The organism is Streptomyces sp. VTCC 41912 (assembly GCF_045799175.1).
In the GTDB taxonomy this organism is placed as follows: Bacteria; Actinomycetota; Actinomycetes; order Streptomycetales; family Streptomycetaceae; genus Streptomyces; species Streptomyces albulus_C.
In genome coordinates this window covers 167963-279351 of sequence record NZ_JBJMAB010000008.1, presented here as the reverse complement: position 1 = coordinate 279351, position 111389 = coordinate 167963, and the positions used below count along the sequence as shown (strand labels likewise).

Genomic DNA, 111389 nt, shown 5'->3' with positions numbered 1-111389 from the left:
TCGTGACCGCAGACGCACTGCCCGCGCCGAGCTTGGCCCCGATGAACCCGGAACTCCAGCAGAGCACGAAGGCGATCGAGAGCAGGAAGTTCACGTCTCACTCTCCACTAAACAGATCGGTATACCCATCGGCTCACTATACAGATCGGTATACTGTTGGGCATGGGCACTGCCGAGACGCCGCGACGGATCACGATGACCCCTGCCGCACGGCGCGTCCTGGAGGCCGCCGCGAGGCTGTTCTACGAGCGCGGCATCCATGCCGTCGGGGTGGACCTGATCGCCGCCGAGGCCAAGGTGACGAAGAAGACCCTCTACGACCGGTTCGGCTCCAAGGAGCAGATCGTCGTGGAGTACCTCGCGGACCGCGATGAACGCTGGCGGGCCTTCCTCGCCCAGTACCTCGACGCCGCACAGCCGGGGTCGGCAGCGCGCGTCCTGGCCGTCTTCGACGCCTCACGCGCGTGGTCGGCGAAGAACAGTTCCAAGGGGTGCAGCATGGTCAACGCTCACGCCGAGATCAGCGATCCGTCCCATCCGGCCTACCCGATCATCACCGGACAAAAGCATTGGATGCTGGCCCTGTTCACCGACCTCGCCGGGGACATCGCCCCGGACGAGGCCGGCCATCTGGGCCGGACACTCATGCTGCTTCACGAAGGAGCGCTCGTCGCCCACGGCCTGTACATCTTCGCGGATCCCATCCGCCATGCCCGCGAACAGGCACAGGCCCTCCTCACCGCCACTGGGGACTCGGCAGCAGCGAAGCGGTGAGGCGACGCCCAGGAGATCGCTTCTGAGAGCCGGAAAGAGGAGGAATGGCGCACGGTCGGGATGAGCCCCTCCCGCCAGTGGTCCAGATCCTGCGTTCCGGTTGCTGCCCTGACCCCGCCCCTGCCGACGACTCTGGGACTCCTGGGACGTCGAGCATCGGCCGCTGGTCCCCGGGGGAGGGTCTGTTCGACTCGCGGGTACGGCTGAAGGCCGCGTTGAGCCGGTACGCCGAGCACCGGGCTGCGGGCCCGCTGAAGGCCCGGTTCGTGGCGACGACGTGGGGCCAGCGCATGAGGATCCTGTCGTTGTTCTACCGGTGGGGATCATCGAGGGGTACGCGTCAGCCGAGCCGTTCACCTATCGCGCCGCGAGGGCCCTGTTCGCCGGGACCGGGTGGGAGGTGAGGATGAACCTGACGGTCCGTCGCACGCCGGAGCCGACCGCGGTTCCCCTCCCGTTCCCGGTGCCGGCCGGGATCATCAAGGGCGAGAAGTTCCGCACCACGGACCTCTTACCAGGCTCTGGCTGGGCTTCACGGCCGCCTCGAACCGGAGCGCGCCGCCACGACGGAAAGGCTCAGTCCGGCAGCCGCCACGGCGGTGGGGTGAACCGCTGATGGTGACCGAGCCGGACTCTCGGGGGGGCTGGTCAACGGGATCCGGGGGCCGTGGGCATCACCGACCCGGCCGAGCGGCGCCGTGGCCCGGTCCGCCACGGCCTGGAACTCCTCCGTCGGCCGGGCCGCCTTCAGGGCCTCCGCCGTCTCGCGCGCCTTGGTGCGGTACCGGGCAGCCTCCGCCCGTACGGCCTTCAGCTCCGCTCGGAGCGCGTCGGTGTCCATCTCCCGGCCGTCGCCGTGCTCCTCCGGCCGGGCCGATTCCTCGGGGCCGTGCGCGGCCTCGGTCGGGGCCTGCCCGTCGGCGGCAGGGGCGTCGGCCGGCTCGGAGATCGTGGGGGTGGTCTCGATGCGGAACCTCTCCTCGGTGTTGTCAGGATGCGATGTGCGGGCCGGCCCCAGGTGCCCCGGCCGGACAGTTAGGTGAAGCAACGGGGCCTGATTGGGTTAACTGCCTTGCGCGAACGGATCGAAGGACATCCACCAGGGGACCTTCCCAGCACGTAGTTCCACTTCGACCCTTGGAGATCTCCATGCGCATTCGCACTGCAGTTGCTGCCGCAGCCCTGGTCACGACCGCCGTACTCCATGGAGCAGGCGCGGCTGCTGCCGTTTCGCACATCGCTCCCTCGACCCATTCCAAGCAGGTCATCTCCGCGGATGACGACGACGATGACGACGAGATGGGCCAGGGCGACGAAGACTGAGCACGCCTGAGGGGTGAACGGCCAGTTCGTGTGCCTGGCCAGTGCCCACTCGTGCCGTATCAAGCAACGTTCGCCCTGTTGTGACGCGTCGTCCGGACGGTGCTCCGGGCGGCGCGTTGTGCGTCGTGCTTTGCGGGTGGCTGAGCGTGTGCGGGTCCACGAGGTCGATGACGACGAGGGGCATCGGCTGCTGCGGATCGTCCGCCGAGGCACCGGATCCGTGGCGACCTGGCGCCGAGCCCATACGGTGCTCTCATCGGCCCAGGGCATGGACGTGACCAAGATCGCCGAGGTGAGATTCACCAGCGCGGACCGGGTCCGGTACGTGATCCACAACTTCAACGCCGACGGTTTCACTTCGCTCTATCCCAAGTACAAGGGCGGCCGGCCGAAGACGTTCACCCTGCCCGAACGCCGTGAGATCAAGCCGACTGCCGAGAGGCTCGGCTCCCCCCTGCCGGGCCACCTGGGCTACCGGATCGCCGCCCTTCACCAGCATGACCGACCACGACACCGCCGCGTTCGCAACGGACTCCACGAAACTCGGGGCAGCTCACTTGTGGCCGACGATGAGGTGCTTGTCACTGTGAGACCTGTGTAGCTCAGATTGCCTGAATCCTGCCTCGGAGAGGAGTGCGATGTATTCGTCTGCCGTGCGGTGGCGCCCTTGAGTCTCCAGATGCATGGTCAGGTTCATTGCCGAGGTGGCGAGGGGGCCTTGCCTGGACTCGTCGAAGAGCCTGTCCATTATGAGTACCCGCCCGTGGTCGTGACACGCCCGGTGTGCCTTGCTCAGGAGCTGGACGCAAGCGTCGTCGGGCCAGTCCGAGAGGATGTATCCGAAGGCGATGCAGTCGCCTTCGGGTAGTTCGTCGGTGAAGAAGTTGCCTGGGAGGAAGGCGAGTCGGTCACCGAGCCCATGGGCGGCACGGGTCTCGTTGAGATGCGGTTCGACTTCAGGAAGGTCGAACACCGTTGCCCGGAGCCTGGGCGAGTGCTGGAGCGCGGCGACCGCGAACGGTCCGTTGGCACCCCCCACGTCGATCAGGTGGGTGGTGGTGGCCAGCCCGGCGAGGACAGCGAGTTCTTTGGACGGGGCAAAGCTGAGGTCCCACATGGCCTTCAGGAAACGGCCGGTGGCGTGGTCATCTCGGTACAGAGAGGTGAACGGCTGACGGTCGGATCCGTCCACCGCGTCCTTGCCGTGCCGGAGGTAGGAGTCCAGGAGCGCCACCCTGCCCGCCGTTTCTTGGACGAGGTGGGCGATGAACCCTCCGAGGTAGCGGTCGCTGTCCGGGTCGACGAAGGGCCGGACTTCTTCCGGAAGGCTGTACTGGCCCCCGGGTGTGCGTTGGATGATCTCGAATGCGGTCAGGACCAGCAGCATCCGTTCCGTGGTTTCCGGGTCGATGCGGAGGTCCTTCGCGATGTCGGCTGCTGCGGCAGGTCCGTTCGCCACCAGGTGGGTGAAAACCTGGTAGCGGTCGGCCAAGTACAGGGCTGGCGTTGAGATTACGCCGAACATGACCTTCTCCAAGTTGCCCGGCAGCATGGCGGTCCTCCCTGTCGTTGTGATGCGTCTGGCCTGCCGCAGTCCGTGTCGCCGACGGCCTGGGCATGTGTCAGCCCCCGTTCAGGGCGGCTGCCTGTTCTACGAGCGCGGCGAGGTCCTGTGGATGGGTGACGTGTGCGATGTGACCAGCACCGTCGATGGATGTGTGGTGGCCGGTGGGGATCAGGTTCGCAAGATGTCGCGCGGTCTGTCGGTGATGTGTCAGTGACCGGCTTCCCGACGCCGTGATCACAGGTGTCGTCACCGTCGTCGGGTCGAAGGTGGGGATGTTGAGTGTGGGGTCGGTCATCTCCTGGATCAGGGCTGTGCCGGCCGCTTCCAGTTCCTCGTCCGTAGGTCCTGCGGTGGGGTGGCCGACGACGGCCTCTTGGAGGGCTCTGGCTGCGGCGGCCGGGCCCTGAGCCGATGCGTCTTCGACCAGTTGCTCCCACGGGGCGGTGTCGGGCCACCAAGGCAGCCAGCAGACGGGCGGCTCGAAGAGCACGACTGCCCTTGCGAATTGGGGTTGTCGGGCTGCCGCGGTGAGTGCCACGAGTGCGCCGTAGCTGTGTCCTGCCACGACGGGCCTCGGCAATCTGGCGGCCGCAGAAATGAGATCGGTGACATGGTCGGCCAGTTTGGTCTGCGGGTCTGCGAGGGCGCGGGAGGTGCCCCATCCGCGCCGGTCGTACCCGGCGACGGTCCATCGGGGCAGGTGCGCTGCGACTCGCTGGAAGGTCGCGCTGTGGTCCATCGTCCCGTGGACGAACAGAGCCGTCTCGGGTCGTGTCCCTTTTCTCGTGCGTAGTACGGGGCGGATCATTTCGGTGCCTCGGCGTTGAGGAGAAGGGTGGTGATCTGCTCCGGTGTGGGGGCGGTGATCAGAGCAGCAGTGTCCACGGGTGCGCCTGCCAGTGATTCCAGGCGGGCGAGGAAGGCTGCCATGGTGATGGAGTCGCCGCCGGCGGTGAAGAAGTCGGAGTCTGCTTGGACCTGGCGTAACGGGAGGTTGAGGACCTGAGCGAAGTTCTGGGCGACCTCCCAGGTGATGCGGGAGAGGCGCCTTTCGTGGTCGTCGGGTAGGAGTGCGGGCCCAGAGGGGCCAGAGGACTGGACAGTGAGCTCGTCGGGGGGTTCGTGTCGGTGGTCGGCTTTGCCGTTCACGGTGCGCGGGAGTTCGGTGACGGCGGTGAACACGGAGGGCAGCATGGCGCTGTGCAGGCGGGAGGCCAGGTAAGTGCGGATTGCCGTCTCGTCGAGCTGGGGTCCGGCGGGGACGGCCAGGGCTTCGATGCGGCCGTCTTGTTCATGTACAGCGCAGGCGGTGACGCCGGGGGCGGACTCCAGGACACGCTCGACCTCGTCGAGTTCGACGCGTTGGCCACGGATCTTGACTTGGCGGTCGCGACGGCCGATGTATTCGAGTGTGCCGTCTGGGCGTTGGCGGCAGATGTCACCGGTGCGGTAGAGCAGGCTTGCCGGATCGGTTGTGGTGTGGGGGTTGCGGATGAAGCGCTCTTCCATGAGGTCCGGCTGGTTCAGGTACCTTCCGACACCGAGACCTCCGAGCCAGAGTTCCCCCCGCTGCCCAGGCGGGACGTCGCGTAGGTGGTGGTCGAGGAGATAGGCGCGTTTGTTGGCTACCGGTCGGCCGATGGGCGGGGGGTCCTCGCTCGGGGAGCATTCATGCCAGGTTGCCAGGACGGCGGTCTCGGCTGGACCGTAAAGGTTGAGAAGGCGCCGCCCCGGTGCGGCCCACCGGCGCGCCCATGCTGCTGGCAGCCGCTCGCCGGCGGCGGCGGCGATGCGCAGTTCGGGCAGAGGCTGGTCCGGAAGGGTCATCCAGACGGACGGGGTGAGGATTGCGGTGGTGACCCGCTGCGATGCGAGCAGCCGGACCAATGGGGGGCCGACGGTGAGCTGGTCGGACGGCGCGACAACCAAGGCGGCGCCTGACAGGAGAGCGAGGGTGAGGTCGGCGATACAGCCGTCGAAGTTTGGTGAGAGGAACTGCAGGACCCGGTCGCGGGGTTCGAGGCCGAAGATCTGGTGCTGCGCCAGGTGGAGATTGACCGTGGCCTCGTGGCTGATCGCGATGGCCTTCGGGGCACCGGTACTGCCGCTGGTGAAGACGACGTAGGCGGTATCGCCGGGCGAGACTCCGGTGAGCGGGGCGTCCGGACGGAAGTCCTTCGCGCCTACGCCGACTACCTGGACGGGGAACGCTGAGGAGGGGAGACTGCCGTCGGTCACCACAAGGCGTGCCTCGGCCTCGACGAGCATGGTCCGCAGGCGCTCACGGGGGCAGGAGATGTCCGCCAGCAGGAACGCGGCGCCAGTCTTTGCGACCGCCAGCACAGTGAGGACGAACTCCACGGAACGTTCCATGACGATGCCGACCAACGTGCCCGGCTGGGCCCCTTGGTGTCGCAGTCGATGGGCCAGGGCGTTGGCCCAGTGGTCGAGTTCGCGGTAGCTGATCAGGTCGTCCGGCCCCTGTACCGCTGGTGCATCGGGTGTCAGTAGGGCTTGCCGTTCGAACACCTCGTGCCAGCAGGCTGCCGCTGTGGTGGCGGCCGGAGGAAGACCGCGGCCGTGGCCACTGGTGCTGTCGTGGGTTTCAGCCGCTGGTATGTCGACGGTGGCTTCCGGTATGACTCCGGCATCGACACGGACGCGTGCGTGTTCAAGGCAGCGAGTGTTCCCATGCAGGCCCCAGGAGAACGCTTGCGGCTCCGATTCCGGTGCGTAGGAGGGGTATTTGGCCAGAAAGCCTTCAATGGCGAATCCGGCGAGGCGTTCGGCATAGCCTGCGCCGGGGCAGGTGTGGCGTCCGCTCCCGAAGCCGAGGTGCTTGGGTCCGTGCCGGGTCAGGTCCAGGGCACGGGGCGCGCTGAAGGTCCGGGGGTCGAGGTTGGCGGCGGCCAGGTGGACCAGGACACTCTCGCCTCCTGTGATCAGCGTTCCCCGGATTCTCACGTCGGTCGTGGCTTTGCGCGCGACGTACTGGCTTGACCCGTTCATCCGCATGAACTCCGCGACGGCGGGTGGGATGAGCTCGGGCGACTCGCGCAGCTGCTTCTCCAGGCTCGGATCATCATGCAGGGCCAGCAGAGCCGAGGTGACAAGGTGGGTCAGGGTCTGGTAGCCGCCGCCCACAAGGACGATGCAGTTTGCCGCAACAGCGAACAGCTCTGCGCCAGTTGGTGAGCGGTCGACCAGCGGGGCGGTCAGTGAGCTGATCACGTCGTCGCCGGGCGCGTGCAGTCGGCTTCTCGCTTCGTTCTCCAGCACTGAGAGGGCATCGGTCAGGACCGCGTCCACCTCTCGGTCCGGGGCAGCCGGTAGCGCAGACAGGCTGCCCAGCAGCCGCTCGTAGGCTTCGGCCCACCGGGTGAGCTCCGCTTCCCTTCCCGGCATGCCCAGTAACTGGGCCACCAGCGCGCTGGGGAGCTTCGCTGCGAAGTCCGCCACCAGATCGAGGACACCTGTGCGAGGCAGCTCCTCAAGGGCGCGGGCGGCGATGTGCCGCAGGTCGTTCTCGCGGCTCCGCACGCGAGTGCCGGTGAACTGTTCGGCCAAGGCCGACCGAATGGCCTTGTGCTGTGGCGGATCCATGAAGAGCATCTGCTCGTGCACCATGCTGCTCAGGCTGGCGGAGGCGTGCAGGCCCAACTCCTGAAACGCATCCTGGTCGTGCTCGCGCACGGAGGAGAATGTTCGGTGGTCGCGCAGGATCTCAACCGCCTCGGCGTAGCCGGAGCACACCCACATGCCCCCGACCTCGTCGAAGAACAGCGGACCGAGCCCGGCAATGGCATCGATGTAGACGGACGGATCGGCGATGACTTCGGGAGTTCTGAGCAGGTGAACTCCATGCCTGGCACGGTCGTATCCGGCAGGGCGCTCACGCAGGCGCATGGGATCCTCTCAGGTGAGTTGGTTCGCGGCTTGGGGACGCTGCCGTTTCGGGAAACACTCGGGGCACGCAGGCGTGGTCAGCTGACGTGGCCGACGACCACACCGTTGGCGCCTGCCGAGTTGAGGGGCAGGACCTCCACGCGAGCGAAGCCTGCCTCCAGCAGCCAGTCGTGGTACTCCGCAGCCGAGTAGTTCTTGCCACCCTCGGTCTCCACCAGCATGTTCATCCCCATCAAGGCCGCGGCCGGCGGGCCAGTACGCTCGTCGTTGAGCAGGAGTTCGCAGATCAGCACGGCGCCGTCTGGGGGAAGAGCGGTCCGGCACTTGCGCAGCAGCGCTCGGCCGTTCTGTTCATCCCAGTCGTGAAGAATCATGCTCAGGATGATGGTGTCGTAGCCGCGGGGCAGTTCAGGATCGCGGATGAAGTCGCCGACGACCGTATCGACGGTCTCGTTCAGTTCGGCGTCGGTGATCTTCTGGCGCGCCAGGTCACACACGTGTGGCAGTTCGAGGACCGTCGCGCTCAAGTTGCCGAAGAGACGGCACAGTTCGATGGGGAAGGCGCCGGCGCCGCCACCCACGTCCAACAGCCGAGTGTGCCGGGTGAAGTCATAGGCCGTGGCGAGCGCACGCGCCGTGAAGGTGGAGATGGAATACATGCAGTCCCAGAACAGCTGCAGCGTCTCTGAGTCCTCGGTGTCGAAGAGCGACTCCTGCGTGCCCGGGGTCCAGGTGAGGGGACGGTTTGTCCGAAGAGCCTGGACGATGGACTGCCAGGCCGGGTACTCCCGGCGGTCCAGGTAGCGGACGAACCCCCCGAAGTAGTAAGGCCGCCCCTCGACCAGGTACTCCTCCGAGAGTTCCGAATTCCGGTACCGGGAACCGGACTTGTCCAACAGGCCCAACGATGCGCAGCCGGCCAGGAGCAGGTCCGCAGGGCGGTCGGCTATTCCCAGCTCGCCCGACACCTCTTCCATCGTCAGCTCGCGCCCTCCGGCCAGCAGATCGAACAGGCCGACATCGATGGCGCCCGCATAGGTTTTGAAACTCCAGAATCCTGTGGCGAGCTGCATGAGAGGGGTGGGCAACAGCGGTGCGGCTTCTTTGTGCGGTTGCTTCATGGCAAGCTCCTGGTGGGAGAGGAGGGCGAGTTTCCTCACTCGCCCCTGATGGGTCTGCGGGGTACTTCGCGACTTACCCGAAGAGCGGTTCGCCCGACAGCGGCCGGAACCGGGATTGGAAGAAGCGCAGCGTTTCGGGTTCGTAGGCGAACTCCACGCCCGAACGCAGCGCCTCTCGCTGCTCGTACAGCCGGATGACGCTGTCGGCCACCACATCCATGTGGCTCTGCGTGTAGGTGCGACGCGGGATGGTGAGCCGGACCAGTTCGAGGCGCGGATACCGGTTCGCGCCCGACACCGGGTCGCGCCCTGCCGACACGGCTCCCCGCTCAGTGGACCTGATCCCGGCGTCGAGGTAGAGCGCGCAGGTCAACGTCTGTGCGGGAAACTGCTCGTGAGGTACGCCCGGCAGGAATGCGGAAGCGTTGAGGAACACGGCGTGCCCGCCCACCGGGCGCACGATCGGCACGCCCGCCGCAGCGATCCGGTCAGCCAGGTACGCCACCTGCTGGACGCGGGTGCGGATGCTGTCCTCCTGTACGGACTCCTCAATGCCTTGCGCCGTCGCTTCCAGGTCACGGCCGGCCATCCCGCCGTAGGTGTGCAGTCCCTCGTAGACAACGACCAGGTTGCGTGCCTGCTCCGCGAGTGCTGGATCGCGCACAGCAAGCCAGCCACCGATATTGGCGAAGCTGTCTTTCTTCGCCGACATCGTGGCGCCGTCGGTCAGCGCGCACATCTCCCGCAGGATGTCGGCCACCGAGCGTCCGCTCCAGCCCGGCTCACGCTGCTTGATGAACCAGGCGTTCTCCACTGCCCTCGCCGCGTCGAGCATGACCGGGATCCGGTGGCGGCGGGTGAGTTCGCGGACCTCCGCGAGGTTGGCCATACTGATGGGCTGGCCTCCGGCCATGTTCACCGTCGCAGCCAGGGAAACGTACGGGACCTGTTCGGCCCCCACCTTGTCGATGAGCCGTTCCAGCTTGACGAGATCGACATTCCCTTTGAACGGCAAGTCCGCGTCCGGGTCGTGGGCCTCGTCGATGATGATGTCGTGGAAAGTCCCGCCGTTGAGCTCCTGGTGCTGGCGCGTGGTGGTGAAGTACATGTTTCCCGGAATGTGATGACCCGGTCGAATAAGGCAGCGCGACAGCAAGTTCTCCGCTGCCCGCCCCTGGTGGGCAGGTATCACGTGCTCATAGCCGTAGTAGCCACGCACCGCCGCCTCGAAGCGGTAATAGCTCCGCGAGCCCGCATATGACTCGTCGCCAAGCATCACGGCAGCCCACTGCCGGTCCGACATCGCGCTGGTACCCGAGTCGGTGTAAAGGTCGATGTACACCAGCTCCGCCGGCAGCAGGCCCACGTTGTAGCCGGCTGCCGACAGAGCTGCTCTGCGCTCCTCGACGGTTGTGAGTCGGATGAACTCGATGCTCTTGACCCGCCAGGGCTCCGCTGGATGCCGGGCATCTGCCGTGGCGCCCGTGGACTCTGCGTATCCTGAATCGCTCATGGGAGCTGTCCCTCCGCTAGCTCAAGATCTATCTCACCGCCGGCGACCGTCATGTCGTCAGTGCCACCTATCACCCCGGCACGCAAACCTGGCGAACTCGTTCTCGCTGCAGGGAGTCATGGGAACAGCTCGACCAGAAACCCTCGCAATGAGGCGGCCGCGGATCTCTTCATCGAGGGCGTCCGGCCAGGGAACCAAACCCTTTCAGGGTAGGTACGCCGGGCGGCGTAGTGATGATCGTCATAACAGGCACTTCCTGGCAGCAGTTCAGGCTTCCAGAAACGGCCGAGGCAACAGGTAGGCGCCCGATGCGACCGCATCTGGACCGGGTAGACCTCTACTGCATACCTTGGCCACAATCGGAGGAACCCCCCGGCCAAGATCGGCATGTTGAACCTGTTGAACGTTCGCGAGCATGCGAAATATGGGCGCGTTGTTGTACGGCCCAATGAGCCCTTTTCATTCTCCAATTCCGCAGGCCAGGAGGGCTTGGGGGGCTTGGATGATGGTGTCGAGCGGTTGGTTGAGCAGCGTGCTCGGCGGGTGACCCGGCATTGCTCGAGTTGGGTGAGGGCGCGTTGGCCGCAGGCGCGGAGTCGGGCGTGGTCGCGATTGAACTGCTGGTAGTGCTTGGGTTGTTCGTGGTGCTTCTTGTAGGGGGTGCGGACGGTTGAGCCGGCGCCTTGGTAGACGCAGTCGACGAGGATGAGGACCTGCCGGGTCAGGCCGGATGGTGCCGTGGGCTCGGGTCGCGGTCAGGTCACGTGACCACCGACCGACCGGACAGGCCGCCGACGAAGGTGACGCCCTCCTCTTGGCGGGGCTTCGTCGGGTGCGGCGCGGGAGCGGCCCTGGGGCCCCTGTTCGTCACCCGCTGTGCTCTGCTGTACTGCCCTGCGGCTAATTTGTGTGCAGGACAGGTACGCGGGCCCGTGGCGACAGAGGTGCACGGGGGACGGGAGGTCGGGAAGAGTGTCGCTGCGCGCAGGTGATCCAGCCGAGATCGGCGGTTATCCGCTTGAGGCACGGCTCGGCTCGGGTGGCATGGGCACGGTCTTCCTGGCCCGTACGAGTTCGGGGCGACCTGTCGCGATCAAACTGATCCACCCTCAGCTCGCGGCGGACGACGAGTTCCGCATCCGCTTCCGGCAGGAGGTGGCGGCGGCGCGGCGAGTGAGCGGCGCGTTCACCGCCGCCGTGGTCGACGCGGCCACCGAGGCCGAACAGCCGTGGATGGCGACGACCTACATCCAGGGACACACACTCGCCCGGCGCATCGCCACGAAGGGCCCGGTGAACGGAGCGGAGCTGCGAAGGCTCGCCATCGGGCTGGCGGAGGCGCTGCGGGACATCCACCGGGTGGAGGTCGTCCACCGTGACCTGAAGCCCTCGAACGTCGTGCTCTCGCCCGAGGGTCCACGCGTCATCGACTTCGGCATTTCGCGCGCCGTGAACCAGCAGACGCTGACGATCACGGGGCGGGTCATCGGGACGCCGCCCTTCATGTCGCCGGAGCAGTTGAAGGCGCCGCGTGATGTGGGGCCGCGATCCGATGTCTTCTCGTTGGGGACGCTGCTGGCGTACGCAGCGACGGGCCACGGGCCCTTCGACGCGGACAGCCCGTACCTGGCTGCGTATCAGGTGGTGCACGAGGAGCCGTCGCTGGAGGACGTGCCGGTTGCCTTGCGCACGGTCGTCGAGTCGTGCCTGGCCAAGGAGCCCGACGGGCGCCCCTCGGCGCACGAACTCCTCGTGCTGCTACGGGACCTGCCGGCCGACCTCGGCCAGACCGACGCGAGGGGAGTCGGCGCGGGCCGCACCCGCGACATGATCACCCAGCATCACGTCGCGACGCCGGCGACCCCGGCCCCAACTGCCCCGACCGCCCCGACCGCCACCCCGGCACCGGCCGCCCCGACCACCACCCCGGCCGAACCCGATACGGGGAGCGCCGGCACCCCCATCGGCCGCCGACCGCCTCGCCGATGGCGTCCCGTGCTCGCGGCCGCGGTCGCGGTCACGGTGGTGGCGATCGGTGGCGGAGTCGCCGCACTGGTGGCGGGCGGCTTCGGCGGAAACAGCGGCGGCGGCAAGGGCAACAGCGCCGCCGCCCCGAGTGCCGCACTTCCGAACGGCTTCACGCCGTGGCACGAGACCGTGCCGGGCGGACGCCCGGACATCCCCGACGAACTGCGTTGCGTCGCACACGGCGATGCGCTGTTCTGCGGGGGCGGCAGTGTCCTCGCGGCACGCATCAGGGCCGGGGACGGCTCGCGGGTCTGGACAGCGAAGAGCCCCGGCGTACCCGTCAACAACATGTTCCTGGTGGGCGCCACCGACGACACGGTGCTCGGCTACCGCTTCGCCGCCCAGAACGCCCCGCAGGGCCCTCCCAGCGAGGTGGTGGCCCTCGACGCGCACACCGGCCGGGAGCTGTGGTCCGTGGCGTCCGGAGCCCAGTCGACGGCCGTCACGGGGCGGACCCAGGACGCCCTCGTGGTCGGCTCAGACGTCGTGACGGTCGACGCTTCCAACTCCCGCTTCGAGGCCCGCGACGCGCACAGCGGCCGGGTCAGGTGGACGTCGCCGTTCCCTGCGGGTACGCAGTGCGCTCCCGTCCCGATGGGCCCCCGGTTCGTCGCGATGTGCGCGACGCATGCGGAGGTGGATGCCTTGGCGGTGCGCCACCCCGTCCTGTACCCGGTCGACCAGGCTTCGGGGACTCTGGGCAAGCCCATCCCGGTCAACGGCCCCGCCGTGCCGATGGGCGTCGCCGACGGCAGGCTCGTACTCCTGCAGATCCACCTGGCGGGACCGGAGCGGGCCGGCTACGACGGGGTGGTGCGGGTCGACCCGGCCTCGCGGAAGGTCACTTACTCCCGACTGGCCAAGACGTACGCCGGAACGCCCGGCCTGGCGGACGGCACCGTCTACGTGAGCGGGCAGACCGGTCTCGTCACCGCACTCGACCCCGCGACCGGCCGGCAGAAGTGGTCGCGGCAGACTGGCGTGGAGGGCGCGTCGGGTCCTGTTGCGGGCGCCGACGCCCTGTATTTCAGCTCGGCCACCGGCCGGGTGGTCGCGCTGTCGCCGCACGGCGGAAAACCCCTGTGGACAACAGATCCGCGGGCCGATGGCTTGACGGGCGACCCGGACGCAAGCCCGCGGGTGACCCTTGCGGGGCGTGCGGTGGTCGTGGCCGCGGCCAAGAACACTCTCTTCGCCTTCGACGCACAGAAGCCGCCGAAGTCGGGCTGACCCGGGTGGCCGGGCGGCGGCCGCACCGTTGCCGTGGAACACCGCGGGAAGCCCCGGCCGGCACCACGTACCAAGATCTGGGCCAGCGCGAGCCGCTCGGGGGTTCCTTCGGCTACGTCGTCGCCGTCGACTACGACCGCGCCCCGGAACTTCCCTGCGGCTCAGTCGCCGCGCCGCACCCGGGCCGCCTTGCGGGCCTCGGCGAGCATGCGGGCCTCGCTTGCCTTGCGGGATTTGCCGCCGGTGCCACGGGAGGCACTCTTGCTGGTGCCCAGGCCGCGGAAGGGGGCATTGGTGTTCTTGGGGCGAGGTGTGGCGGGCGCGCCGTCGAGGGGGGTGCCGGAGGGTGCCTTGGCGCCGGTGATCCGGCTCAGCTCCGCCTCGCCCGAGCGCACCTTGGTGATCGTCGGCGCGATGCCGGCCTCGGCGATCAACCGGCTCGTCTCCCGGCGCTGGCCCGGCAGCACCAGCGTGACGACGCTGCCGGACTCGCCGGCCCGGGCAGTGCGGCCGGCACGGTGCACATAGTCCTTGGGGTCGGTGGGCGGGTCGACGTTGACCACGAGATCGAGGTCGTCGACGTGCAGCCCACGGGCCGCGACGTTGGTCGCCACCAGGACGGTGACCTGGCCGTTCTTGAACTGCGCAAGGGTGCGTGTGCGCTGCGGCTGGGACTTGCCGCTGTGCAGAGCCGCGGCGCGCACCCCGTTGGCCCGCAGATGCCTGGTGAGCTGGTCGACGGCGTGCTTGGTGTCCAGGAACAGCAGCACGCGACCGTCGCGGGCGGCGATCTCCGTGGTGACGGCGTACCGGTCGGGGCCGTGGACGACCAGCACGTGGTGGTCCATGGTCGTGACCGCGCCCGCGGACGGATCGACCGAGTGGACGACCGGATCGTGGAGGTGGCGGCGGACCAGGTCCTCGACGTCGCGGTCCAGGGTCGCCGAGAACAGCATCCGCTGACCGTCGCGGTGCACCTGGTCGAGGACCTCGGTGACGTGCGGCAGAAAGCCCATGTCGCACATCTGGTCGGCCTCGTCGAGGACGGTGATCCGTACCCGTTCCAGGCGGCAGGCCCTGCGCTCGATGAGGTCGTGCAGGCGGCCGGGCGTGGCGACGACGACCTCGGCCCCGTCGCGCAGCGCGGCGACCTGCCGGCCGATCGACAGGCCGCCGACGACCGTGGCCATCCTCAGCCGGAGCGCGTCGGCATACGGTGCGAGCGCCTCGGTCACCTGTTGGGCCAGCTCCCGGGTGGGCACCAGGATCAGGGCGAGGGGCTGCTTGGGCTCCGCGCGCCGCCCGGCTGTCCGTGCGAGCAGCGGCAGGCCGAAGGCGAGGGTCTTGCCCGATCCCGTGCGCCCACGCCCCAGGACGTCGCGTCCCGCGAGGGCGTCGGGCAGCGTGGCCGCCTGGATCGGGAAGGGCTCGCGCACGCCGAGCTCGGTGAGCGTGCGGAGCACCTCGGCCGGCAGTCCCATGTCGGCGAAGGCGATCGGGGGCGCCGCCGGGGTGAGGGCCGCTGGCTGGTCGAGGTCGCCGTGCGAGGTGCCGACGTGGTCCGGGTGGTTCATGAAGAGCCTTCCGCAGGGGGAACGTACCGAGGAAGGCCCGGCAGCAACGAGCAGCCGACGAACAAGGGCAACCGCACGAACGGAGTCGCCGGCCCTCACCACCGTCCAAACGCGTGATCCTAACACAAAGTGACATTTCGGCCGGCGCGGTGGTGCCGATCGCCCCACCTGCACCGGTGACGCGCCATCGAGCTACGGGCGCAACGCCGGCTCGCCCTGGCTCGCGGCCACAGGGGCGCCTGCCCGGGCCTCTGCCCGTCCGAGCCCGGCCCCGCACAGGCACCGCCCGCCCGGAGCCCTCAGTCGTTGACGCGCGTGTAGGTGAGGAACACCGCACCGCTCCTGAGGGCGGTGTGGTCGACGAGCGTCCAGGTGCGCGGATCGAACGTGGCCTTGCGAGAGAACAACGGGATCCCCTCGCCGAGGGTCAGCGCGCCGACCTTGAGGATCAACGTGTCGATCTCGGCGTACAGGGAGCCCGCCAGTTCGGCACCGCCGAGTAGCCAGATGTCCTTGCCCTCCTGCTGCTTGAGTCCGCGCACGGTCGCCACCGGGTCGTCGGCGACCAATTCGACTGCCGGGTCCGGGATCTCGGTCAGGGTTCGGGAGAACACCAGATGACGCAGATGGGGGTAGGCGTCGTTGATGCCAGCCGCCACACCTATCTCGTAGCTGCGCCGCCCCTCGAGCACGGTGTCGAAGTGCACGCCGTCCGCCGTGACGGACAGCCCTTGCCGAGCCTGGACGGGCAGCGTCTCCGGGTACTCGGCCACGAGATGTTGGACGTAATCCTCCGCAATGGGCCAGAAGCCGTCGGGACCGGTGGGATCCGCGCCGTCCGGGCCCGCGATGAAGCCATCAAGTGTGGTGGCGATGTAGTAGACGAGTCTGCGCATGCCGGGTCCCTTCGGTCAGTCACGCTGTCGTGGTGCGGTCCGGAGCCACCGGATGGCGTGTCCGGCTGCGAGACCGCTGAGTGATCATGGCATCCGTTCTGCGACGCGAACACCATGCCGTCAAGCCTCGAACCCGATTGTCTGCAGTCCAGGGCTCAACCGCCGCTCGCCCCAGCCGACGAACGCGGTCACGGGAAGTCGGCAGAACCAGGAGCCGCTGCCGGGTCCAGCACCGCCCGGCAGCGGTCTTTCGGTCCACGCCACACCAGGCGGTCGCATCGGCGTTGTGGACTCTCAGCCAAGCGACTTGTGGACTGAGTGCTAAGGACATGGCGACAGAAGCCTGGAATTCTGATGTCACGCCATGGGCGCGCCCCCAGGAGGGGCGGGTGCTGTTCTCCGAGGGCCTGGCCCTCAGCCGCGATGACGTAAAACCGAACATCCGGAAAATCAGAAACAGTTAGGGCTGTGCGCCAGTTTGACGCGCAGACGTGGCCCCAACACTCCTGCACAACAAGGGGTGTTGGTGGTCCGCCGCAAACAAATGAGGGAAAGTGAAACTCTCCAAGCGCTCTGTAGCAGGAGCAATGATGGCAGGCATCGTACTGGCTGGGGTCACGACGACCAGTGCGTCCGCTGACATCGTCAAGTGCACCAAGAACACCGTGGCCAGCACCTGGGAAGCGGAGTGCACCAGGTATACGGACGACGGGGACGCCGGGGGTGTGAGCGGCACCGTCTGGTTGAACAAGAGGAGCGACCCGGAGGAGTTCGCATGGGTCAGCTTTTCCGCGGACGGTGAACTCGTGAGCGCCACGAACCAATCAGACCTGACGTTCTGGGTCGAACTGCAATGGTACGACTCGGCCGGTGGGACGCATCGAGACTTCTTCCGCAAGCTGGAGCCCGGGGACGAGGCGGAGGCGAACCTCAGCATCCCCGAAGGACGGAAGGTTCACATTGGAATTCAGACTCTCACAGGCGGCAAGGGCGCACGGACGAATCGTCTAGTGGCCTGACTTGAGAAGCGCGGTCGCCCCGTCCATCACACGACCTGGCGGGGCGATCGTGCTTCCTCGGCGTCGCCACGGCAGGGCGTAACAGCCGGTGTGGGTCCGCCTCCGCTCCAATGGGTTGGCGCCCGGTCGCCCCACGCACCGGGGCCGGATCCGCACCGGAGCAACCGCTTACTGCCACCGAATCGCCGACTGAGGGTGAGCGCCCAGCGGGCGCTGGGGCCTGGACGGCCCCGCCGCGGTCCGGGGACCGGTGCGTTGAGTTCGGTGCACTCGTCGAGCACGGCGTTCGCGCATTCGACCGCGTCACGGTAGCGGGCCACGACATCGGCCGCGCCGTGTTCAGGAGCGGCCTGGAACGTCGGCTGCCAGTCGGTGATGTCGTCCCCGAGGAACGTCCAACGCTCCACGGCCGTCGAGTGGTTGAGCAGACCGAGCAGGTTCGTGCCCGACGGCACCGCGGCTGCTCGTACCCGCGGTTCGGGGGCGCCTTCGACCTTCGCGACGATCGAGTTCCGGAGGTAGTCCAGGAATCCGCGCAGGACCTCGGTCTCGGCGCTTCCGGTGCGGGGCGGCGGGGTGTCGGCGCGGTGGTCGCGGCGGGTGGTGTCGGGCATGGGCGTGGCCTTCCTTCGTCGGGCACGGCGTCGGTCAGGCGAGTCAGGCGGTGCGGCGGACGAGGAGGACGTGGTCGGTGACCTCGGCGGTGCGGCCGTCCGGTCCGGTCGCGATCCGGCGGGCCGCGTCGGCACGCTCCACCGTCCAGCGCTCCGGGTCCAGAGCGATGTCGGCCGCGACCTCCCGCGGGCTGGGGTACCGGGTGTCGTGGTCCTGGCCCCACGACCACGGTGCGGTCGAGCCGTGGTCGACGACCAGCAGCCGCCCGCCGGGACGCAGCGCGTGCGCGGCCGAACGCAGGACGGATGCCCGGTCCAGGTCCCAGGGGGTGTGCAGGTAGTGGGCGCAGACGAGGTCGAATGCGCCGTGCGGGAAGGACTCGTGCAGGTCGTGCCGTGCGGTGCGGACGTGGTCGCCCAGATCGTGGACGCGGGCCAGGGCGGCGAGCCGTTCGACCGCCACGGCCGAGATGTCGACGGCGGTGACGCGCCACCCCTGGCCGGCGAGCCACAGCGCGTCGCCGCCGTCGCCGCATCCGAGGTCCAGCGCGGCACCGGGCGGCAGGCTCCCCACCGTCTCCCGGAGGCGAGCGTTCGGCCGCGGGGCGTCGGCCGCCGGTCGGGCCGCGTAGACGCCGTCCCAGAACGAGAACGCATCGGTGGTGCTCATCAAGTCTCCTTGTCTCGGAAGGAGTTCAGTGTTGTCAGGCGCCCCACGACCTGGCACGGAATCTTGCGGTAATGGCAAGGTGGGCCTCATGGATCGCACAACGGACGACGAGGTCCTCGACGCGGTGGGCCCGCGGCTCCGTGCGCTGCGTCGTGAGCGCGGCATCACCCTCGCCGGCCTGGCGACGACGACCGGCGTGTCGGAGAGCACCCTGTCCCGATTGGAGAGCGGGCAGCGCCGGCCGAGCCTGGAGTTGCTGCTGCCGCTGGCCCGCATCTACGACGTCCCGCTGGACGACCTCGTCGGTGCGCCGCGCACCGGCGACCCGCGCATCCATCTCAAGCCGATCAGCCGGTACGGAATGACGTTCGTACCCCTGTCCCGGCGGCCGGGCGGGGTGCACGCCTTCAAGATGATCATCCCCGCCCGGCCGGAACCGCTCGAACCGACCCCGCAGACCCATGAGGGCTTCGAATGGCTCTACGTGCTCAACGGTCGCCTGCGGCTCGTGATCGGCGAGCGCGACCTGACGTTGCCACCCGGTGAGGCGGCGGAGTTCGACACGTCCTTGCCGCACTGGTTGGGCAGCGCCGACGGCGGCGCGGTCGAGGCGCTCGTCCTGTTCGGCCAGCAGGGACTGCGGGCGCACGTACGCAGTGAGCCGAGCCGGTCGTCCCGGGCCGAGCGTCGGCGATGAACGCGACGAGGGAATGTATCCGCGGCGCGCGACATGGCCGCCAAGCTCTACGGCGACCGCACGCGTGACCTGATCGCGTTCAGCCGGCGGGACGCCGCCCTCCCCTACGTCGAGGTCCATGACGGGATCATCCACTGGATCGTGAGGGAACGCGGCCGGGAACTCCAGCACCGCACCACCGCGGACCTGGACGAGGCCCTGCACTGGATCGCCCTCGACGCCACCTCGGCCTCGTCCATCCGTTGGGAGCTGGAGCAGCGCCACCGCTTCCCCGAAGGAGCGGGGTGACCCCTCAGTCGACCCTGACGACGAACTTGCCCCGCACGCCACCCGCTTCCAACGCCCGGTGTGCCGCCGCCGTCTCCTCCAGCGGGAAGACCGTGTCCACCGAAGGGTGCAGCTTCCCTTCCGAGACGTGGCGGGCGAGGTCGTCGAAGTGCGCACGTTCGGGGTTGCCCATGAAGTAGCGCACCCGGCCGGGTCCGTGTACGGCGCTGGCCGCGATGGAGGCCAGCGAGGCGGCGGGGCGCGTCATGTCGAGCGCGAGGGCGACCATCCGTCCGCCGGGGCTCAGCAGGCGCCGGAAGGTACGCAGATCGGTACCCGCTGCGTCGACGACCACGTCGAACGGGCCCAGTCCCGCCGGGGACACGGTCCGGTGGTCGATGGCATGGTGGGCGCCGAGCGTGCGGACGAAGTCGAGGTTGGCGGCCCGCGCCAGTCCCGTGACCTGGGCACCGTATGCCCTTCCGAGCTGGACGACGGCGCTGCCGACGCCGCCGGCCGCGCCCCGCACGAGGAGCCGTTCACCGGGGCGCAGCGCAGCCTTGTCGCGCAGGGCGGTGACGGCCGTGGTGCCCGTCGCGGGCAGGGCGGCGGCAGCCACGAGGTCGAGGCCGTCCGGGACGCGGCCGAGCCGTTGGGGTCGTACCGTCACGTACTCGGCGGCGCTGCGGAACGCGGAGCGGCCCACGATGCCCCACACCCGGTCGCCGACCGTGACGCCGGTCGTGCCGGTGCCGAGTGCGGCGACCTCGCCGGCGAAGTCCTGCCCGCTGCGTTGCGGGAACCTCCGGCCGGTCAGAAGCTGGACCCGGCCTGAACGGGCCGCCATTTCACCGCCGTTCACGCTGAACGCGTGCACCCGCACCAGGACCTCGCCGGGTGCCGGTTCGGGACGTGGGACCCGGCCCACGTAGAGCACCTCGGGGCCGCCGAAGCGGTCGAGGAGTACGGCTTTCATCGTGCGGTCGTTCATCGTTCCCACCTTCGCAGCGGCCTGATCCTGGGCGCCGAGCGTAGGCTGCCAAGCGGACGAGATCGTCCACTTGAGTCGGAGGTGAGAGAAAGCGGTGGAGGAATCCTCTCGGATCGCGGATGACCACGGGTTGCGGGCGGATGCCCGGCGCAACCGGCAGCGCATCCTCTCGGCGGCCCGCGCGGTCTTCGCCGACCACGGCATCGACGCGCCCATGGCGACCGTGGCCCGACGGGCGGGGGTCGGCGTGGCGACGCTGTACCGGCGTTTCCCCACCCGGGACGCCCTGGTGCGGGCCGCGTTCGCCCAACAGATGGACACCTGCGCCCAGGCACTGACCGAGGCACTCGCAGATCCCGATCCGTGGCGGGGCTTCCAACACCTGGTCGAGACGGTCTGCGCACTGCAACGGGAGGAACGGGGCTTCCCGGCCGCGTTCGTCGCGGCGTTCCCGCACAGCAGGCGAGAACAGGCACGGGTACGGGAACGGGTCGAGCAGGACTTCACCACCCTCGTCCGCAAGGCCCAAGCGGCGGGTGCACTGCGACCCGACTTCCACCCCTCCGACCTCGCCGTGGCCCTGTTGTCCCACTGCGGTCTGGTCACCGCACTGCCGGATGACCGTGCCGCGTCCCGGCGTCTGGTGGCGTACCTGCTCCAGTCGTTCCGCGCCGAGGCGGCCCGCGAACCGCTGCCGCCGCCGAGCGCGCTCTCGCTGCGGAACCTTCCACTCGCGGCCGACGGCTCCCCGGCACAGCGGCGCTCCGAGGAGTGACGCAAGGCCGCTGCTGCACCGGCATTCGCCCACGGCCCTTCCACACCGCGACCTCGCACGCGGCGTCCTCGCACACAGCGTGGGCGTCGTAACGGGGGCGGTGCGGGGGGGCTTGAGGGCCAGTCTCGTCCCGTGCCGGTGTCTCAGACCATGGGGATCAGAACCGCCGGGAGGTCGCCGGCCTCCACGGCCGCCCGGTCGATCGACAACCCGCAATAGGCGCCGACCGCGGTGAACACCGCCGCAGGCAGCAGCTCCCTGCGCGCCTCGTACTCCGCCTCCGCCGCGTCGCCGTGCGGCCTGGGCCCGATCAACGCGCCCGCTTCACGCAGCGCGGCATCCAGGGCGGACCCCTCGCCGGTGTCCTCCCCGAACTCGGCACGCAGGACGCGTTCGTCGCCCGGCACGTGAAGGGTCATGCGCGGCGGGCTCCACCAGTTCATCGTCACGCAGACGAATTCCTCGCCCGGCGCCGGCCGCATCGACTTGACCTTGCGGAAGCCGGTCGACCACGTCGACATGCCCCAGTCCTCCAGCACGTACACCCACTCCCCGCACGTCCCGTACATCGCATGGTTCGTGCGGTCCGGACGTCCGCCCCCCGACGCGACGAGCTCCCGGTAAGGGGTCCGTTCGGCAAGCTCGTCCAGGTCGGCGCCCAGGTTGATCAGGAATTCGTCCTGCTCGATGCCACGGGCACAGGTCAGCGAGATCCCGCCGAGCATTCCCGGCACACCGCCGTCATTGTCCGTGGTGCTGTGCTCGCCTATCCAGGCAATCCCGATCCGATCACTCACGAGGGCATGTCCTTCGGCAGCGGCTGCGGGTGTACTGGTCGAACGTACAGCGCCGACACGGCCCGCTTCCTGGGATCGCGGGCCGCCGGGCTTGTCGTCTCGCGCACCCTGGCCGGAGCCCCCCATAACGAGGGCCTACGGGAATGGGACTTGATCTGGAGGTTGGAGGGAGGCGCCGAGCTTGGCGGCGGCGCATTCCGGTTGGGGCCACCCTGGTCTCGGGTAGTGCGGCCGACCGTGCCGCGGTGTACGGTGATCCGCCAACTGTGGCACCAGGAGCGGGTGGTGGACCACGCCAGGCCGTGACCGTCGGCGGCCGTACCATCGTCCACGGCCAGCCGTGGGCACACGTCGCGGCTGGTGGAGGCGCCACGGCCCCGGGCCGACGACCAGGGCCCGCACCACCCCCTTCCCTTCCCCCCACCACACCCGGAGGGCTGCATGAGAACCGTCAGATCCGTCAGATCCGTCAGATCCGTCAGATCCGTCAGGCGTGCCATACCCGCGCTGCTCGCCGCCACCGCGCTACTGACTGTGGCCGTCCCCGGAGCCTCGGCGGCTCCGGAGACCGCGGCTGCTCCAGGCACCGTTCCCGCCTCGGCTCCCGCCGCGTTGACGGGCGACGCGCTCGCGGCCTCGTGGACCGGCCCGCTCAGCACGCGGGGTCGGTACATCGTCGACGCCGACGGCGACCGCTTCAAACTCAAGTCCGGCAACTGGGCCGGTGCTCAGGGGACTTACGTGGGAAGCGGCGACGCCGACGACGTGGCGAACCACCAGGCCCACCAGAAGTCGAACAACATCCCCCTCGGCCTGGACCGCACCCCGATCGGCCGGATCATGGCCGACTTCCACCGCCTCGGCATCAACAGCATCCGGCTGCCGTTCGCCAACGCACTGGTGCACGACAAGTCCGTGGTCCCGGACAGCGCGGTCGCCGCCAACCCGCAGCTCAAGGGGAAGACGCCGCTGGAGGTGTTCGACGCCGTCATCGCGGCGCTGACCACCGACGGCTTCGCGGTGATCCTCAACAACCACACCACCAGCTACCGCTTCTGCTGCGGCCTGGACGGCAACGAGCGCTGGAACAGCGGCCAGTCGACCCGACAGTGGATCGACGACTGGGTGTTCATGGCCAAGCGCTACCAGGGCAACAAGCGCGTGGTCGGAGCCGACCTGCGCAACGAGGTCCGCCGCGACACCTGGAACGACGCCAACTGGGGCTGGGGCGACGAGCACGACGAGTACACCGCCTTCGAGCAGGCCGGTATCGAGATCCTCCAGGCCGACCCCGACCTGCTGGTCATCATGGAGGGCATCAACTGGCAGGGCATCCCCGCCGCCCCCTTCCCCCACCAACGTCCGGACCTCAAGCCGGTCCGCACCCTCTCCCACACCCTGATCGACTCGAACAAGCTGGTCTACGCGGTGCACTTCTACGGCTACACCGGTCCGGCCAACACCGGTGCCGGCAGTGGTCCGGGAGCGACCGGCGATCCGCGCTACGAGGACTTCACCCCCGACCAACTCGCCCAGGTCGTGAACGACGAGGGGCTGTTCGTCACCGAGGAGGGGAAGCACTTCACCGCACCGGTGTGGGTCAGCGAGTTCGGCGCCGCCGGCCGCGGCTCCACCGACGCCAAGGAGAAGTCCTGGTTCAAGAACTTCACCGACATCCTGGTGAAGAACGACACCGACTTCGCCCAGTGGCCGCTGGTGGGCTGGAGCGACGAGAAGGGCACGCCGAACGACAACTGGGCGTTGCTCTCCTACGACGCGTCCGGGAAGAAGCTCGGCGTCGAGGACGGCGGCGACTGGCGGGCCACCGACTGGAACAAGCTCGTCAACGCCCCCGCCAAGACCGGCCGCATCGCCCCGGCGAACCACTGGAACATCGTCGACATCGATCACGGAGACTGGAACCTCTCCCGCACCATGCTCGCCGGGGCCGACTGGAGCCCGGGCAACTCCAAGGGCAACTGCCCCGACACCGAGCGGCTGATCGGACTCAGCCGCAGCCACGGCCGCGGCCTGTGCACCGACGTGGCCGAGCCGCCCAAGGCAGCGGGCGCGTGGGAGGCGGTCGACGACGAGCGCTACGTCAAGCAGGGTGACTGGGCCAACGGCTACGACAAGCTCCAGTGCCCGGTCAACAGCTTCGCGGTCGGCTACGGCATGAAGGGCCCCGCCATGGCCTCCCTGCTCTGCGCGCCCTCCGCCGCCCCGCTGCCCACCAAGGGCCACAGCGTGTGGTTCGACCAGGGCGACAACCGTCCCGCCACCGGCGGCGCCCACGGCAGTGACTGGGCCGAGAACGACTACAAGGGCCAGTGCGCCGACAACGAGTACGTCGCCGGAGTCGCCATGACCTGGAAGTCGCTCCAACTCGGTCGACCCGACGCCCTGCTCTGCCGCCCCCTCACCTGATCCGTCCCGCACCGACCGGCCGGGGGCGCCCCGGCATGCTGTGAGTGGGGGTCGCCGCCCCGGAGGGAGCCGGAAGGCGCTCGGCCCCGTGTGGTCGTCAGTTGCCCGGAGGGCTGGGCGAGGCGCTGATCTGCTTGGTGTAGGTCTGGGTGTACTTGGGGATCAGCGCCTCGATCCGGTTGACGTAGTTCTGCGTCTCGGGGATCTCCGGGATGCCCCGGGCCTTGAGCACCGCGCCGGGACCCGCGTTGTACGCGGCGAGGGCGAGCTGGGTGGGGTCACCGGGGACGCCCTTGACCTGCTTGAACAGGTGGCACATGTAGGCGCCCTGGGCCGGGATGGCGTCGGCCGGGTTCCACACGTCGGCCTTGCCGTCGCCGGTGAAGTCCTTGCCCCACTCCGCCCAGGTCGACGGATGGAACTGCGCGATGCCCTGGGCCTGGCCGGAATCCGCCCGCGGGTCCCAGTGGCTCTCCGCGTCGAGTTGCGCGGCGAGCATCGGAACGCTCAACTCCGGGCAGGTCTTCGCGGCGGATTGGACGGTAGCCAGGTACTGAGCGGGAATGGTGGGAAGCGTCGGCGGCCGGGTCAGCCACCAGACGACCCCGACGGCGGCGAGGAGGAGTACGACCCCGAAGGCCAGCAACCCCCGACCCCTTCGGCGGCCGGAGCGCCTGCCCCTCCTCCTCGCCGGCGAAGGGCCGTACACCGTGGCGGGCGACGACGCGTCCCACGAGGGGTACGCGGGCTGCTGATCCTGCCGCCATACCGGGCCGCGGTCCGTCGCTCCGGCTTGCTGTTCTTGCATGTGCCCAGTCCGTCTGGTCGGTTCATCCGGAAGTGATGTGTCGTTGACGGATGGGACGCGCCGAATCACGCAATAGTTGCATGATCGCGCAATCGAGCAAGCGTTTGTGAGGATTCCCACAGGAGGGAACCGACCGCACCCGCCCACCCGTCGCGATACCGCCACCAGCGCCGCAGACCCGACGACCACGCCCCGGGAAGGCCGCCGAGAGCCCTGTTCGCAGCCTGGGGCACCTCACCGAACCTCACCTTGGCGCGACGGGCGACCCCGCAGCGCACGGGGGTACACAGGGGTGCACCGTACCCAACGCGATCGCAGGGGCCTCGGCGCCCCCTCCCGCCCGCATGAGGCGATGACCGACCTCCGGGCGGCATGGGGCCCGCGAGCCCGTGCATCCTGCCTGGCCCGACCCGAAGACCAACGCGCACGAAGCGGTCGGGCCCCGGACGCGGACTCGGGCCGACCCGTCGCCGTCTCGGGGTCGACGGACTCCCCCGCGCACCCCGAGGCGGCGACTCGTCCAGGTCACTCGCGCTCGGCGGCTCCCGGAGGGTGGCGGACGATGTTCAGGTGTTCCGCGTGCCAGCCGTTCTCGTCCTCCACCGGAACGTAGGTCACGCGCAGCCCCTCGACGACGAAGGTTCCGTCCTCGATGGCGCGACCGTCCACCCGCAGCTCGCGGCCGTCGTCCCCGTCGATGTACCCCATCCCTCGTGCCTGGTTGTACCACCGGACGACGCCGCTGACCCTGTCAGCCATCTGCCCACCCCCGACTTTCTCAATTGCGCAACTCGTTGACTACCACGAGGGTTTCTTCCCTCCTGACGCCGCGAGGACCCTGCTCCGACGTATCAAGTTCGCTACAACCGCCGGTCGAAGCTGACGACATGCGTCCGCTGACGGTTCGCGTCTGGGGTGACGGGACAGGAGAGCGGCTCCCGCGCACGACGTAGGCAAGGAGACTTTGAGGCAACCCGCTTCGCCTGGACCCCGGGGTGGCCGGATGCGAGAAGAGCGCTCGCGGCAGCGGGGAGCATGACACACTCACGTCCGCATTTGCGGTGCCGCACGTGCACCGTGCAGGGGTGGGGGGGATGAGTGAGACGGTTCGGAGTGGTGACGGTCGTTTCCGCGGTGACGGTGATGGCGGTGGCGAGCTGCACCGCGGCTGACCCATCCGTCCCGTGGGCCAAGCCCTCGGCGCGTTCCGGTGCGGTGTCCCCCTCTCCGCACCCGGGCAAGTCATGGGCGGAAGTCACCGCCGACCTGCGCGCTGCCGGGGACGGGCTGGGCACAGAGTCGCCGACGCCGACCGTGCCGGAGCAGCCCCAATCCTTGTGCCAAGGCCGGCCTTCGTCGGGCGCGAGGGCCGCTGTCCCACTTGCCTGGTCACCGCGGGAGGCGGATCGCGGCCGGCAGGTGGCCGAGTAGCCTGTGCGGACGGATGGCGAAGGAAGGCGACAGCGGTGAGCGGAAGAGGCGAGGAGGCCCGTCAGGGATCCGGCAGGCGGGCGCGCGGTGAGCTGGAGAGCGACGTGCTCGCCACGCTCTGGGCCGCTCGCGGTCCGCTGACCGCGCGCGAGACGCAGGAGCGACTGCCGGGCGACCTGGCCTACACGACGGTCATGACCATCCTGTCGCGGCTGCACGACAAGGGCGTGGTCCTTCGGCACCGCGAGGGTCGCGGGTACGCCTACGAGCCGGCCCGCGACGAGGCGTCTCACACGGCCCAACGCATGCACTCGCTGCTGGAGGGTGGCTCCGACCGTGAGGCGGTGCTGGCCCGTTTCGTCTCCGAACTGTCCGTGCAGGACGAGAACCTGCTGCAACAGTTGCTGACCGGGCACGGGGAACCACCCGCCGAGGGCGGGCGCTCCGCCCGGAATCGGTGACCCCGTGCTGGTCAGCGTCTACGTCCCGGTCCTCGTCACCGCCGCACTCGCGGCGCTGGCGCCGCCCCTCGCACGTCGGCTGCGGCCACGCCCGGCCGCCTGGGCGTTGGTCTGCGTGGCGCTCGTCACGGCGGTCGGTTGGACCGGATCGCTCGCCCTGCTGGCGTTCACCGGCGTGGCACAGATTCCGCAGATCGCGAGGGAAGGGCACTGGTCCGTGGCCGTCCTGCGCGCCGAGGACCCGGTCTACCTCGCCGTCGCGGCCGGCAGCGCCCTGGCACTGGCGGCGGGCGTCGTCTCGTTGGGCGTGGCCGCGGTACGCCAGGTTCGCCATCTGGTGCGGGCCCGGCAGGGGTGCGCCGACCTGCCCGGGCGGGCGGAGTTGGCCGTCGTCGACGACGACGTTCCGCTGGCCTTCGCGCTGCCCGGGAAGCCGGGGCGGATCGTGGTGTCCCGGGGGATGCTGCGCTGCCTGGACGACGGTGAACGCGTGGCCCTGCTCGCGCACGAGCGGGCGCATCTGGCCGGGCGGCACCATGCCTTCCAGGTGCTCTGGCGGCTTGCCGCGGCCTTGAATCCGCTGCTGTGGCCGCTGGCTTCCACCGGTGGTTTCGTCCTGGAGCGTTGGGCCGACGAGGACGCCGCGGCGCGGGTCGGTGACCGCAGGGTCGTCGCGCAAGCTGTCGGGCGCGCCGCGCTCGCCTCGGCCGCCGCGTCCCGCCCCCCGGCACTGGCCGCAACCGGCGGGGCGGTGCCGCAACGGGTGAAGGCCCTGCTCTCGCCGCCTCCTGCCCGTCGGAGACTGCCGTTCGCGGCGGGCGGCCTGCTGTTGGTTCTCTGCTGCGCGAGCCTGGCCAATGCCGCATCCGACAACGACCGGATGCTGGACAACGCACAGTGGGCACAGTGTGCGGCGTACCTCGACATCGTGCGCCCCTGGCCGGCTGACCACGGCGTCCGGCCGGGGGCGTGCTGCGCGGACCGGGATCGACGAGGGCACGGAGAGCGCCAGTCGTAGCCGGCGCCGCGGCCGCGCTCACCCACCCGCCGCCGGTCCTGCTCCGCGCACTCCGGTCGTTTGCCCGGTCCGGCGCCCCGACGCCCCGGCCTTCGAGAGTCCACTGCCCCCTCGGACAGGGTTCCCGTTCCCCAAGTTCTACATCATGTAGTAGCTTCGGTCCTCGGCACTGTCGCGATCCGTCATGGCTCGGATTCGCGGTGCGGCGCGGCCTCGGCCTGCGCCTGGTGCCGCCTGCCCGGGGCGTGCCCGCCTCGCGCCCTGTGTTCCGTCAGGAGGCTGATCGACCGTGCCCGAGCGTCACGAACTGCTGCCGGGCTCGCCTCCCCCCGCAGGACCGCAGGAGACGGGCAGCGGCCGCATCGCCGTCATCTCCGCGAGCGTCGGCGCAGGCCATGACGGGGCGGCCGACGGGCTGACCGCCCGGCTGGCCGCGCAGGGGTACCGGGTGGACCGGTACGACTTCCTCGACCTCCTGCCCGCACGCCTCGGCAAGCTGCTGCGCGGCGCCTACCTCCGGTTGCTGACCCGGGCACCGGAGGGCTACCAACGCCTCTACCAGGCCACGGAGCACGCTTCGCGTCCCGGTACGGTCTGGCGGGCGCTGTTGCGCAGCGCCGAACACCGCACCCTGGCCGCGATCCCGCAGGACACGACCGCGGTCGTCTCGACCTACCCGGGAGCCAGCCAGGTCCTCGGCGCGCTGCGACGGCGCGGCGCGCTGGAGGTGCCGGCCTTCACCTTCCTGACCGACTTCTCCGTCCACGCCCTCTGGGTCGCCCCCGGCATCGACGCGCACCTGGCCGTGCACCCGATACCCGCCGCCCAGGCCCACGTCCAGGGCGCGGCCGCCGTCACCGTCGTCGGCCCGGTCACCGATGCCCGCTTCACCCCCGTCGTCGGCGGGCGACGTTCCGCCGCGCGGGCCCGGTTCGGCCTTCCCGAGCACGCGCCCCTGGCCTTGCTGGTCGCCGGGTCCTGGGGCGTCGGAGCGGTACGGCAGGCCGCCGCCGAGATACGGGCGACGAAGGTCGCGATGCCGGTGGTGGTGTGCGGGCGAAACCAGGCCCTCGCCGAGCAGCTGCGGCAGGACGGCATCACCCACGCCTTCGGTTGGGTGGACGACATGCCCGGCCTGATGCACGCCTGCGACGTGCTGGTCCAAAACGCCGGCGGGTTGACCTCGTTGGAGGCATTCGCCTCCGGGCTACCGGTGGCCAGCTACCGCTGCATCCCCGGCCACGGCCGCACCAACGCCCGAGCGCTGGAGGAGGCGGGCCTGGCGGCCTGGATCCGTACCGCCGAAGGGCTGCGCCCCGTGCTCACCGAGCTTCTGCACGGGCCACGAGGCACAGCCCAACGCGAGGCAGGCATCGCCCTGCACCGAGCCGCTTCCGGCCCGGTACCCGCCATCGCGGCCCGCATCGGACGCCGGTCCAGACCCACCGCGCCGTCGCCCGCGGTGCGCCAGCCGGGCAGGCGGCGGCTCGCCTTGGCCGCCACCACCGCAGCCGCCCTCTCGCTCGGCGTCGCCGCGCCCCTGACCTACGCGTATGCCAAGACCCCCGCCCACTTCACCACCGTCGCCCACTACTTGGACCGGGACGACCGATGACCCCGGCCCGCCCCGCGCTCCTCGCCGCGGGCACGGTCCTGCCGGGGCTCGCCGCCCTGCACGCCGCACCCGTGATCTCCACGTTCGGACCGCTGCGCAACGCGACCATGCCCCGCCTGGCCGGACAGGGCCATCCCGACCACGTCGCCCTCACCTTCGACGACGGACCCGACCACCTGGCAACCCCGCACTTCCTCCGCCTCCTTGAGGCACGCGGGATCCGGGCCACCTTCTTCCTGCTCGGTTCGATGCTGGTCCGCTCGCGCGGCCTGGCGAAGGAGATGGCCGACGCCGGGCACGAGCTCGCCGTCCACGGATGGGACCACCGCCCCCTGCTGCTCCGCGGCCCCCGCGCCACCCGGGACGACATCGCCCGCGCCCGCGATGCGGTGGCCGACGTCACCGGCCGAGCACCGACGCTCTTCAGGCCCCCGTACGGGGTGCTGACCACCGCGACCCATCTCGCCTGCCGCCGCCTCGGGCTGACGCCGGTGCTGTGGACCTGCTGGGGCGAGGACTGGCGCAATCGGGCCACCCCGCACTCCGTCCGGAGCACCGTTCTGCGGGACCTGCGCGGCGGCGGCACCATCCTGCTCCACGACTCCGACTGCACCTCCGCCACCGGCTCCTGGCGCACCACCCTGCGGGCGCTGCCGGGGATACTCGACGCCTGCCAGGCTCATGACTGGCACGTCGGGCCCCTGCGCGAACACGGACTTCCCCATGTGACGCGCCAGGACGGCCTCGCCGGCCCCCCATCCTGCTGAAGGGGCCTGCTCTGCGGATGTCGAGGCGGTCTGGTGGGGGCTCGGATGTGTTGCGAGGATGCCCCGCATGGTTGCTTCCACGAGCGAGGACATGGCCGTTGTCGGGACGGGTGCGGGGACTCGGGTGACCGTGATCCGACCTGCGCCCGCCCGCGGGCCGGTCCCTCGCCGCCCGCGTACCACCGCAGGCTAGACTCCTCCTGCTCATGCCCTTCCTTCCGTCGGTTCACCGGTCGTCTGCTTGCCTGTTCTCCTGCTCCCCGCCGGCACGACGGACCACTGACGGGAGATCAGGCATCCGGAACTCCTCCGTAACAGGCGAATGCGGAGAGCGTTTGGGAGCGTCCGGGCCGTTGGGGAGGGCCTGGAAAGAATCGACTGCACGAGCCGGCGGGAACGTGAAAGACAGTGGAAGAGTCATGTGCGCAGGTCAGAACCGGCGGTAGGCGGGTCTCCGCAGGTTCCGGACCGTGCCTGGCGAGCTCCGTGGTGAAGTGCGTCGGGGCCGCGTGGGAGGGCCAGGCACTCGTCGCCGAGGGGCTGGGCGAGGAGCCCGGTGTCGGCGCCGCGGACGACGGGCGCGACGACTGCGCGGACCGCCTCGCCACCCGTGCGCGGGGATCCGCGAGGCGGCTGCCCGAGGACGTGTCGTGACGGACGGGCTGCGGGAGCGGAAGAAGCGGCAGACACGGCAGCGGATCTCCGAGGTGGCGCTCGCCCTCTTCGTGGCGCGGGGCTTCGACAAGGTCACCATCGCCGAGGTCGCGGCGGCGGCGGACGTCTCGGTCAACACCCTCTACAACTACTTCGCGGCGAAGGAGGACCTGGTCCTGCCGCCGGACGAAGCCTCCCCGCAACGGCTCGCCGACATCGTGCGCGACCGGCGGCCCGGCGAGTCCGCCGCGCGGGCCGTGCTGGACCGGCTGCGGGACGAACTGCGGCGGCGCGACCGGAAGGTGGGCCTGACCGCGGGCTTCGGCCCCGTCTTCGAGATGATGCGGGCCGCGCCCACGCTCACCGCCCGGCTGGAGGACCTCGGCCGGCAGATGACCGACGCCCTCGTGACGGTTCTGACCGAGGAGACCGGCGCGGCGCCCGGGGACCAGACGCCGCGCGTGGTCGCCAGTCAGATCGGCTGGTTCCACTCGCTGGTCTACGGCGAGATCGGCCGGCGGATCGTGGCGGGCGAGAAGCCCGCCACGATCGCCGCGGCCCTGCTGGAGCTCCTCGACGTCGTCGAGGAGACGCTGGGCGAACGCGCGCTCAACTACGCGATCCGTGCGGGCTGATGCCGTCGGTACGTCGGCGGCGCAGCACGCTCGGGAGAGGGCGTCAGTGGCCCTTGGCCGACGTCCGGTACGGCGCCGTGGCCTGCTGCGCCGCGTAGAGGAGGGCGGGCTTCAGCTTCGGCCAGAAGTAGCTGTCCTGGCAGGAGAAGGCCGGCGTGAAGCCGGAGCAGCCGCGTCCGTCGCTGTCGCCGATCTCGATGGTGAAGCTGGCCAGTCCGAGCTTGTCGTACGTCCAGTCGTCGGTGCCGCCGGACGCGTCGTAGAGGATCTCGCCGGCCTGCCCGGACTGGTAGCCGGTGAGCGAGCCGAGGCGTCCGGCGAGGGCGCGCAGTGCGGCGTCGTTGCCGGTGTGAAGGGTGTGGTCGGCCTCCCAGGGCAGCAGGACCATGCTCGCGTCGCTGTGCAGGCTGATCATGAGGCCCTTGGCGGTGTCCGGCGCCGGATCGCTGTCGCCGGTGCCGGTGCGCACGGCCGGATACAGCTTCCGGAACAGGCCCTCCAGCGCGGTGTTCTCCGGTTCGGAGTCGGCGGCGGAGCCGCGGTAGACCTCGCTGCACGGCTGGGTTGAGGTGCCGGCGCCGCCCCAGTGCGTTCCCGCGTTGCGGTTGAGGTCCACGCCTATCTGGCCGTTGGCGCCGCAGTTGCCCTTGGCGTCGTCGGCGTTCTTGCGCTGGAGGATGGGGTCGTCGCCGCCCTGGGCGACGATGTCGACGCCGTCCGGGTTGGTGATCGGGACGACCCACATCTCGGTGGAGTCCATCAGCGCGGTGATCTTGGGGTCCTTGCCGTAGTCGTTGGTCAGGGTGTCGATCCAGCGCCAGGAGACCTCCCCGGTGGTGAGTTCGCGGGCGTGGATCTGGCTCATCAGGAAGAAGCGCGGTTTGGGCGCCTTCGGGTCGAGCTGGCAGTCGCCCTGCTTCATCTTGGTGAGGCAGATGGCCTTGAGGTCGCGCCCGCCGCGTCCCTTCTGCTTGAGCCAGGACTGTCCGTAGGTGACGACCTTGGCCATGTCCGGGTGCTGGGCGGCGACTTGGTCGAGGTGGGCGTAGTGCGCGTCGACGGTGTGGTAGCCGCCGTCATAGGTGTCGTCGACGCCACCGCCGGTCGCGCGGGGCTGGCGGGCCAGCGGCTGCTGGATCGTCTCGACGGCGGTGGGGGTGAAGCCGAGCCGGCGGAGCCCGGTCGCCGTGGACGGGTCGCCCATGACGAACAGGTCGTCGCCCTGGCGCCGTTCGATCAGGTCGAATCCGGAGGAGATCAGCTTCTGGGCGTCCCGCTGGTCGTGGGTGGGGACGCGGTAGACGACGGCGGTGCGCTCGCCGGACGCGTCGGTGCGTTGCGGGGCCCGGGCCAGGGCGGACGGGGACATCGGGGACAGGGCCGTGAGCGCCAGGACCATCGCGGCCGCAGCCGTGGTCACCAGGGCTTTCCGGGGCATGACATGGCCTTCCGTGGGGGGTGGTCGGCATCGGCGAACGGGCGGGACGCGGCTTTCGCCCACGTCTCGCCCGCGGCGGCTCCCAAAGGGCCGGACCATACGGCCCTCCGGACGCCTCGGCTGATGCCATGGGGTAAATCGCAGGCATGATGCCCTGCCGAGGCCCCGTCGCGAAGGGGGATTCCCGGACATCCTTGGAAGTGAAGTCAGTGGTGGTGCGCGGGAGTTCGGTCGAGCCGGTCCGGTGGACCGACCCCCTTCCCGGCTCACTGCCGGCTTCCGCCGCGGCGGCCTTCGGGCGGGCAGCGTCGAGCCCTCGCCCGGCCGTCACCGCCGGTGGGCCGGGCGGACCGCGGCGGGACGCCCGGACCACCTCGTGCGAAGCTTCCAGTGCCTGGGCGACGGCGCTGCCGATCGTTCCCGTCGCCCCGATGACGAGTACCTTCATGGCGCCGATCATGTCAGCGGGGTCGGCGGCCGGCACCGGAGTTCGCGCCGGCCGGATCTCGCCGTCGGGGCGGTCAGCCGTCGAGTCCGCCGCGTCGGACCAACTCGCGTGCGATCACCTGGCGTTGGATCTCGTTGGTGCCCTCGCCGACGATCATCAACGGTGCGTCGCGGAAGTAGCGTTCGACGTCGAATTCGGTGGAGTAGCCGTAACCGCCGTGGATGCGGACGGCGTTGATCGCGATCTGCAGGGCCGTTTCGGAGGCGAAGAGCTTGGCCATCCCGGCCTCCATGTCCACCCGGTGCCCGGCGTCCGCCTCCCGTGCCGCATGGAGGGTGAGGTGGCGCGCGGCGGTGAGGGAGGTGGCCATGTCGGCGAGGTAGTTGGCGATCGACTGGTGTTGCCAGATCGGCTTGTCGAACGCCTCGCGCTGCTGGGCGTAGGCGAGCGCGTCAGCCAGCGCCGCGCGCCCGACGCCGAGCGCCCGGGCCGCGACCTGGAGCCGGCCGGTCTCCAGGCCCTTCATCATCTGCCCGAACCCCTTGCCCTCGACGCCGCCGAGCAGGGCGTCGGCCGGCGCCCGGTAGTCCTCGAAGACCAGCTCGCAGCTCTCCACGCCCTTGTACCCGAGTGTGGGCAGGTCGCGGGAGACCGTCAGACCGGGGCCGTGCTCGACGAGGAGGACGGAGATGCCGCGGTGGGGCGGGGTGGCGGCCGGGTCGGTCTTGCACAGGAGCGCGATCAGTTGGGAGTGGCGGGAGTTGGTGATCCAGGTCTTGGTGCCGTTGACGACGTACTGGTCGGCGCCGCCGCTGCGGTCGGCGCGGGCGACGGTGCGCAGCGCCTGGAGGTCGGAGCCGCCGTTCGGTTCGGTCAGCGCCATGGTGGCACGGACCTCGCCGGTGGCCATCCGCGGCAGGTAGCGCCGCTTCTGCTCCTCCGTGCCGAAGTGCACGAGCAGTTTGGCGACCACGGTGTGCCCGCCCATCGCGCCGGCCAGGCTCATCCAGCCGCGGGCGAGTTCCTCGGTGAGCAGGACGAAGCACGGGGTGGAGACCGGCGTGCCGCCGTACGCCTCGGGGACCGCCAGCCCGAAGACGCCGAGCTGCTTCATCAGCTCGATCAGCGCACCCGGGTAGGTGTCGGCGTGTTCCAGCTCCCGGACGACCGGCCGGACGTGGTCGTCGACGAAGTCGCGTACGGTGCCGACGATCAGGCGCTCGTCCGCGGAGAGGATGTCGAGGGTGCTCATGCGGTGACGCTCCTTCGGTGGGTGCGGTGTCCCCGGACCGTTCAACGGTCGCGGCGGCCCGCAGGTCCCTCCTCGTAGTGACATGGCACCGGCCGGTGTACCGGTTCCGGGCCACCGCGTCGAGCCCGCGCCTACTCGGCCTCGTTGCGGCCGCGCCGGCGCGCGAGCAGCGCCGTGCCGCCGGCCACGCAGCCGAAGGCCACGACCTTGGCGGCCCCGTAGAGGTGCGCCCAGCTGTCCGACCCGTCGGAGTCGCGGAGCAGGACGAACGCCCCGAGCCCCAGTCCGAGCAGGATCAGCACCCCGCCACCTATCGGACCCAGCGTCGCCCACCACGGGACGTCCTCCACCGGCGCCTGCTCCTGGGCGTCGGACTGCTTGTCGGTCACGTACTCTCCTTCGTCTTCGTTGCGCGCGGCGGTTCCCGCGGTCCCGCCGCTCGGGGAGGGTCGGCCCGTTGACGGTCCGTCGGTCGGCCGTCACCGGGTGGCCGCCGGGCGCGGCGGGCCTCAAGGAGGAGACGCAGGCGGCGGCCCGCGGGTTGCCTTCTGCGATCATCGCCGTCGGCCCTTTTCCGGCACCCGACCAAGGCCACGCCGACCGCTCGCACGCCGGCGGTCTGCCGACCCGCCCACCACCGCCCCACAGCACCCGGAGCCCGTCACCATGAACCGACCCGCGACCGAGCTGACCCCGCGAAGCGCAGCCCCCGGACGCCCCGACCCCGCATCCGCCGCGGACGTCCACCGGCCCTTCGACGCCGATTTCTTCCGCGATCCGTACCCGGTCTACGCCCGGCTCCGGACGTTGGGCCCGGTCCTGAAGGTGGTTCTGCCCGACGGTTCGCACGCCTGGCTCGTCACCCGGGAGGAACACGTCCGGGCCGCCTTCACCGACCCGCGCCTGTCGGTGAACAAGGCACGTTCCCGCAACGGCTACCAGGGCTTCTCGCTGCCGCCCGCCCTGGACGCCAACCTCCTCAACATCGACCCCGATGACCACCTCCGGCTGCGGCGGCTGGTCTCCCGGGGGTTCACGCCCCGGCACGTCGAGCGGCTCCGCGACCGGGTCGGGACGGCGGCCGCGCACTACGCCGACCGCCTGGCCGAGCGCCTCGCGGAACACGGGACGGCCGATCTCCTCGCGGAGTTCGCCAACCCACTGCCGCTGGTCGTCATCGGACGCCTCCTCGACGTCCCCGAGGCCGACGGCAGGGCGTTCTCCCGCTGGGTCGCGGCCATGCACGCGCCCGCGCGCCCCGGCGACACCGCCGAGGCGATCGAGCACATCCACCGCTACCTGCTGGAGCTGATCCGCGCCCGCCGGGCCGCTCCCGGAGACGACCTGCTGTCCTCACTGATCGCCGCGCGGGACGCCGACGACCGGCTGAGCGAGGACGAACTGGTGTCGCTGGCCTTCTTGTTGCTGATGGCCGGCACCGAGAACGTCCAGCACCTCATCAGCGGTGGGGTGCTCACCCTGCTGCGCCACCCCGAGCACCTCGCGGCGCTCCGCAGCCGGCCGGAACTGATGCCGGACGCCGTCGAGGAGTTGCTGCGCTACGCCCACCCGAACCAGATGGCCGTCCGGCGGTTCCCCACCGCGTCCGTCGAGATCGCCGGTGTCCGGATCCCGGCCGGGGACACCGTACTGCTGGGACTGGCCTCGGCCCACCGCGATCCGGACCGCTATCCCGAGCCGGAGCTCTTCGACATCCACCGGGCCGACAAGTCCCACCTCGCCCTCGGGCACGGCCTGCACTACTGCCTGGGGGCGTCACTGGCCCGGATGGAGATCGCAGTCGCGCTGGGCACACTGCTCGACCGGTTCCCCGGCCTCCGGCTCGCCGTGCCTGACGGGGAGTTGGCGTGGCGGCAGTCGTTCCGGTCGCACGCGCTGCGGCGGCTTCCGGTGGCGGTCTCGGCGCCGGTTGGGTGACGCCGGGTCAGAGGCCCTGGTCGCGGACCCGCTCGACCAGGGCCGCGGCCTCCGCCCGATTGCCGACCCGGAGCTTGCCGAAGAGGTTGTTGACATGGGTCTTGACGGTGGTGACGGAGATGTAGGCGGTCCGCCGCGGCGGTTCGGGGGCGCCCTCAGGGTTCGGCGGGCCCGTCGGCGGCCGGGGCGAAGTGGCGGATCCGGTCCGGGGCGGCGGGGGCGTAGGCGGGGATGCCGTGCGGGGTGCCGCTGGTGACGAAGGTGGTGACGGCGTCGGCGAAGGCGTCGCCCAGCGCGCGGGCGGCGGCGTCCGGACGGCCCAGCATGGGGCTGTCGGGATAGGCGTCGAACGTGCCGAAGAGGAAGGGAAGTTCGCTGCAGTGACAGGCGCCGAGCGGGTTGTCGGCACCGGGCGCGGCGTAGTCGAACTGGTAGACGTGGGTGCGGTTGCCCGCGGCGCTGTGGTGCTCGGCGATCTCCAGTGCGCCGTTGCGGAACTCCGCGTCGGTCTTGGCGGCGATGGCGACCCGGCCCGGTGTGGCGCCGGGGAGCTGCCTGGCGTACTGCTGGTAGCGGCGCTCGGCCTCCCCTGCGCCGCTCGCCTGGTCGGCGAGGAGGGCCAGTGCGTCGGTGCGGCTGAGGGACCGCACGTTCGGATCGAGTCCCATGAAGGCGGCCATCTCGTCGCGGGTGGTGCCGATCAACAGGTCCTTGCCGTCCAGGGCGCCCGCGGCGAGGGCGTCGCGCCAGGCACGGGTGGCGCCCGCGCCGCCCCGTACCGGGTACATCGCCGGGGCGACGGCGCCGGGCCGGGCGACCTGCGCCGCCAACGTGCCGTAGGCGGCGAGGAGTCGCTCGACGGGGAGGGCGCGCAGGGCCGGGCCGGGGTCGGCCTCGTCGGCCAGCTCCAGCAGGCGCAGGTACGCCAGGGCGTGTTCGGCCGCCAGTTCCGGGTCCTGCGGTGGCAGGGCCCAGGGGCCGCTCTGCAGCAGGACGCGGTGGACGAGTCCGGCGGTGCGCGGCTCGGTGGCGAGCGCCAGGGCGGAGAGCGCACCGGCGGACTGGCCGCCGACGGTCACCGCGTCCGGGTCGCCGCCGAACGCGGCGATGTTGTCCCGGACCCAGCCGAGCGCCGCGATCTGGTCCTGGACGCCGGAGTTGTCCGCGCCGATCTCCGGGAGCCGGAGGTAACCGAGCGGTCCGAGGCGGTAGTTGGCGGTGACGACGATCAGGTCGCCGCGGGCGGCGAGCCGGGCACCGTCGTACCACTCCCAACCGGCCGAGCCGCTGCTGAACCCGCCGCCGTGGAACCAGAGCAGGACGGGGCGGCCCGCGGGCTGCGCGCCGCGCGGCGACGGGGCCCAGACGTTCAGGGTCAGGCACCCGTCCTCGTCCCAGTCCGGGGTGCGGCGGCCCATCACCGCTTCCAGCCGGGACGGCCCCTGGGGCACGGCGGGTCCGGTGCGCGCGGCGTCGCGGATCCCCGACCAGCGCGGTGCGGGCTGCGGCGGGGCGAACCGCAGGGCGCCGACGGGGGACGCCGCGTAGGGGATCCCCCGGTAGGCCACCACCGGCCCTTCGCCCCGGCCCCGGATCCGGCCCCGGTCCGTGGCCACCACGTGCTCGTCTCCCTGCGTCATCGTGCTCGCCTTCCCCGCGCGTGCGTTCCCGGTCACCTGCTCCGGACGTTCTATCCCGGATGCGGCGATCCGGGCCAGCGGCCCGCGTGCGGTCCGGTCGCGGCGGGCGGGTCAGACCGGCGCGGCTCCCCGCGGGCCGGTCAGTTCGGCGGCCTGTTCCCACAGGTGGTCGAGCATCAGTCGGGCGGAGGGGGTGAGCGGCCGACGGTCGGGCAGGGTGACGCCCACCGTGCGCCGCACCGGCTCCAGGGCCACGGGCAGCGGGGCGATCTCGCCGTCGGTGCGGGCCACCAACTCCGGGAGGGCCGCGATCATGTCGGTGTCGCGGACCAGCGTGCGGACGGTGAGCGCCGAGCTGCACTCGACCAGGTTGCCGGGCAGCGGCAGGTCGGCGTCGCGGAACACCTGCTCCAACTCCTGCCGCAGGGCGGTCTGACGCAGCGGCACCACCCACGGGTGGTCGAGCAGGTCCGCGAGGGTCAGGCCGGGGCGGGAGCGGGCCGGGTGGCCGGGCCGGGCGACCAGCAGCACCGGCTCGCGGTAGAGAGTGATCTGACGGAGCGCCGGCTGGTCGTCGATGGGGTTCAGGCGGCCCAGGACCAGGTCGACCTCGCCGTCCAGCAGCCGCGGTACCTGGGCGTCGAAGGTGGCTTCCTGGACGACGACGGTGATGCCGGGCCGGGCCGCCTTCAGTGCCGCGATGGCCCTGGGCAGCAGGACGTTGGAACCGGCGACGAGGGTGCCGACGGTCACCGTGCCGACCGCGCCGTCGGCCAGGCCGCTGATCCGCTCGCCGGCCCGCCGCAGTTCGGCGAGGACCGACCGGGCGTGTTCGGTGAACGCCGTGCCGAACAGTGTCGGGGTCACGCCGCGGGGCCCGCGGACGAACAGCTCCACGCCCAGGATCCCTTCGAGTTCGCGCAGGCTCCGGGTGACGGCGGGCTGCGCCAGCCGCAGGTGTTCGGCGGCGCGCAGCACGCTGCCGTGCTCCTCGATGGCCACCGCCAGCACCAGCTGCCGCAGTTTCAGCCGTCCGTCCAGCAACTCCATCCCGCACTCTCCCACCCGCCCGGCGCGCAAGGAATAACCAAACGGCTATATCGGTCACGCGAATTGGTATTGGACGAGCATATCTCCGAGGGCGAAGGATGGCTCCACGGGGTCGGCAGCCCACCGGCCCGGGGGGACGCAGCGAGAGGAGCGGTATCGGCATGCAGCCGGCTCACTACATCGGCGGGGCGTTCCTGCCCCCGGAGTCCGAGGCGTCCGACGGCGGGTTCCCGCTCGTCGACCCGGCGGACGGGACGGTCGTCGGACGCGTCCCCGAGGCGTCCCGCGCGACGGTCGACGCCGCGGTGCACGCGGCACGCCGGGCACTGCGGGGCCCGTGGGGCGCCACCGGGGCGCCGGACCGGGCGGCCGCCCTACGGATGATCGCCGACGGCATCGAGCGGCGCTTCGAGGAGTTCGTGGCGGCCGAGTCCGCCGACACCGGCAAGTCCCGCGAACTGGCCGCCACCGTCGACGTCCCGCGGGCCATCGGGAACTTCCGCTCCTACGCCGACCTGCTCTCCGCACAGGCGGAGCGGGCCTACCTCACCGAGGTGCCGGGCTGGAGCGGCGGCGCCGGCCAGGCGCTCAACTACACCGTCCGCCGCCCGCTGGGCGTGGTCGCGGTCGTCGCACCGTGGAACCTCCCGCTGCTGCTGCTCACCTGGAAGGTCGCCCCGGCCCTGGCCGCCGGCAACGCGGTGGTCGCCAAACCGTCGGAGGAGACCCCCTCCACCGCGACCCTGCTGGCCGACGTGATCGACGAAGTGGGTCTGCCGGACGGCGCGTTCAACGTGGTGCACGGGCACGGTCCGGGCGCCGCGGGCGAGTTCCTCACGGCGCATCCGGACGTGGACGCGATCGCCTTCACCGGCGAGTCGGCGACCGGCGCGGCCATCATGCGAGCCGCCGCCGACCACGTCACCCCGGTCTCCTTCGAACTCGGCGGCAAGAACCCCGCGGTGGTCTTCGCCGACGCCGACCTCGACGAGGCGGTGGCCGGTACGGTCCGCTCCGCGTTCACGCACTCCGGGCAGATCTGCCTGTGCACCGAGCGGGTCTACGTCGAGCGCCCGGTCTTCGAGGCGTTCGTCGCCGCGTTGGGCGTCCGGGCCCGCGAGCTGACCGACTACGGGCCGTTGATCTCCGCGCGCCACCGCGACAAGGTGCTGTCGTCCTTCCGGCTCGCCGTCGAGGAGGGCGCCACGGTCGTCGCCGGTGGCGGCGCCCCGGTCTTCGGCGACGAGCGGGACCGGGGGTTCTACGCGGAGCCGACGGTGTTGACCGGACTGCCGCCGACCGCCCGGGCGGTCCGCGAGGAGGTCTTCGGGCCGGTCTGCCACGTCGCGCCGTTCGACACCGAGGAGGAGGCGGTCCGGCTCGCCAACGACAGCCCCTACGGGCTGGCCGCGACCGTGTGGACCCGGGACCTGTCCCGGGCCCACCGGGTGGCGCCGCGCATCGAGGCCGGCATCGTCTGGGTGAACTGCTGGAACCTGCGCGATCTGCGCACGCCGTTCGGCGGCCGGAAGGCGTCCGGGATCGGCCGCGAGGGCGGCGAGCACTCCCTGGACTTCTTCTCCGAGCCCACCAACGTCTGCGTCCGGATCGGCCGGTGAGCGCCGTGCCGGTCGCCCCGGCGAACCCCCGCACCGAGACCGGCGTCGGCGCCGCCGCCCGTCGACTGCTGGCCGCACACGCCAGCCGCACGCCCTGCGCCCCGGTGCGCGAGCTGATCGACGGCCCGGACGAGGCGTACGCCGTGCAGGAGATCGTGACCCGTTCCTGGCTGGCCGCCGGTCGCCGACCGGTGGGCCGCAAGATCGGTCTGACCTCGCAGGGCGTGCAGGACCAACTCGGCGTCTCCAGCCCGGACTTCGGAGTGCTTTTCAGCGACATGGCGGTGCCGGACGGCGGCGAGGTCCCGGCCGGCGCGGTCCTCCAACCCCGGGCGGAGGCGGAGGTCGCGCTCGTCCTGGAGCGGGACCTGACCCACGAACGGCACACCGTCGCGGATCTGCTGCGGGCCACCGCCTTCGCGCTGCCGGCCATCGAGGTGGTGGGCAGCCGCATCCGCGACTGGGACATCGCCCTGACCGACACCGTCGCCGACAACGCCTCCTGCGGGATGTACGCGCTCGGCAACCGTCCGACCCGGCTGACCGAGGTGGACCTGCGGCTGTGCGGCATGGTCCTGGAACGCCGTGGCGAGCAGGTGTCCACCGGGACCGGCGCGGCCTGCCTGGGCCATCCGCTGAACGCCGCGCTCTGGCTGGCGGACACCCTGGTGCGGTGCGGGCAGCCGCTGCGCGCCGGGGACACCGTGCTGACCGGCGCGTTGGGCCCGATGGTCCGCACCGCCCCAGGAGACGTACTGGAGGCCCGGATCGCGGGCCTGGGGGACGTCCGGGTCGCGTTCGCCCCTGAGGAGCCGGCCCACGACGGGGCCGCCAGCGAGGAAGGCACCACCACATGACCGACGTACAGGAGCTGGCCGCGACGCTCGACGACGCCGAGCGGAGCGTCCGGGCGATCGCCCCGCTCACCGACGGCGGACCGCTCGGCGTCGCGGACGCCTACCGGGTCCAGCGCGCGGTCCTGGCCCGTCGCACGGCCCGCGGCGAGCGGCTGATCGGTGTGAAGATGGGCTTCACCAGCCGCGCCAAGATGGCCCAGATGGGCGTCGACGACGTCATCTGGGGGCTGTTGACCGACAGCATGCTGGTGGAGTCGACGCTGGACCTGAGCGGGCTCATCCAACCGCGCATCGAGCCGGAGATCGCGTTCCTGATCGGGCGCCGGGTCCGCTCGGCGGTCGAGGCGGACGCCGCGGTCGCGGGCGTCGCGGTCGGCTACGAGGTGCTCGACTCCCGCTACCGCGACTTCGCGTTCACCCTGCCCGACGTGATCGCCGACAACGCCTCGGCCGCGGCCTTCGGCGTCGGTGCCTGGCACGACCCCCGCGAGGTGGGCGGCATCGACAACATCGGCCTGGTGCTGGAGATCGAGGGGCGGCTCACCCAGACCGGTTCGTCGGCCGCGATCCTCGGCGACCCGATGCGCTCGCTGCGCGCCGCCGCCCGGCTCGCCGAACGGGCCGGCATCCCGTTGGAACCAGGCTGGGTGGTGCTGGCCGGCGCCGCCACCGCCGCGGTACCGCTCCCCCGCGACGCCCACGTCCGGGTCTCCGGCGCGGGCCTGGGCAGCGTGGCGGTGACGACGGTATGAGCGAGGCGATCGTGGTCGCGGGGAAGGCGGCGCCGCGCGGGCGGTTCCCGCACCTGCGGCGGGCCGGCGACTTCGTCTTCGTCTCCGGCACCAGTTCCCGGCGGCCGGACGGCACCTTCGCCGGCGCCGACGCCGACGACCTGGGCGTCACCCGCGTCGACGTCCGCGAGCAGACCCGCGCGGTCATCGAGAACCTCCGCGATCTGCTGCGGGCGGCCGGCGGAGACCTCGGCGACGTGGTCAACGTCACCACCTATCTGGTCAACATGCACGACTTCGGCGGTTACAACGAGGTCTACGCCGAGTACTTCGACGAGACGGGGCCGGCCCGGACCACCGTCGCGGTGCACCAACTGCCCCATCCGCACCTGCTCATCGAGATCGCGTGCACCGCGTACCTCCCGCGCCGGGCCGACCGCCCGTACTGACCGCGCCGCGTCCCGTCCGTCACCGACCACGAGTCCCGAGGAGCGCGAGAGATGACCCTGCCCCAGCTGGCGTCGGGTGTGCCGTTCAACTTCGAGCGGTGGATCGAGGAGCACCGCGAACTGCTCCGGCCGCCGGTCGGCAACGTACAGGTCTGGCAGGACAGCGACCTCATGGTCACCGTCGTCGGCGGCCCCAACCAGCGCACCGACTTCCACGACGACCCGACCGAGGAGTTCTTCTACCAGTTCAAGGGCAACATGGTGCTGCGCGTCATGGAGGCGGAGGGCCGGCCCCCTGTCGACGTGCAGATCAACGAGGGCGACGTCTTCCTGCTGCCCCCGCACGTCCGGCACTCCCCGCAGCGGCCGGAGCCCGGCTCGATCGGCCTGGTGGTGGAGTTCGCCCGTCCCAAGGGCAGCAAGGACGCCTTCGAGTGGTACTGCACGGAGTGCTTCCGCCTCGTCCACCGGGCGGAGTTGCAGCTCCGGTCGATAGTCGACGACCTGCCGCCGGTCTTCCGCGGCTTCTACGCCGGGGCACGCACCTGCCCGCGCTGCGGCGCCCGGCACCCCGGTGCGGAATGGCCGGCGCACCAGCGCCCGCAGACCGTCCGCCGCCCCCGCGGTTGACCCGGGCAGCACTCCCCCACCCGCCCCTGTAGGGGCCCGCCATGCCCCGTGAGTGGGCCGGAACCCCCTGGCCGGCCCGCCCACGGGCCCTCTCGAAACGGACTCCCGTGACCGACGACGCGCACCCCCGCACCCCCACGGACCCCCCAGGACCGGCCCCGGTCTTCGACGTCCACACCCACTTCTTCCCCCGGATCTCCCGTGCCGAGAGCCGCATCCTCGCCGGCGCCGGCGAGCCCTGGCTGCGGGAGGCGGGGGACGGCACCGGGATGATGATGAGCGGTACCGACGCGTACCGGCCGGTCCGCGCCGAACTGTGGGAAGTGGGCAGCCGGCTCGCCGCCATGGACCGCTCCGGCGTCGCCGTCCAGGCGGTCTCCTCCACTCCCCTGCTCTTCGGCTACGCCGCCGACCCGGCCCGCGCCGTCGACTGGTGCGAGCTGGTCAACCAGCGGATCCTGGACTTCTGCGGACAGGCCCCGGACCGCCTGCTGCCGCTGTGCCAAGTCCCGTTGCAGGACGCCGCGGCGGCGGCCGCCGCGGTCACCACGGCCAAGGCTGCGGGCCACCGCGGCGTGCACATCGGCAACCACGTCGGGCAGCGCTACCTCGACGACGCCGGCCTCCTGGCGTTCCTCGCGCACTGCGCCGACGAGGACATGCCCGTCCTCGTCCACCCGTGGGACATGCTCGGCGCCGACCGGACGGCCCGCGGGTACATGCTGCCGTGGCTGGTGGGCATGGCGGCCGAAACGCAGCTCTCGCTCCTGTCGTTGATCCTGTCCGGCGGGTTCGAACGGCTCCCGCGCTCGCTGCGGATGTGCTTCTGCCACGGCGGCGGCAGCTTCGCGTACCTCCTCGGCCGGGCCGACAACGCCTGGCACCGCCGCGACATCGTCCGCGCGGACTCCCCGCACCCGCCCTCCTTCTACACCGACCGCTTCTCCGTCGACTCGGCCGTCTTCGATCCCGGGGCGCTGCGGCTGCTGCTGGACGTGATGGGCACCGAACGGGTCATGCTCGGCAGCGACTTCCCGTTCCCGCTCGGCGAGCAGGAGCCCGGGGCGACCATCCGCGCCTGCGCCGGCCTGACCGACGCGGACCGCGCGGCCCTGCTCGGCGGCAACGCCCGCCGCTTCTTCGGCCCGGCGGAGCCGGGGGCGGACGCCCGATGAGCACCGACCGGCTCCGCACGAAGGTCGCGATCGTCGGCTCCGGCAACATCGGCACCGACCTGATGATCAAGGTGCTCCGGACCTCCGACGTGCTGACGGTGGCCGCGCTGGCCGGCATCGACCCGGCCTCCGACGGCCTGGCACGGGCCCGCCGGCTGGGCGTCCCCACCACCCACGAAGGCGTCGACGGCCTCCTCGCCCGACCCGACTTCGACGAGATCGCGCTCGTCTTCGACGCCACCTCCGCCGCCGCCCACCGGCGCACCGCCGCGGTGCTGGCGCCCCACCGCAAGCAGCTGATCGACCTCACGCCGGCCGCCCTCGGCCCGTTCGTCGTCCCACCCGTCAACCTCGACGCGCACCTGCACACGCCCGACCTCAACATGGTCACCTGCGGCGGCCAGGCCACCGTGCCGATCGTCGCCGCGGTCTCCCGCGTCGCCCCGGTCCGCTACGCCGAGATCGTCGCCTCGATCTCCGCGCGCTCCGCCGGCCCGGGCACCCGCGCCAACATCGACGAGTTCACCGAGACCACCGCCCGCGCCCTGGAGGTCGTCGGCGGCGCGGCCCGCGGCAAGGCCGTGATCGTCCTCAACCCGGCCGATCCGCCGCCGTTGATGCGCGACACCGTCCACTGCGTGGTCGACGCGTCCGCCGACGGCGCGGCCCTCACCGCGGCGATCCACTCCATGGTCGCCGAGGTCGCCGCCTACGTGCCCGGGTACCGGCTCAAGCAGGAGGTCCAGATCCGCCCGATCGGCCCGGACGACCCGCTCACCGCCCTCGCCGGCGGCACCGGGCAGGTGGTCTCGACGTTCCTCGAAGTCGAGGGTGCCGCCCACTACTTGCCCGCCTACGCCGGCAACCTGGACATCATGACGTCCGCAGCGCTGCGGGTCGCGGAGAGGCTGACCACCCGATGAACCACGACCTCTACGTGCAGGACGTCACCCTCCGGGACGGGATGCACGCCATCCGGCACCAGTACGGCATCGACCACGTCCGGGCCGTCGCCGGGGCCCTGGACGCGGCGGGCGTCGCCGCGATCGAGGTCGCCCACGGCGACGGCCTGGCCGGCTCCAGCATCAACTACGGCCCCGGCGCGCACACCGACGAGGAGTGGATCGCGGCCGCCGCCGAGGTGGTGCGGCACGCCACCCTCACCACCCTCCTGCTGCCCGGCATCGGCACCCTCGCCGAACTCAAGCGCGCGCACGCCCTGGGCGTGCGCTCGGTGCGCGTCGCCACCCACTGCACCGAAGCCGACGTCGCCGCCCAGCACATCGCCACCGCCCGCGAACTGGGCATGGACGTCGCGGGGTTCTTGATGATGGCGCACCTGGCCGACCCGCCGACCCTCGCCGCGCAGGCCAAGCTGATGGAGTCCTACGGCGCGCACTGCGTCTACGTCACCGACTCCGGCGGCCGCCTCACCATGGACGGGGTGCGCGACCGGATCCGCGCGTACCGCGACGTCCTGGACCCCGGCACCGAGTTGGGCATCCACGCCCACCACAACCTCGCGCTCGGCGTCGCCAACTCCGTGGTGGCCGTGGAGCACGGCGTGCGCCGCGTGGACGCGTCCCTCGCCGGCATGGGGGCGGGGGCGGGAAACTGCCCCCTGGAAGCGTTCGTCGCCGTCGCCGACCTCATGGGCTGGCGGCACGGCTGCGACCTCTTCCGCTTGATGGACGCCGCCGACGACCTGGTCCGCCCGCTCCAGGACCGACCGGTCCGGGTCGACCGGGAGACCCTCTCCCTCGGCTACGCCGGCGTCTACTCCAGCTTCCTGCGGCACGCCGAGGACGCCGCCGCCCGCTACGGCCTGGACACCCGCAGCCTCCTGGTCGAGGCCGGCCGCCGCGGCCTGGTCGGCGGCCAGGAGGACCTGATCGTGGACATCGCCCTGGACCTGTCCCGACGGCCGTCCTGAGCCGGACGGGGTGCGGGAGTGCGCGGCACCGGACTCGGGACGCCGCGCGCCGACCGGTCGTGCGTGGGGTGGCCAGACGTCGTCGTCGCCGCTGACCAGGTCGGCGGCGGCGCCTTGGCGTTGAAGGCCATGCCCCTGACGCTGTCCGTCCCCGCCGTGTTCGCCACGAGGAGCGCCGCCCCTCCGGCGTGGGCCGCATCGGCAACAGCCGCGCGCCGACGCTCATTCCCCCAAGTTCGTCGGCACCGCCCGCCGGTCGCGGACGGGCCGTCCGGCCCGGGCACGCTCACCGGCCGGTCGGGCCGTCGGTGGTGCGGGTGAGGGCGAGGATTGCCATGTCGTCGTCGCGCGGGCCGCCGGTCCAGTGCTCGACGTCGCGCACCAGAGCGTCGATCACCTGGTGCGGTTGCCGGAACGGGCCTCGGCCACGGAACCGATCGGCCGGTTCGTAGAAGGCCCCGGAGGGATCCCGGGCCTCCGTGACCCCGTCGGTCACCAGCAGCAGGGTGCTGTCCGGCGGCAGCGGCCAGGTCTCGGGATCTGCCTGGGGCACGCCGAGGCCGCTCATGCCCAGGGGGTGGCCCGGTTCGCCGGGATCCAGCGTGGCGACGGTGGTGCCGTCGAGGAGGTAGGGGGCGGGATGGCCGCAGTTCAGCAGCCGCACCTCGTGGGCGTCCGGGGGGATCTCGCCGAGCAGCGCCGTGACGAACCCCTCCAACTGGATCTCCTCCTCGCGCCGCGCGCCCTCCTTGAGCAGGGCGCGCTCCAGTCGGCGGGCCAACGCCGCGAGGTCGGGTGCCTGGTCCGCCTCCACCCGGAACGCGCCGATCAGTACGGCCACCACGCCGACCGCGCCCATGCCCTTGCCCCGCACGTCCGCGATCAGGAGCCTGGTGCCGTAGGGGGTGTCCTGCACCGCGTAGGCGTCGCCACCGATCAGTGCCTCGATCTGCGCGGCCTTGTAGAGCGCGGCGACGGCCAACGGGCCGACCCGTGCGGGCGGTGGAGGGAGCACCGCCCGTTGGGCGGCCTCCGCGACGGACCGCACGGTCGCCAGGCGGCGTCCGTGCCGCGCGACCACCCGGTTCACCCCGACGGCGATGAGGCCGGTGAACGCCAGGTTGGCCAGTTCGATCGCCGTCGCGGTGACGTTGCCGAGGTAGCCGCCGGCGAACAGCAGCGCCGCCTCGACCACGACGACGGCCACGCCCGCCACGATCGTGTGCCGCAGCGAGAGCAGTGCTCCGGCCACCGTGACGGCGGCGACCAGCAGGTAGTCGCCCCAGTATTCGCGGGGCGACAGGAGGTTCCAGAGGATCCCGCAGACGATCATGGTGGTCGGCAGGAACGAGACGTACCGGGGCCACCGCGTGGAGGAAGGGCCCATCCGCATCCCCGATCCCGAAACCCGCGAACCCGTGCCGTGTCCGAAAACGGATCATAGGCGGCCGTCCGGAAGCACGGCGTGCGCATCGCCGGGCCCGCACCGCAACGGTCCTCGACGCCCGGCGCGGTCACCGGCGACGGCGGTCCCCGCGGCGCAACGCTCGGGAACACCGGGGTGGCCCAACGGGCAGCGTGCCGGACGGGGGCCCGAAGGCACGGGGCCGTCCCTCACACAGCGCAATCGCGTCGCCCGGGAGTGCGGTGTTGTGGGGTGGTCGGGTTTCGCCGTCGTGCCGCCGGCAATGCCTTCGGGGCCGCGGACCGGTCCGCCGCGACCGTCGGTTGTGAACTGCCCTGGAGTGCCATGAGCACGGTTGTTGCCCCCCGTGTGTCCGTGTCCGTTCCCTCAGCCCTGATCGGCCCCCTCCTCGCCTTCGTCCTGCTCGACGGGTTCCTCCAGGGCAGTGTCGTGTCCCTGTTGCCCGTCATCCGCGACGCGTTGCACATCGGCACCGGCCAGGCCATGTGGATCACCGCGGCGCAGTTCCTGTCCGCCGCCGTGTGCGTGCCGGCCTTCGGACGCCTGGGCGATCTGCACGGCCACCGCCGCATACTGCGGATCGCGCTCGGTTCGGTCACCGTCGGCTCGCTGCTGTGCGCCCTGGCGCCGACGCTGGGGGTCTTCCTCGCCGGCCGCGTCCTGCTCGGCCCGCTCAGTTCCCTGCTTCCCCTGTCCGTCGGGCTGGTGCGGGACCGACTGGACACCGCGGGCAGCCGTCGCGCGATCAGCCTCCTCGCCGCGGCCCTCATCCTGGGGGCGACGGCCGGCACGGCGACGGCGGGGCCCCTGGCGTCCGTTGCCGGTGGCGGGCGCACGGTGCTGTGGAACCTTGCGGTGCTGGCCACCGCGGGCTTCGCACTGGCCTTCACCCCGCGGATCGCGGAGACGCTGCGGCTGGCGAGCGGACGGATGGACTGGAAGGGCGCCGTCCTGCTCGGCCTGGGCCTCACCCTGCTGCTCGGCTCGGTGTCCCAGGGGACCGAGCGCGGCTGGCTCTCCCCCCTGGTCCTCGGGGGGCTGCTGCTGGCGCCGGTGAGCCTGGGCCTGTGGGTGCGTTCCTCGCTGCGCAGCCGTGAACCGCTCGTCGACGTCCGGGCCATGGCGAGCCGCGCCATCTCGCCGGCGTTCGCCTGCGGTTTCGCCGCGGGCGTCGTGGTCCTGGGCGGGCAGGGCGTCACGGTCGCCTTCCTCGACGCCGTTCCCGAGGAGGCCGGGTACGGCTTCGGGCTGCCGCACTGGCAGATCGGCCTGTGGATCGCCGTTCCGGCCCTGATCAGCTTCCTGACCGCGGGCGCTTCGGCCGCCGTGGGCCGGCGGCTGGGCTACCGCGCCATGCTCACCGTGGCGTTCCTCCTGGTGGCCGCCGGCTTCGGGGTGGAGATCGCGGGGCACGCCGTCATGGCGACCTGGTACGCCGGGCACATGCTCGCGGGCGCGGGGATCGGTCTCGCGGTCAGCGGGCTGCCCACGGTCATCACCGAGGGCAGCCCGCGCGACCGGGCGGCGGCCTCGACCGCCGTCTACTACAACCTCAAGACGGCCGGCGGCAGCATCGCCGGTGCCGCGGCGGCCGCGGTCTTCAGCAGCCTGCTGACCCGTTCCACGCAGCAGCCGTCGCTGAACGCCTACTTGTTGCTGTGGGGCGTGTGCTGCGTCCTCGCGCTGGCGTCGGCGGCCCTGATCCGTCTCACGCCGCGCACGTGAATGCCGCCGCCCTCCGTGGCGGAGCGCGGCACGACGACGCGGCCGGTCAGGGCCCGAGTCGCACCGCGTCCGGACCGGGTGCCGGGGCCGGGGCCCTCGGCCTAAGGCTTGCGGCCCCAAGCGGAGATCAACGGCGCGGTCGCGGTGTCGAGGTGACCGGCGCCGATGTTCGCCAGGTGCTCCTCGATCTCCTCGGCCGTCGCCAGTCCGCCCTCGATCAGCCGGTCGCGGATCTGCCGTACGGTCGCGGCCTCCAACGCGCTCCCGACCGGCGAGGTGATCGGGAAGTACGCATCCGCCTCGACGTCGAGCAGTCCCGCGGTGCGCAGTAGCCGGGGCAGCGTCCGTCCGAAGGCGAGTTGGGCGCCCCGCTCGGCGAGCAGGGTGCGGAACCCGCGTCGGATCCGGTTCGCGAGTTCCTGCTCGGGACCGTGCTCATCGGGGCAGGCCAGCGGCTGCAGTGCCGGATCGGCGTCCTCCACCAGCAGCCAGCCGCCCGGGCGCAGGGCCCGCACCATGGCCCGCAGCGCGGCCTCGCGCTGCGGCACGTGCACCAGGACGAGTCGGGCGTGCACCAGGTCGAAGGGGCCCTCCGGCGGCTCCTCGGCGCCCACGTCGTGCCGAACCACCTCGTATGGCGCGCCGGCGGCCGGCATCCAGGACGTGTCCAGGTCGGTGGCGAGCACCCGGCCCCGCGTCCCGACCCGATCGGCCAGCCAGCCGGGCACGCTCGGGCCGCCCGCCCCCACCTCCCAGCAGTTCCAGCCGTCCGCGATCCCCAGTGCCCGCAGGCGCCGGAACGTCACCGGATCGAACAACTCGGCCAGCGCCGCGAACCGCTCGCCGGCCTCGGCCTGCCGGTTGTCGAGCAGATATCCCTTGCCGCGCGCCGCGGCCGCTTCGTGGTCCGTCACCGCCCGAAAGTAGCAGGGGCGGTCCGGGCCGAGGTGGTGGTGCGCGTGCCTGCCGACGGCGGCCCCGCAGCGGCCCGGCCGGTCCCGCAGGTGGGACTGCTAGCCTGGAGCGGACGTTGATCGTGTGGTGAGGAGCCCAGACATGGTGGCGGACGACGACATCTCCGGGTGAGGCCCGGGCCCCACAGGCCACCGGCCGGTGCTCAGGAGCGCCGCCGGAGTGGCCGTTTCGTCGTTCCCGCTTTCCCCTTCACGTCTGCCGGGGCTGAGCCTTCTCTTCCCCGGCCGCTTCCCATGAGGTCACCACCATGTCCGACGCTGCCGTCATCTGCTCGAACCTGTCCTTCGCCTGGCCCGACGACACCCCCGTCTTCCAGGACCTCTCCTGCACCGTCGGCACCGGCCGCACGGGCCTCGTCGCACCCAACGGCTCCGGCAAGAGCACCCTGCTCAAGCTGATCGCCGGGGAGCTGCGACCCGGCACCGGTTCGGTCTCCGTGGCCGGCACCCTCGGCTACCTCCCGCAGAGCCTGCCCCTGACGGGCGACCTCACCGTGGCCGAGGTGCTCGGCGTGGCCGCCGTGATCCGCGCCCTGGACGCCGTCGAGTCCGGGGACGTGGGCGAGGAGCACTTCACGACCATCGGCGACGACTGGGACGTCGAGGAGCGCACGCGCGCGCAACTGGACCGTCTGGGTCTGACCGACGTCACCCTGGACCGGAGGCTGCACACCCTCAGCGGCGGCCAGGTCGTCTCCCTCGGCCTCGCGGCGCAGTTGCTCAAGCGCCCCGACGTGCTGCTGCTCGACGAACCCACGAACAACCTCGACCTCGGTGCCCGGCACCGGCTCTACGACGTGCTGGAGGACTTCAACGGTTGTCTGCTCGTGGTCAGTCACGACCGGGCGCTGCTCGACCGCATGACCCGGATCGCCGAACTCGACCGCGGCGAACTGCGCTTCCACGGCGGCAACTTCACCGCGTACGAGGAGGCGGTGCGGGCCGAGCAGGACGTCGCGGAGAAGAACGTCCGCAACGCCGAGCAGCAACTCAAGCGCGAGAAGCGGGAGATGCAGCAGGCCCGTGAGCGCGCCGAACGCCGTGCGAGCAACGCCGCCCGCAACCTCAAGAGCGCCGGCCTGCCCCGCATCTTCGCCGGCAACATGAAGCGCGGTGCGCAGGAGTCCGCCGGGCGGGCCGGGCAGACGCACGCCAACCGGGTCGGCGAGGCCAAGGCCCGCCTGGACGAGGCCGGGCGGGCACTGCGCGAGGACCAGCGGATCACGTTGGAGCTGCCGGAGACCGACGTGCCCGCCGGCCGCACCCTCTTCCTCGGCGAACAGTTGCGGATCCGGCTCGGTGACCGGGACGTGTTCACCGGCCAGGGCCTCGACCTGACCGTCCGGGGCCCGGAGCGCATCGCGCTCACCGGCCCCAACGGCGCCGGCAAGAGCACGCTGCTGCGCCTGCTCCAGGGCGACCTGGTTCCGGAGGGCGGCGAGATCAGGCGGGCCGACGGGCGCATCGCGTACCTCTCGCAGCGGCTGGACCTGTTGGACGTGGACCGCACGGTCGCCGAGAACTTCGCGTCGTTCGCCCCGGACCGGCCGGAGGCCGAGCGGATGAACCTGCTCGCCCGCTTCCTCTTCCGCGGGGCCCGCGCCCACCTCCCCGTCGGCGTGCTCTCCGGCGGCGAGCGGCTGCGCGCCACCCTGGCCTGCGTGCTGTGCGCGGAACCGGCGCCGCACCTGCTGCTGTTGGACGAGCCGACGAACAACCTGGACCTGGTGAGCGCGGGCCAACTGGAGAGCGCCCTCAACTCGTATCGGGGTGCCTTCGTGGTGGTCAGCCACGACGAGCGGTTCCTCCGGGAGATCGGCGTCGCCCGGTGGCTGCGACTGGCCGACGGTGCGCTGACGGAGACGGGGGCTCCCCAGGCGTGACCCGCCGCGCGGCGCCGGGCCCCGGACCGATTGCCGGGGCCCGGCGCGCGGGTCCTCAGATCGCGGCGCCGGTGCCGCCGGCGGCCCTGCGCCGGCGCACGGTGACGATCGCACCCGCGCCCACGGCCATCGCCACGCCGCCCACCAGGGCGATCGTGGGCAGCGCCGAGGACGAACCGGTCTCGGCCAACTGCCCCGTGGCCGCGTCCCGCTCCGCCCCGACCCGCGAGACCTGCTCGGCCTGCGGGGTGGTACCGCCGCCCGAGGAGCCGCCGCCGGGCTTGGCGCTCTCCGTGGGCTTGCCCGGCTTGCCGGGCTGGTCCGGCTTGGCCCGCGGCGGGAGGATCTTGAAGTCGTACTGCCGGTGGTTGGAGAGGCCGCAGGAGCCGTCCTCGTTGGAGAACATGCCCTCGATGATGGCGTAGCCGGCTCCGGGCTTCGCCGAATCGACCGCGCGAATGCGCAGCGGCAGCGTGACGGTGCTGTGCGCGGCGACCGGGAAACCGGTGAACACGCCGTCGAACGTGGCGTCTTCGAAGCTCAGCCACTTCCCCGTCACGGGATTGCGGAACTGCGCCTCCAACTCTTCGTAAGGGGCGTCGACGATCTCGGCGGAGGAGATGTACGGCTGCGGCCGGACCTTGTCCATGGGCTTGTCGGAGGCGTTGGTGACCGTGATGGAGGACTGGCTCCAGTCGGCACCGGCGACGAACTCGGACTGGAGTCCCTGGATCGCCATCTGGAGGTGTTCCGGCGAGATCGCGCAGGAGGGGCCCGGGCCGGTGTCCTCGGAACCGCCGGTTGCGAAACCGGAGTTGGGGCCGGACCGGGGTTCGGACTTGGGGCCGGGCCGGGAGTCGGCGTCGGTGCCCGATTGCTTGTCGGGCTGGGCTCCGGGGGCCGGCTTGGCGCCGTCTCCCGCATCTGCCTGTCCGGCGTCGCCGGTCCCGGTGGCCTGTCCCCCGGCCTCGGGCGTCCCGTCAGGCGCCGTCGCGCCGTCCGGCTGCCCGGACGGGTCGGTGCTTTGCGAACTTCCCGTCGTCTGCGTCTCGTTGTCCGGTGCCGAGGCGCTGGGCGCGTCCGTGGCGAACGCGGCGGCGGGCGCGGCCAGTACGGCGGCGGGCGCGATGACCGTCGCCGCCGCAGCGGCCGTCAAGACGTGGCGGAACTTCATCAAGGATGCCTTCCTGAGATGTCACCCGATCTGACAGGCGATTGCGCATACATGACCGTTGGACGGCGCGTTGGTTGCAACGGTCGGCCGGTTTGAGGGATAGGTCACAGCGGCTGCGCCGGAACGGCTCGCGCTGCCGTGACGGCGTTCTTCCCTTTTGCGCAAGGGAGTTGGGGCGAGGGACGGTGGGGCGCAGCCGGGCCGTCGCGGCCCACCGCCCGTCAGGCCACCCCAGGTCGACCGGCCGGCGCCCGGGGTCCGAGGCCAGGCGCTGACTGCGGGCCCCGGGCGACCCGTGCGTGGCCCCGCAAGGCCGCCCCCGAACCGACCCGCCGAGGGCACGACACTCACGAAGGGCGAAGCCCGCCGCCTCCCCGCCGCGCGAACGACGGTCCGTCACACCCCTACCGGCCGCGGGCCGTCGGATCGAACGCATCACGAGGCGACTCCGGAGGTGCGGAGCTACGTCGATTCAGCGAATATCGGTACATTTGTCGCATGACCCGTGGTCGCTGGAAGTGGTACCTCACGCGCCACAGGCTGCGTGCTCCCCGGTTCTGGCCGTTGCCAGTCACCCTGCTGGGGGCCGGCCTGTTCCTGTCCTGGCTGTTCCCGCTGATCGACCGCGAGGTCACCTACTACGGGGACGAGGTCGGCGAGAGCTTCTTCGCCCACTTGGACAGCGGCTCGATGGCCACCCTGCTCTCCGCCGTCGCGGGCGGCATGATCACCCTGACCGGCCTGGTGTTCACGGCGATCACGCTGGCCATGCAGTTCGGCGCCTCGCAGTTGTCGGTGCGCGTCGTGCCGCTCCTCGGGCAGGACGCCGTGATGCGCTGGGCCATGGGCACGTTCATGGCGACGTTCGTCTACACGTTGATGATCTCGGTCCGGCTCGCCGTCAGCCAGGAGGACTACCGCCCGGTCATCTCGATGTTCTTCGCGATCCTCCTCGCCGTGGTGTGCGCCGCGCTGTTCTTCGCCCTGGTCGGGCGGGTGACGACGGTGTTGAACTCGGGGCTGTTGCTGCGTTACCTGGCCGCCGAGGGCCGCAAGGCCGTGGACCGTACGCACCCGAACGGCGGGCGCACCACCGGCCCCGCGGAGGACGCCGCCGCCCCCGCGCCGGACCACGCCGAGCCCGTGGTGATCCGGCTCGGGACCCCGCCCCGGCACGGCCAGACCCTCATCGCCTACGACGACCACGGCCTGGAACGAGTCGCCCGACGCACCGGAGCGCGCATCCAACTCGTCCCGGTCGTCGGTGACTTCGTCGCACAGGAGGCGCCGCTGTTCCTGGTCCGTCCAGGGGCGGGGCCGTGGGGTCGGCGGGATCTGACGCGCCACCTGTTGTTCGGCACCACCTACAGTGCGGGCACCGACCCGGCCGGGGCGCTGCGCGCGTTCGTCGACATCGCGCTCAAGGCACTGTCTCCGGCCGTCAACGACCCCGGGCGGGCCGTGCAGTGCCTGGACCACATCGAGGACCTGTTGGTGATGATCGCCCCCAGGATCGCCGGCCGCCAGGCGGCCGCACCGACCGCGTTCCGGCACCGCACCCGCTCCTGGGCCGATTACGTCTGCGTCGCCACCGACGAGATCCGGCACTTCGGCAGTGCGTCGATGCAGGTGCAGCGGCGGCTGCGGGCCCTCTACGCCACCGCGGCCGAGGTCTGCACTCCCGAGCAGGTCGCGCCGCTGCGTGCTCGACTGGCGACGATGGACGCCGAGGTCGGTGCGCAGTGGCCGCAGGAACTGGACGGTCGTCTGGCCCGTCTCCCCGACTCGCAGGGCCTCGGTACGGAGACCGGCGACACCCGCAACGGCCCGGCGCACCGGCACTGAGCCCCACCGGCCCCGGCCCGCTTGCCTGGTTGGGTGCCCCCGTCAGCTCGTTGGGGCGGCCGTGCGGCCGGAGTCACCGCGGTGGGTGACCGGGGTCCGGGGTGCGCCGAACCAACGGGCGAGGGCGGCACGCGCGTCGTCCGCGTCGGCGCCCCGACCGGCCCAGCAGACGTGGCCGTCCGGGCGGACCAGCAACGCCCCGGTGCCGTCGGTGGCGGCAGTGGCGGCAGTGCGGCCGAGACGGTCGAAGGGGTCGGGAGCGTCGCTCCGGTCGACCCGGTCGCGCCAACCGTCCGCCGCGACGGCGACCGCCGTCCCGGCGTCGGCCAGGAGGAGTCCCCGGCCGGCGTCGAGTCGGACGCCGGGCGCCCGCGCCCCCAGCAGCGGGTGGTCCGGCGCGCCCGGCATCGGGTAGCAGATGTCGGTGCCGGCGATCATGGCTGCGACGTGGCGGTTGGCGTCCGGCGCGGCCAGCAGGTCGGCGAGGAGCTCCCGGACCGCCACGGCGTCCGGGTCGGGCAGGGTCAGCGCCATCTGGGCGCGGGTGTTGGCCAGCACCCGCGCACCGACCGGGTGCCGTTCGGCGTGGTACGTGGCCAGCAGTCCGTCCGGGGCCCACCCGCGGAGCACGGCGGCCAGTTTCCAGCCCAGGTTGAAGGCGTCCTGCATGCCGAGGTTGAGGCCCTGTCCGCCGGCGGGGGCGTGGACGTGGGCGGCGTCTCCGGCCAGCACCACCCGGCCGTCGACGTACCGTTCGACCTGCCGGGAGACGTCGGTGAAGCGGGACGCCCACCGGACGGCGCGCAGTGCGCGCGGCGGTCCCGGGCAGCGGGCCAGCGCCGTGCGCACCTCGTCCTCGGTGACCGGGGCGTCGCGGTCGACGCCCTGCTGCTCCGGGCCGCCGAGGAGGAGTCGGTGCACCCCGTCGCCGAGCGGGAGCAGGAAGGCGCTCCCCGCGGGGTTCGGGCTGAGGTCGGGGAGCCGCCAGGAGTCTCCCGGAGCGCGCGACTCCCGTTCATCATCGCGGAGTTCGATGTCGGCGACGGCCATGCCGACCCGCGCGTCCCGCCCCGGGAACGGCATGCCCAGGGCGCGGCGGACCGTGCTGCGCCCGCCGTCCGCGCCCACCAAGTAGCCTGCCCGGAGGGTTCCTTCGGCGCCGTCGGGCCCGCGCAGGGTGACGGTGACGCCCTCCGCGTCCTGCCGGAACGACGTCAGCTCCCGCCCCCGCAGCACCGGGACGCCGTACCCGGCGAGGTGGTCCTCCAAGAACTCCTCGACCCTGGCCTGCGGGATGCCGACCTGATGGGGGAAGGCGGTGTCCAGCGCGCCGTAGTCCAGCGGCAGCCCGGCGAAGTGCCCGGCGGGCAGGAGCGTCAACGCTCGGTCCAGGACCGGCTCCAGCCAGCCCCGGCAGTGCAGCACTTCCGCGGTGCGCGGCTGGAGGTTGAGCGCCTTGGACCAGCCCGTCCGGCGGGGCAGCCGCTCCACGACGGCGGTCCGCACCCCGGCCAGGCCCAGTTCGTTGGCGAGCAGCAGGCCGGTCGGGCCCGCCCCCGCGATCAGCACCTCGAACTCGGTGTTCACGGCTCCCCCTACAGCTTCATGCCGTGCCGGGTGATGTACCAGTTGTGCCACGTGAGCAGCGCGCCGAGCATCGCCAGCCAGAGCAGGGTGCTGGTGAGCGCGAAGGCGTCCACCGGGATCGTGTAGGCCAGCACCACCCGCACGACCGCGTCCAGCAGGAAGACCGCGCCCCACACCGCCGTGACCAGCCGCAGGTGGTGACGGAACATCGGCTCCGCGTCCCACCGCGCCTCCCATTCGGCCAGGCCGGCCTCGCCGACCTTGGCGATGACGATGCCGCGCGAGGCGGTCATGATGAACGGGCGCCGGGTGAGCAGGGTGCCGAGCACCCAGATCCCGATCGCGGCGGTCAACCAACTGTCCCGGACCAGCAGGACCCGCGGGCTGCCGGATATCAGGGACAGCAGCGTGCCGACCACCACCAGGCTCAGCGTGAACACCGCCATGGCCTCCACCCGGCGCTGCCGCACGACGCCGTAGACGATCCACGGCAGCAGCAACAGGCCGCCGACGACCATCGAGAGCCACTGGCCGAAGCCGACCGCGCGCAGCCCGTAGTAGGAGCCGAGCGGTAGGGCCAGTTCGAAGAGCAACTGGGCGGCGAGCCGGCGGCGCAGTGCCCTGGTGCGGCGTCGGGCGTCGGCCGCGCCGGCCGGGTCCGTTGTGGTCTGTGGTGCCGCGTGTGTCGCCATGGTGCGTTCCCCCGTGTTCGTCGTGGTCATGATGTGCTTCTGGTGGCGCGGTCGAACAGATCGGCCAGTTCCCGGCCGGCGGCCCGCACGTCGAGGGCGGGCTCGTGGGAGGCGCGGCGCACCACGTCGTCGATGGCGGCGCGGATCGCCCGCATCATCACCCAGGGGTCGAAGTCGCAGAACTCGCCGGCGCGCTGCGCCTTGCGGATCTGCTCCACCTGGACGGCGAGGTTCGCCTCCGTCGTCTCCAGGAAGGCGACCATGCCGGGGTCGCCGCCGCGGAGGTTGGAGAGGATTTCGGTGATCGCCGAGAGGTGGTTCGGGTACTCGGCGAACAGGTCGAGGTTGCCTTCGATGGAGGCGCGCAACCGGCCGGCGTAGCTCTCGTGGGCCTCGATGCGGGGCCGCACGTACCCCTCCGCCACCCGCATCACCTCGGCGACGACCTCGCGCATCAGGTCGTCCCGCCCGTCGAAGTGGTAGGAGATCATCCCCGTGCTGCTCAGCCCGGCGCGCTCCGCGATCTTCGCGAACGACGCCCGGTGGTACCCGACCTCGGCGATGACGTCGATCGCCGCGGCGACGATCTGAGCACGGCGCCCCGTCTCCGTGAACGAAGAACGGGCCCTACCCCCCGCCTTTTGCTTACCCGCGCTGTTCTTTGCTTGCATGAGCAAGACAGTAGCGGGGTTTGCTCACCCGAGCAAGACGGCGCGACGGGACGGCATCCGGGACGGGGCGGGCACCGCCCTCCCGCAGGCGAGTCGCGGAGCCGGCCCGGACATCGGCCGCGCGAGCACGCCGAAGGGCCGGCCGGCGCCGTCCGCCGACCGGCCCTTCCGCTGCGCCCCGGGGCCGAGCCGCGGCGCGCCTTCCCGCGCGCGCCGATGGCAGACCCGTCGACCAGCCGTCGTCGGGTCGACGACCGGCCGAGGGGTGCGTCAGCCGAGTCCGCCCATCAGGCCGCCGCCCTTGCCCAGTCCACTGCTGTTGCCCAGGCCGCCCATCGGCCCGCTGCCGGTGCCGAGGCCGTCCAGCACCCTGCCGCCGTTGCCGGCGCCACCGGAGAACCGGTCCCCCATGCCGGGCAGGCCGCTCAGGCTTCCCGCGCCCCCGAACATGCCGTCCTCCGGGCCGTCCGAGGGGCCGCCGGCGGTCTGCTGAGCGGGAACGGGTGGGGCGGCGTGGGCCGGCGCGGCCGCTACCGCGAGCCCCACGACGGGAAGCGCGGCCAGCAGCGCGGCCGCGGCGATGCGAGACGGGTTGAACATGGGTGAGTCCCTTCGTGATCGACCAAGACACTGGAAGCCTGTCCACCCGCACCCGCGATCGCCCGGTACGGGACCGCGAATCACCTGATGAGCGGCTTCCCTCCACGGAGAGACGACCCGGATACGCGGGGAGCCCGCCACGAGAGGAGCACGGGGCGAGGCCCGCCGACCCACGGTCGGCGGGCCTCGCCCCGCACCGGATCCCCGTCTACGCGAGGTCGAAGGGGGCCGGGTCGTGCCGCTCCCAGATCCGGCGGGACGCCTCTTCCGGGTAGGGCGAGGTCTTCGACTCGACGTCCAGGACGCGCGTCAGCCGTCGCCCGGGCCGGTGGGCGGGCCATCCGGGGTCGCCGGTCGTGGCGAAGCGGACCCATCCCTGCCGGAGTTCCCGGGACACCGCCATGACCTCCGGCGTCGGCCGGTCGCCGAAGAGGTGCCGACCGACGGGGCTGTCCAACGTGCCGAACGCCAGGGGCACGTCGAGGCTGTGACAGGCGCCCAGGACGCCGCCGGACGCCGGAGCCGCCAGGTGCAGCGCGAAGAGGAACGACGTGCCTCCGGCCGCGTGGTTCGCCTGGGCCAGGCGCAGTGACGGCATGCGGAAGAGGGCGTCAGAGTGCACCAGTTCGAGCAGCTCTTCGGGGGTGGCCCGCGGGTAGGCGGCGCGGTAGGCGTCGGCGCCGCCCGGTGCCGGGGCGAACAGGTCCAGGGCCGTGCGGACCTCGTCCTCGGTGAAGGTGCCCAGCCGCCCCATCATGACGCTGAACAGCCGGAATTCATCGCGGGTGTGGCCGACGAGGAGCTCGATCCCGCCGGCACGGCCGCCGGCCAGCGCGCTCCAGGGCGTTTCGGTGAGCACCGCGCCGTCGACGACCGGGCACACGGGGACACCGATCCGTGAGAGCCGACCCCACCTCGTGCGGCGACCGGGAAGGTCGGCACCGAGGGCGGTGAGTTCGCCGGCCAGGCGCGCCGGGGCGATGCCGGACAGGGCTTCGGCGTCAGGCGCCGCACCGACCCGGCCGGCGAGCGCGGCGGTGACTTCTTCCGCCAGCGCGCGGGTGCACAGCGTTCCGGGCACCGAGTGCACGATGGCCCGGCGGAACGCGCCGCGCACCCGCTCCCTCGTCAGCAGGGCCGCGATCGACCCGGCCCCGGCGGACTGGCCCGCCACCGTGACCTGGTCGGGGTCTCCGCCGAACGCGGCAATGTTGCGCTGCACCCATTGCAGGGCCGCGATCTGGTCGAGGAGCCCGCGGTTGGCCGGTGCGCCCTCGATCAGGGCGAAACCCTCGACCGCCACGCGGTAGTTGATGCTCACCACGACCAGGCCCGCGCCGGTCAGGGCCTCCGGGTCGTACATCGGATCGCTGGAGGCCCCCGCGATGTAGGCGCCGCCGTGGATCCACACCAGCACGGGCAGCCCGGCCGCCCCCAGGGCCGGGGTGCTGACGTTGAGCGTGAGCCAGTCGTTGCCGACCGAGCTCTCGGCCGTCGGTCCCGCCTGCGGAACCACGGGGCCGAACTCGGTCGCCCGCCTCGTCCCGCTCCACCCCTCGACCGGGGCGGGCGCCTGGAAGCGCAGCGGTCCGACCGGCGGCTGCGCGTAGGGGATGCCGCGGAAGACCGCGTGCCCTCCCCGCCAGCACCCTTCGACGAGTCCCTCCGCAGTCCGTGCTCTCGGTCGTTCGGACATGCCAGATCCTTCCCCCACGTTCGGACTCCCAGCTTTTACCGGTCAGATGTAATATGTCAACCGTATGGAATAAGGGGAGGCCGACCATGCCCAAGCAGGTGGATCACCGCGAACGCCGCGAGACCATCGCCCGAGCGCTGTGGCGCGTAGTGGAAGAACGCGGCATCGCGCAGGCGAGCGTCCGCGAGGTGGCCCAGGAAGCGGGCATCTCCCACGGCGCGGTGCAGCACTACTTCGCCACCCGGCAAGAAATGGTGGTCTTCGCCATGGACTTCGCGTCCGCACAGACGTCGCTGCGCGTCGCCGAAGGCGTCAGCGGACTCGGCGACCCACCGCACCCCCGCGACCTGCTCCGTGTGATGCTCGTGGAGATGCTCCCCCTCCGTCCCGATGCACGCACGACGAGCCGGATGAGCGCCGCCTACGTCCTGGAGGCACTGCACGACGCGAACATCCGCACCCGCGCACGCGACGGGTTGGCGCACGGCCGCGACCTCGTCGAGCGGATCGTCCGCCAGGCCGTCACCGACGGCCACCTCAGCCCCGACCGCGACCCGGCGACCGAGACCAACCTGCTCCTGGCGCTCACCGGCTTGACCCCGCTCGTCGAACTGGGCGTGATCGAGCCCCAAGAGGCCCTGACCGCCGTCGACGAGCACCTCAACCGGCTTTTCGGCAAGGCAACTTGACCGCGCCCCAGCGCCGGCGGCGACGTCCCGGTACGGACGGCCCACGAGACGGACGGAGCCCGAGCGCGGCACTGCCCCGGACGGGCTGCTACCGCTCCTGCCGTCGCACGGCCTCGGGGGTGACGGGCGTGAAGAAGTTGATCAGATTCCCGTCGGGGTCCCGGAAGAGGAGGGAGCGGTTGCCCCACGGCATGGTCGTCGGCCGCTGGACGAACGCGCAGTCCAGCGACGTCAGGCGCGCGTACGCGGCATCGACGTCGGCGACGCGGAATTCGGTGATCACGGTGTGGTTGGCGGCCGGTCGGGCGGAGTCGGCGCCGAACAGCGCCACGGTGCGGTCGCTGGCGATCGCCAGCGTGCACGCCTCCGTCACCAACTCGGCGAATTCAGGGGTGGACCACGTCGCGGGGACGGCGGTGACCCCTTCGTAGAAGGCGACGAGACGGGCCACGTCGTGGGTGATCATGCGGAGAGAAACGAGGTTCACGAACGGCTCCCAGGAAGAGGCGACGCCGGATGCGGCGAGCGGACGTCTGAACGTTAGGACCAATAGCGGACAGGATCCGCCCGGTATGGGCGGCAGACTTGTCCGGGTGACCACTACGACCACTCGGGTGCTCGCCCTGTTGGAGATCCTCCAGGGCGGCGGCATCCACCCCGTCCCCGACCTGGCCGCTCGCCTGGCGGTCGACGAACGCACCGTCCGCCGCTATGTCGGCCACCTGTTGGATCTCGACGTGCCCGTCGACGCGGTCCGCGGCCGGTACGGCGGCTACCGACTCGCCCCCGGCTACCGGATGCCGCCACTGATGCTCACCGACGAGGAGGCGCTGGCCGTCGTGCTCGGCCTCCTGGCCGCACAGTCGGCAGGACTGGTCACCACCTCGGCCGCGGCGAGCGAGAGCGCCGCGGCGAAGCTGCGGCGCGTGCTGCCCAAGCCCCTGGCACGGCGCCTGGCAGCGCTGTTGGAGACGGCCGACGTCACCGCACGGCCGCGCCCCGGCGCCGCTCCGGAGACGGCCGTGCTGCTCGGCCTGGCGGAGGCCACACAACAGCAACGGCCGGTGGCGCTCACCTACACCGATCGCAAGGGCCGCCGCACCGACCGCACCGTCCTGCCCTACGGCCTCGTGGCGCACGCCGGGCGCTGGTACCTGGCCGCCGCGGACCCGGCCGCCGGCGACGGGGACGGCGACGGCGACGGGGCCGTGCGAACCTTCCGGCTGGACCGGATCTCCGCCCTGAGCGTGCGCTCCGGCTCGTTCGTCGTCCCGGCGGCGTTCGATCCGGTGACACGGGTGCTGACCGGCCTCGCGCGAACGCCATGGGCCCACGAGGTGTCCGTGCGCGTCCGTGCCGACGTGCCGCACGTCCGCAGGCACCTCCCGGCCGACCTCGCGACGGTGTCCCCGATCGCCGCCGCGGTGGGGACCGACGACGCGGATCCGGCCGAACGCGACGGCGAACCCGACGGAACGCCCGAAGCGGACCGGGACGGTTGGGTGCGGGTCCGGATGCGCGCCGAGCGGCTGGACTGGATTCCGCCCGTACTGGCCGCACTGGACCGCCCGTTCGTCATCGAGCACCCCGCGGAACTGCGCGACCTCGTGCGTGCACTGGCCCGGCGCCTGGACGCCTGCGCGGATCGGTGAGGGCGTGGTCGGACCGGGGTGCGCCCGCCGGCGTCCGCGGGCCCCGGCGGCCCGGGCGGGGTCACTCCTGCACGGCGGTCGGCACGTTGTCGACGAGGGTGAAGTAGTCGGTCGTGCCGGTGACCTCGAAGAGGCGGCGCACCACCGGCTGGAAGGGGCCGGCCACCAGGAGCCTGCGTTGCCGGCGGTGGTGGGCCCGTTGCGCGCCGAGCAGGACGTGGAGGACGGTGGAGTCCGCGAAGTCGGTGAGGGAGAGGTCGACCACCGTCCTTCGGGCCGCGTGCGACTCCGCCAACGCACACGCCTCTTCCAGGAGAGCGGCACTCTCGTGGTCGAGGGAGCCGGTGACGCGGATGACGAACACCTGATCCTCAACTGCGTGGGTGACCACGGCCGGTGTGGGTGCGTGCATGGGTGACAGGATGTCACGGATGGTGGTCGCAGCACTCCCGGAGATCACGGGTCCGGCCGAAATGAGCGTGCACGTGACGCGTCCGTCCGGCCCGCGCCGGGGACCGCCGGCCGGCCTCCGCGGCGGGCGGCAGGGCCACCGGATGATCGGCACACGCAGCGGCGCGGAGGAATTGGCCGGGGGCGGATTGCGCGCGGAAGCCGGGCGGTGGAATGGTGGGCCGCAGCCCCCGCCGGCACGACCAGGAAAGGTGAGCGGCTCCGGACGGCCCCGGGGCCCGACACGTGGTGAACTCCGCAAAACGCCCGGCCGACAACGCCTGGAGCGACGCGGCGCTGCACGCCGCGCCCTACCCGGTCCTCGTGGCCGACCCCGTGGGAACGGTGCGTCGGGCCAACGAGGCGTTCGGCCTGCTGGTGCCCGACGCCGTCGAGGGCAGCGCACTGTGCGAGGTGCTGCCCGGCTGGCTCCTGCTGGCCCACGACCGGCTGTCCGCGACACCCGCACCGCATGCGCCGCCGCCGCGGGGCGAGGTGGCCGGCCGCAGCTTCGAGGCCCATGCGACCCGCCTGCCCGAGGGCGAGGTGGTGTGGTGGCTGACCGACGACACCGACGTCCGGCTGGCCGAACGCCGGCTGCTCCAGGAGCGCAACCGGACCGCGTTCCTGGCCCGGGCCTCCAACGAACTGCTGTCGTCGCTGAACTTGGACCGGTGCATGGAGGTGGCCGGCCGGTTGGCGGCCGCCCACCTCGCGGACGCGGCCGTCGTCATCGCTCCCCCGCGCGGCCGGGTGCTGTCGGTGGTGTCCGCCGACGGCACCGGGGCGCACAGCCGCCAACTGACCGGTGTCGCACCGGAGTCGGTGCCCGGCCTCGCCGAGGCGCTGCGCGGGTTCCCGCCGGTGCCGTCCCGCTGGATCGATCCTGCGGCGGCCCCGGAGTGGCTGGTGCCCGAGGACTTCGGCCCCGTGGGGGCGATGGTCGTCACCCCGCTTCCCGGCCACGGCGTGCCGGCCGGTGCGCTGGTGCTGCTGCGGCGGGCCCACCACGCCGCGTTCGGCGAGAGCGAGGAGTCCTTCGCGCGGCTCTTCGCGGCCCGGGCCGGGGCGGCGATGTCCGCGGCCCGGCTCTACGCGGAACAGGCGCAGATCACCGAGACGTTGATGCGCGAGCTGCTGCCGCCGCGCGTCGGCCAGGTCGGCGGCGTGGAGTTCGCGGCCCGCTACCGCGCGGCCAAGGACGGCGAGCGCGTCGGCGGCGACTTCTACGACATCCATCCGGCCGCGGCGCCGCGGGACGAGTCGCTGGTGGTGCTGGGCGACGTCTGCGGCAAGGGGCTGGACGCCGCGGTGCTCACCGGAAAGATCCGCAACACCCTGCACGCGCTGCTGCCGCTGTCCGGGGACCACGTGCGGATGCTCCGGCTGCTCAACGGCGCACTGCTCAGCTCCCACCACACCCGCTTCGCGACGCTCGTCATGGCCTCCGCACGCCGCCGGGCGGACCGGGTGGAGCTGCGGGTGACGTGTGCCGGGCACCCCGCTCCGTTGGTCGTCCGGGCGGACGGCCGGGTGGCGGAGGTCGAGACCCACGGCAACCTCGTCGGCGTGCTGCCGGAGATCGATGCGGTGACCGCCCCGCTCACCCTCGCCCCGGGCGAGTCCCTGGTGCTCTTCACCGACGGCATCACCGAGTCCAAGGGCGGCCCGCTGGGCGACGAACTCTTCGGCGACGCACGGCTGCGGCGGGCGCTCGCCCACTGCGCGGGGATGCCCGCCGAGGCAGTGGCGGAGCACGTCCAGATGCTGGCGACGGAGTGGGTCGGAGTCAACAAACACGACGACATGGCCGTGGTGACCGTCACCGCGCCGCGGGGCTCCTCGCGCCGGGCGCCGGGCGGCACCCCGACGGAGGGACACGGTGCATGACGACGTCCTCGGCACCTCCTGCCCCGCTCACCGCCGGGGACCAAGTCCCCTTCCACACAAGCCGGTTGTGGGAGGCGGTCCGTGCCGGTGACGAGTACGCCGCCGGCACCGGCGTCCGGGACGCGCTGATGGACGGCGTGCCGCCGGAGACCCTGCTGCTGGACGTCATCGGCGGCGTTCAGCGGAGGGTCGGCGTGGAGTGGGCGGCGAACCGGCTGAGCGTGGCGCAGGAGCACGCGGCCACCGCGATCAACGAGCGGGTCATCGCCCTGCTCGCGCAGCACCCGGACGTCCCGCCCGTACCGCCGGCGCGCGGCCGGATCACCGTCGCCTGCGTGGACGGCGAGTGGCACGCGTTGCCGGCCCGGTTGTTGGCCGAGGTGCTCCGGCTGCGCGGCTGGCGGGTGGACTACCTCGGCGCGCAGGTCCCGGCTCCGCACCTGATCGCCCACCTCCACCGCACCAACCCGGACCTGGTGGCGCTGTCGAGTTCCCTGGTCACCCGGCTGCCCGCCGCGCACGCCACGATCACCGCCTGCCAGGCCACCGGGGTACCGGTGCTGGTGGGCGGGGCGGCCTTCGGGAGTGACGGCCGTCACGCACGGCAGTTGGGTGCCGATGCCTGGGCGCCGGACGCCCGCCAGGCGGCGGAGCTGCTGAAGCGCCCCCTGCCCCGCCGGCAGGCGGACCACCAGGCGATCGACGACCTGCCGCACCTGGCGGACCAGGAGTACACGCTGGTCGCCAGGGGCTCCCGGCAGTTGGTGCGGGAGGTGCTGGCCGGTCTGGAGAGCCGTTTCCCCGCGCTGCTGGACTACGACGACGTACAACGGGACCACACCGCGCAGGACGTCGCGCACCTCGTGGAATTCCTCACCGCCGCCCTCTACACCGACGACACCGAGCTGTTCAGCGGTTTCCTGGTGTGGACGGCGGACGTCCTGCGCGCCCGAGCGGTGCCCCCGGAATCGCTGCTGCCCGCCCTGGACGTGCTGGAGTGCGCGCTGCGGGACTTCCCGCGGGCCGTGGGACTGATCACCCGCGGTCGGCAGGCCCTCTCCCGCGCCCTGCGCGCCTCCGGGCCGCCCGCCACCCGACAGCTCGACCCCGGACAGCCCGCATGACCGATCCGTCCCCCGCCCGGATACTCCACCTGTCCTCGACGGCCGTCGGTCCCGACGTGCTGCGGATCACGGTGCGCGGCGAACTCGACGTCGACAGCGCCGCCGAGTTCCAGGACGCCGTGACCGAGCACCTCGCCGCCCGCAGCGGCCTGCGGGCCCTGCGCGTGGACTGCGGCGGGCTGGTGCTGTGCGACTCCATGGGCCTGTCCGCGCTGCTGATGGTCCACCGTCGCACCACCGCGCTGGGGGTGTCGTTGCACCTGGAGGAGCGCCCACCCGCACTCGACCGGCTACTGGCCGTGACCGGCACGTTGGACCACCTGACGGCTCCGCCCGCTGCCGCCGCGCCCACTCCACCGTCGTCGTGAAGCGGGAACGGCCCGGGCGTGACCCGGCCGTGTGGCAGAGTGACCCTCTGATGCACGAATCGCAGTACGGCGGGTAGACGCACACCCGAGGCCGGACCCTGCACCACCAAGGAGGTGAACGGTGGCTCTCACCGCGGAACTGCCCGCTACCTCAGGCGAAGCGCGTGACCGCGTGCTCGCTTTGCTGCGCACCGGCCACCGGCAGGTCGACGACATCGTGGTGGCCGACGCCTTGTTGATCACCTCGGAACTGGTCACCAACGCCCTGCGGCACGCCGGTGGAGTCACCGGCTTCACCGCCCGCATCAGCGGCGATCGGCTCGAAGTGACCGTCGAAGACGCCAGCCCGGTCCACCCGTTCGTGCCGTCCGACACCCGTGACGGCCGGATCGGCGGCTACGGCTGGTCGCTGGTCGGCCGGCTCGCCACGTCCGTCGTGATCACCTCGATGGTGTTCGGCAAGGGCATCCACGTCACGCTGCGCCTGCGGTGAGCAGCGCCGGGGCGCGCGTCCGGGCATTTCGCGAACACCAGGAATAGCCGGAGATCATCGGGGCAGGCGACCCCTCGTCACGGATCAGGAACGAGGTCCGCCCGGAGCCGGCCGACGCCTGGCGCGGCCTGCCGGAACCGCTCCGCTCGGGGCCGGCACGGACGGACTGCACGACCGGGTCTGCCCCGGTGACCTGCGCCTTCCGGCGGCACGAGCCGCCCGGCGCACCGTTGGTCCACCACGGGGTCGATCCACGACAAGGGAGCCGACACATGTCGCATGCCGATCTGCTGAGCGTGGAAGTCACCGTCATCGACGAGCGGACGGCGGTGGCGGCCGTGTGCGGTGAGCTCGACACCGCCACCGGAACCGCCCTGCACCACCAGCTCGCCAACCAACTCGCCCACGGCCGACGCCATCTCGTGCTCGACCTGCGCGATGTGCCGTTCATGGATTCCTCGGGGCTGGGCGTCATCATCAGGGTGCACAACGACACCAAGAAGGTGGGCGGAAGCGTGCAACTGGCCGCCGCTTCCCCGGTCGTCCGGCGGCTGCTCGACCTGACGGGGATCAGTGTCAGCATGCCGGTCCAGGACACCCCCGAGGAGGCGCTGTTCGCGCTGGCCACGGCGTCCCTGCCGGGCCCGGCGTCGTCCTCCTGAGGCCCCCCGAGCGGCGCTCGCGGTGCCCGGACCCCGTTCTGGCCGGATTCCTGCGCGGCACGCATGCCTCGGCACGGACGGGGTAAGCGCCGGCAAGGGTGCCCGCAGGGGTCGGGCACGGAGGGAGACGTGATGACCATCGTCGTGAACGACACCGCGGATCCGGCGCAGACCACGGCACGCGACGACGGTCTCCCGGAGGTCAGGCGGCCGCGTGCCGTGGCGCCGCGGGACGCCCGCGCGCTCTCCAAGCAGTTCTTCGACCGGCTGCAGGAGCTCGAAGAGGGCACCCACGCGTACCAGTACGCGCGGAACACGCTCATCGAGATGAACATGTCGATGGTGCGCTACGTCGCCCGTCGCTACCGCCATCGCGGCGACGACATGGAGGACATCGTCCAGGTCGGCACCATCGGCCTGATCAAGGCGATCGACCGCTTCGACCTCTCCCGCGAGGTGGAGTTCTCCACCTTCGCCGTCCCCTACATCCTCGGTGAGATCAAGCGGTTCTTCCGGGACACCGGCTGGGCCGTGCACGTGCCGCGCCGGTTGCAGGAGCTGCGCACCGAACTCGCCAAGGCCAAGGAGCAGTTGCACGCCGCGCACGACCGCGACCCCACCGTCGCGGAGCTCGCGGCGCACCTGAAGCTGTCGGAGGAGGAGGTGATCGAGGGACTCGTCGCGGCCAACGGCTATTCCGCGGACTCCCTGGACACCCCGGCCGACCCCGACCCGGGCGACCAGCGGCGCGCGCTGACGGAGGTGCTGGGCGCCCACGACCCGGCCCTGGAGACCGTCGAGGACCTCCACACCCTCGCGCCGCTGCTGCGGCAACTCGACGCCCGTGAACGGCGCATCATCGAGCTCCGCTTCGGTCAGGAGATGACCCAGTCGCAGATCGGGGCCGAGCTCGGCGTGTCGCAGATGCACGTCTCCCGGCTGCTCAACCGCACGTTGAGCCGGCTGCGCACCGGCATGCTCAAGGACGGCGCGCCGGCCCCGTCGCCCGGCTCCTGAAGGCGGTGGCCGGTCCGCCCCACCGCCGTGAGGCGGACCGGCCGGCCGCTCAGCGCAGGTACTCCTCGATCACCTCGACGCCGCGCACGGCGCCGCCGCTCTCCCGGACGACCTTCCGCATCCGGTCGAGGTTGGCGCGGACCGCGTCGTCGGACGCGACCCTGGCCACCGCGGCCCGCAGCGCCTCCGCGGTCACCGTGCGGGCGTCGAGCTGCTCGCCGAGCCCGAGCTCCTGCACCCGTCCGGCGTTGGCGGCCTGTTCGGGCATCTGCGGGACGGCGATCAGGCCGACGCCGTAGTACAGGGCCTCCATCGTGGAGTTCATCCCGGTGTGCGAGACGAAGGCGGTGGCCCGCTGGAGCACTGCCGGCTGCGGGAACCGCGCACGGACGTCGAACGACGCCGGGATCGGCCCCAGGGCGGCCGGGTCCAGCCCGCCCACCGACATCGCCACGTGGTAGGGCTCGTCGGCGAAGGCGTCGATGCAGGTGCGGTAGAACTCGGGGCGGTCGTTGAAGACCGTGCCCAGCGAGACGAACAGCACCGGGGCCTCGGGGTCCGGCGGCGACCACGGTTCGTCCGCGCGGCTGCCGAGCGAGGGACCTATGAAGTGGAACCGCTCGTCGAAGGAGTCGCCGGCGGGCTGGAACTCCCTCGGTATGAACACCAGGTTGAGTTTCTCGGTGGTGTCCAGCAGGTGGGCCGGGTCGAGCGCGACACCGTGTTCCGCGGCGAACTCCGCGCAGTCGGCGCCGATGGCCGCCGTGATCGGGTGCACCCCGTCGGTGCCGGTCATGAACTGGGCGAAGAGCGAATACGTCTCGTTCGAGGCGAAGTTGGGGATCAGTCGGACGGCCGGCAGGTCCAGTTCCTCGGCGAGCTCCCGGGCGGACCAGTTCATGGCGTCGTAGCAGATCGCGTCCACCGGCGTGGTGGCGCAGTGGTCCCGGAGCACCGGGTAGGCCGTGCGCATTCCGGCGAAGAGGTGGCGCATGAAGCGGCCGAAGGTCTCCGGGCCGAATTCGGTGGGCCGGTCGATCGGCGGGAGCGGCGGCAGCTCCACCCAGTGGGCCCCGGACCTGGTGACCGCCTCGGCGTGTTCCGCGCTGGTGGCGTAGTCCACGCGGTGCCCGCGGCGGACGAGTTCCTCGACCAGCGGAAGTGTGGGGTTGATGTGCCCGTGACCGAGCAGGGCCACGAATAACAGGTGTTTCGCCATGGCGAAAATCCTATCGATCGTGGATTCTCGCCTGCTGTCCGCCCCTCGCCCGGCGCCCCGCCGGCACCGGCCGCGGTCAGTGTTCGGAGGGCATCCGGCGCCCGAGGTTCCGCGCCAAGTGCCGGGCGGCGTGCGACCCTTCGCCGTCGCCCGCCGCCAGCAGGCGCAGCAGCTCGATCGCGGCCCGCGCCTCGCGCAAGGTGAGCAGGGGCAGTCGTTCCTCGTCCAGATCCACCACACCGTCGACGAGGCTGAGGAGGCGGTCGTTCATAGCGCTCATGGACGGGTTAACGGCCACTCACATCGCTGGTTACGGCGGGAGTCAGCGCAGGCCCAGGCAGGGCAGCCAGTCGCGGGCGCCGCCGGTGGCGGTGAGCACGGCGCTCAGGGCGCCGCCGGCGCCTCCCAGCAGGCCCATCCGTTCCTCCCCCAGCGCGCGGGTGCCGGTCCGGTGGGCGTCGAGGTGCGCCAGGAGGCGGGCGCGCAGTGCGGTGGCCGACGGCAGTCGAGCGTGCCGGTGCAGCGCGTCGGCGACGGCCAGCACCCCGGCGGCGCCGTGGCAGAGGCCGAGACGGTCGCCGAGGTGGTCGCCGAAGAGGTGGAAGTCCTCGTCGTAGCCGGCGGCGAGGGTGTCGAAGGCGGCGCCGGCGAAGTCCCGGACCGCGGGGTCCCGGAGGGTGTCCCCGGCGTCCCACAGCGCCCAGCTGACGCCGGGGGCTCCGTAGCACCACGCCTGTCGGCGGCGGGCCCCGCCGGGCGGGGCGGCTGCCGGCCCGGCGCCGTCCCAGGAGCGAATGCCCCGCGCGTCGACGAACGACTGGCCTCGCAGCCAACGGCTCGTCCGGCGCAGGGCCGCGGCGAGTTCCGGGGCCGCGCTCGCATCGCCCTCCTCCGCCTGCCGGGCGGCCACCGCGAGGGCGGTCAGGACGCCGGCGACGCCGTGGCCCGTGCCCGTGTTGATCCGCCCGTCCAGCCAGCCCAGTTGCGGATGTTCCGGATAGTGGGTGCGCAGTCCGTCGAGCCCGTCGGCGGCGCAGAGCGCGGCCAGGCACCGGCCGAGGCGGACGAGCACGCGGTGCCGCTCCGGGGCGGCGGAGCTCAGTGCGAGGAGGGTGCCGGCGGGGCCGAGGATCAGGTCGTAGTCCCGGAAGGTGACCGCTCCGGGGGTGGTGCGTGCGGCGCCGGCCAGGATGCGTGCGGGGAGCCGGTCGGCGAGGCGGTCGGCGACCTGGTGCAGGGCCGGGTGGAGGGTGGCTGCCTGGCGCAGCCCGACGAGGGTTCCGGCGAGCCCGCCGTCGTAGAGGCCCGGGTGGCCCGCCCCGCGTCCGGCGGTGCGGGCCCACACGGCGGTGGCGCGGCTCGCCGCGGCCGTGGCGACGGGGTCGCCGCGGTCGGCGACCAGTCGGGCGAGGACCGGGACGCCCGGGTCCGAGGGGTGGCCGCCGGCGCCCGGTGCCTGGCCGGTGCCGGCCCGCTCGACGTACCGGTCGAGGAGCAGCACCGCGTCCTGGAGGGCGTGGGCCCGCCACCGGGCCTCCCGAGCGGGTGAGGGGCGCGGGTGCACTGCGGCGGTGTGTCCGGTGCGGGAGTGCAGGGGCATGGGTGCGGCGTCCTCCAGGGCAGGGAGCCGTCCGGCGGGATGCCGGACGGCTCGTTCAACCTCGTCTGCTGCGAACTGCGTTGACGGTCCGTCGCGCCGCGGTGCTCATCCGCGGCGGGTGGATCCTCCGGTCAGCAGACGACCCCGGAACAGAAGAGCACCGTGTCGCAGACGACGACGGTGCAGACGCCGGAGCAGCCGCCGGTGTACGCCTCGGCGCTGGGCAGTTCGGACTCGGTGATCCGGGCGTCCAGATCGCCGATGAGGTTGTCGAGGTCGGTCAGTTCGATGGTTGTGGGCATGACTGCCCTCCTTTTCTCGGTGTGCGGTTCCGCCCCGGGGGCCGTCCCTCTGGAGGGGCGTCCGGGGTGGTCTGGGGCCTCGGTCGAGGCGGGGGCGGTGCGGACCAGTGCCGCAGGGCCGCGGCGGCGCGGGCCGCCAACTCCTCGGGGTGGGCGTCGTACGGCGTCCGCAGCTGCACCTGGGCGGCGACGGGTGCCCCACCGTGCACGGCGTCGCGCACCGGCGAGCGGCCAGGTGCGGGCAGCGCCTCCTCGACGATCAACGCCCCGTCGGGCGCGGCGGCCCGCAGGCGTTCCAGGACGTGCAGGGTGGGCAGCGCCGCCAGGTCCACCGGTACCGGTTTGGCACCGGGCGCCGGGCGGGCGAAGCAGAAGCGCGGCAGCTGCCGGGTGCGCCGGAGGACGGCGAGGGACGTCACCTTGTCGGCCTCCCGGGCTCCGGGCTCCCACAGTTCCGTGACGGGCACCCGCCACGCGGCGGGGCTGACGACCAGGTCCCCGCCGAGTGACAGCCGGGGCACCCGCCCGGCCGTGGGGAACGCCCCGATCAGGCCGCCCAGTTGGACCACGTGCTGGGTGGCCGGGTGGGCGGCCGCCATCAGCAGGCGGGTGAGCCGGTCGTAGGGCGGGGCGGGGTTCCGGGTGGCGTGGTGGACGGGGAAGACCCGCGCCCCGTCGACCTCGGCGATGAGGTGGCGCCCGTCGGAGCGGAGGGTGAGCCGGTCGAGGGGGAGGTGGTGGACGGGGCAGGGAGCGTTCCCGCCCGGCGGCCGGGGCGTCGCCGCGGCCGGCGCTCCACATGCCTCACCGTCGCTGCAACTCCCGTAGTACAGGGCCGTGTTGGCATCTCCGGTGCACCAGTCGGTGAGCACGGGACGCCGTACGGCGTTGGCGGCGCGGGCGTCCAACGGGGGGACCAGCACCTCGACGAAGCGGACGTCCGCGGCCCGTTCGAGGGCGGCGAGGAAGGCCCGATAGGCGGCCGGTTGGGGGTAGCCGCCCCGGCCGGCGTGCAGGGCGTGCAGGGCCTCGGCGAACCGGGCGTCGAGCACGCCGGCCGGGGAGACCGTCTCCAGGACGGCGACCGGCCCCTCGGCGTCGAGCGGGCGCAGCAGGCAGTCCGCCGGCCAGGCGGCCAGGAGTTCGGGGGCCTCGGGCGGGGCGTGGCAGGCGTCCAGCAGCGGGCCGTCGAGGTCGATCCGCGCGTCGTCGAGGTGGGCCGCGAGGTGGGCGAGCAGGTGGGCGTATCCGGAACCGGGCGTCCTGGCGGGGTGCCAGCCTACGTAGCGGCGGCGCGTGGCGGCGGTGGTCGGGCGGTCCGTATCGGCGGAGGGGCCGGCGGGCGGGGCGGTCAGGAGGTCGGCGACCGAGCGCGGTTCGGGGCCGATGTCCGCCGGTCCCGGGTATGGCTGCGCGGTGGTGCCGGTGGGGTCCGTGGGGGGACGGTCTTCGGCGCGCAGGGCGGCGAGCCGGGTGGCGAGCCGCAGGCCGCGGGTGATCCGGGCCAGGGCGAGGGCGTCGAGGCGGGCGTCGAGGGTGCGGTAGGAGTCGACGAACCACGTGGCGTCCTGGTGGGGCGGCGCGGCGTCGCTGGCGTGCGGGCAGGTGCCGTCGCGAGCGTCCGGGGCCGCCGCGGTCGCCGGGACCGGGTGGTCGTCGGGGGCGTGGTGCGGCGGGTGGATCCGTGCGGCGGGGGTCCAGTGCGTGCGGCGTTGCGCCGGCGCGGCACAGAGTTGCAGGACGCCCAGCCGCAGGAGGTGCTGGAGGAACCCGCGGAGCGCGGTGACGGCCCGCCGCCGCCCTTCAGGGGTGCCGTTCGCCGGGGTGTTCAGGCGCGCCGCGATCAGGGCCTCGACCTCGGCGAACGGGCGGGGGCCGGGCGAGAGGAGCGCCAGGACCGCGTCCAGGACCGGTGTGCGGCGCAGTTCGATCCGGCGCAGCCGGGAGCCCCGGGAGCCGGTGTCGACGACCGCGCAGCGCAGCACGCCGGTGGGCATCGGGCAGTGCAGGGGCGTCAGGGCGAGGAAGCTGCCGGGGCCGGCGGCGGCCAGTCCGGCGTCCCGGAGCCGTTCCCACAGCAGGTGGACGTTCTCCATGCTGCTGGTGGCGCCGGCCCCGGCCCGGGCGGGCGGCACGACGAGGGAATCCCCGGCCGCGGCGGCGCCGAGTGCGGGTGCGGGGAAGACGGGGACGGCGGCGAGTTGGCCGAGCCAGTCGCGCGGGGTGGTCTTGGCGGCGGCCCGGGCAGCCACCCGCCAGACGTAGCCGGTGTACTTGCGCAGCCGTTTGCCGTGCCAGGGTTCGCCGGCCGCCGCCCGGCGGGGGAAGTCCGCGGCGATCCGGGGTGCGGTGGCGCCGAGGTGGCCGCGCAGGACGGGGTCGTGGTGCAGCAGGTCGAGGGCCAGCCGGCCCACCCGTGCGCGGTCGGTGGCGACCGCGGCGGCGCATGCGGCCCGCGCCGTGGCCAGGTCCGCCGCCCGGTCGGCCAGTTCCGTGAGGGCGTCGGCCAGCAACGGGTCGACGCCGGCCACCGTCTCCAGGACGGGGAGGTCCGCGGGGCCGGGGGCGGTCCCGGCGTGCAGTCTGCGGCGCAGGGCGAGCACCGCGCCGCGGGCGGCGTCGGCCAGGCGCGGGTTCGGCACGACGTCGATCCCGAGCCGGTCGCCCAGTGCCCTGGCCCGGGCGGTGTGCAGTGCGTCCCGCTCCGCCAGGTCGGCGGCCCAGGTGAAGAGCGGTTCGTTGCCGGCGGACGCCCAGAGCGTGCCCGGCAGTCCGGCGATGCGGACCAGTGCGGTCGGCCCGACGGTGCCGGGCGGGCGGGCCGCCGCGGCCGGTGGGCGGGCGCCGGCCGCGTCCGGCGCCCGGCGCGTCATCGGGCCTCCCCGTCATCGGCGAGCGCCTCGGCCAACAGGCACTGCCGGGCGAACGACATCCGCGCCCGGTTCCAGTGGAAGACCACCGCGTAGGCGGCGGCGCGCCGCGGGCCGGTGGTGGCGGCGCCCGACTCGAAGTAGCCGGTGCGCCACCGTCGGGCCGCCTCGCCCAGGGCCACGGCGCCCTCGGCCAGGGACGCCCGCTGCTCCTCGGGGAACGAAGCGAGCATCCGCTCGCCGGGCCGGGTCCAGAATTCCCGGATGCCCTCGGCGGCCCGCCGCCACGCCGCCCCTCCTCCGGGCCCGTGCCCGTCGCGGGCGGCGGTGGTGAGCCGGCGTCCGGTGTCCTCGCGTACGACGTCCCACACGCCCCGGTGCTCCCACCCGACCACTCCCAGCCCCGCGAACACCTCCCGCAGCATGAACAGCGAGCGCCGCCAGGCCGTGGCCTCCCCCTCGGGGCACGGATGGCGGGCGTGGTGGTCCAGCCAGGCCAACGAGTCGTGCGTGAACAGCCGGTGCACGTAGGGCATCGACGCCCGGCCGCCGAAGAGGTACTGCTCGGGTTCGTACACCACGCCCGACGGCGGCTGCCGCCAACCGCCCCGTTCGGCGAAGTGCTGCGCCAACTCCGCCCGCAGTGGCTCCCGTTCACCGTCCGGCGCCTCGAACCGCACTCGCAGTCCGGGCTCCTTGTGCATGAAGAAGAAGTTGCGGGCGCGGTGGGTGTCGAGGAGTTCCCGGGCGACGGTGCCCAGCCAGTCGTACGCCGGGAGGTGACCGTCCGGCGCGGGCGCGAGGTTGAACTGGACCCAGGACGTCCCCGCGGTCCGCTGCCGCACGGCGGCCAGGCCGGCGGCCAGGAACGCGGTGCGGGCCGCGGGGAGTTCGGAAGCGTCCGCACAGGCGGGGAGGGCGGATATCTCCAGGGCTCCGGCGTTGCGGAGACAGTCCGCGAGCAGGTCCGTGACCATCAGCATGTACGTTCCTCCGGCACCGAGCACCGAAGCCCCGCCGGTCGGCCGGGGCACAGGAATGCGGGGCCCGAATCGCCCCGCCCAAACGCCTTCCCGGCCCGCTCACCGATAACGTCATTATCTGCATTCTTCATATATTGAGCAGTTGTGCGCCGGAGGTCCGACGTCTCGCATCGCTGGCTTGCGCCGTGGTGCACGACGGCCCGGCACCGCAAGGCGCGTCCCCACCGGCGCCGACGCCGTTCCGCCCGCCGAGCACTCCCGGGCGCGACGGACCTCCCGCCGGGTGCGCACGGCTCCCCCGCCATCACCCGCGCCTCCGGCCGTACCGCCCCTCGCGCCCCAGGGGTTGCTCCCGGCGCACGCGCGGGCGCAGGCGCCGGGAGCAACGGCCGTCTTGGGCGTCAACTCATCGTCAGAGCAAAGGAGTTACCAAGCCGACGGAACCCCTTCCGGGCCCGACGACCGGGAGTCATACTGCCCCCATAGCAACTCCGTCAACACCTCGCAACAGGGGACGAGTTCGATCACGGGGGTGCATGATCTTGTCCTTCCCCGAAAAACCAGCGACCGCTCCGTCGAACACTCCATCGCCGACGGACCCCTCCTCGCCATCCGACGGACCGCCCTCCGAGCAGGGCCTCAGCGAAGCCACCCGCCTGCTGTGCGCGGGGGTCTACTTCGACGGACAGTTCCGTCGCCGCGTCATCCAGGAACTGGTCGAGCACGAGGAGCGCCCGATAGCGCCCTCGCTCGGTTTCGACGCCCTGCCGGTCCTCGCCCACGCGCTGTCGGCGCGCCGCCGGGAGGCGCAGACCGGGCTGTTGCTGTTGGCCGTCTGGGCCGTTTTCATCGGGCTCGACCTGGCCGACGTCGGTGCGCAGTCGCTCCTCCCCGTGCCGTGGTTCGTGGCCTACGGGGCGGTCTGCGTCGTGTCCTGGCTCGTGCGTGGAACCAGGAGTTCCCTCTTCGCCCTCGGGCGCTCGGTGCTCAAGGAGGCCACCCGCGGCCGGCTGAAGGCAGTGCTGCCGGTACTGCCGTTCGTGGTGGCGGTGGTGTACGGGGCGGCCGTGCTCACCACCCTGTTCCGCGGCGGCGACGCCTGGATCGCCGTGGTGTTCCCGGTCCTGCTGGTGCCGCCGATCTGGGCACACCGGGCGCACGTCGTCTCCGTCATGCGGCACCAACTCGGCCGCGAGACCTTCGTCGAGGGGCGGCGGGCGGCGCTGCCGGCCACCGCCCAGTACCGGCGCATCGGGGCGGCCATCGCCCGCGAACAGCACGCCCGGCTGGCCATCTACGACCCGTTCCGGCCCTTCGTCGGCGCCGGCACGCCGTACAAGCCGTGGTCGGTCGCCATGGAACTGAAGCAGCAGAGTTGGGCCGGATCGCCGGAGCGGGAGGCGCCGGAGTCCCCGTCGCGCCCGGCGCCGCCCTCCTTCACGAAGCGGCGGCCCGGGAGCGTCCCCGCCCCGCTCACCGGCCGGGAGGTGGTCGATCTGATCAAGCCCCGGCTGGAGGCGCTGCGCACCTCGGCCGCGGCCACCAGCCGGGACCGCCTGCGCTCCCTCGAAGTCGAGGAACTGGTCTATCTGCCGGTCGGGCTGGCGCGGGGCGAGGTGGACTACGGGCCGGACGTCATCCGCGAGCACCTGGAACGGGCCGTCGGCGAGGGCGCCGAGGCCCGCCGCCACTTCCTGCGGGTGCGGGTCGGTGCCTGGGACGAGCAGGTGGCGATCTGCCTGCTGGTCCGCATCCACACCCAGGGCGGGATGCTGGTCCTGGAGGTCGCCCCGCACGTCCTGACGCCGGTGCGCCCGGAGTTCAAGTCGGTGGACGTGGTCGCGGCGCACGGCGGGGACGGCCCGCTGCGCGACGTGATCAGGAGCGTGCTGACCAGCCCCTCGGCGGGATGCGCCGCCGCGGTCTCGCTGTGCCAGACGGCACTGTCCCTGATGCGCACGTGGCTGACGATGCCGGAACACGCCCTGCCGGACGCACCGGTCGCGTCCGTACGGGAGTTGGGGAGCGTGCCGGAACTCTCGCTGTTCCAGGAGATGGACATCAGCCGGTACGTGAAGACGCTCCAGGACCGGATCGCCAACGGGGTGCAGGAGGCCCTGCGCAACAAGGGCTACGAAACGGGCGTGTTCGACCAGTACATCATCAACGTGGGTGAGGGCGGGGTGTTCATCGGCGGGATGAGCGGCGGTGCGGTCGCCTCCGGCGAGCGCGCCCTGGCCAAGCACACGGACGCGTCGACGGAGACGGGGGGCGGTCGGGGATGACGGTTCAGGAGCCGGAGCAGGAGCCGGTGCACGGCCGGGAGATCGGCGACGACGGGACGGACGCCGCCCCGCCCGGCGACGCGGCGGCGGGCGGCAACCGGGCCGGTGGCGGCATCAGCATCGGCGTACTGACCGGCGGCGCGGTCGCGGCCGGCGAGCGGGCCGCCGCCGAGGACCGCTCGGTCCGCGCCGGCCGCCCGGCACCGGCGCTCCCGCCCGCGGACGGGCCCGAGGCGCCCGCCGTGCCGACGAGCGCCGCCGGCGGCATCAGCATCGGCGTGATGACCGGCGGCGCGGCGGCCGCGGGGGCGGACGCCCGGGCGCTGGACGCCTCGACGCAACCGGCGCTCGACGCGCCGCCCGAACTCCGGGCGGCACTGGGCACCCTGCGTCAGCATCTGCCGTTGCTCACCGCGACGGACGAGACGTCGGAGATCGATGCCCGACTGGCGGACGCCGAAGAGGAGATCGACGGCACCGGGCGGGTGCGTCGGGACCGCCTGCAGTGGCTGCGCGACCGCCTCGACCTCGGCGCGACGGCCGTGGCGGGGCTCGCCTCGGCGACGGCGGTCGTCCAGCAGATCACCCAACTCCTCGGCGGCCAGGGCTAGGAGGGGCCGGCATGGACCAGTGGGACGAGGACAAACAGGACTGGCTGGAGCCGGCACGGCCGGTCGGTGCGCCGCCCGACGGCAGGTCCCGGCGCATGCTCATCGTGACGGGCTCAGCGGTCGTGCTCGTCGCGGCGGCCGTGGTCGGGCTGTGGCAACTGGCGCGCGACGGCCAACCGGACTCCCCGACGTGGAGCGGCGCCCCGCCCTCCGCGCCCGGCGGCGGTTGGTCGAGCAGTCCCGGCGGCGGGTCGGTCTCCTCGCCGGGTACGGACGGTCTGGCCGCGGCTCCCGACCCGTGCGCGGCACTCGACGCGAACACCGCCGCGGCCTGGGGCCTGTCCGCGGGCCGCCCGAACAACCCCAGCGATCCACAGGCCGGGCTGAAGGCGTGCAGTTGGAGCGGAACCGTAGGCGGCGCCGCCCTCACCTACACGCTGATCTACGCCAAGGACATCCCGGTGTCGCCGGAACCCACGCCGACTACCGTCACCGGAGTTCCGTCCGCGTCGGTGCTCGGGAACGACCAGGGGTGCGCGATCGTCTGGCCCACCTCGTTCGGGAAGGTGTTCGTGCACGTCAAGGCGGGCACCGGGACGCAACCGAACCTGTGCGACTCCGCCGCCGCCTTCGCCACCCAGGTCGCCCCGAGGGTGCCGTCCTGATGCTCCCTCGCACGCCGGAGGCCGTGGCCGCCGCTCCGGGCAGGTATTCGAGGCGGTCCCGTGCCGGTGAATTCGCTCGCCCGACGAAGGATCCGGACGCCGGTCGGGGAATTCTCGTCTGGCATCGAACCGTCCGGACAGCCGGATGGATCGCGATCGGGAGGTCGGTCATGACACACCTGTCCCCGTTCCGCCGCGGCGCCGCCGTACTCGCCTGCGCCGGGTTCCTCTGCGGTGTCCTCGGCACCGGCACGGCCGCCGCCGCACGTCCCGCGGGGGCCACCGCGGGTGGCGGCCTCGGCCCGTCCAAGGGCCGCGTGATCGCCAAGAACGGCCTGGAGCTGCGGGACGGCCCCGGGACCGCGTACCGGGCGGTGGGTTCACTGCCGTACGGCACCGTCGTCACCCTCCGCTGCAAGGTCAACGGCGAGAACGTGCACGGCAATCCGCGCTGGTACGAGGTCGGGGAGGGCCGGATCACCTGGTTGTCGGCGCGCTACGTCGAGACCCTCGGCACCGCACCCCGCTGGTGCGCGGACCGGCACCGCTGATCCGTCGGCGGGTTCCGTCCCGGCCGCGTGCGGGCGGGACGGAACCGCGCCGCTCCGCCCGGTCGGGGCAACCGCCGTGCTCCGGAGCGCGGTTCAGGCGGTCCCGGTGCGCACGGCGATGAGCGCCACCGTCGCGTAGCCCATCGTGAAGCTGCCACCCCGCGCGTCGATGGCGGCCCCGACGCCCGCCAGCACGTCGCTCAGCGCGGCCGGCGGGATGCGGGTGAAGGCCCCCAGGGTGGGCATCTGGTCCAGCCAGGCGTCCCTGGTGTAGGTCCACTCCCAGTCGTGGCGCCACTGTTGCGGCTCGTCGAAGCCGCCCGCGTCCCGGATGCCGTCGGCGGCCCGGGCGCACACCTGCCGGTAGGCGTCGAGGGCGCCCTTCGTCAGCGCGGTGACGTCGAACGGCGCGTCCGGAAGTGCCCGCCGGCAGGCCCCGACGACCGCGTCCGCCACGTCGTCGGGGAACCGGAAGACGTTCCAGAACGGCGCCAGGAGGCCGCCGGGGCGCAGGGCCCGTGCGGCCCGCTCGGCGCCGGCGACGGGGTCGATCCAGTGCCAGGCGGTGCCGGCGACCACGGCGTCGAAGGTGCGGTCGGCGGGGTCCCAGTCCTCGAACCGCGCGACGTCCACCTCCGTGCCGAGTGCGCGGGCCACCTCGGCCATCCGTGCGTCCGGTTCGACCCCGAGCACCCGGCAGCCGGCCGCGCGGAACTGCCGGGCGGCGATGCCCGTTCCGCAGCCGACGTCGAGGATGTCGGGCACGTCGGGGACGGGGAGGCCGGCCGCGATCCGTCGCACGAGGGCGTCGGGGTAGCGGGGCCGGGCCCGGTCGTAGCGTGCGGCGTCGGTGCCGAACGACTCCGCCACCTGCCGGTGTTGACGCGCTTCGGGGAGCCCTGAGGGCGGCATAGTGGGCATGCGCCCACTATGGTGGGCGCATGCCCACTCGTCAACCGGATGGGAGGATTGCGGGATCCGACCGAGGGAAGGGGCGCACCCGTGCCGACAGGAGTGGCCATCCGCGATGTGCGGGAGCAGCTGTTCGGCGCCGCCGAGCGGATCCTGCTGCGGGCCGGGCCGAACGCGCTGACCAGCCGCGCGGTCACCACGGAGGCGGGCTGCGCCAAGGGCGTCCTGCACCGGCACTTCGCCGACTTCGACGCCTTCCTCGCCGAGTTGGTGCGGGACCGGATCGGTCGGATCGAGGACCAGGCCACCGCGCTGCGCGCGGCCGCCGGGACCGGCGCCGTCGCCGACCGCCTCACCGCCGCGCTGCTCGACGTGTTCGGGCCGGTCGCCGTGGCGATCGTCTCGCTCGTGATCTCCCGCGACGGCCTGCGCGCCCAACTGCGCGCCGGCGGTTCGACCGGCGTCCCGCTCCTCGCCGAGGCCACCGCGATGCTGGCCTCCTACCTGACCGCCGAGCGCGCGCTGGGCCGGGTCGCCGCGGACGCCGACGTCGACGTCCTCGCGCCCACCCTGATCGGCGCCGGCCACCTGCTGTTCGCGGACCGGGAGGGCACCACGCCGGACGCGCCGGCCGTTCACCGGGTGGTGACCGCGGTCATCGCCGGAGTGGTGCGCGAACCGTGACGCGGGCCCGGCGGAGGGCGCCGTGGCGCCTGGGCGGGGGCTCGGGGCCGGACGGTCAGCGCCCGTGCGCCCGCGACGTCACAGGGGGCGCTTGAGGTGCGCGGTGAGGAGTTGCCGCCAACCGTCCCTGGCCTGTGCCCACTCGTCGGGGCAGCCCTCGGCGCGTTCCGCGTCGAGCCGGGCGTCGCTCCCGACGAGGTCCTCGTGCCGATCCGGGTGCGCACCGTAGACGTAGCAGGCGTAGTTCGCCGCGCGCTGGCCGTCGAGGCTGTGTTCGTCGCGCAGGTCGGCCGCGTCCAACGGGGTCTCCTCGGCGGCCAGGGCGTAGTCGTCCGCCGCGGCGCGGGCCTTGCGTTCGCCGGCCCGGCCCTGGCCGATCAGCAGCACCGCGGCGAACTGGTCGGCCACGTCCTCCTCCCGGCCGGTGAAGCGCAGGCCGAGGCGGTCGATCAGGGCGTGGGCGCCCTCGTGGTAGGCGGTCTCCTCCAGCACGGCGGCCACATGGGCGTCGGCCGCCGCCGTGCCGCCGGATCGGTCGGGGCCCGGTGCGGACTGCCGGAAGCGCTCGCGTATCTCGTCGACGTGCTCTGCGCAGAAGTCGATGGTGCCGGTCTCCGGGTCGTAGGCGGGTTCGGCCGCACCGCACGAGCGGACCACGAACGGGATGCGCTGCGGCACCTTGAGGGTGGCGTTCAACCGGTCGGCCGCCGCGTCCAGGATGCGGTGCGCGCGGAGGTAGCCGGTGGCGGTCGCCGCCCGGCCGCCGGTGCGGTACTGCACGACGAAGCCGTTCGAGCCGCCCTTGCCGTGGCTTTGGCGGCCCGCGCCGTCCGTCGGCTCGGCCGCGTCCCGCCCGGCCGTGCAGCCGGTCACCGCGGCCGCCAGGGCCAAGGCCAGCAACACCCGTGTGGTGTGCCCCGTCCAGCGGCCCATCCGCCTGCTCCTCACTGCCTGGGCCGCGCACCGCGGCGGTCCGTCCGAGCTGGGAAGAGGCGTGTGCGGAGCTGGCGGTTCCATGCCGGCGGCGGATCGGACGGGAATCACCACAGCGCGTCGATGTTCCCGGGGTGCAGCGCGATGCGGCTGTCGCGGAACGCGGCCCGGGCCTGCCGGGCGCGCGGCGAGAAGAAGTCCGCCATGGTGACCTTGTCGAACCCGGGCCGGTCGCTGGGGAAGGGTGCCTGCGGGGTTCCGCCGACGAGGACGGTGCCCGGGAGGTGGTGCCAGCCGGCGCTCTCGTAGAAGGCGCGCAACGGTCGGTCGCAGGTGAACAACCCCAGGTCGTAACCCCCGGTGGCCAGCGCCTCCCGAGCCGCGGTCACCAGCCGCCGGCCGTGCCCCCGGCCGCGCGCCTCCAGGCGCGTCACGACCGTGCTCAGGCCGACGGCGGTGTAGTCGCAGCCGGCGTGCCGGATCTCCTTGGCGAGGACGTCCAGCGCGGCGAGGACGGTCCCGTCGTCGACCAGCAGCATCGACCGCGGCCGCAGCGCGGGGTCGTGGACCGGCTCGGTGGGCCCGGGGGCCGTGCCCCGCTCCGACGGCCACGCCTGTTCCTGGAGCTCCCGCACCTGGGTCCGGAGTTCGGCGGGGGTGGCTGCTTCGGGGAACGCGAGGATCTGCACCCGCCGATTGTGTACCAGCAGTGTGCGGGCGGCACAACGGATCGTCCCGGGTGGCCCGGGCCGGCCCGGCGGCGAGGGGCCGGCGGCCGCTCGGGCCCGGGCGTGTCCGTCCGCGGCGGGGCCGGACGCCCGGGAAAGGATGCGGGCATGTCCGCCGTCCTCCACGCACTGTCCCTCACCGGCTCGATGACCTGGGAGATCACCTGGGCGCTGATCCTGGGCTTCGGCCTGTCCGCGGTGGTCCAGGCGGTGGTCCGCAAGTCCACCGTGGTCGCGGCGCTCGGTGACGACCGCCCGCGCACCCTGGGACTCGCCGCCGGGCTGGGTGCGGCCTCGTCCTCGTGCTCCTACGCCGCGGTGGCGCTGGCCCGTTCGCTGTTCCGCAAGGGGGCGGACTTCACCGCCGCGATGGCGTTCCAGATCGCCTCCACCAATCTGGTCGTGGAACTGGGGATCATCCTGGCGCTGCTGATGGGGTGGCAGTTCACCGCCGCCGAGTTCGTGGGCGGGCCGGTCATGATCGTGGTGCTGGCGTTGCTGCTGCGGGCCTTCCTGACGCCGGCGTTGCTGGGCGCGGCCCGGGCGCAGGCCGACCGCGGCCTGGCCGGTTCGATGGAGGGGCACGCCGCGATGGACATGTCCGTCCGGCGCGACGGCTCCTTCCTGCGCCGACTGTGCTCGCCCGAGGGCGTCACGGCCACCGCGCACGTCTTCGTCATGGAGTGGGCGGCGATCCTGCGGGACCTGGTGGCCGGTCTGCTCGTCGCCGGTGCCATCGCGGCATGGGTGCCCGACGCCTTCTGGCGGTCCTTCTTCTTCGACGGCCATCCGCTCGCCGCCGAGTTCTGGGGGCCGCTCGTCGGTCCCCTGGTCGCGATGGCGTCGTTCGTCTGCTCCATCGGCAACGTGCCGCTCGCGGTGGTGTTGTGGAAGGGCGGGATCAGCTTCGGCGGGGTGGTGGCGTTCGTCTTCGCGGACCTGCTGATCCTGCCGATCCTCGGCATCTACCGGAAGTACTACGGCCCCAGGATGGCGCTGCTGCTGCTCGGCACCTTCTACGTCGCGAGCGCGGTCGCCGGGTACGTGGTCGAGTTCGTCTTCGGCGGGCTCGGCCTCGTCCCGGACCAGGCCCGGGCGCGGATCCCGCAGGAGGGCGTCACCCTGAACTACACCACCTGGCTCAACGTGGCCTTCCTCGCCCTGGCCGCGGCCCTGTTGGTGCGGTTCTTCCGCACCGGTGGCCGGGAGATGCTCCGCACGATGGGCGGCGCCCCCGCCGGTGGGCGCGACGACGGGCACGGGGACCCAGCGGGTCGGCGCGGCCCGTGACAGGGCGTGCCACCGGCCGCTCGCCGTGGGCGCCGTCGGGCCCGTCGCACCGGCGGCCGGTGCCGCTCCGACCGACGGTGCGTCAGAGGCGCGGCCACCGCCGTGACGCTCCCGAGCTGAAGCCCATCTGAAGCTACCTGAAGAGCCCTTCAGGAACGTTCTGGCAGTCTGACGTCATGCGCTTGTTGATCGTGGAGGACGAAAAACGCCTCGCCACCACCCTGGCCAAGGGGCTGGTGGCGGAGGGCTTCGCCGTGGACGTGGCACACGACGGCCGGGAGGGTCTGCACCTGGCCACCACCCAGGGCTACGACCTGCTCATCCTGGACATCATGCTGCCCGGGATGAACGGCTACCGCGTCTGCGCGGCCCTGCGCGCGGCCGGCGACGAGACCCCGATCCTCATGCTGACAGCCAAGGACGGCGAGTACGACGAGGCGGAGGGGCTGGACACCGGCGCCGACGACTACCTCACCAAGCCGTTCTCCTACGTGGTCCTGCTGGCCCGCGTCCGGGCGCTGCTGCGCCGCCGGACGCGCGGCGGCAACCCCGTCCTGCGCCTCGGTGACCTGGTGGTGGACCCGAACGGGCACCGTTGCGCCCGCGGCGAGGAGGAGATCCCGCTCACCGCCAAGGAGTTCGCGGTGCTGGAGTACCTGGCGTCGCGATCCGGACACGTCGTCTCCAAAGCGGAGATATTGGAGCACGTCTGGGACTTCGCCTACGACGGCGACCCGAACATCATCGAGGTCTACATCAGCGCCCTGCGACGGAAGATCGACGCCCCGTTCGGCCGGCGCTCGATCACCACCGTGCGCGGCGCCGGTTACCGGCTGGCGGCCGACCGTGGCTGAGCCGACCGCCGCCGCGCCGTCGCAGCCGCACCAGCCCCGCTGGTGGGGGTCGGTCCGGGCCCGCACCACCTTGGCCTCCACCCTGGTGGTGGCGCTGGCCCTGGTCGCCGCCGGGGCCGCGGTCCTCGCCGTGCTCCAGCGCAACCTCGTCGACAGCGCCGGCCTCCAGGCGGAGGTGGTCGCCCGCGAGGTCGCCACCCAGGTCGCGGTCGGCACGCCCTTCGACCACCTCAACATGCCCGACGAGGACGACCGGCCGGTGCAGGTGGTCGACGCCGACCGCAAGGTGCTGGCCGCCGGCGACGACCTCCACCACGCCCCGCCGATGGCCGACTTCGCCCGCGCGCCGCACCGGCCGGACGGCCACGACGACCACGACGACGATGACGACGACACCCCTGCGCGGGGCTCCGCCAGCGAGCACGCCGCGTTCCGCACGGTCACGTTGAAGCTGCACGACGACCACTCCGACCAGGACTTCCAGGTCGCCGGGCTGCTCGCCACCGCCCCGACCGGACAGACCGTCACCGTCTACGCCGGCGCCTCCCTCGACACCGAGCAGCAGGCGGTGGACGGGGTGCGCGACGCGATGCTGATCGGTCTGCCGGCGCTCCTGCTGGTGGTGGCCGCGGTGACCTGGTTGGTGACCCGCCGGGCCCTGCGCCCGGTCGAGGGCATCCGGGCCGAACTCGCCGAGATCATGGGCGGCGACCTGTCCCGACGGGTCCCCCAGCCCGCCTCGCGCGACGAGGTCGCCCGCCTCGCACAGACCACCAACGCCACGCTCGCCGCCCTGGAGAAGTCGACGGAACGCCAACGGCAGTTCGTCGCCGACGCCTCGCACGAGCTGCGCAGCCCGATCGCCAGTCTCCGCACCCAGTTGGAGGTGGCCCGGGCCCATCCGCACCTGCTCGAACTGGACGGCCTGATCGAGGACACCGTCCGCCTGGAACGCGTCGCGACCGACCTGCTGCTCCTGGCCCGCCTGGACGCCGGCGAACGACCCCGCGCCGAGCGCCTGGACCTGCCCGAACTCGTCCGGGACGAACTGGCGCACCGCTCCGGCGACCGCCTCCCGATCACCGCCGACCTGCCCGACGCGCCACTCCCGGTCAGCGCCAGCCGCACCCAGCTCACCCGGGTGCTGGGCAACCTCCTCGACAACGCCCAGCGCCACGCCGGCTCGGTCGTCCGCGTCGCGGTGCGCCCGGGCCCGGCGGACAGCGCCGTCCTGGACGTCACCGACGACGGTCCGGGCGTCCCCCCGGCCGACCGGGAACGCATCTTCACCCGCTTCATCCGCCTCGACGACGCCCGCACCCGGGACGAGGGCGGGGCCGGACTGGGCCTGGCCATCGTCCGCGACGTGGTCCACCGGCACGACGGCCGCATCGAGGTCGGCGACGCCGACGGGGGCGGCGCGCGCTTCACGGTCACCCTGCCCGCGGCGCCCCGCCCCACCGAGCCCGTCCCGGCCGCTCCCTAGGGGAACTCCACCCCTCTTCCTGCCACCTCAACCCATCGGAGGTCCATCATGCGTACCCTCATCCACTCCGCCCGCACCCTCTCCCCCGCCCCGGCAGACTCCCGTGCGGTCGACGACCGCACCGCCGACGGCCGGGCGGCCGTCGAGGCGCCGGCGCCCGGAGCGACGCCCCGGGCGCTGTTCATCACCTGCTCCGACTCCCGGGTCGTGCCCACGCTGCTCACCGGCACCGCACCGGGCGAACTGCACGAACTGCGCACCGCGGGGCACATCGTCCCCCGCTACCGCTCGGACGCCCACTGCGCGATCGCCGCGACCCTCGAATTCGCGCTCGGCACGCTGCAGGTCCCGGACGTCATCCTGTGCGGGCACACCGACTGCACCGCCCTCAAGGCCCTCCAGGACGACCCGCCCCCGGCCGAACTGCCGCTCGCGCGCAACTGGTTCACCCGCGCCGCCCACCGCCCGGGCCCCGACCACAACCACCGGTCCACCGGCGGCGGCCACACGCCCGAGCAGCGCCACCTGCTGGCCCAGCTCCACCACCTGCGCACCTACCCGTGCGTCTCCCGGCGCCTGGCCACCCGCCGGCTGCGGGTGCACGCCTGGCAGTACGACGACCGGAGCGGTCAGACCCTCGGCTGGGACGCCGCGTCCCGCGCCTTCCGCCCGCTCCGCCCCGCCCTGCCGGCGGCACTGGCGTCGACCGCCTGACGCGCCGGGTCAGGAGTCGCGGCGGCTCTTGATCTGCAGTCCGGGGCGGCGGCGGTGGACCGTGAGGTACGCCAGGCCGCCCCGGCCCGCGGTCAGGCTCCGGCGGGACCCGCGGGGCAGCCACAGCACGCCGCCCTCGGTGAGCGGCCGTCGCTCCTGCGCGGTGTCCACGACGCCGTCGCCGGACACGACGTACAGGAGCACGTCGAGGTCGGGCTCGACGTGCTCCTCGACGCACCCCTCGGGCGGCAGTCGGACCAGGTTGGCGTCGAGCTGCCGGCCGGCCTCGGCCAGCCGCCACAGCGCTCCGGCCCGGGCCGGGTCGTCCGCGGCGAGCTCCCGGGCGTCGCAGAGCAGCCGCGGCACCGGCTCGGCGGCGGGCTCGGGGGCGCCGGCGCCCCCGGTGTGCGGGGTGTCAGCCATCAAGGGTCACCGTCCGATGCGTGGTCCCGCGGTTGTCGCGGGTCGTGCTGGGCCGTGCGGGTACATTCCTACTCCTGTGTCCGGCCGCGGGCTCGGGACTCGCCCTCTTGAATACCGAACCACCCCCTGAATGCGAACCTAGCATGCACATTTGATACCGTCGTGGTGTGCGGTTGACGAAGTTCACTGACCTGGCGCTGCGCGCCGTCATGCGGCTGGCCGTCGCGGAGCAGGGTGCCTCCCTGACGACGCGCGAGGTGGCCGAGGTGATGGACGTGCCGTACACCCACATGGCGAAGGCGATCAGCAGGCTCCAGCACCTCGGCGTGGTCGAGGCCCGGCGCGGACGTGGCGGCGGACTCGAACTGACCGGACTGGGGCACCGGGCATCGGTCGGCTGGCTGGTGCGCGAGCTGGAGGGCGAGGACGAGGTCGTCGCCTGCGAAGGCGATCCGCCCTGCCCGCTGCGGGCCGCCTGCCGACTGCGTCGCGCCCTGCGCGAGGCGCAGGAGGCGTTCTACGCCACGCTCGATCCGCTCACCGTGTCCGACGTGGTGGCCGCGCCCACCGGCCCGGTGCTGCTCAGCCTCACCGGCCCGACCGGCCGGACCCTCGACTGACCCACTGCCCCACTGCCCCACTGACCCACCGACCATCCCGGCACCTCGCCCACCCATAGCGGGGCGCCGCCCGAAGATCCACCACACCCTTAAATTGGTAGATCATCTACGAGTTATTGGAGCTGATCCGTGCTCTCCGAGCAGTCCACACCCATCGTCCGCGCCACCCTGCCCGCCGTGGGCGCCGCCATCGACGAGATCGCCACCGTCTTCTACCGCAGGCTCTTCGCCGCCCACCCGGACCTCCTGCGCGACCTCTTCAACCGCGGCAACCAGGCCAACGGCCAGCAGCGACAGGCCCTGGCGGGCTCGATCGCGGCCTTCGCCGGCATGCTGCTGGACCACCCCGACGCCCGCCCCGACGCGATGCTCGCCCGCATCGCGCACAAGCACGCCTCGCTCGGCGTCACCGCGGACCAGTACAAGATCGTCAACGAGCACCTCCTCGCGGCGATCTCCGACGTCCTCGGCGAGGCCGTCACCCCGCAGGTCGCACACGCCTGGGACGAGGTCTACTGGCTGATGGCCAACGCCCTGATCGCCCTCGAAGCCCGGCTCTACGCGGAGCACGGCACCCCCGAGGGCGGCACTTGGCGGCCGATGACCGTCGTCGCCCGGCACGAGGAGACCCCCGACGCCCTCGCGCTCACCCTGCGCCCGGCCGACGGCACCCCCGCCCCCACCTTCCGCCCCGGCCAGTACGTCAGCGTGCAGGTCGAACTCCCCGACGGCGCACGGCAGATCCGCCAGTACAGCCTCTCCTCCGCGCCCGGCCGCCCCGACTGGCGGATCACCGTCAAGCGCGTCCGGGCGGCGGACGGACCGGCGGGCGAGGTGTCCTCCTGGCTGCACGAACAGGCGCGCGTCGGCGACGTGCTCACCGTCTCCGCCCCGTTCGGCGACCTGACCCTGCCCGACGGCGACGGACCACTGCTGCTGGCCTCCGCCGGCATCGGCGGCACCCCCATGCTCGCCATGCTCAACCACCTGGTCGCCATCGGATCGTCCCGCCCGGTCGTCGTCGTCCACGCCGACCGCACCCCGGCCGACCACGCCCACCGCGACGAACTCCACGCGCTGGTCGACGAACTGCCGCAGGCCGCGCTCCACCTCTGGTACGAGGACCCGGGGCACGCGGCGCCCGCGCCGGCCCCGTCCTCACGGGTGACGGTCTCCGCGGGTCGGGCGGACATCAGCGCGCTCCCGCTCCCCTCCGACGTCACCAGCTACCTCTGCGGCCCCCTGCCGTTCATGCGTACGCTCCGCGGAGCGCTGCTCGGCCGCGGCCTGAAGCCGCAGACGATCCACTACGAGGTGTTCGGCCCCGACCTCTGGCTCGGCCAGTCGTAACCGGCCGCCGGACAGCACGGACGTACCACCCGACGAAAGGACCACAGGCCCGTGAACCACCTCCACGGCACCGGCACCGCGGCCGCCTTCGCCATCGCCGTCACCTTCGTATGGCTCGGGATGGTGCTGGCGATCTCGTTCCTGGAGGCGCCACTGAAGTTCCGCGCCCCGGGCGTCACCCTCCCACTGGGGCTCGGCATCGGCCGCATGGTCTTCCGGGCACTGAACGCGGTGGAGGCGGTGCTGGCCGTGGCGCTCGGCACCGCGGTCGCGCTCGCCTCCCCGCCCGTGCCGGTCATCGCCCTGACCGTAGCCCCGGTGCTCCTCCTGACCGTCCAACTCGCCGCCGTCCGACCGGTGTTGAACCGCCGCTCCGACCGCGTCCTCGCCGGCGAACGGCTTCCCCGGTCCCGCGCCCACCTGTACTACGTCGCCTGCGAGCTCGCCAAGGTCGGCGCCCTGCTCGCGCTCGGCGTCACGGTGTTGGGCTCGGGCGCATAGGATCCGCCGACCGATCGGGGCACGGTCCGCGCGCAGGCAGGCCGACGCGGTGCTCTGCTACGGTGCCCGCATGTTCCTCCCTCGTGCATAGGAGCCGGTGCCGACCGCGCCCACCGGGCGCGGTCCTCGCTGCCCCTGCACGTTGGAGCGCCCTCAGTGCGGCGCTGTCCCAGAGGAACACGAACATGCCTGTGTCTTCCATGACCCCTTCGTATGCGGCCGTGTTGCGCACCCGCTACGCCTGCCGCACGTTCGGTGCGGCGCTGCTGGGCCGACTCTCCTACGGAATGGTCTCCTTGTCGCTGGTGCTGGCGGTCAAGGAGACCACCCGCTCCTATGCCGTGGCCGGCACCGTCATGGCCCTCTTCGGCCTGACCAGTGTCCTCCTCTCGCCGACCCGTGCCGGTCTGATCGACCGTCACGGGCCGCGCCGGGCCCTGCTCCCCATGGCCGCCGCCTACGCACTGCTGCTGACCGCACTGGCCTTCGCGACCGCGCAGCCAGGCACGTCAGGGATTCTGCTGGGCGTCTTGGCGGTGCCCGCCGGCGCCTGTACGCCACCGCTCGGCCCGGTGATGCGGACGCTGTGGAGCGACCTGGTTCCCGACCGGCGGCTGCTGCAACGCGCCTACAGTCTGGACACGGTCGCCGAGGAACTCCTCTTCGTCACCGGACCGTTGCTGGTGGGCCTGCTGGTGCAAGTCGCCGCACCACCGGTCGGTATCGCAACGAGTGCCGCACTCGTGTCGACCGGCTCACTCGCCCTGGTCTCGTCTCCGGCGGTCCACGGCTGGGTGGCGCGCAGGAAGGCTCCCGCCGGGTCGGCGCCGCCGGAGGGGCTCGTCTCCGATCTCCCACCTGCCCCGCTGCGCCGGCGGCTGCTGCCCGGCGCCCCCGGACTGCGTCAGGCGATCGCCGTCTCCGCCGCGGCTGGCATGTGTCTGGGAGCGTTCGATCTCCTCGTGATCGCCTTCGCCGACGCGTTCGACGACCCTGAGGCGGTCGCCTGGATCCTGGCCGCGCTGTCCGGTGGCAGCGCGATCGGGGGCCTGGTCTACGGCGCCGTCCCCTGGCGCACCTCAAACAGACTGCGGTTGGCGTTCCTCGCGGCGGCCATGGGACTCACCCTGGCCGTCTCGGGACTTTCCCCCCATCCCCACGTGCTCGTCGTGTGGGCGGCGCTCGGCGGACTGTTCGTCGCCCCGGCCCTCACCACCGCCTACCTGATCGCAGATGAGTGCGCCGGTCCGGCCACCCGCACCACAGCGGGCGCGTGGGTCAACACGGCCTACAACGCCGGTTCAGCGGGGGCGACGGCCGCCACCGGACTGCTGGTGGGCCGCCTCCCCCTGCCGGTGTGCTTCGCCCTGGTCGCGGCCCCGGCCGTGTCGTCCGCGGCGACGGCCCTGCGCCGGCCCCGCCGGCCCGCTCCCGACACCGCCGCACCGCACGAGCGCGAGGTGGGGCGCGCGTCGGGCCGTGCGCGCTGAGCACCGCGGTTTCCGGGGCGGGTGCCCCTCGCCACCGCGGCCCCGACGCCCCAATGCGGTCGGAGCACCTAGAGTTGCGAGGCCCCTCCGTCGACAGGCAACTCGGTTCCCGTCGAGAAGGTCGCGTCGAACGCCAAGTACGCCACCGCGGCGGCCACCTCCTCGGAAGTGCCCAGTCGCTGCATCGGGTTGGTGCTCCGGTAGGTGTCCTTCATCGTCTCGACGACGTCGGCGGGCACGGAGCGGTCCAGGATTCCCGTGTCGATGGGGCCGGGGCTCACGGCGTTGACGCGCACCTTGCGCGGCAGCAGTTCGCGGGCCAGGGTGCGCGTCATCGACCGCAGGGCTGCCTTGCTCGCCGAGTAGACGCTGAGCGCGTCCAGGCCCAGGACGTTCACCACCGACGTGGTGAGGACCACGCCGCTGCCCTCGCGCAACAGCGGCGCCAACGCCTGCACCGTGAAGTACGGGCCCTTGGCGTTGATGTCGAACAGCGCGTCGTACAGCTCCTCCGTCGTCGAGTCGAACGACGCGGACGCGGTGACACCGGCGTTGACGAACAGCGCGTCCACCGCGCCGAACCGCTCCTGGACGGTGCCGGCCAGTGCCTGGATGTCCTTCAGGGACGCGGCGTCGCTGCGGACGGCGACGGCCCTGTCCCCCAACTGCTCCAGCGCGGCGTCCAGGGCGGATGGGTTGCGGCCGGTGATCAGTACGTGCGCCCCGCCGGCCGCGAACAACCGGGCCGTCGTCAGGCCGATTCCGCGGCTTCCGCCCGTGATCACGATCTTCTTGCCGTCATAAGTGGTCATGCCCGCAAGCCAAACGCCCACCCGTATCCCCTGTCCAAGACCTGTTCCGCATGCCGCCATGTCCCAGGCGTATGACGACACGCGACGTACTCTGAACGGATGGACGTCGATCTGCGGCTCGTGCGCTATTTCACGGTCGTGGCGGAGTACGGCAATTTCGGCCGGGCCGCCACCAGGCTGCACCTGGCGCAGCCGTCACTGAGCCGCCAGATCCAACGGCTGGAGGCTCAGCTCGGTGTCCGGCTCTTCGACCGCTCGCCGCAGGGCAGCAGCCTCACCGGCGCCGGTGAGGCATTCCTTCCCAGGGCCCGGACACTGCTGCAGGAGGCCGAGCAAGCCGCTCGCACGGCCAGAGCCGCCGTCCGGCCCCCTGCCGTCACCGTCGGCTGCGCCGGAGGACTGGTCATCACCGCCTGTGTGCAGGAACTGCGCCGCCGGCACCCCGACGGCCAGGTCCGCACCCGGCACCTGGACTGGCGGGACACGCGCGCCCTCGCCGAGGGGCGAGTCGACGCCCTCGTCGTGTACAGGCCCCTGCCCTTCGCCACGGAGGGCCTCCGGGTGACCAAGCTCCATGAGGAATCGCGGGTGCTCGTCATGTCGGCGCGTCATCATCTGGCGCACGAGAAAGCCGTCAGCCTGCGGGCCCTGTCGGACGAGGAGTGGGTGGCCTGTGCCAGCACTCCGGTTGTCTGGAGCACGCCCAAGCCGGTCGGCGACCTCCCGGCGCCACCCCCGCCCGCGATCGACGACGGTTACGAGGACAAGCTGGAACTGATCGCCACCGGCCACTGCGTCGCGCTCTTCCCTGCCGGCGATCGTCGCGCTGCCGCGCGCGACGACATCGCCCTGGTCCCCGTCATCGACGTCGATCCCTGCGAGCTCGTGCTCGTCACGCGCGCCGACGACCCCAACCCGCTGCTCGGATCAGTGGAAGGCATCGCACGTACGGTGCTCGGCGCAGCCTCCCGACGGGAGAACGGCGAACGGGCCGTCGGCTGACTCCCTTTGACCCCGTTGCCTCTGCGAGGTCCGGCAGTCGTACCTCGTCACGCCGCACGGACGCGCCCGTGCGCCACCGGGAGGACGGGGACTGATCAGCCCCGGCTGAAGGGAAGCTTCACGGTCAGCCAGGTGACCAGCTCGTTGGGGTTGCGGCTCTGGGTCCACAGTCGGCCGGGGCCGGTGAACTCGAAGACCAGGCCCTCACCGGACTTGAGGGTCTGCATCAGCCCCTTGGTCACCTTGCGGGTCGTGTAGGAGACCCCGTCGCCGAACGCGACCAGGTGCCCGGAGTCCAGGACCATCTGCTCGCCGGCCGCCAACTCGACCTCGTCCAGCGCCCCGTAACAGGCGGCGAGCACCTGGCCCCGGCCCTCGGCCCGCACCAGGAAGCCGCCCTCGCCGCCGGCCAGGTTCTTGAACCCGCCCCACTTGGTGTCCAGGTCGATGCCCTCCGACGAGCACAGCCAGGCACCGCGGGCGAGGTTGACGCCGCCGTCGACGTCGATGGCGGTCACATCGCCGGGCAACTGCGCCGCGAGGTCTACCCAGCCGCCGGCCGGGCCCGCGCCGAACCGCGTGACGAAGAGGGACTCGCCGCCCAGGACGCTGCGCTTGAGCCCCTTGAACAGGCCGCCTTCGGCCTTCGCCTCGACACCGATGCCCGCGGAGGTGGCCATCATCGCCCCGGACTCGGCACGGACGACCTCGCCCGCGCCCAGTTGCACCCGGGCCACCGCGAACGACGGGGCGTGCCGGACTTCGATCTGCATCTTCGGCCTTCTCTCGACGGAACGTTCCCAACGGGTCGATGCTACGGGGGCCGGGATGCACGGTTTTGCACCTGGTGGTCCCCGCACGCGTGCGGTGTCGGCCCCCGGCCCGCAAACGCGATTGACGAACGCGGGCGCCCGGGATTTCCTTCGGTGATGTCCACCCTGCACTTCACCCGGCCGGTCACCGAGGCCGAACTCGGCGACTGGCAACACGTCCACAACACCATCATCCCCACCCACGTCCTGTCCCTGGCGGACGTGGCGGACCGGTCCCGGCGCCACCACCTGGAGGTCGCCCACCTCGACGGCGCACTGGTGGGTTGCAGCACCGTGCGCCCGCCGGCCGACGACACCGGCACCGCGACCGTGATCGCCCGGGTGCTCCCCGCCCACCGCGGGCAGGGGTTCGGGACCGAGCTCTACGCGCGCGGGCTGGACCGGGCCCGCGCGCTGGGTGCCCGGGTGATCGAGACGGTCGTGCTGTCGTCGAACGGGGACGGCCTGCGGTTCGCCGAACGGCGCGGGTTCGTCGAGTGCGAACGCTACGTGCTGCCCGGCGAGACCGTCCCGTGGATCGACCTGCGGCTGCGCTGACCACGGGCCGCCGCCTACCGTCCTGCGACCAGCACCACTGCCAGCGCGCCGGCGGCCACGGCGTAACCGGGGAGGAACCAGCAGAGGAAGAGCCGCGTCGAGCGGGCGGCGCCCGACGGCCGCGCCCGTGCCGGGGGCCGCAGACGCAGGGCGACCCAGGTCCGCCGGGTCGCCCGCTCCTCGTGGCCGCGGCGGGCGCGGGCGAGGGCGGCCAGCAGCACCGCGGCGCCGGTGCCGACGGCGGTGACCGCGCCGAGCGTGGTCCAGGAGGCGGCGGCCAGCAGCAGCGGGGCCGACAGCGCCACCGTGGCCCAGACGGTCAGGCAGGCGGCGGCCGCGAGCCGTCGGGAGACGGGGCGGTCGGCGCCGGCCCGTAGGTCGGCCGCGGCGGGCAGGTACCAGACGCAGCCGGAGGCGCAGAGCGCGATCGTCCCGAGGGCGAGGACGGCGGGAGACGGCATGACCACTCCTTCCTCAGTGGTCGGCGGTGGGCCGGGCCTCGGCGAGGGCGGCGACCGTGGGGTGGTGGAGGTCGAAGGCGGGCGATTCGCTGCGGATCCGGGGCAGCGAGGTGAAGTTGTGGCGCGGTGGCGGGCAGGAGGTGGCCCACTCCAGGGACCGGCCGTAGCCCCAGGGGTCGTCGCAGCGGACCTCGGCGCCGTATTTGGCGGTCTTCCAGACGTTGTAGAAGAACGGGAGGAAGGAGAGGCCGAGGAGGAAGGAGCCGATGGTGGAGAGGGTGTTGAGGGTGGTGAAGCCGTCGGCGGCGAGGTAGTCGGCGTACCGGCGGGGCATGCCGGCGGCGCCGAGCCAGTGTTGGACGAGGAAGGTGAGGTTGAAGCCTACGGTGAGCGTCCAGAAGGTGATCTTGCCGAGGCGTTCGTCGAGCATCTTGCCGGTGAACTTGGGCCACCAGAAGTGGAATCCGGCGAACATCGCGTAGACCACGGTGCCGAACAGCGTGTAGTGGAAGTGCGCCACGACGAAGTACGTGTCGGAGACGTGGAAGTCCAGCGGCGGGGAGGCCAGGATGACGCCGGTCAGGCCGCCGAAGACGAAGGTCACCAGGAAGCCGGTCGCCCACAGCATCGGGGTCTCGAAGGACAGCGAGCCGCGCCACATGGTGCCGATCCAGTTGAAGAACTTCACCCCGGTGGGCACCGCGATGAGGAACGTCATGAAGGAGAAGAACGGCAGCAGCACGCCGCCGGTGACGTACATGTGGTGCGCCCAGACCGTCACCGAGAGGCCGGCGATCGAGATGGTCGCGGCGATCAGGCCGACGTAGCCGAACATCGGCTTGCGGGCGAAGACCGGGATGACCTCGGAGACGATGCCGAAGAACGGCAGGGCCAGGACGTAGACCTCGGGGTGGCCGAAGAACCAGAAGAGGTGCTGCCACAGCAGGGCGCCGCCGTTGGCCGCGTCGAAGACGTGGGAGCCGAACTTGCGGTCCATCTCCAGGGCGAACAGTGCGGCGGCGAGGACCGGGAAGACCATGAGGATCAGCACCGCGGTCAGCAGGACGTTCCAGGTGAAGATCGGCATCCGGAACATCGTCAGGCCGGGGGCGCGCATGCAGATGATGGTGGTGATGAAGTTGACGGCGCCCAGGATGGAGCCGAAGCCGGAGAGCGCCACCCCCATGATCCACATGTCGGCGCCGACCCCGGGCGAGTGGACGGCGTCGGACAGCGGCGCGTAGGCGAACCAGCCGAAGTCCGCGGCGCCCTGCGGGGTGAGGAAGCCGGCCGCGGCGATCAGCGAGCCGAACAGGAACAGCCAGAAGGCGAGCATGTTCAGCCGGGGGAAGGCGACGTCGGGGGCGCCAATCTGGAGCGGCATCAACCAGTTGGCGAAGCCGGTGAACAGCGGCATGGCGAAGAGCAGCAGCATCACCGAGCCGTGCATGGTGAACGCCTGGTTGAACTGCTCGTTGGAGAGGATCTGCGTGCCCGGACGGGCCAGTTCGGCCCGCATCAGCAGGGCCATCAGCCCGCCGATCAGGAAGAAGACGAACGCCGAGACGAGGTAGAGCGTTCCGATCTGTTTGTGGTCGGTGGTCGTCAGCCACTGCACCGCCTTGTTGCGGCGTGGCGGCCGGGCCGGGGCCCGGCCGCGCACCGGTTCCCTGACCGCCGTTGTCCTTACTTCCCAACCATCCACGGTGCTGTGTCCTCCACCTCGGAAACGTGAACTGGGCCGGGAAGCGGCCAGGACCGGGAAGAGCCATCGGCACGGGGGAGACCGGCCCTTCCCGGCGGCATCCATCGTCGGCCGGCGGGAGGTGCGGTCCGCAGGGCCGAACAGCCCTTCCCCGGACCGCGAGCGGCCCCTTCCTGCGGGGACGCCCGGCCCGGCGCCGGCCCGTTGCGGATGGCCGGACGGCACCGGTACCCGCCGGCGTCCGGGCGGTGATCACGTACGCTGCCGAGCAGACGTACGGGATCTTTGGGAGCAGCACGGTCATGTCCGAATCGCAGCAGTACGCACCGCCCGCGAACGGTGCCCACGGGCCGCAGCTCCACGAACCGGACCGGGTGCGCGGCCTGCTCGACGCGGTGATGGGCCTGGGCCGGGACCTCGAACTCCCGCAGGTGCTGCGGGGCATCGTGGAGGCGGCGGTCACCCTCACCGACGCGGAGTACGGCGCGCTCGGCGTCGTCGGCGACGGGCAGTTGTCGCAGTTCCTGCCCGTCGGCATGTCCGACGAGCTGATCGGGCTGATCGGCCGGACGCCGTGCGGCCACGGCATCCTCGGGGAGCTGATCCGCAACCCGGAGCCGCTGCGGCTGACCGACTTGACCCGGCATCCGCACAGCTATGGCTTTCCGGCCAACCATCCGCCGATGCGGACCTTCCTGGGGGTGCCGGTCCGGGTCCGCGACGAGGTGTTCGGCAACCTCTACCTCACCGAGAAGCGGGGCGGCGGCTCGTTCGACGCGGACGACGAGGCGGTGCTGACCACGTTGTCCACCGCGGCGGGCGTGGCGATCGACAACGCCCGCATGTACCACGAGAGCCGCCGCCGGGAGCGCTGGCTGGAGGCGCTCGGCGAGATCACCCGCAGCCTGCTGTCGGGGACGGACGCGCAGGAGGTGCTGCGGCTGATCGCGGACCGCGCGCGGGAGGTGGCCGGCGCGGACGGTGCGGCGGTGCTGCTGCCGTCGGCCTCGTCCCCGGAGCAGTTGACGGTGACGGTGGCGTGCGGGACGGGCGCGAGCCGGATCACCGGGTTGCGCGTACCGGCGGACGCTTCGCTGCCCGGCATGGCCGTCCGCAGCGGCCGGCCGGTGGTCAGCGCCGACCTGCGGGCCGATCCGCGGGCGTATCCGCTGGGACCGGACGGTGCCGCCGCGGTGCCCGGGGAGGCGGTGGACGGTGCCGCGCCGGGCGGGGAGGCCGGGGAGGCGTACGGGCCGGCGGTGGCCGTGCCGCTCCAGGTGGACACCGGCTGCGGTGCGCTGCGGTTGATCCGCCTGGCCGGGCGGCCGGCGTTCGACGACGCCGAGGTGCGGCTCATATCGGGCTTCGCCGACCAGGCGGTGATCGCCCTGGAACTGGCCCGTCGGCGGGCCGAGTCGGAGGAGCTGACGGTCCTCCACGACCGCGACCGGATTGCCCGGGACCTGCACGACCTCGCCATCCAGCGGCTGTTCGCCACCGGCATCACGTTGCAGAGCGCGACCCGGTTGATCGAGCGCCCGGAGGCCGTCGAGCGGGTCGGCCGCGCGGTCAACGACCTGGACACCACCATCAAGATCATCCGGTCCACCATCTTCGGCCTGCGCACCACCGGCGACGGCAAGGACGGGCGGGGGCTGCGCCGGGACCTCACCGAGGCGGTGCAGCGGGCTGCCGGTTCCCTCGGCTTCGCCCCGGCGTTGCAGATCGACGGCCCGGTGGACGCCGCGGTCCCCGACGAGGTGGCCCAGCACCTCGTGGCGGTGACCGCCGAGGCGCTCAGCAACGCCGCCCGTCACGCCGACGCCCGCCGGCTGGACGTGGCGCTGTCGGTGACCGCGGACGCGGTGACGCTGACGGTGGCGGACGACGGGGTGGGGGTCGGGGCCGCACCGCACACCGGGGGCCTGGCCAACATGCGGGCCCGGGCGGAGATGCTCGGCGGCCGACTCCGCGTCGGTGTGCCGGAGGGCGGCGGCACCCGCATCGTCTGGTGCGTGCCGCTGCCCGCATGAGCCGGCCCCGGGCCGGTGAGCCGGTGCGGGGCGGCGTGGCCGCGGGTGGGTCGGGCGCTCCGGGCCGCGGGGCGCCGTGCGCCCGCTGACCGGTCCGGGCGCGGCGGATCAGGCCCGCCGCGCGCCCGGTGTCCCGCTCACGGCCGCGGCTGCCCCTTGAGGCGTTCGACGACCATCGCCGCCTGGACCCGGCGCCCGACCCCCAACTTCGCCAGGATCGCGGACACCCGGTTCTTGACCGTCTTCTCGGCGAGGAACAACCGGTCCGCGATCTGACGGTTCGTCAGCCCCTCGCCGATCAGGTCCAGCACCTCGCGTTCGCGCGGCGAGAGCCGGTCGAGTTCGGACGGTTCGTCCACCGCCTCGTCCCGACCGGGGCCGCGCAGCCGCTCCATCACCCGCGTCGCGGTGCGCGGGTCCAGCGTCGACTGCCCCGCCGCGACGGTGCGCACCGCGTTGACCAGCGCCGTGCCGTCGATCTGCTTGAGCACGTAACCGGCCGCCCCGGCCATGATGGCGTCGAACAGCGCCTCGTCGTCGTCGAAGGACGTCAGCATCAGGCAGCCGAGCTCCGGCACCCGGGCCCGCAACTCCCGGCAGACCTCGATGCCTTCGTGGTCGTCGTCGGCGCCGCCCAACCGGACGTCGAGGATCGCCACGTCGGGCCGGACCGCCGGCACCCGGGCGAGGGCCTGCCGGGCGTCCCCCGCCTCCCCCACGACCTCGATGTCCTCCTCCGCCTCCAGGAGGTCCCGCACGCCGCGGCGGACCACCTCGTGGTCGTCGAGGATGAAGACGCGCAGCGGCGTGTCCGGGGCGGCGGCGGGCGGGGTGGCGGCAGGGGGGACGGACTGCTGGTTCATGCACTCTCGCTCTGTGGTTCTGCGCGGATCGGCCGGGGCACGAGGGGCCCGCCCCCGAGGTTCGCCGCCCCGAAAGCCCTGCGCAAGGGCCGAACGGCCCTGGGAGATCGGGGCCCTTCGGGCACGGGGCCGCGTTGCGATACTGGCGCCCCCGTCAGGAGGTCGATCCCCATGCAACAGCCCCGCCAGTTCACCCGGACCACGTCGCCCGAGCAGTCCGTGCCGTCCGGACGGTCCGCCGCGGGGACCGTCGGCGGCGAGTACCACGCCCTGCTCGCCCGGCACGACGCCATGCGCCTGCGTCGGCGCATCCTGGGCCAGGGCCGGGCCCCGGCGCCGGACTTAACGCCGGAACCGTACGACGGCGCCGCGGACCAGCGGCTGATCACCCAGTACCTGGACCTGGTCACGCCGTTCGGAGACCTGATCGCCCACCTCTACGACGAGATGTTCGCCCGCTGGCCCTACCTGCGGTCGCTGTTCCCCGCGTCCATGGACTTCCAGCGCGCGCACCTCGCCCGCGCCTTCTGGTACCTGATCGAGAACCTGCACCGCCCCGCCGAGGTGGCCGCCTACTTCCGGCAGTTGGGCCACGACCACCGCAAGCTCGGGGTCCGCCCGGCGCACTACGAGGCGTTCGAGGCCGCCCTGTGCGCGGCGCTGCGGCGCACCGCCGGGCCCCGCTGGGCCGAGGCGGTGGAGCAGGCGTGGGTGCGGATGCTGCGGTTCGCGGTGGCGTCGATGGTCGAGGGGGCCGACGCCGCGCTCGCCGAACCGCCGTGCTGGCAGGGCACGGTGACCGCCCACGAGCGCCGCCGCCCCGACCTCGCGGTGCTCCGGGTCCGGGTGCACGAGCCGTACCCGTACCGGGCCGGCCAGTACGCGGCGGTCGAGTCGCCGCTGATGCCCCAGGCGTGGCGGCACTACTCCCTGGCGTCCGCGCCGCGGCCCGAGGGCGAGGTGACCTTCCACGTCCGGCAGACCGGGCCCCGCGGCGTCAGCGAGGCGCTGGTGCGGGGCACCGGCGTCGGCGACACCCTGCGGCTGGGTCCCGCGCACGGCACGATGACGCTCCCCGACGAGGACCCGTCCCGTGACCTGCTGATGGTGGCGGGCGGCACGGGCTGGGCGCCCGTCAAGGCGCTGCTGGAGGAGTGGACCGCCCGGCGTCGCGGCACCGGCGGAATGCCGCTGCGCCACACCGGCCGGGTGCACCTCTTCATCGGCGCCCGCAGCCGGGACGAGCTGTACGACGCGCGGGCGCTGGCCCAGTTGGCGGCGCGCCACGACCGGCTGCGGGTCGTACGGGTGCTGGACGACGACTCCACCGCGGCGGGCGACCGGCGGTACACCGAGTACGGGCCGCTGGCCGAGGCGGTGGCCGGGGCCGGGCCCTGGTCCGATCACCTCGCCTTCGTCAGCGGTCCGGCGGCCATGGTCGGTGCCACGGTCGCGCGGCTGACCGCGGCCGGGATGTCGGCCGACCACATCCGCCACGACCCGGTGCCGGACCCGCTCGCTGCGCCGGCCGGCCGCCCGGCGGGGTGCCCGGCGGACGGGCCGGTGACCGGAGCGGTCCGCTGACCCCGGTCCGACCGTGCGGGGAACGCTCCCCGCACGGCGGGCCGAACGGCCCTGGCGGGCGCCCCGCGGGGCCCGTCTACTGGCCGGCAGCCGCAGTGCGTCAGCAGCCTCGACAGGACAGGGAGCACGCCGTGAACGACATCCCGGCCCGGCACGCCGCCGGCACCGCCACCGATCCACTGGTGGACTGGGCCGACCGCGAGGCGTCCCGCCGCAGCAGCGAACTGGACCGCACCGAGGCCCTCCGGCTGCTGGGCACCGTGTCGTTGGGCCGGATCGTCTTCACCCAGGACGCGCTGCCGGCCATCCGCCCGGTGAACCACCTGCTGCACCGCGGCGAGGTGATCATCCGCACCCATGAGGGCGCGGCACTGACCACCCTCACCGAACACGCCGAGGACGAGGGGGTGGTCGTCGCCTACGAGGCCGACGCCATCGACCCGGCCACGCACTGCGGCTGGAGCGTGGTGGTCACCGGCTACTGCCACCTGATCACCGACCCCGACGACCTGGCGCACTACCAGACGTTGCTGCACCCCTGGACCGACCACCGGATGGCCCACGCCCTGCGGATCCGCCCCGACCTGGTCACCGGGTTGCGGCTGTCGCACCAGGTGTATTGATCACGAGCGTTGTTGACGCTTGTGATCAATACACCTAGCGGCTCGGCCGGCGGCGGACCCGCTTCACCTCGCGGTCGACGGCCCACGCGTCCGCGACCGGGCCGAGGTGGCCGAGCTTGTCGGGGTTGATCACCGCGCGGACCGCCTGGACCTGCCCGTCGAGCACGTCGAGGGCCAGGATGTGCAGCACCCTGCCGTCCCGGTCGCGGACGAGCGCGCCGGGTTGACCGTTGACCTCGTGCGGCTCGAAGGTGATGGCGATCCGGCCCATCAAGGGGAACACGGTGCCCAGCACGCGGGCCACGTTCTCCGCGCCGGTGACGGCGTGCGCCAGCTGCGGGGCCTTGCCACCGCCGTCGCCGAGCAGTTGCACGTCGGCGGCCAGCAGCTCCCGCAGTGCGTCGACGTCGCCGCTGCGCAGCGCGTCGAAGAACCGCGTGGCCAGTTCCTGCCGCTCCTGCCGGTCCGCCACGAACCGCGGGCGGTCGGCCCGCACGTGCCGGCGCGCCCGCACCAGCAGTTGCCGACACGCCGCCTCCGAGCGCCCCACCGCGGCGGCGACCTCGTCGAACCCGAAGCCGAACACCTCCCGCAGCACGAACACCGCCCGCTCCAGCGGACTGAGCCGCTCCAGCAACAGCAGGGCCGCCATCGACACCGAGTCGGCCAACTCCGCCGCCCGGGCCGGGTCCTGGTACGGATCGCTCAGCAGCGGCTCCGGAAACCACGGGCCCACATACGCCTCGCGTCGCACCCGCGCGGACCGGAGCACGTCGATGGCGATCCGGGTCACCGTGGCGGACAGGAAGGACTTGGTCGACGCGGGCCGGGTCGCGGAGCCGTCGAAGCGCAGCCACGTCTCCTGCACGGCGTCCTCGGCCTCCCCCACGCTGCCCAGGATCCGGTAGGCGATCGAGAACAGCAGCGGCCGCAGTTCCTCGAACTCCTCGACCTTGCTCACGCCGGGCTCCCTTCCCATGACGTCGGCCCGGCGGTCCGGTACCGATCCGCAGTGCGCGGTTGACGAAGTCGCCTTCTCGTCCCGCGTGTTCGCTCCGCCGCCCGTCAGTGGGCCCGTCCGACCTCGTAGCTGCCGGCCGGCTGCCGGGTGACGACGTTCAGCCGGTTCACCGCGTTCATGAAGGAGACCAGGACCACCAGGGCGGTGAGCTGGTCCTCGTCGTAGTGGTCGGCGGCGTGCGCCCACACCTCGTCGCTGACCCCGTGGCCGGCGTCGGAAAGCCGGGTGGCCTCCTCCGCCACGGCCAGTGCGGCACGCTCGGCGCCGGTGAAGACCGTGGCCTCCCGCCAGGCCACCAGCAGGTTCAGTCGCACCGATGTCTCGCCGGCCGCGGCGGCCTCCTTGGTGTGCATGTCGATGCAGGCGGCGCAGCCGTTGATCTGGCTCACGCGCAGCGCCACCAGTTCCTGCGTCGCGGCCGGCAGTGCCGATTCCTTCAGCGTCCGGCCGGCCGACATGAAGTGCTTGAGTGCCTTGCCGGCGGTCGGGCTGGCGAAGTAGTCCAGTCGCGCGTCCATGGTGTGCTCCTCCGTGGTGTCCGGTGCTTGCGCTCCCGAGACGAGACAGCCCGGTCCCCCGTGACACGGTCGCGTGTGACCTGCGTCTCCCGGTCGCCGGTGCGCAGCCGGCGGGCCTGCCGCCCTCCTGGGGTAGCGCCGGTCACCGCCCCGTGGCCCCCGCGCGCAGACCGTCCATCACCAGGTCGAGGAGGCGTCCGGCGCGGGCGGGCCCGTCGGCGTGCGGGTCGAGTTGCCAGAGGCCGGCGATGGCGAGGAGGAAGTCCTCGGCGCCGACGTCGGGGCGGATGGTGCCGGCCTCCTCGTTCGCCGTGAGCAGGAGGGTGACGGCGGCGGTGAGCGGGCCGCGGGACACGCCGACGAGGGTGCCGGGGGTGGTGGTGACCTTGCACAGCGCCGCGGACAGTCCGGCCTTGGTCATGGCGTACCGGGCGAGGCGGTCCATCCAGCCGCGCAGCGCCCGGTCGGGCGGTTCGACGGCCAGGAGGTGGGCCGCGGCGTCGCAGACCTGTTGGACCTCGTGCCGGTAGACCTCCAGCACGAGGGCCTCGCGGTTGGGGAAGTTGCGGTAGAAGGTGCCCTGGCCGACGCCGGCCTTCTTGGCGATCGCGCTCAGCGGGACGTCGGCGGCGCGGGTCAGCTCGACCAGGGCCACTTCCAGGATGCGGTCGCGATTGCGTCGGGCGTCGGAGCGCAGGGGCGCGTCCTCGGGGTGTGGCACGCGTCCTCCTCCCGCACTGCGCCGATGAGTTGGGCCGTCCGACGGGTCTCGCCTGGCGAACGAACGGCCTTGCTAAGCGGACAACTGTCCATTAAGTTTCAACGGTAGCGGACGACTGTCCGCTTGAGGACCACCATAGCGGCCGACGAGCGGGGGACGGGACCGGCACGGAGCGTCCGACGGCCACCGCGACCGGACCCCACCGCACCCGGACCTCCCGTACTGCTCGACCACCTCCGACGCCGCGACGGACCGCACCACCCACCGCCCGGACCTCCCGACTCCGCCCGGCCGTCGCCGGCCGGCGGCCTCGACCGGGACACCACCGAGCCCCTCTACGTGTGAGACCTGAAAGAAGGCTGAGCCCATGGCCCCATCGACGGCCGGCGCCATCACCTTGACCATCAACGGCGAGAAGCACACGCTGCCCGTCGACAACCGCACCACCCTGCTGGACGCGCTGCGCGAACGGCTCGGCCTGACGGGCACCAAGAAGGGCTGCGACCAGGGACAGTGCGGTGCCTGCACGGTGCTGCTGGAGGGGCGCCGGGTGGTGTCCTGCCTCCAACTGGCGGTCGCCGCCGAGGGCCGGGAGGTCACCACCATCGAGGGCGTCGCGGACGGGGACCGGCTGCACCCGGTGCAGCAGGCGTTCCTCGACCTCGACGGCTACCAGTGCGGGTACTGCACGCCCGGGCAGATATGTTCGGCCATCGCGGCGATCGAGGAGCACGCCGCCGGCTGGCCCAGCGCGGTCACCACCGACGTCCGACCGGAAGCGGGCGTGGCGCCGCTGACCCCGGAGGAGATCCGGGAGCGGATGAGCGGCAACCTCTGCCGCTGCGGCGCCTACGTGTCGATCGTGCAGGCGGTCGCCCGCGCGGCGGAGGAAACCGCACAGAGCACCAGTGGGGCGGACGAGATGAACGTAGCGGGTGTGGCATGAGGGAATTCGACTACCAGCGTGCGTCCGACGTGCCGGGCGCGGTGGCGCTGCTCGGCGCCGAACCCGAGGCGCGCTACCTCGGCGGCGGCACCAACCTCGTCGACCTGATGAAGAGCGGGGTCGAGCGGCCCGCGCTCCTCGTCGACGTGCGGGAGTTGCCGCTCGACCGGATCGAGGTCACCGACGACGGCGGACTGCACGTCGGCGCGACGGTCACCAACAGCGACCTGGCCGCCCACCCCGAAGTCCGCCGACGCTACCCGGCGTTGACGCAGGCGGTGCTGGCCGGCGCCTCGGGACAGCTGCGCAACATGGCCACCGTGGGCGGCAACCTCCTCCAGCGGACCCGCTGCGCGTACTTCACCGACGTCAGCAAGCCCTGCAACAAGCGGGTGCCCGGCAGCGGTTGCCCGGCCATCGCGGGCGAGCACCACAACCACGCGATCCTGGGCGCCTCCCCGCACTGCGTGGCCGTCCACCCCTCGGACATGGGGGTCGCCCTGACCGCCTTCGACGCCGTGGTGCACTACGTCACGGCGGAGGGACCGCACGAGGTGCCGCTCGCGGAGTTCTACCTCCCGGTCGGCGCCACCCCGCACCGCGAGACCGCACTGCCGGCCGGCGCGCTGATCACCGGCATCACCCTGCCGCCGGCCCCCGTCGCCGCCGCGTCCTGCTACCGCAAGGTCCGTGAGCGCGCCTCGTACGCCTTCGCCATCGGGTCGGTGGCCGCCGCCCTCGACGTCCGGGACGGCACGGTCCGCGCCGCGCGGCTGGCGTTCGGGGCGGTCGCGTCCCGGCCGTGGCGGGCGCACGCGGCCGAGCGGGCGCTGATCGGCGGGCCGGCGACGGCCGAGGCGTTCGCCGCCGCCGCGGACGCCGAACTCGCCGCCGCCGAGCCGCTGCCCGGCAACGCCTACAAGGTGACGCTGATCCGCAATCTCGTCGTCGCCGTGCTGACCGAGCTGGCCGCGGAGGGCCGGCGGACCGAGGAGGCCACCCGATGACCACTGCCACCACTCCAACCACTCCGGTCGTCGGGGCCGTCGGCACCGCGCACACCCGCGTGGAGGGCCGCGACAAGGTCACCGGCGCGGCCCGCTACGCCGCCGAGATCCCGTTCGCCGAACTCGCCCACGGCTGGCTGGTGGTGTCCACCGTCACCCGCGGTCGGATCCGCTCGATCGACGCGGCGCCCGTCCTGGCCATGCCGGGCGTGCTGACCGTCCTGCACCACGGCAACGCCCAGCCGCTGGAGACGCAGTACACCGGCCCGATGGGCGCCCCCGACCCGACGCTGCAGATCTTCCAGCACGACCGGGTGCCGCACGCCGGGTGGCCGGTGGCGCTGGTGGTCGCCGAGACCTCCGAACAGGCCAGGGAGGCCGCCGAGTCGCTGGTGGTCGAGTACGACCTCGAACCGCACGACGTGGCGTTCGCCAACGGGCACCCGGGGACCTACGTCCCGGAGAGCACGCCGCGGGCCGCGGCGGAGCGGACGAAGGGCGACCTGGCGGCCGAACTCGACGCGTCCGCGGTCGTGGTGGACGCGGAGTACACCACTCCGGAAGAGCACCACCACCCCATGGAGCCGCACGCGGCAACCGCGTACTGGGACAACGGCCGACTCGAAGTCGTCGACACCAACCAGGGCAGCATCTACGTCGCGCAGGAACTCGCGCAGCTGTTCTCGCTGGACGCGTCCGCGGTCCGGGTGCGCTCCGAGCACGTCGGCGGCGGCTTCGGCGCCAAGGGCACCCGCGCGCACCAGGTCGCCGCGGCCATGGCGGCGACGGTGCTGCACCGCCCGGTCCGGGTCGTGCTGACCCGACGTCAGATGTTCTCCCTGATCGGCTACCGCAGCCCCACCGCGCAGCGGGTGCGGCTCGGCGCCGATGCCGACGGACGACTGCGGGCGCTGCACCACCAGGGGCTCAACCAGACCTCCACGGTGTACGAGTTCGTCGAGCGGAGCGCCGACGTGGCCCGGGCGATGTACGACGCCGACGCCCACCACACCGTCAACCGCGTGGTCCGACTCGACGTGCCGTCGCCCACCTACATGCGCGCACCGGGCGAGGCGCCGGGCTCGTTCGCGCTGGAGTGCGCGCTCGACGAGCTCGCCGAGCGGTGCGGCGTCGACCCGATCGTCCTGCGCGCCCGCAACGAACCAGCGGTGGGCCCGGTCTCCGGGCTGCCCTACAGCAGTCGCAAGCTGCTCGACTGCTTCGAGGTGGGCGCCGGCAGGTTCGGCTGGGCCGAGCGCGACCCGCGCCCCGGGCTGCGCCGCGACGGCCGCTGGCTGCTCGGGACCGGCACCGCGGCCGCCTCGTTCCCCACCCTGGCCGGGCCGTCCACGGCCGCGGTCACAGCCGAGGCGGACGGCACCTTCACGGTGCGGATCACCGCCGCGGACGTCGGCACCGGGGCGCGGACCGCGCTGACCCTGGTCGCCGCGGACGCCCTGGAGGTGTCGCCGGACCGGGTGACGGTGCGGATCGGCGACAGCGACTTCGGCCAGGCGATGCTCGCCGGTGGCTCGGCGGGCACCCGTTCGTGGTCGTGGGCGGTCACCCTGGCCGCCCACGACCTGCGCGAACAGCTGGCACTGGGCGGCCACGTCCCGCCGGAGGGGATCACCGCCCGCTCGGACACCACGGCGGCCATCGGCGCCCTGCCGCCCCGTGAACGGCACGCGTTCGGCGCACAGTTCGCCGAGGTGGCGGTGGACGTCACCACCGGCGAGGTCAGGGTCCGGCGGATGCTCGGCGTCTTCGCCGCCGGCCGGATCGTCAACCCGCTCACCGCGCGCAACCAGTTCGTCGGCGGCATGATCTGGGGCCTGTCGATGGCCCTGCACGAGGAGGCGGTACGGGACGGGGCCACCGGCACCCACGTCGCCCCCGATCTCGCCGGCTACCACGTCGCCGCCAACGCCGACGTGCCGCTCGTCGAAGCCGACTGGGTGGACGATCCGGACGACGAGGACCCGGTGGGCATCAAGGGCATCGGCGAGGTCGGCATCGTGGGCGCCGCGGCGGCGATCGCCAACGCGGTCTGGCACGCCACCGGCGTCCGCCACCGGCACCTGCCGATCCGCCCGGACCGGGTACTCGCGCCCTGGGACGACGCCCTGCCGCGGCCGTCCGAGGTCCGCGACTAGGCACCCTCCCCCGTCGCCGTCCTCATCCCGCCCGGAAGGGGACGGCGACACGGCGCAACGCGGTCTGACGGGCGGCGGCGATTGCCGATGGTCCGTCAAATCTCGTGCTCATTGCGGTGGTTGGTGCATGTTCGTGCTGCTCGTCGGCGTGCCCGTGGGGCGCGCCGGGAGGTACGGTCGCTGGTCCGGAGGGACGGGCCGATCGGGTGTGGGAGGGGCCCCGCCGCCGTTCCGTCCTCCGGGAGGCAGCAAGAACCGCAAGCACAGAACCAGGAGCACAACGATGAGGCAACGGCTGACTACCGGGACGCGTGCGCCGGCAGTGCCCACTCCTCGCTCACGCCGCTGGATGCTGACCGTTCTGGCCGGGGCACCGCTGATCGCGAGTTGCAGCGGGAAGGAGCCCGGCGCCGCCGGGCCACAGGACGGGCCGGGCGGGAAGGGCCGCGACAGCGTTGCGGACGGCCCCGCGGGCGTCCTGGGCGCGAACTTCAACGAAGACCCCTCCGACGTGACGTTCCCCGCGCTGGAAGCGCTCTCCGCCAGCTGGCTGCGCGGGTTCGTCCCGATGTCCGACGTCGACGGCTCGGTGTCCGCCCAACCGGCCGTCCGGACCCTCCTGGCGGCGCAGGCGAAGGGGTACGGAACGGTCCTGTCGATGAAGTTCCAGAACGTGCACCGCCCCATACCGTCGCCGGGAAGCCAGCCGATGAGCGACGAACTGGCGCGGATGGAACGGCTGTTGGACGTCGTGATGGGAAAGGTGAACATCCTCACCATCGGCAACGAGCCGTTCCTCGAAACCAGGGAGGCGGACCGGAACGCACGGCTGAACGCCTTCTACGAGAAGGTCGCGGAGCACGTGATCGCCTACCGCCGGAAGAAGTTCCCCTCCGGTTGCACGACGCGCCTGTACATGGGCGCGCTGAACCACCTCGACCGGCCGGGCGGGCGGACGGCCGCCACCGAACGCTGGATGGCCTTCGTCAAGAAGACCCGCGAGATCGAGGGGGTGGACATCCATCCGCACGTGGACTCGGCGGAAGCCGCCCAGAAGTACGTCGACTACGTGCTCCCCCGGCTCCGCGCCGACCAGCGGTTCCTCGTCACCGAGTTCTCCCTGGTGCTGCTCTGGGAGAAGCACATGGGCAGTACCGTCCCCGCGCCGTTCGCCCGCCGGTACGGCCTGCCCGCGGACCTGAAGGTGTGGCAGCTGCTGAAGCAGGCGGTCGCGCGCCCGGTCCCCGCACAGCAGTGGCGGGACTTCCTCACGATGAGCCCCTGGTACGAGAGCCACCAGCACTTCCTGCGGAACCAGGTGGACAGGTTCCGCAGCACCGGGCGACTGGCCGTCGCCACGTACGGCGTCGCCCAGGCGGCGGCGATGGTGCGGGACCTGGGGCCCGAGAAGCAGCCGTGGCTCCTGAACAGCCTGTACGCCAACCGCACCGTCCAGCACTCCGGTTCCGGTGAACTTCCGCACAACTACCCGGTGTTCGACGACTTCCGGGCCTTGCAGCGTTCGGTGGACCACCGTCCGGTACGCCTGGGCAAGACCCCCACGTAAGCACGGAACGCGACCTTCGGGCCCGCCCGACAAGGGGCGAGCCGGACAACGGGCGGTCGCCGCTCCCGCACGGGGGCGGCGACCGCCTTCAGCGGACCGGGTCCGCCCTCCTTCGTCGTGCGCACCCGGTGGCCGGCGCCGACCACCGGGTGGCCCCGTTCAGCGCCGGGTCAGCGCACGTGGACGGTCCGCACGGCGGTGTCGAAGTCCGCCTGCGGGTGGCCGCCGTGCGGTCCGTCGACGCCGAACAGCACGCCGCGGAACTGCAGGACGCCACGGTGCGTGGCCTTGGCCTTCGCGTCGACCGTGGCCTCGCCGCCGTCCATCGACACGACCTTGCCGCACTTGACGGTGTGCCAGGCACCGCTGGTGCCGACGCGCTGCTGGGCACAGAACTCGCCGTACCGGAGCCCGTCGCTGTCGCCGTGCCCGGTGAGGTGCACGTTCTGGCCAACCTTGACGGTGCCGGGTGACGCGTTGAGGGTGGCGCTCCCCTTGGCGAACGCCGGGGTCACGGCCAGTACGGCCACGGCTGCGCCCATGGCGCCCACCGTGGCGAAGCGGCCGACGCCA

At 72.5% G+C, this 111389-nt stretch carries 106 protein-coding genes and 2 pseudogenes (2 of these 108 running past the window's edge); 57 read left to right on the top strand and 51 right to left on the bottom strand.

Annotated elements, in window-relative coordinates; translation table 11 throughout:
• Positions 1 to 94, bottom strand: partial view of a DMT family transporter gene (locus tag ACJ6WD_RS15365; protein WP_376442886.1) — the start only. The gene continues 839 nt to the left of window position 1, outside the view; 94 of the gene's 933 nt are visible here — the first part of the coding sequence; its start codon is at positions 92 to 94; its stop codon lies off the left edge, out of view.
• Between the two features lie 68 nt (positions 95 to 162).
• Here ACJ6WD_RS15365 and ACJ6WD_RS15360 point away from each other — a divergent pair, with 68 nt between their 5' ends.
• A complete protein-coding gene (locus ACJ6WD_RS15360; protein WP_331246203.1) occupies positions 163 to 774 on the top strand; it encodes a helix-turn-helix domain-containing protein in 612 nt (203 codons plus the stop codon).
• A gap of 532 nt (positions 775 to 1306) precedes the next feature.
• On the opposite strand, the gene ACJ6WD_RS15355 is transcribed toward ACJ6WD_RS15360, so the two are convergent.
• A complete protein-coding gene (locus ACJ6WD_RS15355) occupies positions 1307 to 1822 on the bottom strand; it encodes a hypothetical protein (RefSeq protein WP_407615967.1) in 516 nt (171 codons plus the stop codon).
• 89 nt (positions 1823 to 1911) lie between these two features.
• Here ACJ6WD_RS15355 and ACJ6WD_RS15350 point away from each other — a divergent pair, with 89 nt between their 5' ends.
• Together ACJ6WD_RS15350 and ACJ6WD_RS15345 are read left to right on the top strand one after the other, a co-directional pair.
• Positions 1912 to 2097, top strand: a complete 186-nt coding sequence (locus ACJ6WD_RS15350; RefSeq protein ID WP_233655875.1) for a hypothetical protein — start codon at positions 1912 to 1914, stop codon at positions 2095 to 2097.
• 136 nt (positions 2098 to 2233) lie between these two features.
• Positions 2234 to 2536, top strand: a pseudogene (locus tag ACJ6WD_RS15345) (IS630 family transposase); the annotation flags it as partial.
• Between the two features lie 114 nt (positions 2537 to 2650).
• On the opposite strand, the gene ACJ6WD_RS15340 reads toward ACJ6WD_RS15345, so the two are convergent.
• The 6 genes and pseudogenes from ACJ6WD_RS15340 to ACJ6WD_RS15315 all read right to left on the bottom strand — a co-directional run.
• Entirely contained in the window at positions 2651 to 3649 is a 999-nt protein-coding gene (locus ACJ6WD_RS15340; protein WP_331246201.1) for a methyltransferase, read from the bottom strand.
• Between the two features lie 70 nt (positions 3650 to 3719).
• Positions 3720 to 4472: an alpha/beta hydrolase gene (locus ACJ6WD_RS15335; RefSeq protein WP_331246200.1), complete on the bottom strand. Its 753-nt coding sequence runs from the start codon at positions 4470 to 4472 to the stop codon at positions 3720 to 3722.
• Positions 4469 to 7570, bottom strand: coding sequence for an amino acid adenylation domain-containing protein (locus ACJ6WD_RS15330; RefSeq protein ID WP_407615966.1), 3102 nt, complete (start codon positions 7568 to 7570; stop codon positions 4469 to 4471). Before ACJ6WD_RS15330 ends, ACJ6WD_RS15335 begins: the two co-directional genes overlap by 4 nt.
• Before the next feature lie 77 nt (positions 7571 to 7647).
• The gene (locus tag ACJ6WD_RS15325; RefSeq protein ID WP_407615965.1) at positions 7648 to 8691 is read right to left on the bottom strand and encodes a methyltransferase; all 1044 of its coding nucleotides are present in this window, start codon (positions 8689 to 8691) and stop codon (positions 7648 to 7650) included.
• A gap of 73 nt (positions 8692 to 8764) precedes the next feature.
• Positions 8765 to 10204: a tryptophanase gene (locus tag ACJ6WD_RS15320; protein ID WP_407615964.1), complete on the bottom strand. Its 1440-nt coding sequence runs from the start codon at positions 10202 to 10204 to the stop codon at positions 8765 to 8767.
• Between the two features lie 459 nt (positions 10205 to 10663).
• A pseudogene (locus ACJ6WD_RS15315) lies at positions 10664 to 10972 on the bottom strand (IS5/IS1182 family transposase); the annotation flags it as partial.
• A 204-nt stretch (positions 10973 to 11176) separates the two neighbouring features.
• Here ACJ6WD_RS15315 and ACJ6WD_RS15310 point away from each other — a divergent pair.
• Positions 11177 to 13462: a protein kinase domain-containing protein gene (locus ACJ6WD_RS15310; RefSeq protein WP_407615963.1), complete on the top strand. Its 2286-nt coding sequence runs from the start codon at positions 11177 to 11179 to the stop codon at positions 13460 to 13462.
• Between the two features lie 161 nt (positions 13463 to 13623).
• Here ACJ6WD_RS15310 and ACJ6WD_RS15305 read toward each other — a convergent pair whose 3' ends face one another.
• Positions 13624 to 15036, bottom strand: a complete 1413-nt coding sequence (locus ACJ6WD_RS15305) for a DEAD/DEAH box helicase (protein ID WP_233655920.1) — start codon at positions 15034 to 15036, stop codon at positions 13624 to 13626.
• Positions 15037 to 15335: 299 nt separating this feature from the next.
• Positions 15336 to 15932, bottom strand: a complete 597-nt coding sequence (locus ACJ6WD_RS15300) for a dihydrofolate reductase family protein (RefSeq protein WP_407615962.1) — start codon at positions 15930 to 15932, stop codon at positions 15336 to 15338.
• A 554-nt stretch (positions 15933 to 16486) separates the two neighbouring features.
• Between ACJ6WD_RS15300 and ACJ6WD_RS15295 the strand changes: the two genes are divergently transcribed.
• Positions 16487 to 16951 carry a hypothetical protein gene (locus ACJ6WD_RS15295; protein ID WP_407615961.1) on the top strand — a complete coding sequence of 155 codons (465 nt, stop codon included), beginning with the start codon at positions 16487 to 16489 and terminating at the stop codon, positions 16949 to 16951.
• A 26-nt stretch (positions 16952 to 16977) separates the two neighbouring features.
• Here the strand turns inward: ACJ6WD_RS15295 and ACJ6WD_RS15290 are convergent, their stop codons facing one another.
• Complete coding sequence (locus ACJ6WD_RS15290) at positions 16978 to 17565, bottom strand: DUF664 domain-containing protein (protein WP_407615960.1); 588 nt, start codon at positions 17563 to 17565, stop codon at positions 16978 to 16980.
• 43 nt (positions 17566 to 17608) lie between these two features.
• Positions 17609 to 18235 carry a bifunctional 2-polyprenyl-6-hydroxyphenol methylase/3-demethylubiquinol 3-O-methyltransferase UbiG gene (locus ACJ6WD_RS15285; protein ID WP_233655925.1) on the bottom strand — a complete coding sequence of 209 codons (627 nt, stop codon included), beginning with the start codon at positions 18233 to 18235 and terminating at the stop codon, positions 17609 to 17611.
• Between the two features lie 88 nt (positions 18236 to 18323).
• Here ACJ6WD_RS15285 and ACJ6WD_RS15280 point away from each other — a divergent pair, with 88 nt between their 5' ends.
• Both ACJ6WD_RS15280 and ACJ6WD_RS15275 read left to right on the top strand, forming a co-directional pair.
• Complete coding sequence (locus tag ACJ6WD_RS15280) at positions 18324 to 18932, top strand: helix-turn-helix domain-containing protein (RefSeq protein WP_407615959.1); 609 nt, start codon at positions 18324 to 18326, stop codon at positions 18930 to 18932.
• 33 nt (positions 18933 to 18965) lie between these two features.
• Complete coding sequence (locus ACJ6WD_RS15275) at positions 18966 to 19220, top strand: Imm63 family immunity protein (protein WP_233655927.1); 255 nt, start codon at positions 18966 to 18968, stop codon at positions 19218 to 19220.
• A 4-nt stretch (positions 19221 to 19224) separates the two neighbouring features.
• On the opposite strand, the gene ACJ6WD_RS15270 is transcribed toward ACJ6WD_RS15275, so the two are convergent.
• Positions 19225 to 20190, bottom strand: coding sequence for an NAD(P)-dependent alcohol dehydrogenase (locus ACJ6WD_RS15270; protein ID WP_233655929.1), 966 nt, complete (start codon positions 20188 to 20190; stop codon positions 19225 to 19227).
• Positions 20191 to 20284: 94 nt separating this feature from the next.
• Here ACJ6WD_RS15270 and ACJ6WD_RS15265 point away from each other — a divergent pair, with 94 nt between their 5' ends.
• A complete protein-coding gene (locus ACJ6WD_RS15265; RefSeq protein ID WP_376553164.1) occupies positions 20285 to 20965 on the top strand; it encodes a TetR/AcrR family transcriptional regulator in 681 nt (226 codons plus the stop codon).
• Between the two features lie 143 nt (positions 20966 to 21108).
• Here the strand turns inward: ACJ6WD_RS15265 and ACJ6WD_RS15260 are convergent, their stop codons facing one another.
• A complete protein-coding gene (locus tag ACJ6WD_RS15260; protein ID WP_407615958.1) occupies positions 21109 to 21762 on the bottom strand; it encodes a hypothetical protein in 654 nt (217 codons plus the stop codon).
• A gap of 534 nt (positions 21763 to 22296) precedes the next feature.
• Here ACJ6WD_RS15260 and ACJ6WD_RS15255 point away from each other — a divergent pair.
• Complete coding sequence (locus tag ACJ6WD_RS15255) at positions 22297 to 24189, top strand: glycoside hydrolase family 5 protein (RefSeq protein ID WP_407615957.1); 1893 nt, start codon at positions 22297 to 22299, stop codon at positions 24187 to 24189.
• Between the two features lie 97 nt (positions 24190 to 24286).
• Here ACJ6WD_RS15255 and ACJ6WD_RS15250 read toward each other — a convergent pair whose 3' ends face one another.
• Together ACJ6WD_RS15250 and ACJ6WD_RS15245 are read right to left on the bottom strand one after the other, a co-directional pair.
• Entirely contained in the window at positions 24287 to 24835 is a 549-nt protein-coding gene (locus ACJ6WD_RS15250) for a lytic transglycosylase domain-containing protein (RefSeq protein WP_331246188.1), read from the bottom strand.
• A gap of 687 nt (positions 24836 to 25522) precedes the next feature.
• Positions 25523 to 25756: a cold shock domain-containing protein gene (locus ACJ6WD_RS15245; RefSeq protein ID WP_078487047.1), complete on the bottom strand. Its 234-nt coding sequence runs from the start codon at positions 25754 to 25756 to the stop codon at positions 25523 to 25525.
• A 707-nt stretch (positions 25757 to 26463) separates the two neighbouring features.
• Here ACJ6WD_RS15245 and ACJ6WD_RS15240 point away from each other — a divergent pair.
• The 6 genes from ACJ6WD_RS15240 to ACJ6WD_RS15215 all read left to right on the top strand — a co-directional run bounded on the left by ACJ6WD_RS15240 (position 26464) and on the right by ACJ6WD_RS15215 (position 31578).
• Entirely contained in the window at positions 26464 to 26889 is a 426-nt protein-coding gene (locus ACJ6WD_RS15240) for a BlaI/MecI/CopY family transcriptional regulator (protein ID WP_044372484.1), read from the top strand.
• Between the two features lie 4 nt (positions 26890 to 26893).
• On the top strand, positions 26894 to 27907 hold the full coding sequence (locus ACJ6WD_RS15235) for a M56 family metallopeptidase (RefSeq protein WP_407615956.1): 1014 nt from the start codon (positions 26894 to 26896) through the stop codon (positions 27905 to 27907).
• A 289-nt stretch (positions 27908 to 28196) separates the two neighbouring features.
• Positions 28197 to 29522 carry an MGDG synthase family glycosyltransferase gene (locus tag ACJ6WD_RS15230; RefSeq protein WP_407615955.1) on the top strand — a complete coding sequence of 442 codons (1326 nt, stop codon included), beginning with the start codon at positions 28197 to 28199 and terminating at the stop codon, positions 29520 to 29522.
• On the top strand, positions 29519 to 30289 hold the full coding sequence (locus ACJ6WD_RS15225; protein WP_331246185.1) for a polysaccharide deacetylase family protein: 771 nt from the start codon (positions 29519 to 29521) through the stop codon (positions 30287 to 30289). The genes ACJ6WD_RS15230 and ACJ6WD_RS15225 overlap by 4 nt, the downstream gene beginning before the upstream one ends.
• Positions 30290 to 30775: 486 nt before the next feature.
• Positions 30776 to 30943: a hypothetical protein gene (locus ACJ6WD_RS15220; protein WP_376446757.1), complete on the top strand. Its 168-nt coding sequence runs from the start codon at positions 30776 to 30778 to the stop codon at positions 30941 to 30943.
• Entirely contained in the window at positions 30940 to 31578 is a 639-nt protein-coding gene (locus ACJ6WD_RS15215; RefSeq protein ID WP_407615954.1) for a TetR/AcrR family transcriptional regulator, read from the top strand. The genes ACJ6WD_RS15220 and ACJ6WD_RS15215 overlap by 4 nt, the downstream gene beginning before the upstream one ends.
• Before the next feature lie 43 nt (positions 31579 to 31621).
• On the opposite strand, the gene ACJ6WD_RS15210 is transcribed toward ACJ6WD_RS15215, so the two are convergent.
• The 3 genes from ACJ6WD_RS15210 to ACJ6WD_RS15200 form a co-directional block, all read right to left on the bottom strand.
• Entirely contained in the window at positions 31622 to 33016 is a 1395-nt protein-coding gene (locus ACJ6WD_RS15210) for a M14 family zinc carboxypeptidase (protein ID WP_407615953.1), read from the bottom strand.
• A gap of 521 nt (positions 33017 to 33537) precedes the next feature.
• The gene (locus ACJ6WD_RS15205; protein ID WP_044372456.1) at positions 33538 to 34716 is read right to left on the bottom strand and encodes an acyl-CoA dehydrogenase family protein; all 1179 of its coding nucleotides are present in this window, start codon (positions 34714 to 34716) and stop codon (positions 33538 to 33540) included.
• Between the two features lie 131 nt (positions 34717 to 34847).
• Entirely contained in the window at positions 34848 to 35105 is a 258-nt protein-coding gene (locus ACJ6WD_RS15200) for a hypothetical protein (protein ID WP_233655956.1), read from the bottom strand.
• A 277-nt stretch (positions 35106 to 35382) separates the two neighbouring features.
• Here ACJ6WD_RS15200 and ACJ6WD_RS15195 point away from each other — a divergent pair, with 277 nt between their 5' ends.
• The gene (locus ACJ6WD_RS15195; RefSeq protein WP_407615952.1) at positions 35383 to 36654 is read left to right on the top strand and encodes a cytochrome P450; all 1272 of its coding nucleotides are present in this window, start codon (positions 35383 to 35385) and stop codon (positions 36652 to 36654) included.
• A gap of 7 nt (positions 36655 to 36661) precedes the next feature.
• Here the strand turns inward: ACJ6WD_RS15195 and ACJ6WD_RS15190 are convergent, their stop codons facing one another.
• From ACJ6WD_RS15190 to ACJ6WD_RS15180, 3 genes are all read right to left on the bottom strand, one after another.
• Positions 36662 to 36775 (bottom strand): LuxR C-terminal-related transcriptional regulator, encoded by a 114-nt coding sequence (locus ACJ6WD_RS15190; protein WP_331246296.1) that lies wholly within the window; start codon positions 36773 to 36775, stop codon positions 36662 to 36664.
• A gap of 34 nt (positions 36776 to 36809) precedes the next feature.
• The gene (locus ACJ6WD_RS15185) at positions 36810 to 38294 is read right to left on the bottom strand and encodes a carboxylesterase family protein (protein WP_407615951.1); all 1485 of its coding nucleotides are present in this window, start codon (positions 38292 to 38294) and stop codon (positions 36810 to 36812) included.
• A 111-nt stretch (positions 38295 to 38405) separates the two neighbouring features.
• The gene (locus ACJ6WD_RS15180) at positions 38406 to 39344 is read right to left on the bottom strand and encodes a LysR family transcriptional regulator (RefSeq protein WP_233655970.1); all 939 of its coding nucleotides are present in this window, start codon (positions 39342 to 39344) and stop codon (positions 38406 to 38408) included.
• Between the two features lie 161 nt (positions 39345 to 39505).
• On the opposite strand from ACJ6WD_RS15180, the gene ACJ6WD_RS15175 reads away from it, so the two are divergent.
• The 8 genes from ACJ6WD_RS15175 to dmpG all read left to right on the top strand — a co-directional run bounded on the left by ACJ6WD_RS15175 (position 39506) and on the right by dmpG (position 46738).
• On the top strand, positions 39506 to 40963 hold the full coding sequence (locus tag ACJ6WD_RS15175) for a 2-hydroxymuconic semialdehyde dehydrogenase (RefSeq protein WP_407615950.1): 1458 nt from the start codon (positions 39506 to 39508) through the stop codon (positions 40961 to 40963).
• A 5-nt stretch (positions 40964 to 40968) separates the two neighbouring features.
• Positions 40969 to 41820, top strand: a complete 852-nt coding sequence (locus tag ACJ6WD_RS15170; RefSeq protein ID WP_374206748.1) for a 2-keto-4-pentenoate hydratase — start codon at positions 40969 to 40971, stop codon at positions 41818 to 41820.
• Positions 41817 to 42572: a 2-keto-4-pentenoate hydratase gene (locus ACJ6WD_RS15165; RefSeq protein WP_233655980.1), complete on the top strand. Its 756-nt coding sequence runs from the start codon at positions 41817 to 41819 to the stop codon at positions 42570 to 42572. Before ACJ6WD_RS15170 ends, ACJ6WD_RS15165 begins: the two co-directional genes overlap by 4 nt.
• Entirely contained in the window at positions 42569 to 43000 is a 432-nt protein-coding gene (locus ACJ6WD_RS15160; protein ID WP_233655987.1) for a RidA family protein, read from the top strand. Before ACJ6WD_RS15165 ends, ACJ6WD_RS15160 begins: the two co-directional genes overlap by 4 nt.
• Before the next feature lie 51 nt (positions 43001 to 43051).
• Positions 43052 to 43630 carry a 3-hydroxyanthranilate 3,4-dioxygenase gene (locus ACJ6WD_RS15155; protein ID WP_233655989.1) on the top strand — a complete coding sequence of 193 codons (579 nt, stop codon included), beginning with the start codon at positions 43052 to 43054 and terminating at the stop codon, positions 43628 to 43630.
• 107 nt (positions 43631 to 43737) lie between these two features.
• Positions 43738 to 44805, top strand: coding sequence for an amidohydrolase family protein (locus tag ACJ6WD_RS15150; RefSeq protein WP_407615949.1), 1068 nt, complete (start codon positions 43738 to 43740; stop codon positions 44803 to 44805).
• Positions 44802 to 45728, top strand: a complete 927-nt coding sequence (locus ACJ6WD_RS15145; protein WP_331246177.1) for an acetaldehyde dehydrogenase (acetylating) — start codon at positions 44802 to 44804, stop codon at positions 45726 to 45728. Before ACJ6WD_RS15150 ends, ACJ6WD_RS15145 begins: the two co-directional genes overlap by 4 nt.
• A complete protein-coding gene (gene dmpG / locus ACJ6WD_RS15140) occupies positions 45725 to 46738 on the top strand; it encodes a 4-hydroxy-2-oxovalerate aldolase (RefSeq protein ID WP_331246176.1) in 1014 nt (337 codons plus the stop codon). The genes ACJ6WD_RS15145 and dmpG overlap by 4 nt, the downstream gene beginning before the upstream one ends.
• 286 nt (positions 46739 to 47024) lie before the next feature.
• On the opposite strand, the gene ACJ6WD_RS15135 is transcribed toward dmpG, so the two are convergent.
• Entirely contained in the window at positions 47025 to 48125 is a 1101-nt protein-coding gene (locus ACJ6WD_RS15135) for a PP2C family protein-serine/threonine phosphatase (protein WP_331246175.1), read from the bottom strand.
• A 393-nt stretch (positions 48126 to 48518) separates the two neighbouring features.
• Between ACJ6WD_RS15135 and ACJ6WD_RS15130 the strand changes: the two genes are divergently transcribed.
• Entirely contained in the window at positions 48519 to 49889 is a 1371-nt protein-coding gene (locus ACJ6WD_RS15130) for an MFS transporter (protein WP_407615948.1), read from the top strand.
• Between the two features lie 101 nt (positions 49890 to 49990).
• On the opposite strand, the gene ACJ6WD_RS15125 is transcribed toward ACJ6WD_RS15130, so the two are convergent.
• On the bottom strand, positions 49991 to 50803 hold the full coding sequence (locus tag ACJ6WD_RS15125; protein ID WP_407615947.1) for a methyltransferase domain-containing protein: 813 nt from the start codon (positions 50801 to 50803) through the stop codon (positions 49991 to 49993).
• A 308-nt stretch (positions 50804 to 51111) separates the two neighbouring features.
• Between ACJ6WD_RS15125 and abc-f the strand changes: the two genes are divergently transcribed.
• Positions 51112 to 52746 (top strand): ribosomal protection-like ABC-F family protein, encoded by a 1635-nt coding sequence (gene abc-f / locus ACJ6WD_RS15120; RefSeq protein WP_407615946.1) that lies wholly within the window; start codon positions 51112 to 51114, stop codon positions 52744 to 52746.
• 55 nt (positions 52747 to 52801) lie between these two features.
• On the opposite strand, the gene ACJ6WD_RS15115 is transcribed toward abc-f, so the two are convergent.
• The gene (locus ACJ6WD_RS15115; protein WP_331246171.1) at positions 52802 to 53920 is read right to left on the bottom strand and encodes an LAETG motif-containing sortase-dependent surface protein; all 1119 of its coding nucleotides are present in this window, start codon (positions 53918 to 53920) and stop codon (positions 52802 to 52804) included.
• A gap of 498 nt (positions 53921 to 54418) precedes the next feature.
• On the opposite strand from ACJ6WD_RS15115, the gene ACJ6WD_RS15110 reads away from it, so the two are divergent.
• Positions 54419 to 55765 (top strand): DUF2254 domain-containing protein, encoded by a 1347-nt coding sequence (locus ACJ6WD_RS15110; protein WP_233656033.1) that lies wholly within the window; start codon positions 54419 to 54421, stop codon positions 55763 to 55765.
• Positions 55766 to 55807: 42 nt separating this feature from the next.
• On the opposite strand, the gene ACJ6WD_RS15105 is transcribed toward ACJ6WD_RS15110, so the two are convergent.
• From ACJ6WD_RS15105 to ACJ6WD_RS15085, 5 genes are all read right to left on the bottom strand, one after another.
• On the bottom strand, positions 55808 to 57352 hold the full coding sequence (locus tag ACJ6WD_RS15105) for an FAD-dependent monooxygenase (protein ID WP_407615945.1): 1545 nt from the start codon (positions 57350 to 57352) through the stop codon (positions 55808 to 55810).
• Between the two features lie 8 nt (positions 57353 to 57360).
• Complete coding sequence (locus ACJ6WD_RS15100) at positions 57361 to 58074, bottom strand: VC0807 family protein (RefSeq protein WP_233656043.1); 714 nt, start codon at positions 58072 to 58074, stop codon at positions 57361 to 57363.
• Entirely contained in the window at positions 58071 to 58715 is a 645-nt protein-coding gene (locus ACJ6WD_RS15095) for a TetR/AcrR family transcriptional regulator (protein ID WP_233656044.1), read from the bottom strand. Before ACJ6WD_RS15095 ends, ACJ6WD_RS15100 begins: the two co-directional genes overlap by 4 nt.
• Positions 58716 to 58985: 270 nt before the next feature.
• The gene (locus tag ACJ6WD_RS15090) at positions 58986 to 59315 is read right to left on the bottom strand and encodes a hypothetical protein (protein ID WP_233656045.1); all 330 of its coding nucleotides are present in this window, start codon (positions 59313 to 59315) and stop codon (positions 58986 to 58988) included.
• A gap of 208 nt (positions 59316 to 59523) precedes the next feature.
• Positions 59524 to 61011, bottom strand: a complete 1488-nt coding sequence (locus ACJ6WD_RS15085; RefSeq protein WP_407615944.1) for a carboxylesterase/lipase family protein — start codon at positions 61009 to 61011, stop codon at positions 59524 to 59526.
• Between the two features lie 86 nt (positions 61012 to 61097).
• Between ACJ6WD_RS15085 and ACJ6WD_RS15080 the strand changes: the two genes are divergently transcribed.
• A complete protein-coding gene (locus tag ACJ6WD_RS15080) occupies positions 61098 to 61700 on the top strand; it encodes a TetR/AcrR family transcriptional regulator (protein WP_233656046.1) in 603 nt (200 codons plus the stop codon).
• Positions 61701 to 61788: 88 nt separating this feature from the next.
• Here ACJ6WD_RS15080 and ACJ6WD_RS15075 read toward each other — a convergent pair whose 3' ends face one another.
• Positions 61789 to 62187, bottom strand: coding sequence for a VOC family protein (locus tag ACJ6WD_RS15075; protein WP_233656047.1), 399 nt, complete (start codon positions 62185 to 62187; stop codon positions 61789 to 61791).
• 106 nt (positions 62188 to 62293) lie between these two features.
• On the opposite strand from ACJ6WD_RS15075, the gene ACJ6WD_RS15070 reads away from it, so the two are divergent.
• Positions 62294 to 63352 (top strand): YafY family protein, encoded by a 1059-nt coding sequence (locus tag ACJ6WD_RS15070; RefSeq protein ID WP_233656048.1) that lies wholly within the window; start codon positions 62294 to 62296, stop codon positions 63350 to 63352.
• Positions 63353 to 63413: 61 nt separating this feature from the next.
• On the opposite strand, the gene ACJ6WD_RS15065 is transcribed toward ACJ6WD_RS15070, so the two are convergent.
• On the bottom strand, positions 63414 to 63764 hold the full coding sequence (locus tag ACJ6WD_RS15065) for an STAS domain-containing protein (protein WP_233656049.1): 351 nt from the start codon (positions 63762 to 63764) through the stop codon (positions 63414 to 63416).
• 284 nt (positions 63765 to 64048) lie between these two features.
• Here ACJ6WD_RS15065 and ACJ6WD_RS15060 point away from each other — a divergent pair, with 284 nt between their 5' ends.
• From ACJ6WD_RS15060 to ACJ6WD_RS15035, 6 genes are all read left to right on the top strand, one after another.
• On the top strand, positions 64049 to 65692 hold the full coding sequence (locus ACJ6WD_RS15060; RefSeq protein WP_376446881.1) for a PP2C family protein-serine/threonine phosphatase: 1644 nt from the start codon (positions 64049 to 64051) through the stop codon (positions 65690 to 65692).
• Positions 65689 to 66816 (top strand): B12-binding domain-containing protein, encoded by a 1128-nt coding sequence (locus ACJ6WD_RS15055; protein WP_407615943.1) that lies wholly within the window; start codon positions 65689 to 65691, stop codon positions 66814 to 66816. The genes ACJ6WD_RS15060 and ACJ6WD_RS15055 overlap by 4 nt, the downstream gene beginning before the upstream one ends.
• Complete coding sequence (locus ACJ6WD_RS15050; protein WP_233656051.1) at positions 66813 to 67184, top strand: STAS domain-containing protein; 372 nt, start codon at positions 66813 to 66815, stop codon at positions 67182 to 67184. The genes ACJ6WD_RS15055 and ACJ6WD_RS15050 overlap by 4 nt, the downstream gene beginning before the upstream one ends.
• Before the next feature lie 121 nt (positions 67185 to 67305).
• The gene (locus ACJ6WD_RS15045; RefSeq protein WP_233656052.1) at positions 67306 to 67677 is read left to right on the top strand and encodes an ATP-binding protein; all 372 of its coding nucleotides are present in this window, start codon (positions 67306 to 67308) and stop codon (positions 67675 to 67677) included.
• Between the two features lie 272 nt (positions 67678 to 67949).
• Complete coding sequence (locus ACJ6WD_RS15040; RefSeq protein ID WP_016577785.1) at positions 67950 to 68339, top strand: STAS domain-containing protein; 390 nt, start codon at positions 67950 to 67952, stop codon at positions 68337 to 68339.
• A 132-nt stretch (positions 68340 to 68471) separates the two neighbouring features.
• Positions 68472 to 69356: an RNA polymerase sigma factor SigF gene (locus ACJ6WD_RS15035; RefSeq protein WP_233656054.1), complete on the top strand. Its 885-nt coding sequence runs from the start codon at positions 68472 to 68474 to the stop codon at positions 69354 to 69356.
• 49 nt (positions 69357 to 69405) lie between these two features.
• Here ACJ6WD_RS15035 and ACJ6WD_RS15030 read toward each other — a convergent pair whose 3' ends face one another.
• The 6 genes from ACJ6WD_RS15030 to ACJ6WD_RS15005 all read right to left on the bottom strand — a co-directional run bounded on the left by ACJ6WD_RS15030 (position 69406) and on the right by ACJ6WD_RS15005 (position 76330).
• A complete protein-coding gene (locus ACJ6WD_RS15030; RefSeq protein ID WP_407615942.1) occupies positions 69406 to 70575 on the bottom strand; it encodes a macrolide family glycosyltransferase in 1170 nt (389 codons plus the stop codon).
• Positions 70576 to 70651: 76 nt separating this feature from the next.
• Positions 70652 to 70846 carry a hypothetical protein gene (locus ACJ6WD_RS15025; protein ID WP_233656056.1) on the bottom strand — a complete coding sequence of 65 codons (195 nt, stop codon included), beginning with the start codon at positions 70844 to 70846 and terminating at the stop codon, positions 70652 to 70654.
• Positions 70847 to 70897: 51 nt separating this feature from the next.
• On the bottom strand, positions 70898 to 72175 hold the full coding sequence (locus ACJ6WD_RS15020; RefSeq protein WP_407615941.1) for a lanthionine synthetase LanC family protein: 1278 nt from the start codon (positions 72173 to 72175) through the stop codon (positions 70898 to 70900).
• A gap of 131 nt (positions 72176 to 72306) precedes the next feature.
• Complete coding sequence (locus tag ACJ6WD_RS15015; protein WP_233656058.1) at positions 72307 to 72477, bottom strand: hypothetical protein; 171 nt, start codon at positions 72475 to 72477, stop codon at positions 72307 to 72309.
• Complete coding sequence (locus ACJ6WD_RS15010) at positions 72456 to 75350, bottom strand: hypothetical protein (protein WP_407615940.1); 2895 nt, start codon at positions 75348 to 75350, stop codon at positions 72456 to 72458. Before ACJ6WD_RS15010 ends, ACJ6WD_RS15015 begins: the two co-directional genes overlap by 22 nt.
• Positions 75347 to 76330: a thiopeptide-type bacteriocin biosynthesis protein gene (locus ACJ6WD_RS15005; RefSeq protein WP_407615939.1), complete on the bottom strand. Its 984-nt coding sequence runs from the start codon at positions 76328 to 76330 to the stop codon at positions 75347 to 75349. The genes ACJ6WD_RS15010 and ACJ6WD_RS15005 overlap by 4 nt, the downstream gene beginning before the upstream one ends.
• A 536-nt stretch (positions 76331 to 76866) precedes the next feature.
• On the opposite strand from ACJ6WD_RS15005, the gene ACJ6WD_RS15000 reads away from it, so the two are divergent.
• The 4 genes from ACJ6WD_RS15000 to ACJ6WD_RS14985 all read left to right on the top strand — a co-directional run bounded on the left by ACJ6WD_RS15000 (position 76867) and on the right by ACJ6WD_RS14985 (position 80442).
• The gene (locus ACJ6WD_RS15000) at positions 76867 to 78615 is read left to right on the top strand and encodes a hypothetical protein (protein WP_376446877.1); all 1749 of its coding nucleotides are present in this window, start codon (positions 76867 to 76869) and stop codon (positions 78613 to 78615) included.
• On the top strand, positions 78612 to 79226 hold the full coding sequence (locus ACJ6WD_RS14995; protein WP_233656062.1) for a hypothetical protein: 615 nt from the start codon (positions 78612 to 78614) through the stop codon (positions 79224 to 79226). The genes ACJ6WD_RS15000 and ACJ6WD_RS14995 overlap by 4 nt, the downstream gene beginning before the upstream one ends.
• Before the next feature lie 11 nt (positions 79227 to 79237).
• Entirely contained in the window at positions 79238 to 79891 is a 654-nt protein-coding gene (locus tag ACJ6WD_RS14990) for a DUF3558 family protein (RefSeq protein ID WP_407615938.1), read from the top strand.
• A 170-nt stretch (positions 79892 to 80061) separates the two neighbouring features.
• The gene (locus ACJ6WD_RS14985; protein WP_407615937.1) at positions 80062 to 80442 is read left to right on the top strand and encodes an SH3 domain-containing protein; all 381 of its coding nucleotides are present in this window, start codon (positions 80062 to 80064) and stop codon (positions 80440 to 80442) included.
• Between the two features lie 93 nt (positions 80443 to 80535).
• On the opposite strand, the gene ACJ6WD_RS14980 is transcribed toward ACJ6WD_RS14985, so the two are convergent.
• Positions 80536 to 81363: a bifunctional 2-polyprenyl-6-hydroxyphenol methylase/3-demethylubiquinol 3-O-methyltransferase UbiG gene (locus ACJ6WD_RS14980; RefSeq protein WP_233656065.1), complete on the bottom strand. Its 828-nt coding sequence runs from the start codon at positions 81361 to 81363 to the stop codon at positions 80536 to 80538.
• An 81-nt stretch (positions 81364 to 81444) separates the two neighbouring features.
• Between ACJ6WD_RS14980 and ACJ6WD_RS14975 the strand changes: the two genes are divergently transcribed.
• Positions 81445 to 82038, top strand: a complete 594-nt coding sequence (locus ACJ6WD_RS14975) for a TetR/AcrR family transcriptional regulator (RefSeq protein ID WP_407615936.1) — start codon at positions 81445 to 81447, stop codon at positions 82036 to 82038.
• 78 nt (positions 82039 to 82116) lie between these two features.
• Here the strand turns inward: ACJ6WD_RS14975 and ACJ6WD_RS14970 are convergent, their stop codons facing one another.
• On the bottom strand, positions 82117 to 82971 hold the full coding sequence (locus ACJ6WD_RS14970) for a DUF4344 domain-containing metallopeptidase (protein ID WP_233656067.1): 855 nt from the start codon (positions 82969 to 82971) through the stop codon (positions 82117 to 82119).
• A gap of 107 nt (positions 82972 to 83078) precedes the next feature.
• Positions 83079 to 83660 (bottom strand): GNAT family N-acetyltransferase, encoded by a 582-nt coding sequence (locus ACJ6WD_RS14965; protein WP_376447227.1) that lies wholly within the window; start codon positions 83658 to 83660, stop codon positions 83079 to 83081.
• 147 nt (positions 83661 to 83807) lie between these two features.
• Between ACJ6WD_RS14965 and ACJ6WD_RS14960 the strand changes: the two genes are divergently transcribed.
• From ACJ6WD_RS14960 to ACJ6WD_RS14945, 4 genes are all read left to right on the top strand, one after another.
• Complete coding sequence (locus ACJ6WD_RS14960) at positions 83808 to 84989, top strand: permease (RefSeq protein ID WP_407615935.1); 1182 nt, start codon at positions 83808 to 83810, stop codon at positions 84987 to 84989.
• 176 nt (positions 84990 to 85165) lie between these two features.
• Entirely contained in the window at positions 85166 to 85843 is a 678-nt protein-coding gene (locus ACJ6WD_RS14955; protein WP_331246157.1) for a response regulator transcription factor, read from the top strand.
• Complete coding sequence (locus tag ACJ6WD_RS14950) at positions 85836 to 87329, top strand: sensor histidine kinase (protein ID WP_376558867.1); 1494 nt, start codon at positions 85836 to 85838, stop codon at positions 87327 to 87329. Before ACJ6WD_RS14955 ends, ACJ6WD_RS14950 begins: the two co-directional genes overlap by 8 nt.
• Before the next feature lie 48 nt (positions 87330 to 87377).
• Entirely contained in the window at positions 87378 to 88043 is a 666-nt protein-coding gene (locus tag ACJ6WD_RS14945; protein ID WP_407615934.1) for a carbonic anhydrase, read from the top strand.
• Between the two features lie 9 nt (positions 88044 to 88052).
• Here ACJ6WD_RS14945 and ACJ6WD_RS14940 read toward each other — a convergent pair whose 3' ends face one another.
• Positions 88053 to 88466: a cupin domain-containing protein gene (locus ACJ6WD_RS14940; protein WP_233656073.1), complete on the bottom strand. Its 414-nt coding sequence runs from the start codon at positions 88464 to 88466 to the stop codon at positions 88053 to 88055.
• Between the two features lie 167 nt (positions 88467 to 88633).
• Between ACJ6WD_RS14940 and nsrR the strand changes: the two genes are divergently transcribed.
• The 4 genes from nsrR to ACJ6WD_RS14920 all read left to right on the top strand — a co-directional run bounded on the left by nsrR (position 88634) and on the right by ACJ6WD_RS14920 (position 92427).
• Positions 88634 to 89086: a nitric oxide-sensing transcriptional repressor NsrR gene (gene nsrR / locus ACJ6WD_RS14935; RefSeq protein ID WP_331246155.1), complete on the top strand. Its 453-nt coding sequence runs from the start codon at positions 88634 to 88636 to the stop codon at positions 89084 to 89086.
• Between the two features lie 129 nt (positions 89087 to 89215).
• Positions 89216 to 90436 (top strand): globin domain-containing protein, encoded by a 1221-nt coding sequence (locus ACJ6WD_RS14930; RefSeq protein ID WP_376447224.1) that lies wholly within the window; start codon positions 89216 to 89218, stop codon positions 90434 to 90436.
• A gap of 120 nt (positions 90437 to 90556) precedes the next feature.
• A complete protein-coding gene (locus ACJ6WD_RS14925; RefSeq protein ID WP_233656256.1) occupies positions 90557 to 90937 on the top strand; it encodes a hypothetical protein in 381 nt (126 codons plus the stop codon).
• Between the two features lie 185 nt (positions 90938 to 91122).
• Positions 91123 to 92427 (top strand): MFS transporter, encoded by a 1305-nt coding sequence (locus ACJ6WD_RS14920; protein WP_407615933.1) that lies wholly within the window; start codon positions 91123 to 91125, stop codon positions 92425 to 92427.
• Positions 92428 to 92495: 68 nt separating this feature from the next.
• Here ACJ6WD_RS14920 and ACJ6WD_RS14915 read toward each other — a convergent pair whose 3' ends face one another.
• Positions 92496 to 93239: an SDR family oxidoreductase gene (locus ACJ6WD_RS14915; protein ID WP_233656076.1), complete on the bottom strand. Its 744-nt coding sequence runs from the start codon at positions 93237 to 93239 to the stop codon at positions 92496 to 92498.
• Positions 93240 to 93338: 99 nt separating this feature from the next.
• Between ACJ6WD_RS14915 and ACJ6WD_RS14910 the strand changes: the two genes are divergently transcribed.
• The gene (locus tag ACJ6WD_RS14910; RefSeq protein ID WP_407615932.1) at positions 93339 to 94241 is read left to right on the top strand and encodes a LysR family transcriptional regulator; all 903 of its coding nucleotides are present in this window, start codon (positions 93339 to 93341) and stop codon (positions 94239 to 94241) included.
• 95 nt (positions 94242 to 94336) lie between these two features.
• On the opposite strand, the gene ACJ6WD_RS14905 is transcribed toward ACJ6WD_RS14910, so the two are convergent.
• A complete protein-coding gene (locus ACJ6WD_RS14905) occupies positions 94337 to 95014 on the bottom strand; it encodes a TIGR00266 family protein (RefSeq protein WP_331246152.1) in 678 nt (225 codons plus the stop codon).
• A 156-nt stretch (positions 95015 to 95170) separates the two neighbouring features.
• On the opposite strand from ACJ6WD_RS14905, the gene ACJ6WD_RS14900 reads away from it, so the two are divergent.
• Positions 95171 to 95611: a GNAT family N-acetyltransferase gene (locus tag ACJ6WD_RS14900; RefSeq protein WP_233656079.1), complete on the top strand. Its 441-nt coding sequence runs from the start codon at positions 95171 to 95173 to the stop codon at positions 95609 to 95611.
• 14 nt (positions 95612 to 95625) lie between these two features.
• On the opposite strand, the gene ACJ6WD_RS14895 is transcribed toward ACJ6WD_RS14900, so the two are convergent.
• Positions 95626 to 96039, bottom strand: a complete 414-nt coding sequence (locus tag ACJ6WD_RS14895) for a hypothetical protein (RefSeq protein ID WP_374206749.1) — start codon at positions 96037 to 96039, stop codon at positions 95626 to 95628.
• 46 nt (positions 96040 to 96085) lie between these two features.
• Positions 96086 to 97735 (bottom strand): cytochrome c oxidase subunit I, encoded by a 1650-nt coding sequence (ctaD, locus tag ACJ6WD_RS14890; protein WP_233656258.1) that lies wholly within the window; start codon positions 97733 to 97735, stop codon positions 96086 to 96088.
• A gap of 416 nt (positions 97736 to 98151) precedes the next feature.
• Between ctaD and ACJ6WD_RS14885 the strand changes: the two genes are divergently transcribed.
• The gene (locus ACJ6WD_RS14885; protein WP_233656259.1) at positions 98152 to 99810 is read left to right on the top strand and encodes a GAF domain-containing sensor histidine kinase; all 1659 of its coding nucleotides are present in this window, start codon (positions 98152 to 98154) and stop codon (positions 99808 to 99810) included.
• A gap of 137 nt (positions 99811 to 99947) precedes the next feature.
• Here the strand turns inward: ACJ6WD_RS14885 and ACJ6WD_RS14880 are convergent, their stop codons facing one another.
• Positions 99948 to 100673: a response regulator transcription factor gene (locus tag ACJ6WD_RS14880; protein ID WP_038516964.1), complete on the bottom strand. Its 726-nt coding sequence runs from the start codon at positions 100671 to 100673 to the stop codon at positions 99948 to 99950.
• Between the two features lie 171 nt (positions 100674 to 100844).
• On the opposite strand from ACJ6WD_RS14880, the gene ACJ6WD_RS14875 reads away from it, so the two are divergent.
• Together ACJ6WD_RS14875 and ACJ6WD_RS14870 are read left to right on the top strand one after the other, a co-directional pair.
• On the top strand, positions 100845 to 102257 hold the full coding sequence (locus ACJ6WD_RS14875) for a globin domain-containing protein (protein ID WP_407615931.1): 1413 nt from the start codon (positions 100845 to 100847) through the stop codon (positions 102255 to 102257).
• A 131-nt stretch (positions 102258 to 102388) separates the two neighbouring features.
• Positions 102389 to 102880, top strand: a complete 492-nt coding sequence (locus ACJ6WD_RS14870; RefSeq protein ID WP_374206740.1) for a pyridoxamine 5'-phosphate oxidase family protein — start codon at positions 102389 to 102391, stop codon at positions 102878 to 102880.
• Between the two features lie 34 nt (positions 102881 to 102914).
• On the opposite strand, the gene ACJ6WD_RS14865 is transcribed toward ACJ6WD_RS14870, so the two are convergent.
• From ACJ6WD_RS14865 to ACJ6WD_RS14855, 3 genes are all read right to left on the bottom strand, one after another.
• Entirely contained in the window at positions 102915 to 103841 is a 927-nt protein-coding gene (locus tag ACJ6WD_RS14865; protein ID WP_233656082.1) for an RNA polymerase sigma-70 factor, read from the bottom strand.
• A 104-nt stretch (positions 103842 to 103945) separates the two neighbouring features.
• Positions 103946 to 104419, bottom strand: coding sequence for a carboxymuconolactone decarboxylase family protein (locus tag ACJ6WD_RS14860; RefSeq protein ID WP_331246148.1), 474 nt, complete (start codon positions 104417 to 104419; stop codon positions 103946 to 103948).
• Positions 104420 to 104561: 142 nt separating this feature from the next.
• Positions 104562 to 105140 carry a TetR/AcrR family transcriptional regulator gene (locus tag ACJ6WD_RS14855; RefSeq protein WP_275466681.1) on the bottom strand — a complete coding sequence of 193 codons (579 nt, stop codon included), beginning with the start codon at positions 105138 to 105140 and terminating at the stop codon, positions 104562 to 104564.
• A 367-nt stretch (positions 105141 to 105507) separates the two neighbouring features.
• Here ACJ6WD_RS14855 and ACJ6WD_RS14850 point away from each other — a divergent pair, with 367 nt between their 5' ends.
• From ACJ6WD_RS14850 to ACJ6WD_RS14835, 4 genes are all read left to right on the top strand, one after another.
• Complete coding sequence (locus ACJ6WD_RS14850) at positions 105508 to 106086, top strand: (2Fe-2S)-binding protein (protein ID WP_233656085.1); 579 nt, start codon at positions 105508 to 105510, stop codon at positions 106084 to 106086.
• Positions 106083 to 107093, top strand: coding sequence for an FAD binding domain-containing protein (locus ACJ6WD_RS14845; protein ID WP_407615930.1), 1011 nt, complete (start codon positions 106083 to 106085; stop codon positions 107091 to 107093). Before ACJ6WD_RS14850 ends, ACJ6WD_RS14845 begins: the two co-directional genes overlap by 4 nt.
• Complete coding sequence (locus ACJ6WD_RS14840; protein ID WP_407615929.1) at positions 107090 to 109249, top strand: xanthine dehydrogenase family protein molybdopterin-binding subunit; 2160 nt, start codon at positions 107090 to 107092, stop codon at positions 109247 to 109249. Before ACJ6WD_RS14845 ends, ACJ6WD_RS14840 begins: the two co-directional genes overlap by 4 nt.
• Positions 109250 to 109598: 349 nt before the next feature.
• Positions 109599 to 110816: a hypothetical protein gene (locus ACJ6WD_RS14835; RefSeq protein ID WP_407615928.1), complete on the top strand. Its 1218-nt coding sequence runs from the start codon at positions 109599 to 109601 to the stop codon at positions 110814 to 110816.
• 170 nt (positions 110817 to 110986) lie between these two features.
• On the opposite strand, the gene ACJ6WD_RS14830 is transcribed toward ACJ6WD_RS14835, so the two are convergent.
• Positions 110987 to 111389, bottom strand: partial view of a hypothetical protein gene (locus ACJ6WD_RS14830; RefSeq protein WP_376554605.1) — the 3' portion only. It continues 62 nt past the right edge of the window; only the last 403 of its 465 coding nucleotides appear in the window; its start codon lies off the right edge, out of view — the gene reads right to left on this strand; it ends in the stop codon at positions 110987 to 110989.

Coding starts and splice junctions, on each gene's coding strand:
- ACJ6WD_RS15300 (WP_407615962.1), bottom strand. CDS start 15,932: ATGCGCAGACTCGTCTACTACATCGCCACCACACTTGATGGCTTCATC.
- ACJ6WD_RS15195 (WP_407615952.1), top strand. CDS start 35,383: ATGAACCGACCCGCGACCGAGCTGACCCCGCGAAGCGCAGCCCCCGGA.
- ACJ6WD_RS14840 (WP_407615929.1), top strand. CDS start 107,090: ATGACCACTGCCACCACTCCAACCACTCCGGTCGTCGGGGCCGTCGGC.
- ACJ6WD_RS15340 (WP_331246201.1), bottom strand. CDS start 3,649: ATGCTGCCGGGCAACTTGGAGAAGGTCATGTTCGGCGTAATCTCAACG.
- ACJ6WD_RS14955 (WP_331246157.1), top strand. CDS start 85,166: ATGCGCTTGTTGATCGTGGAGGACGAAAAACGCCTCGCCACCACCCTG.
- ACJ6WD_RS14845 (WP_407615930.1), top strand. CDS start 106,083: ATGAGGGAATTCGACTACCAGCGTGCGTCCGACGTGCCGGGCGCGGTG.
- ACJ6WD_RS15065 (WP_233656049.1), bottom strand. CDS start 63,764: ATGCACGCACCCACACCGGCCGTGGTCACCCACGCAGTTGAGGATCAG.
- dmpG (WP_331246176.1), top strand. CDS start 45,725: ATGAACCACGACCTCTACGTGCAGGACGTCACCCTCCGGGACGGGATG.
- ACJ6WD_RS15290 (WP_407615960.1), bottom strand. CDS start 17,565: ATGCCCGACACCACCCGCCGCGACCACCGCGCCGACACCCCGCCGCCC.
- ACJ6WD_RS15280 (WP_407615959.1), top strand. CDS start 18,324: ATGGATCGCACAACGGACGACGAGGTCCTCGACGCGGTGGGCCCGCGG.
- ACJ6WD_RS14990 (WP_407615938.1), top strand. CDS start 79,238: ATGGACCAGTGGGACGAGGACAAACAGGACTGGCTGGAGCCGGCACGG.
- ACJ6WD_RS15020 (WP_407615941.1), bottom strand. CDS start 72,175: ATGCCCCTGCACTCCCGCACCGGACACACCGCCGCAGTGCACCCGCGC.
- ACJ6WD_RS14915 (WP_233656076.1), bottom strand. CDS start 93,239: ATGACCACTTATGACGGCAAGAAGATCGTGATCACGGGCGGAAGCCGC.
- ACJ6WD_RS14860 (WP_331246148.1), bottom strand. CDS start 104,419: ATGGACGCGCGACTGGACTACTTCGCCAGCCCGACCGCCGGCAAGGCA.
- ACJ6WD_RS14985 (WP_407615937.1), top strand. CDS start 80,062: ATGACACACCTGTCCCCGTTCCGCCGCGGCGCCGCCGTACTCGCCTGC.
- ACJ6WD_RS14960 (WP_407615935.1), top strand. CDS start 83,808: ATGTCCGCCGTCCTCCACGCACTGTCCCTCACCGGCTCGATGACCTGG.
- ACJ6WD_RS15155 (WP_233655989.1), top strand. CDS start 43,052: ATGACCCTGCCCCAGCTGGCGTCGGGTGTGCCGTTCAACTTCGAGCGG.
- ACJ6WD_RS15145 (WP_331246177.1), top strand. CDS start 44,802: ATGAGCACCGACCGGCTCCGCACGAAGGTCGCGATCGTCGGCTCCGGC.
- ACJ6WD_RS15360 (WP_331246203.1), top strand. CDS start 163: ATGGGCACTGCCGAGACGCCGCGACGGATCACGATGACCCCTGCCGCA.
- ACJ6WD_RS15090 (WP_233656045.1), bottom strand. CDS start 59,315: ATGTTCAACCCGTCTCGCATCGCCGCGGCCGCGCTGCTGGCCGCGCTT.
- ACJ6WD_RS15320 (WP_407615964.1), bottom strand. CDS start 10,204: ATGAGCGATTCAGGATACGCAGAGTCCACGGGCGCCACGGCAGATGCC.
- ACJ6WD_RS15040 (WP_016577785.1), top strand. CDS start 67,950: ATGTCGCATGCCGATCTGCTGAGCGTGGAAGTCACCGTCATCGACGAG.
- ACJ6WD_RS15135 (WP_331246175.1), bottom strand. CDS start 48,125: ATGGGCCCTTCCTCCACGCGGTGGCCCCGGTACGTCTCGTTCCTGCCG.
- ACJ6WD_RS15005 (WP_407615939.1), bottom strand. CDS start 76,330: ATGCTGATGGTCACGGACCTGCTCGCGGACTGTCTCCGCAACGCCGGA.
- ACJ6WD_RS15275 (WP_233655927.1), top strand. CDS start 18,966: ATGGCCGCCAAGCTCTACGGCGACCGCACGCGTGACCTGATCGCGTTC.
- ACJ6WD_RS15095 (WP_233656044.1), bottom strand. CDS start 58,715: ATGCAAGCAAAGAACAGCGCGGGTAAGCAAAAGGCGGGGGGTAGGGCC.
- ACJ6WD_RS14925 (WP_233656256.1), top strand. CDS start 90,557: ATGGTGCTGGCGATCTCGTTCCTGGAGGCGCCACTGAAGTTCCGCGCC.
- ACJ6WD_RS15180 (WP_233655970.1), bottom strand. CDS start 39,344: ATGGAGTTGCTGGACGGACGGCTGAAACTGCGGCAGCTGGTGCTGGCG.
- ACJ6WD_RS14835 (WP_407615928.1), top strand. CDS start 109,599: ATGCTGACCGTTCTGGCCGGGGCACCGCTGATCGCGAGTTGCAGCGGG.
- ACJ6WD_RS15175 (WP_407615950.1), top strand. CDS start 39,506: ATGCAGCCGGCTCACTACATCGGCGGGGCGTTCCTGCCCCCGGAGTCC.
- ACJ6WD_RS15285 (WP_233655925.1), bottom strand. CDS start 18,235: ATGAGCACCACCGATGCGTTCTCGTTCTGGGACGGCGTCTACGCGGCC.
- ACJ6WD_RS15085 (WP_407615944.1), bottom strand. CDS start 61,011: ATGTCCGAACGACCGAGAGCACGGACTGCGGAGGGACTCGTCGAAGGG.
- ACJ6WD_RS15010 (WP_407615940.1), bottom strand. CDS start 75,350: ATGACGCGCCGGGCGCCGGACGCGGCCGGCGCCCGCCCACCGGCCGCG.
- ACJ6WD_RS14945 (WP_407615934.1), top strand. CDS start 87,378: ATGCGTACCCTCATCCACTCCGCCCGCACCCTCTCCCCCGCCCCGGCA.
- ACJ6WD_RS15035 (WP_233656054.1), top strand. CDS start 68,472: ATGACCATCGTCGTGAACGACACCGCGGATCCGGCGCAGACCACGGCA.
- ACJ6WD_RS15210 (WP_407615953.1), bottom strand. CDS start 33,016: ATGCCCCGGAAAGCCCTGGTGACCACGGCTGCGGCCGCGATGGTCCTG.
- ACJ6WD_RS14910 (WP_407615932.1), top strand. CDS start 93,339: ATGGACGTCGATCTGCGGCTCGTGCGCTATTTCACGGTCGTGGCGGAG.
- ACJ6WD_RS15025 (WP_233656056.1), bottom strand. CDS start 70,846: ATGAACGACCGCCTCCTCAGCCTCGTCGACGGTGTGGTGGATCTGGAC.
- ACJ6WD_RS15015 (WP_233656058.1), bottom strand. CDS start 72,477: ATGCCCACAACCATCGAACTGACCGACCTCGACAACCTCATCGGCGAT.
- ACJ6WD_RS15185 (WP_407615951.1), bottom strand. CDS start 38,294: ATGACGCAGGGAGACGAGCACGTGGTGGCCACGGACCGGGGCCGGATC.
- ACJ6WD_RS14995 (WP_233656062.1), top strand. CDS start 78,612: ATGACGGTTCAGGAGCCGGAGCAGGAGCCGGTGCACGGCCGGGAGATC.
- ACJ6WD_RS15205 (WP_044372456.1), bottom strand. CDS start 34,716: ATGAGCACCCTCGACATCCTCTCCGCGGACGAGCGCCTGATCGTCGGC.
- ACJ6WD_RS15100 (WP_233656043.1), bottom strand. CDS start 58,074: ATGACCACGACGAACACGGGGGAACGCACCATGGCGACACACGCGGCA.
- ACJ6WD_RS14980 (WP_233656065.1), bottom strand. CDS start 81,363: ATGCCCACTATGCCGCCCTCAGGGCTCCCCGAAGCGCGTCAACACCGG.
- ACJ6WD_RS15330 (WP_407615966.1), bottom strand. CDS start 7,570: ATGCGCCTGCGTGAGCGCCCTGCCGGATACGACCGTGCCAGGCATGGA.
- ACJ6WD_RS15225 (WP_331246185.1), top strand. CDS start 29,519: ATGACCCCGGCCCGCCCCGCGCTCCTCGCCGCGGGCACGGTCCTGCCG.
- ACJ6WD_RS15055 (WP_407615943.1), top strand. CDS start 65,689: ATGACGACGTCCTCGGCACCTCCTGCCCCGCTCACCGCCGGGGACCAA.
- ACJ6WD_RS14920 (WP_407615933.1), top strand. CDS start 91,123: ATGCCTGTGTCTTCCATGACCCCTTCGTATGCGGCCGTGTTGCGCACC.
- ACJ6WD_RS15165 (WP_233655980.1), top strand. CDS start 41,817: ATGACCGACGTACAGGAGCTGGCCGCGACGCTCGACGACGCCGAGCGG.
- ACJ6WD_RS14875 (WP_407615931.1), top strand. CDS start 100,845: ATGCAACAGCCCCGCCAGTTCACCCGGACCACGTCGCCCGAGCAGTCC.
- ACJ6WD_RS14905 (WP_331246152.1), bottom strand. CDS start 95,014: ATGCAGATCGAAGTCCGGCACGCCCCGTCGTTCGCGGTGGCCCGGGTG.
- ACJ6WD_RS14940 (WP_233656073.1), bottom strand. CDS start 88,466: ATGGCTGACACCCCGCACACCGGGGGCGCCGGCGCCCCCGAGCCCGCC.
- ACJ6WD_RS15030 (WP_407615942.1), bottom strand. CDS start 70,575: ATGGCGAAACACCTGTTATTCGTGGCCCTGCTCGGTCACGGGCACATC.
- ACJ6WD_RS14880 (WP_038516964.1), bottom strand. CDS start 100,673: ATGAACCAGCAGTCCGTCCCCCCTGCCGCCACCCCGCCCGCCGCCGCC.
- ACJ6WD_RS14970 (WP_233656067.1), bottom strand. CDS start 82,971: ATGGGCCGCTGGACGGGGCACACCACACGGGTGTTGCTGGCCTTGGCC.
- ACJ6WD_RS15160 (WP_233655987.1), top strand. CDS start 42,569: ATGAGCGAGGCGATCGTGGTCGCGGGGAAGGCGGCGCCGCGCGGGCGG.
- ACJ6WD_RS15270 (WP_233655929.1), bottom strand. CDS start 20,190: ATGAACGACCGCACGATGAAAGCCGTACTCCTCGACCGCTTCGGCGGC.
- abc-f (WP_407615946.1), top strand. CDS start 51,112: ATGTCCGACGCTGCCGTCATCTGCTCGAACCTGTCCTTCGCCTGGCCC.
- ACJ6WD_RS15115 (WP_331246171.1), bottom strand. CDS start 53,920: ATGAAGTTCCGCCACGTCTTGACGGCCGCTGCGGCGGCGACGGTCATC.
- ACJ6WD_RS14850 (WP_233656085.1), top strand. CDS start 105,508: ATGGCCCCATCGACGGCCGGCGCCATCACCTTGACCATCAACGGCGAG.
- ACJ6WD_RS15305 (WP_233655920.1), bottom strand. CDS start 15,036: ATGAACCACCCGGACCACGTCGGCACCTCGCACGGCGACCTCGACCAG.
- ACJ6WD_RS15110 (WP_233656033.1), top strand. CDS start 54,419: ATGACCCGTGGTCGCTGGAAGTGGTACCTCACGCGCCACAGGCTGCGT.
- ACJ6WD_RS15080 (WP_233656046.1), top strand. CDS start 61,098: ATGCCCAAGCAGGTGGATCACCGCGAACGCCGCGAGACCATCGCCCGA.
- ACJ6WD_RS15000 (WP_376446877.1), top strand. CDS start 76,867: ATGATCTTGTCCTTCCCCGAAAAACCAGCGACCGCTCCGTCGAACACT.
- ACJ6WD_RS15335 (WP_331246200.1), bottom strand. CDS start 4,472: ATGATCCGCCCCGTACTACGCACGAGAAAAGGGACACGACCCGAGACG.
- ACJ6WD_RS15050 (WP_233656051.1), top strand. CDS start 66,813: ATGACCGATCCGTCCCCCGCCCGGATACTCCACCTGTCCTCGACGGCC.
- ACJ6WD_RS15325 (WP_407615965.1), bottom strand. CDS start 8,691: ATGAAGCAACCGCACAAAGAAGCCGCACCGCTGTTGCCCACCCCTCTC.
- ACJ6WD_RS14900 (WP_233656079.1), top strand. CDS start 95,171: ATGTCCACCCTGCACTTCACCCGGCCGGTCACCGAGGCCGAACTCGGC.
- ACJ6WD_RS15245 (WP_078487047.1), bottom strand. CDS start 25,756: ATGGCTGACAGGGTCAGCGGCGTCGTCCGGTGGTACAACCAGGCACGA.